The following is a 115,343-nucleotide window of genomic DNA, read 5'->3' on the forward strand; positions in this document are numbered from 1 at the left end:
CGTTTGGTAATGTATAATTTCCCATAAAAATTCCGTCACCGCCTTTAACCTCATCATGATAATTAGTTAAGTTCGTTATTTTATGTGCGATCATTTTACAGTTTAGAACTGATTCTACAAGTCCAAATAAAAGTAATTCCCCATATTTACCACTTTTTGAATCAACACTTTTCTTTTTAAAAAATTGCTTTGCTTCTCTATAGGTTCTCGTAAAAATTATTTTTGTAACTTCCTCATTATGATCAATTTCCGTTGCCGTTGTATAATCGTTAATTGTTTTAGAAATCTCCCGTTGGATTTGTTTATCTATTTCTTGTTTAGATTTAAAATAATAAGGCAAAATATCAAGTAATGTATTTGCTAATGATAAAGAAGTAATAAGTGTTCCGGAAGGTTTTATAGAATATATTCTTACTTTTAATTTATCATTTATTTCTTTAGTAAAATGATGATTAAATTCTTTATCTACCCATTTTCGATTAATTGTAATTAAATCACTAAAATTAATAGCCATAACTTAATGTTTTATTTTATTCATAAAAAACAAATCCAATTCCTCATTCAACTTCTTCCCGCTTCGCAACTTACTTGCATTTTCCTGATTAAATTGTACTGTTTCGAATAAAAAATCAGTTATCAAAGTTTCTTTTGGATGCAGGTATTTTTCGTCTTGGTTGGCTTTTATTTGTTGTAATTCGAGTATTTTTTCTTGTATATTTTGTGGTGCAATGGGCAATAAATTGGCAAAAGCAACAGGCGGAAATGTATTGGTTTCTATAATCCATTTTCCGGCTAAGGCAGTGCGTAAGGCATAGAAATAACTTTTTAGTTTTACTTCTTCCATTTCGCAGACTTCCATAAAGTTTTTTGTTATTCCTAAATAGTGGTGTAAAACTGCTATTGGCGAAAAACATTCTAGGGCTAAGTCCTGCATTTTTTTTACAAAATCATCATTCTGAAAATATACTACTGGCGAAAACAGCCATTCGGTCAAAGGTGCGTTAGATTTTGCTAATAACCTTACGGATTTCCGTAAATCCCAGCCAGAACCGTCAAGATTGTCTTCGGTCATGAATTCTATTACATCTGGTTTTTCCCAAAGTGATAAATAATATTCTAGTTTATGTTTGTATATAAAACGGATATCATAATCACTGTCTGGAGAAGCAAATCCCCAAGCGCGACTTCCTGATTCTATAGCAAAAAGTATTTCTATATCTTTTTGCTTCTCTATTTCTTTTAATTTTTCTAATATTTTTTCTTTCATGATAGTTTCAAATGTAATTAAACAAAAAAGCTTAAAACCAAGTAATAACACGTGATTTTAAAGCTGTACGTTTTTGCCCCAAGATTTCTTTTTATGCTTAACGCTTTAGTTTGCCCTTTGTTGCTTTATACCTTTGCCTCTTTGAGCCTAAATCCCAAAAAAGCCCTTAGAATTCCTCGTCGTTTCCTCCGCTACTTTAGCTAAAGTAATTCCTTTAAACTGTGCAATTGTTCCAGCAACATACGGCAGAAAAGCAGGTTCGCAACGGCGTTCGTGGTATTTCTTCAAAAGGCTGTTCGGGACATTTTTAGGAAGCATAAACGGCGCATCGGTTTCAATCATCATTCGGTCGAGCGGTACGTACTGTAAGACTTCTTTTAAATGACTGAAACGTTTGGCGTCTGAAATCGCTCCCGTAAAACCCAGATAAAATCCGTTATCGAGATAGGTTTTGGCTTCTTGCAAAGTTCCCGTAAAACAATGCACAACGGCTTTTGGCAATTGCGGTAAATAGTCTTTGGTACTATTCATAAACGAACTAAAAGCGCTTCTTTCGTGCAAAAACAAAGGTTTCTGAACCTCGATTGCCAATTCTAATTGGGCTTTATAACATTCTTCCTGTTTGTTTCGGGGCGAAAAATCACGATCAAAATCGAGTCCGCATTCGCCTACGGAAACTACGTGTTTCAGTTCTAATAATTTCCTGAGTTTCGAAATACTCTGGGCATCAAAACTCTTCGCATCATGCGGATGTATTCCTGCCGTTGCATACAGCACGCCCGGATACTGCCTGGCAATCTTAGCAGATTCTTCGCTATTTCGTACGCTGGTGCCCGTGAGTATCATTTGCGATATATCGGTGTCGAGCGCGTCTTGTACGACATCGTCTATGTCGTTTTGGAATTGTTTGTTGGTTAAATTAATTCCGATATCTATATATGTTTTCATTCTTTTTGTTTTTTTGCCACTAAGGCACTAAGACACAAAGTTTTTTTATTCTTTGTGGCGGTTATTATTGTTTTAAGTTCTAAGGTTCTGAGATACTAAGATGCTAAGTTTTTTGTTTTTAATCTCGCAAAGTCGCGGAGCCGCAAAGTTTTTGTTTCACGCAGATTTTGCAGATTCTGGCAGATTTAAAATGATTTTTAATAAATAATCTGCGAACATCTGCTTAAATCTTTTTAAATCTGCGTGAAAAAATCTTTAACCACAAAGTTTGTCATTTCGACGGAGGAGAAATCTCACTAGAAACTCCGCACAGAATGTCGCCAATCTTTGTCGAATCCCGCGTGTGATTTCTCCCTTCGGTCGAAATGACAAACTTTGCGCAGAAAAATTCTTTGCGACCTTCGCGTAATTCTTAGCGCTCTTTGCGGTTAAAATTATCACAAAGTGTTAGACGCACTGCAGTGCGCCTCTACACTGAAAACTGAGATCGTGACTGAACACTAAAAACTGAACACTAGTCCTCTTTGCTCCCATCATCTGCCATTCGAACCAGTTTCGGTGTAAACTTGGCAACCACATCTACTAAATCCTGTTGCGCTTCCATAACCTGATTGATATCTTTATAGGCCATTGGAGCTTCGTCTAGACCCGCACCGATAAGCGTAACACCATGATCTCTCAGGATCGATTTCATTTCAGATTGTGTGATGTTTTTTATGGCCTGAGTTCTGCTCATTTGTCTTCCTGCTCCATGCGAAGCCGAATTAATGGCGTTCTCCTCGCCTTTTCCTCTCACCAAAAATCCCGGTGCGGTCATACTTCCCGGAATGATTCCCATAACGCCTTTTCCGGCTGGAGTTGCTCCTTTTCTATGCACAATCACTTCTTCGCCGTTCCAGATTTCTTTCCAAGCAAAATTATGGTGGTTTTCGACTTTGGCTAAAATCGTCGCACCCAAAGCGCGTTCCATTTTGTTATGGATAATCTCGTGACAAGCCGAAGCGTAATCTCCCGCCAAATTCATCGCCAGCCAATATTCTTGTCCTAATTGCGAATTCATATCTAAATACGCTAAGTTTTTTGCCACTTCTGGAAGTTTACATTCGTCTTTGGCGATTCTAGTATAATGTCCCGCAATTGTGGCTCCCATTCCACGTGAACCGGAATGCGTTAACAAAGCGACGTATTTTCCTTTTGGGATATTCAAAACCGCATCGTTTTGTGCAAATTCCATGATTCCGAATTCAACAAAGTGATTTCCACCACCCGAAGATCCTAATTGTGACCAAGCTTTATCTTTCAAATTCTTCACAAACGGATTCATATTGAAAGTTTCATTCTCCAAAACCGCATGATCTGATTTGTACTGACCGTGAAATCCGTGACCTGCTCCAAAAATAGAATTGGCAATTAATTCTTTTTTGAACTTGGCTTCGTTTTCAAAGTAAAAATCTTCTGGAATATCATAAACCGATAACGCCATTCTACACCCAATATCGACACCAACACCATACGGAATAATGGCATTTTTTGTGGCTAGAACCCCGCCAATCGGTAATCCGTAACCTTGATGCGCGTCTGGCATTAAAGCTCCGGCAACCGTCACAGGCAGTTTCATGGCAACTTCCATTTGTTTTCTGGCTCCGTCTTCGATATGATCTAATCCGTAAGCTGAATACGCATTCGGATTTTCGTTTAAAGCAATGAAATCTTCTGGTTTTTCATTCGATTTCTCGATTAAAGCAACAGCCAGTTTGCTGAAGATTTTATCGTCTATATAATTCTCCGGAGTTTCTAAGACGTTTTTGAAATTTGCAATCATTTCGTCTCTTGTGAATCCGTTTCTTTTGCTGTTTATTTTTAAGGCAATCCCTATTATTTTTCCTTCTGGGAATCCTAATTCTAATATATCTGTACCGTTTATTTGTGTTTTCATTTGTGTTTCTATTTTGATAGTACAAAGGTTAATTGCTACTGCGCAATTATTTTGCGTAGATACATTTAATTCCAAGTTTTTTTTGCTCTACGAAGAGATAGTTCTCGCAAAGTCGCAGAGTCGCAAAGGTTTTTCTTTTTTAAGCCACAGATTATGAGGATTAAAATGATTTTCTCTTTTTTTGTCATTTCGACGTAAGGAGAAATCACACTAGAAACTCCGCACAGAACGTCTCCAATCTTTGTCGAATCTCGCGTGTGATTTCTCCCTTCGGTCGAAATGACAAATTGTGTGGTTACTGTAACCTCAAAAATTTTTTCCTGCTCCCGATAGCTATCGGGATTGCAGATTCTGTAGATTTATAATAATCTTTTTAATCCTCATAATCTGTGGCAAAAAAAACTCCGCGACTTCGCGTCTTTGCGAGATTAAATTTACCAATCTTTGCGGAGACGCACAGCAGTGCGCCTCTACAAAAACCTTTGTCACTTTGTTACTTTGTTACTTTGTTACTTTGCCACTAATCTACCAACAACTGTGTAACAACCGCTGGATTCATGGCCCATTGCGCTGTGTAAACCTCATCGGCAATTTCATTTTCGGTGATGGTCAAACCTTGAGCTTCCGCTTTAAGCTGTAACAAACTACCAATATTCAATTTGCTGTTTAGTTTTGACAATAACGCCTGAACGCCTTTGAAATCCAATCCACCTACGACCTGACCTCCGAAAGTCATCTCTAACCAAACGATTTCTCTTTTGGCTACATCCAACACTCCAAAAACCAAACCTTTGGCAACATTTTGCGTCACACGAACCTGATGATCTACACACGACGGATCGTATGCTACACCAGTTTTCTCCGAAATTTTCATCGGGTGTTTGCTGCTCATCCAACCTACAACTAAATTTGGCGTAATACTTCCGTTGCTGTACGCGTTGCAAGTAAAAGTTACAAATTTCGCTTTGGCTTTCGCCAATTCGTCGATATTAATGTTGATATATTCGGCTGTTCCAATTTTATTTGGAATGCTTCGGATATCTCCACTATGCTGACAACCTGTTGTGGTTAATCGGCTGAAAGAACAAATATCGGCTTTATCTTCATAAGCGATATGACAGCTCAAATCCATATCTAAATGCTGTGCTGGCAAATCTTTACCCCATTGCATGAACAATCGCACTTCGTTTCCTTCAATTGGGAAACGTGTTCCCATTAAAGCAACTGGCAAATCCTGAACCGTTTCGCTTCGATCTCCTATAGAAACCGGAATGTTAAACAATTGCGGATCGATATAGATGGTTTTGTTGGTATTCGCAATTTTTGCAAATCGTTTTTTCATAGCCAAAAGACACAATTCTTCGATTTGGTTTTTCATTGCTTCCAACTGAAAATCTTCGTACAATTTCAACAAACCGTTAGGTTCAATTCGTTTGTTTGTTCCTCCCAAAGGTTTCACACTTCTCTGCATGTTTTTATCAAAATAATTTTGAGCATACATGTTTAAAGTAAACACCAATCGAGCTGGAACTTTATCGATGATTTCTTCAAAATGGGCAATCGTTTCCTCTGCTCCAAACCATAGCATGTTCGAAAATAACGAACGTGCAAACAATCCTGGACGCTGTTTCAATAAAGCAAATGTTTTATCGGCATCAAATTTTAATCTTGATGAATCTACTTTGCTTTGCCAAACATCGTACACTTGGTTGTAGAATACATCCATTAAAAAGTTCAATTTCTCAAACCCTTTTCTTTTGCTGTATTCTGCCAAACGCAAAGCTCGGATAAAACGAACCCACATTCCTCTTTTTGGATGCATGGTTTCGCACATAGCTTCAACGTCCATGCTCATATTATTCAACCAATTTGCCACCATTAAACATTCTTTTCGAGAATATTTTAGTTTCAAATCTTTTTGAGATGCAATTCTTGCCTGAACGCTTGTATCTAAAACATTATGGAAATGCTGTGCATTTTTTGATGTTCTTTTGATAATCGTTTTTGGCTCAATAATTTGGAGCATTCCTGTGTTTTTATACCACAAGTATCGTAAAATATCTGTTGGTGTTTTTAGAAACTGAGACGCTTCCTCTTCTTTACCATTTTCAATCAAAAGATCAATCACCAGCATTAAAGTTTCCTTCATTGCCACTTCTGTTTTTGGCAAAGGCAAATACTGCATCGCCATTTTTAAACTATCTACCTGAGTAGCGTCTAAAGCGGTTTTAGATTGTAATAATGATATATAGAAATCATTCAAATCTTTTTCTGTCCATAATTCAAGCATTTTCAATTTGCTTCCTTGACCGATATTTTCCAGTTTTCCAAATTCAAACGGAGTTCCGCAGAACGGACAACCGTTGTATCTTTCTAATGGAAAAGTATTATCAGGGATAATATGTCCACATTGTAAAGTCGTTCCGTTTTTTGTTTTAAAAACGTTTCCAAAATACGTGATAATATGATCTATAACAGATTCATTAGTTGGAACATTCCATTCTTTCACCAATGGCGTCCAGTTTTTATCTGTTCCTAGCACTTCTCTTAAAACTTCTAAAACCTCGATTTTATATTTTGGGTTTACGTTGTTTAAAGCATGAAGCAATGATTCAGAAAATGTAAATCCAAGTTTTGAAACATTGGCTAACAAAACTGATGTTGTTCCTGATAAATTTTTAATATCATTCGTAATCATTTCTGATGGAATGAAAATTGCATTTTGACGTAAACTGATTTTTAATAATTCTTTTGTTTTCATTTTTTTAATTTTTAAAATTTAGATAATTGCGTTTCTGAGTTCTACCTAAAAGATTTTTGAAGTAAGAAACACTTGACCTGAAATTGGAGTGTAATGAATTAGCTGATTCAAATTGGTTTGTGGGTTTCCCCGAGAAGTAAGCTAATTTTGACCCTCTTTTTTTTAATGATGATTTTAAAACTATGTTCGGATTCGAACCGAAAGTAGCCGTGTTCTGAAGTAAGTTTTAATTGACCATTAATTGTGGAGCAGGTGGGATTCGAACCCACGACCCGGACATTAAAAGTGTAAGAAGTAAATTTTGATTGACCTTTGATGGATAATTTCAAAACTACCTGCTCTAACCGCTGAGCTACTGCCCCAATTATGATTATAAAATAAAAAGGTAATGGTATAAGTGGTACATTGGAAAGTGTTTTCGAAGTAACTCAAACTTGACCTGTTTTATTCTTTTTTTATTTCTATGAACGTTTGTTTTTATTTCTTGAACAAAGATTTCAAAACTAGTACGCAGTTATTTTGCGTAGTTAAATCTTTGTTCAATTTTTCAGAAATACTATTTGTTTTATTTCCTGAGCAAAGATTTCAAAACTACTACGCAATTATTTTGCGCAGTAAAAAAAGAATTTTAAATTTGAGTAAAAAACAGCATGAATTTAGAGAAAATATATTCTGATTTACTTTTGGACATTGGCTTTTCAGCAAATGAAGTTCAGCAAAACTGGTTGAATTTAGAAAAGGCATATTCCAAAAAATCAAGGCATTACCATAATCTTACCCATTTAAAAGAAATGATTGCCAGTTTTGAAATTTATAAAGACAAACTTCAAAATCCAGATGAAATATTATTTTCAATCTTTTATCATGATTTTGTGTATTCGGCTTCTAAAAAAGATAACGAACTCAAAAGTGCGGAATATGCTTTGGCCATTTTACCTGAAAATATCAATATAAATAAACAATTGGTCTTTGATGCGATTTGTGCAACACAACAACATCAATACAATGCCATCGAAGATATCAATTGGTTAATCGATTTTGATTTGAAAATCCTTGCTAAAGATTGGGACAATTATAAAATCTACTTCGAACAGATTAGAAAAGAATATCGCATTTATCCTGATTTTCTATACAAACCCGGACGTGCCAAAGCGTTGAAGCATTTTCTGGAAAACGAATTTATTTTTCAGACCGAGGAATTTAGGAATTTATATGAGGGAAAAGCTCGGGCTAATATTGAGAAAGAAATAAAGTTATTAAGCTAAAAATTGAATCTCGCAAAGTCGCAAAGTCGCAAAGTTTTTTTGTTTCACGCAGATTTTACAGATTTGAGCAGATCTAAAAAGATTTTATTTTTAAAATAATCTGCTGAATCTGCCTAAATCATTTTTAATCTGCGTGAAACAAATCTTAATAATCATTGAATTAAAAAACTTTGCGCCTTCGCGCCTTTGTGGCAAAACAACACAAAAATGTCACAAAACAAAAACGCCCTAATCCGATATAAAACCATCGATAAATGTCTGCAGAACAAATATAGGCAATGGACACTCGAAGATTTAATCGAATGCTGTTCTGAAGCTTTATTTGAATATGAAGGAAGACAAAATCCAATTAGCAAGCGAACCATTCAGATGGATATTCAGCTGATGCGAAGTGAGAAATTGGGTTACAATGCCCCAATCGTGGTTTACGATAAAAAGTATTATAAATATGAAGACGAAGATTTTTCGATAACCGATATTCCTCTGACGGAAACAGACATGAATGTTTTGACAGAAACGGTTTCGATGTTGAAACAGTTTAAAGATTTCTCTTTATTTAATGATGTTTCGGATATTTTACAGCGACTGGAAGATAAAATCTACGCCGAAAAATCACATACCAAACCTGTTATTTATCTGGATAAAAACGAAAAACTAAAAGGGCTTCATTATCTAGACGAAATTTATCAGGCGATTATCAAGAAAATGGTTCTCATTATTACTTATAAATCTTTTAAATCAAGAGAAGAAACGAAATTCCATTTTCATCCTTTTATACTAAAAGAATTTAATAATCGCTGGTTTTTAATCGGAAAGAAAAAAGCATCACAGCCTATTACCAATTTGGCTTTGGACAGAATCATTTCTATTGATTACGATTTTAATCTTCCTTATTTAGAAGAAGATTTTGACGCTGACATTTATTACAAAGATGTAATTGGTGTTACAGTAAATTCGGGATTGAATGCAAGACGAATTGAATTATGGGTCGATGCTTCGAATGCCCCTTATGTACTCACTAAACCTTTGCACACGTCTCAGCGATTAATTAAGGAAAATGAAGACGGGAGTGTTATTATACATATATATGTAATACCCAATTACGAGATGGAAAGACTCCTTCTAGGTTTTGGAAGCTGTCTGGAAATTTTAAGACCTGAGAGTCTGAGAAATCGTATGAAAAAGACACTTCAGGAGGCAATTTCACGTTACGATTCTGAAAAACCAACTGAAATAAATGCATGATTTTTTACAGAATACAGAAATAAATGCTTTTTAAAAATTAAAAAAAGATTTTTACCGCATTAAAAATGTTAAAATCTAAAAAAAGAATAGTATATTTCACTTAAAATAAACTACCAAAACCCTTTAAATCAGGGATATTTTATAACTAACCAAAAATTTATTAAAAAATTATATGCATGCATAGTATTTTTTAATTATATTTGAAATCGATATAGTTACCTATGAAAGACAAAACGATAGATTATATTTTAAGAGCGACATGGCAAGCTGTTTCAAGAATGTATAATGAAGAAGCGGCTAAATATGATGCAACAATGGCGACAGGATTTGCTCTTTTAAGTATGGACAAGGAAGAAGGAACTCCGTCAACCGCTTTGGGTCCGAGAATGGGCATGGAAGCCACCAGCTTGACAAGAACCTTAAAATCTATGGAAGAAAAAGGTTTGATTGTTCGCAAAAAAAACCCAAGCGACGGAAGAGGTGTTTTAATCTATCTGACCGATTTTGGGAAAGAAAAAAGAGATTTATCTAAAAATACAGTTCTGAAGTTTAATGAAATGGTAAGAAAACATGTTTCGGAAGAAAAACTGAATCATTTTATCGAAGTTTCTGAAATTATCAATGAACTGATTCACGATAAAAACATATTTAATCACACAGAAAACACAGAAAATAAATAGTTTTTAAAAGCATTTATTTTCTCCTACAAACAAATAATAACAAGTATGAAACGCACAATTAAAAAAGTTGCTGTAATTGGATCCGGAATTATGGGTTCAGGTATAGCTTGTCATTTTGCTAACATTGGTGTCGAAGTTTTACTTCTGGACATTGTACCGCGTGAACTGACCGAAGCTGAAGCTAAAAAAGGATTAACACTTGAAAGTAAAGCCGTTCGCAACCGTGTGGTAAACGAACATTTGGCGAATTCATTAAAATCAAAACCATCTCCTATTTACAGTCAGAAATTCGCAAATAGAATTACGACTGGAAACACGACAGATGATATGGCAAAAATTGCTAATGTTGACTGGATTATCGAAGTTGTTGTTGAGCGTTTAGACATTAAGAAATTAGTTTTTGAACAAATCGAGAAATTCCGTAAACCAGGAACTTTGGTTACTTCTAATACTTCTGGTATTCCAATTCACTTTATGAGTGAAGGAAGAAGCGAAGATTTCCAACAACACTTCTGCGGAACTCACTTTTTTAACCCTGCGCGTTACTTAAAATTATTTGAAATTATTCCTGGTCCAAAAACTTCAACTGAAGTATTGGATTTCTTAAACGAATACGGATCTAAATTCTTAGGAAAAACTTCGGTTGTGGCTAAAGATACTCCGGCGTTTATTGGAAACAGAATTGGTATTTACGGAATCCAAAGTTTATTCCATTTAGTTAAAGAAATGGGATTAACAATTGAAGAAGTTGATAAATTGACTGGACCAGTAATTGGTCGTCCAAAATCGGCTACTTTCCGTACGGTTGACGTTGTTGGTTTGGATACTTTGGTACACGTTGCTAATGGTATTTACGAAAACTGCCCGAATGACGAACAACACGAATTGTTCAAACTTCCTGATTTCATCAATAAAATGATGGAAAACAATTGGTTAGGAAGCAAAACTGGACAAGGTTTTTATAAAAAAGTAGATAAAGATATTCTTTCTTTAGACTTAGATACATTAGAATACCGCGCTGCAAAAAAAGCAAATTTTGCTACGCTTGAATTAACTAAAACTATTGATAAACCTATCAATCGTTTTAAAGTTTTAGTAAAAGGAACAGACAAAGCGGGAGAATTCTACCGTAAGAGTTTCGCCGGAATGTTTGCTTACGTTTCAAACAGAGTTCCTGAAATCTCAGACGAATTATATAAAATTGACGATGCCATGAAAGCTGGTTTTGGATGGGAAAATGGTCCATTCGAAATCTGGGATGCAATTGGTGTTGCCAAAGGAATTGAAATCATGAAAGCAGAAGGTTTAGAGCCAGCTGCATGGGTTACTGAAATGTTGGCTTCTGGAAGCGAAAGTTTCTATTCTGTAAAAGAAGGGGCGACTTATTTCTATAACATTCCAACAAAATCACAAGTTAAAGTTCCTGGACAAGATTCATTCATTATCCTAAACAACATCCGCGAAAGCAAAAAAGTTTGGAGCAACAGTGGTGCAATCATTCAGGATTTAGGAGACGGAATCTTAAATTTAGAATTCCAATCTAAAATGAATACAATTGGTGGTGATGTTCTTCAAGCTATCAATAAAGCAATCGACTTATCTGAAAAAGAATATCAAGGTTTAGTTATTGGTAATCAGGCAGCAAATTTCTCTGTTGGTGCTAATATCGGAATGATTTTCATGATGGCGGTTGAGCAGGAATATGACGAATTGAACATGGCGATTAAATTGTTCCAGGACACCATGATGCGCGTTCGTTACTCTTCTATTCCAGTTGTTGTTGCGCCTCACGGAATGACTTTTGGTGGTGGATGCGAAATGAGCTTACATGCTGATAAAGTAGTTGCTGCTGCAGAAACGTATATGGGATTAGTTGAATTTGGTGTTGGAGTTATTCCTGGTGGTGGTGGTTCTAAAGAAATGACTTTAAGAGCTTCAGATTTATTCCGCAAAAACGATGTGGAATTGAACGTTCTTCAAGAGTATTTCTTGACAATCGCAATGGCTAAAGTTTCGACTTCTGGTTACGAAGCTTTTGATACAGGACTTCTTCAACATGGAAAAGACGTTATTGTAGTAAACAAAGATCGCCAAATAGCTGAAGCTAAAAAACATGCTTTGTTATTAGCTGAAGCGGGTTATACACAGCCAATCAGAAGAAACGATATTAAAGTTTTAGGAAAACAAGCTTTAGGTATGTTCTTAGTTGGAACAGATCAAATGCAGGCTGGAAAATACATTTCTGAGCACGATAAGAAAATCGCTAACAAATTGGCTTATGTAATGGCTGGCGGTGATTTATCTGAAGCAACTTTAGTATCTGAACAATATTTATTAGATATCGAACGTGAAGCTTTCTTGAGTTTATGTACAGAAAGAAAAACTCTGGAGCGTATTCAATATATGTTAACTAAAGGAAAACCTTTGAGAAACTAGTATCAAGTAATAAGAATTAAGTATTAAGAGATGCACCAATTTGAAAAATTAAAGATTTGGCAGAAAGCAATGGACATTGCAGTTCATGTTTATGAAATTTCATCAATCCTGCCAAACGATGAAAAATTTAATTTAATCCATCAAATAAAAAAGTGCGCAGTTTCAATTCCTTCTAATATTGCCGAAGGTTCAGGAAGAAATTCAGACAAAGAATTTATGCACTTTCTAGGAATAGCAAATGGTTCAACGTTTGAATTAATAACTCAATTAATACTTGCTAAAAGACTTAAACTTGTTAGTGAAGATTTAATTCAACCCACTATTAATCAATTAGTAGAAGTATCAAATATGAATTTTTCTTTTCAACGATCACTCAATGATAAAATCAACAAAACAATTGGAAAATCTTAATACTTAATTCTCCAATCTTAATACAACAATTTATGAAAACAGCATATATAGTAAAAGCATATAGAACAGCAGTTGGAAAAGCTCCAAAAGGTGTTTTTAGATTTAAAAGACCTGACGAATTAGCTGCAGAAACGATCCAATTTATGATGGACGAATTGCCTAATTTCGATAAAAAACGTATCGATGACGTTATGGTAGGAAATGCCATGCCAGAAGCAGAACAAGGTCTTAATGTTGGACGTTTGATCTCTTTGATGGGATTAAAAGTGGAAGACGTTCCTGGTGTAACTGTAAATCGTTACTGCGCATCTGGATTAGAAACTATCGGAATGGCAACTGCTAAAATCCAATCAGGAATGGCGGATTGTATCATTGCTGGAGGTGCAGAAAGTATGAGTTATATTCCGATGGGAGGTTACAAACCAACTCCGGATTATAAAGTTGCCGCTGCAGGTCACGAAGATTACTATTGGGGAATGGGTTTAACTGCAGAGGCGGTGGCTAACCAATACAAAATCTCCAGAGAAGATCAGGATGAGTTTGCTTACAACTCTCACATGAAAGCCTTGAAAGCGCAGGCAGAAGGAAAATTCGACAAACAAATCGTTCCAATTACTGTTGAGCAGACTTTCATCAATGAAAATGGAAAAAAAGAAACTAAATCATACGTTGTAAACAAAGACGAAGGACCAAGAGCTGGAACTTCTAAAGAAGCTTTGGCAGGTTTAAAACCAGTTTTTGCTGCTGACGGAAGTGTAACTGCTGGTAACTCTTCTCAAATGAGCGACGGTGCTGCTTTCGTTTTAATCATGAGCGAAGAAATGGTAAAAGAATTAAATCTTGAGCCAATTGCAAGACTTGTAAACTTTGCTTCTTCTGGTGTTGAGCCAAGAATCATGGGTATTGGTCCGGTAAAAGCTATTCCGAAAGCATTAAAGCAAGCGGGATTAACATTGAACGATATAGAGTTAATTGAATTAAACGAAGCTTTTGCTTCACAAGCTTTAGCAGTAACTCGTGAGTTAAACATTAATCCAGAAATCGTAAACGTAAACGGTGGAGCGATCGCTTTAGGTCACCCTCTAGGTTGTACAGGAGCTAAACTTTCTGTTCAGTTATTCGACGAAATGAAACGCAGAGGTAATAAATATGGAATCGTTTCGATGTGTGTGGGAACTGGACAAGGTTCTGCAGGGGTTTACGAAGTGTTATAAGAAAGTATTCTCTCCGATTTGTCATTTCGACGAAGGAGAAATCACACTAGTAATTCGACAAAGTAACCATCTAGTTTGTCATTCCGAGGAACGAGGACACGAGCGATAGCGAACTGGCGAAGCAATCTCGGCGACAATTATCCTCAAAGTTTGTCAATCGTTGTAGAGCTACTTGCGGAGATTTCTCCTTCGTCGAAATGACAAGATTGAGCAAAAACAAAATATAAAAAAAACATAATCATGGCAGATACAATCGAAAAAAACGTGACTCGTGGTGGTCAGTTTTTAGTTAAAGAAACAAAATGCGAGGACATCTTCACACCAGAAGATTTCTCGGAAGAGCAGTTAATGATGCGTGACTCTGTAAAAGAGTTCGTAGACAAAGAATTATGGGCGCATAAAGATCGTTTTGAGAAAAAAGATTACGCTTATACAGAATCATCTATGCGTAAAGCTGGTGAACTAGGACTTCTTGGAGTTGCAGTTCCTGAAGAATACGGTGGATTAGGAATGGGATTTGTTTCTACAATGTTGGTTTGTGACTACATTTCTGGTGCTACAGGTTCTTTCTCAACTGCTTTTGGTGCGCACACAGGAATTGGAACTATGCCAATTACACTTTATGGTACTGAAGAACAAAAGAAAAAATACGTTCCAAAATTGGCTACTGGAGAATGGTTTGGAGCTTATTGCTTAACTGAACCAGGCGCAGGATCTGATGCTAACTCAGGAAAAACTAAAGCAGTTTTATCTGAAGACGGGACTCATTATTTAATTACAGGTCAAAAAATGTGGATTTCGAATGCAGGTTTCTGCAGCGTTTTCATCGTTTTTGCTCGTATTGGAGATGATAAAAATATTACAGGTTTCATCGTAGAAAATGATCCGTCTAACGGAATTTCTATGAATGAAGAAGAGCATAAATTAGGAATACGTGCTTCTTCTACTCGTCAGGTTTTCTTCAACGAGACTAAAGTTCCAGTTGAAAACATGTTGTCTGAAAGAGGAAACGGTTTCAAAATCGCCATGAATGCTTTGAACGTTGGTCGTATTAAATTGGCTGCTGCTTGTTTAGATGCTCAAAGAAGAGTGACTTCTGGAGCTGTAAAATATGCTAACGAAAGAATTCAGTTCAATACTTCTATTTCATCTTTTGGAGCTATCCGTTCTAAATTAGCTGAAATGGCAACGAATGCTTACGCTGGAGAAAGTGCTTCTTACCGTGCTGCAAAAGATATCGAAGACAGAATTGCTGCTCGCGAGGCTGAAGGAACTAGCCACCAAGAAGCAGAATTGAAAGGTGTTGAAGAATATGCTATCGAGTGTTCTATCTTGAAAGTAGCAGTTTCTGAAGACGTTCAATCTTGTTCTGACGAAGGTATCCAAATTTTTGGTGGAATGGGATTCTCTGAAGATACTCCAATGGAGAGTGCTTGGAGAGATGCTCGTATCGCTCGTATCTACGAAGGAACAAACGAAATCAACAGAATGCTTTCTGTAGGTATGTTGATCAAAAAAGCAATGAAAGGTCACGTTGACTTACTTGGACCAGCAATGAAAGTTCAGGAGGAATTAATGGGAATTCCATCTTTTGATACGCCAGATTTCTCTGAATTATTTGCAGAAGAAAAAGTAATCGTAGCTAACTTGAAAAAAGTTTTCTTAATGGTTGCAGGAAGTGCTGTTCAAAAATATGGTCCTGAATTAGATGCTCACCAACAATTATTAATGGCAGCTTCTGATATCTTAATTGAAATCTACATGGCTGAAAGTACAATTTTGAGAACTGAAAAATTAGCAAAAGCTCAAGGCGAAGATAAAGTTCAAGAGCAAATTGCTATGGCAAAATTATACTTGTACAAAGCGGTTGATATCGTAAACTTAAGAGGAAAAGAAGGAATTGCTTCTTTCGCTGAAGGTGACGAGCAACGTATGATGTTGATGGGACTTAAACGTTTCACTAAATATACTAACCTGCCAAATGTTGTGGCACTTAGAGAAAAAATTGCAGCAAAATTAGTAGCAGAAGACACTTACTGCTTCTAATATCAAGATAGTTTTTAGCTTTTAATTTGTTTAAGCCCGCGCAAGTCCGAAACTGCGCGGGCTTTTTTTGTAATTTTCCATGAAAGACATCACTTACAAGGCGCAATATTTTTGCAGAAATTTGCAAAATATTCGTTAAAATTAACTTTCTAGAGCATTTACGATGTTAAATATTAAATGTATTACAGTATATTTAACATTCTAAAAACTATAAAAAACAAAATAATGAAACAAATTACTCTAATCGCATCTTTTTTGCTTTGTTTTGGTATTACAACCACTTTTGCACAAAAAAACAAAAAAATGGATATCATTGCCTACTATACGGGCGATTCTCAACTTATTGACCAATATGAAGTTGGAAAATTAAATCAGATTATTTTTAGTTTTTGTCATTTAAAAGATGGAAAATTAAGCGTTGATTCGGCTAAAGACTCTATCACTATCAAACATTTGGTTTCGCTTAAAGCAAAAAATCCGCAACTTAAAATTATCTTATCTCTTGGTGGCTGGGGAGGTTGCGAGCCATGCTCGGAAGCATTTTCAACGGATGAAGGACGCTTAAAATTTGCAAAATCTGTAAAAGAAGTAAGCGATTATTTTAAAGTTGATGGTTTAGATTTAGATTGGGAATATCCATCAATTGAAGGACTTCCTGGACATTTATACCAAGCAGCCGATAAACCTAATTTTACAGATTTATTAAAAAAATTGCGTGCAACTTTAGGTAAAAAGTACGAATTAAGTTTTGCTGCGGGAGGTTTTCAAAAATGTTTGGATGAATCTATAGATTGGAAAGCTGTTGCTCCTTATGTAAACCGCATCAATATTATGAGCTACGATTTAGTAAACGGATATTCAAAAGTTACAGGTCATCACACACCATTATACAGTACAAATCCGAAAGAAGAATCTACAGATAGAGCTGTTGAGTTTTTACTAAAATCAGGCGTTCCTGCTGAAAAATTAGTAATTGGAGGTGCATTCTATACTAGACAATGGAAAAACGTAGAAAACATCAATAACGGATTGTATCAAGCTGGAGAACACTTTCAAGGTGTTGATTTTAAAAACTACGCTACAACATATACAGAAGCAAACGGCTGGAAATATTTTTATGATGAAAAAGCTCAAGCACCATATTGGTACAATGCTTCAACGAAAACTTTTGCAACATCAGATGATTTAAAATCTATCAAAGCAAAAGCTGAATACGCAAAAGCAAAAAAATTAGGAGGAATTATGTTTTGGGAACTTACTTTAGATAGTTTCCGTGATGGAATGGTAAATGAAATTTACAAAGTTAAAACCGCTAAATAATAAAAAAGGGAATCATAATGATTCCCTTTTTTATATATAAATCGTATAAGATTACTGAACCTTGTTCTTATCTAATTCTCCAATAAATGGAATTGCTTCTAAAATTTCGCTTCTAATTATGGTTTGAAGATATACTTCAAGCTGAATAAATTTTGCCGCATTAATAGAACCAATCGCTTTTTTTGCCTGATTATAAGTTTTAGAGTAAAGTTTCTCATAATCAATATGGTTTTTCAAAGTTGCTTTAGCCAATTGATCCGCTTTTTCATCAGTTAACGTTTCATAATTAGCCGCATAATCATTTATCAATTGAAACTTAGTCTGCCCTAAAGCTTTTCGCGACGTTTCATAATTATCGTAAACTTTAGTAAAAGCTGTTGCCTGCGCATCAGATAAATTCATGTACTGTTTTACCAATTCAGCTTTAGATTTTCCATAAACACTTTGTACTACTTCTAAATCTTCTTTATAAGAAGATTGCGCATAAGATGAAAATGAGGCTATCGCCATGATAAGAATAAGACTTAATTTTTTCATAGTTTCAATTTTAAATTTGTTTTTAAAAATATATGCATACTCAAATATACTGATTTTAAACACATTAAATCATAATCAAAATCTTAAAAGAAAGAATATTGATAAACTGCTGACAAGGCATAATAATTTAGTCCGTTGTTGGTATAGGCTCCAATATGATATTGAAATCTGACCGACTGCCCTTTCGCAATTGGAGTAGAAAATGTTCCTCCTACTCGCCAATTATCAATCTGACTCTCATCTGAAACTCCATCAGCAATAGTTCGGCCTCCAAAAAACCAAGTCGTATTAAAACCAACCCACATTTGGTTTTTAAAATAATAACTTGCATGCGCCTGAAGGCTATAGGTTGGTTTTTGCTCTAATTTTTTTCCTAAATAATCATTATTATCCGTATAAAACCACACCCCGCCATAGGCCTCAGCATAAACATGAGCAAACCGTTTCGACACCCCTATTTCGGGCTTAAAAGCCCAGCGGTTTGTTCCAATGTTTACTTGTTTATCGCCATAATACCTTCCTGTTGGGATTGAAGTAACCAAACTGACTCCAAGAATTGTTTTTTGCTCAAAACTTCTGAATTCAGATTTATCAAGTGCAGGAGAACCTAGCAAATTAATTCCAAAACGTACTTTCATATCTGCAAAACCAGTTCTTGAACCTGTTACCAGCTGATCACTGATTACAGCAGATCCGTCCATAAAAGTAAAAGGCAGTCCTACCTGTATACGAGCCAGTTTATCTGCCAACCCAAAAGTTTTGATATAATTTACAGCCATATTGTGGCTTTTAAGTGTAAAATCTTTTATGGGTAGAGAAGGATCTGTGAGTACATTTCCATTCATGAAAACATAACCTGCTGCAATTACTTTTAGACCTTTAGGAACATTAGCATAAGCTCTGGGTTCCAAATCCTGACCCCACGTTTTGAATACACCAAAAAAGAAAAACAAAACCGAAAACCGCCACTTTAATAACCATAAAAAGATTCTTACCATATATTCAGACGAATTTGCGACAAGTTTAGTATTGAATTACATCATTGTTTCTCTGCTGTTTTTGGAGCATATATCACTCCATCATAACTAATTGGACCTCGATTATTACTGCTTACAGAAAGTGTTGTGTTTCCGTTATAAAAAATAGAAAACGTTAAATCGTATACATCACTAACACCTCTTACTGTTGCTTTTAGAATAGTATTATTTTTTTTATTTTCGACTTTAACGTTCTCGGGCTTACCTTCAAATTTTATTCCGCCATCACTATTATAGCCAACATTATAACCACGTCCGAAGAAAGGAAGATCACAAGTTGCATTATCGGCCTTAAACTTTAAAAAATACGTATTATAGTCCAATTGAAGTAATCGACCTCCTTGAGGTGTAGCTTTTTGAGCCTCAAAAACAAAGTTTTGAGAATCTATAAGAGCTTTAATTTCGTTTTGTTTCTTTAATTCTCTTTCTTGCTTGAGTTCTTTTTTTGTCTTTTCTTGTGCAGAAACTGAAAAACTAATAACATTTATCAGTATCAGTAAAATAGATAATGTAGTTTTCATAGGTCTATTTTTTAGTAAAACGCATCAAAGCAATATCGCCAGAAATAAAGTTTAAAGTCTTACCATCATCTGTAATATCGTAAGAAGTTATTTTCTGAAGCGTACTCAAATAAGTTTGCTCACCTTGCAATCCATCCAAACACATCATTTTCGTTACTGCCATTGGCTGAGTAAAATCAATTTTGTTGCCATCAACAATCAATTTTCCTGTATATGAATTACAACTAGCGTTACCAGAAACCTGATTTGCTTTGGCATCAAATTTTATAGTTGGTTTTTTATTTGGATATAATCCTTCAAAAGTAATTCGTGGTCCAGAAATATAATTCAATTCCCAAGTTCCATCAAGCTTAGAAACTGCATCCGTTTTTGCGCATTTGCAGGAAATTAAAAACGAACTAAAAAAAACGAAGGTAAAAATCTTTTTCATCATAACATTAAGGATTAAATGTGAGCGAATTAGATAAATGGTTTTCAGAAATTATTCGTTAAAAACCTACACGAATTTAAACAATATTTTTGGGTTTTAACTCAATCAACATCAAATTATAACGTATAGTTTGACTTTTTTTTAACTTTTAGAGTCAATCAAATCCGTTATTTTATGTTAAATTTACTTAATCTTTAATTAAAATGCCCGTAGATATGAAAAAACTAATTGTTTCTTTCGCTATAATTACCGCCTTAATCATTGGCTGTAAAACAAATAACAAATCAAATGATGCTAAAACTCTAACTGTTGCATTAGAGCCAAAAAGCAATAGTAAAGTTGCCGGAACTGCTACTTTTGTTGAAAAAAATGGCAAAGTAACTTTTACAGCAAAAATCACAGGATTAGAACCTGGAGTACATGCCATCCATATTCATGAAAAAGCAGATTGTAGTTCTGCCGATGGAAGTTCTGCTGGAGGACACTGGAATCCAACTTTCAAAAAACATGGAAAATGGGGAGTTGGAGAATATCATAAAGGTGATATTGGGAACTTTACCGCTGATGCAAAAGGGAACGGATCTATTACTTTAACAACTGACGAATGGTGCGTTGGATGTGGAGATTCTAACAAAGATGTTCTTGGCAAAGGCTTAATTGTACACGCAGGAACAGATGATTTTACAACCCAGCCAACTGGAAATGCTGGAGGAAGAGTTGCTTGTGCAGGAATCATTAAATAAAAAAAAAATCAATAACCGCTATTTTTAACAAAATCTAGCGGTTATTTCATTTTAAAATGAATTCTAAGACAAGAAAAAGGCATAGCTTTGCATCAGCAAAATTAAGTCCATGATTAACCCATCAGCACCAGGCTGGATCGATAAGTTTTTTAGTGAACAGAAGTTTTCAGAAGCAATTCCTTTTGAAACTGTGGATTCGTTTTACTATAAAGTGAGAGAAACGGGGTTTATTTACGGTCATATTATTGCCATAGATTCTCAAGTTCCAATCCCAATAAAAGGCTGGTTTAAAACCGAAATTTCAAAAGTTGCCTTACTTAATACACTCTATCATGTTTTTTGTTTAGAGAAAAGAAATTCCGAACCAAAAAATTTTATTTCTGAAGCCTTAAAGTTTTACAAGCAAATGAATCCAGAAGGATTTAATTTGTTTAAAATTTTATTGCCCAAAGATACTCCTTCACTATCTCTGGAAAACATTATTGACCAGAGAGTTCAGACGAATGACAGCATCATCAGTAAAAACTTCTCGCATTTGGTGACCAATGCTTTATTGTTTATTGATGTTCTGGCCTTTAGACAATATTTAGAACATGGAGAAATTCCTGAAAAATATTTAAAAAGAATTGAAGAAACGGTTCTTGGAATTGTTGGTTTGGCTTTAAAAACCAAAACAGTAAAATCTCAGCATGACGATCTTTTAATTAAACTTTTTGAAGCTTCTATACGTTATTCAAAATTTTCGAAAGTTACGGTTGAAACTTTAGAGACTTTACATCTTGATTATTTTAAAAATGAATTAGAGCATTACTATTTAATTGATATGGCCGGAATGGCTTTATGGAGTGATGGAGTTGTCGAAAATGAAGAATCGTATTTCCTATATTCTTTAGGTTCAACAATGGGAGTTCCTGATGATTTTGTAACGCAAAGCATGGATACAACCAATACTTTTATTACAACCCACAAAAAGAAAATTCCGTACTTTAATTATTCAAATCCTGTTAAACATTTTTATGACCAAATGACACATAGCGTAGTCAAATTAATCATAAGAAACAAAAATAGGCTAATTAAAGAAATTGTTCAAAGTAAGGAATTGATGGTGCTACTCGCCTATTCTACAACAAGAGATTTGGATGCGAAGGAAAAGAAAAAGGTAAAAAAACAGCTTTTGGACATATGTAAAACCATTCCGTCGTTAACCATATTTTTACTTCCAGGAGGAAGTTTATTATTACCAATCTTGATAAAGTTTATCCCAACAATGCTTCCATCGGCATTTAATGAGAATTTAGACGAAAACGAATAAAAAAATCGCCCTTTTGAGGGCGATTTCTATTTGTATCTATTAAAGATCTAATTGGTAAACTTCGTCTAGCTCATCATTTGAAGCGATATTTACATCTAAGTCAGTTACAAAACCAGAATTTAATCCGTAAACCCACCCATGAAGCATTAAGTCTTGGCCATTTTTCCAAGCATTTTGCACAATGGATGTTTTTGCTAAGTTGTAAACTTGTTCTTTAGTATTGATTTCAACAAAAGCATTAAAACGCTCTGTTTCATCTTCAATAGAGTTTAAGTATTTATCATGTAAACGATATTCATCTTTAATATGACGAAGCCAGTTATCAATAATTCCAACAGACTGATGTCCCATTGCTGCTTTTACACCTCCGCATCCGTAATGTCCGCATACAATAACATGTTTTACCTTCAAAACGTTTACAGCATAATCCAGAACACTAAGCATGTTCATATCAGAGTGCACTACCATATTGGCAATATTACGGTGAACAAAAACCTCACCTGGTTTTGCACCAACAATTTCGTTTGCAGGAACACGGCTATCAGAACATCCAATCCATAATAATGGCGGTTGTTGTCCTTTTGCCAAATCAGCAAAATAATTAGGATCTTTTGCTAATGAAGTTTCAACCCACTTCTTATTGTTTTCTAATAACTGCTCATAAAATTTTCTCATTTTTTTATTTTTTGTGTGGTAATTTCTAATTCTACGAATGTCTCAAAAAAGAACTTGAATGTAAAGTTACCTAAAATTTGACATTACTACGGCTTTAAAAATACCCTTTTTTAATTATTCTTCTCTAACAACTTCTTTTTTAACCACTTCCCTTTTCGCCACATCATAGTAATGTTCTATTGTAACATGATTATGGTTTTCGGGCGTATTTTCTAATTCGTAAGCTTCTTTAAATCCTTTAAGCTTCACTTTAATGTTTTCATCTATTGCGCGGGTTTCTTTAAATTCACGAATTAAATCTAAAACATCATGCGAAATATACTCCGTATCATGCGCATTAATAATTACTTTAGAATTTTCTGGAATTTCTGCCAATGTTTGTTTGATTGCCGCTTTATTTAAGAATGAAACTTCCTGAGCCAAATCTATATGAATAATATCGCCATCTTCATATTCTTCTTTCTTGAAAACATAGGCTCTTTTCAGATTTCCTCTCAACACAAAAATGATACTGATCACAATTCCCAGCGCAACACCTTTTAGCAAATCTGTCGCAACGACAAAGACCAAAGTTGCAATAAAAGGGACAAACTGGTATTTCCCCTTTTTCCAGAAATGCATAAAGGTAGCTGGTTTTGCTAGTTTATATCCAACCAAAATCAAAACTGTTGCCAATGTCGCCAAAGGAATTTTGTTTAAAATCGCTGGTATAGACAATACGCTTATTAATAAAAGAACGCCATGAATTATGGCAGACAATTTAGATTTTGCTCCTGCATTATTGTTGGCAGAAGATCTTACTACTACAGAAGTCATTGGTAGACCTCCCAAAAGAGAACTTACAACATTACCTATGCCTTGCGCTCTTAGCTCTACATTGGTATTGGTGTAACGTTTTTGCACATCCATTCTGTCTGTAGCTTCAATACATAAAAGCGTTTCAATAGAAGCGACTATGGCAATCGTAATAGCAACTACCCAAACTTGCGGATTTGTAACAGCGGTGAAGTCTGGTGTAATTATAATTGATTTAAAGTCATCAAAAGATTTTGGAACTGGCAAAGAAACCAAATGTTCTTTTGCAATTGCCAAAGTGCTTCCTGTAGATATAAATATTTCGTTTAAAACAACTCCTGCTATAACTGCAATCAAAGCTCCAGGAACTAGTTTTATTCTTTTTAAGAAAGGAACCTTATCCCAAGCTAACAAAATCACCAATGAAACTGCAGAAACTACCACAGCTCCTAAATGAATATGATTTAAAACATCAAATAGAAATGAAAAAGAATTACTTCCATCATTTTGAATAAAAGCTTGATCTCCTTCAAAATCCGCATCATAACCAAAAGCGTGAGGTATTTGTTTTAAAATAATAATAATTCCGATACCCGCTAGCATTCCCTCAATTACGTTTGTCGGAAAATAGTTCGATATACTTCCAGCCTTTAAAAATCCTAATGCCAATTGAATTAATCCAGCAATAAAAACAGACATTAAAAATACATCGAAAGCTCCTAAATCGGTAATTGCGGTTAAAATGATAGCCGTTAACCCAGCAGCTGGACCTGATACGCTAATATGTGACTGGCTTAGATATCCTACAATGATACCACCCACAACACCTGCGATAATTCCAGAAAATAATGGTGCTCCAGAAGCCATTGCAATACCTAAACACAACGGAAGAGCCACCAAGAAAACCACTAAACCTGAAGCAAAATCAGATTTAAGGTTGGCAAAAAGATTGATTTTTTTTGTCATAATATAATACTAAAAAAATTATTCATTAAAGATTTACCCCATCTCGATAGAAATGCGGCTAAAGTTCGAAATAATCGGAAGTATTATGCTACGTTAGGCGGTGGAGCAAATATGCTCGGAGAAATATTATCTAGTTTGACAATATTTTCAGAAATGATTGTTTTTTTCTCGATGCAAACCGGAATCAAAACTTCATGCTCAAGAATAGTGGGATGCATAACGTTTTTAAGTTCCTTATGCACTTCTTCCTCAGAGATACTAAAAGATATAGCCGTATTATTCCCTTTCTTAATCGCCTGAACAATTGTCGGGGTCGATAAGAAGGCAATAAATATGAATAATAATATGCGGGCTATAAATTTCATCAGAACAAAAATAGCGTTAAACAAATAAAATCAAAGAAAATTCATAGAAATTTAACACAAACAAAAAAGCAGAATGCAATTTTTATTCCATTCTGCTTTTAATTATTTAAAAAACAATTATTTACAAAGTTTCTTCTAACCAAGCATTCATCATCCAAATCGTTTTTTCCTGCTCAGCAATGAAGTCACTCATCATAGAATTGGTTCCTTCATCATTAATTTCATCAGATTTGTTCAAGATTTCTCTCTCGATTTTTAATAAATCTGATAAAGAATGAACAATTAACTGAACTGCTTTTTCATCATTAGAAATATTCTTTCCAACCGTCAATTTATTGTTTTTAATATAATCTTCAAAAGTATGCAGAGGAGTTCCCCCAATGGTCAAAACTCTTTCTGCAATCATATCTATTTTCAACTGTGCATCTGTATACAACTCTTCAAATTTTACATGTAAATCAAAGAAACGCTTTCCGCGAATGTTCCAGTGAATTCCTCTCAAGTTTTGATAGTACACTTGAAAGTTTGACAATAGCACATTCAATTCTTTTACTAATAATTCTGATTCTTTTACTGGTAATCCTAAAATATTCGTCTTCATAATCTATTTTTTTACACTAATTTACTACAAATTTAGAGTAACTTTACTAAAATAAACATAAATAAAAATTATATTTTCCTATTTTTGCATCACAAATTACTATCAACATGACTATAACTCAATTGCAATATGTGTTAGCGGTGGCTGAGCATAAAAATTTCACTCTTGCTGCTGAAAAATGCTTCGTAACACAGCCAACTTTAAGTATGCAAATACAAAAAATCGAAGAAGAACTTAATATTTTAATTTTCGATAGAAGTAAAAAACCAATTCAGCTGACTGATATAGGACAGAAAATTGTAAATCAAGCTAAAAATATCGTAAACGAGGCGGATCGTATAAAAGATATTGTAGAACAGCAAAAAGGTTTTATTGGCGGAGAATTTCGTTTAGGAATTATTCCAACGATTATGCCTACGCTTTTGCCAATGTTTTTGAATAATTTCATTAAAAAATATCCGAAAGTAAAACTCTTAATTGAAGAACTGAATACCGAAGAGATTATTCTAAAGTTAAAAAATGGACATTTGGATGCCGCGATTGCCGCAACTCCGCTTGAAGACGAAAAAATCAAAGAGATTGTTTTGTATTTTGAGCCATTCGTAGCCTATATTCCAGAACATCACGCAAGTTTCCAGAAAGAAGAAATTGAAGTTGCCGACTTAAATCTGAATGAAATTCTTTTATTACAAGACGGACATTGCTTTAGAGATGGTATTTTAAATTTATGCAAAAATGTCTCAGACGCCGACCAAAACAATTTCCAGATTCAAAGCGGTAGTTTTGAAACCTTAATTAAATTGGCAGACGAAGGCCTTGGTACAACGTTACTTCCGTACTTGCACACTTTAGACTTAAAAGAATCCGACAAACTGAAGCTCCGTAATTTTAAGGAGCCAAAACCTGCTCGAGAGGTAAGTTTGATCTACCCAAAGAGCGAATTAAAAATGCAAATCATTGACGCATTAAGATCTACAATTGCTGGCGTTGTAAAAGGTGCAATAGTTTTTCAGAATGTTCAAATCATTAGTCCATTACAAAAGAAAGCGTAATAAAAAAGGAGCCAATTTGGCTCCTTTCTTTTATACTTTAATTAGTTGTAGACTTTGTTTTAATTCTGGTTTTCCAACAACGAAATTAAGTAACCATTCTTGCAATTGTTCCATTTCGTAAGGTAACAGTGTTTTGATAGCTTTTTCTAACTCTTTGCAGAAAAGTATCGGATCGAAACTAACTCTTTCAAGTATTGATTTCGTGTAATCAAACATCATTTTTGACATAATAAAATAAGATTTTCGGGGGTTATCTATTTTTTTAAACTCGAGCCAAATTTAAACAAATAACTAACATAAATTCTACTTTTAACTTATTTTTTTAAAAAATTTAGCAACGAATACGTTTTCTTAAAACATATAAATCAATGTAGAATTATTCTAAATAACTCATTTAAACCTTTTTAAAGGCTCGAAACATTTCTCTTTTTCCTGGAGGTCCTGCTAACTTTTCTACAGTAAATCCAACTTCAATCATGCTTCTTTTAACAACTCCTCTAGCTGCATAAGTTACAAGAACTCCGTTTGGCTTTAAACTGTTGTACATTTTCTGAAAAATTTCGGTACTCCAAAGTTCTGGTTGCACTCGGAAACCAAAGGCGTCAAAATAAATCAAATCAAAAATTTCAAAATCGTTTATTTCGTGAAAAAATTGTTTTCTTTTGGTTAACCAGAACTGATCGCAAATTTCTATTTTTTGATTCCATTCCGTTTTATGCATTTTTTCAAAAATGTTATAAAATACCGACGCTTCTAATTCTTCAGCATAATTCATTTCCAAAATCTCGTCTGCATCTACTGGGTAAGCTTCAACTCCGACATAGTCAATAGCCTGCTTCTTTCTAACAGATTCTAAAAAAGTTATAAAAGCATTCAAACCAGTCCCAAAACCTATTTCCAATATGCTTATCGGATTTTCAAATAAAGAAAGACCATTTTTAATAAAAACATGCTTTGCTTCCTGAATGGCACCATGTTTAGAATGATAGCATTCATCCCATTCTGGCAAACGAATTGTAGTTGAGCCATCTAGCGTTTTAATTATTTCTCTTTTCACTTTTTTTAGAATTTTACAATGGTTTTTTATTGGTTTTCAAGCCATTTTAATAATCAAATTTAATCAAAACTAATGCGTAAAGCCTTAAAAAACCATACTTTTTTCATAAAATCTTTATAAAAATCAATTAAATATTTGAGTTTATTATAGGATAAATAAATCTCAATCAAAACCATCAAATAATGAATTTTCGCTAAGCATTTTACATATTTTTACGTAATTTTGCATTCAATAAATTCCATTTTAAATGATATTATCACTTTAGATTTCTGATAGTGAAGAGTATCTCACAAAAAAACTTACATAACTATGAGTACAACTCAAACAAGCAAAATTGAAATCATTAAAGCTACTTCTACAAAAATCAATGAAGTAGATTTTGACAACTTAAGTTTTGGTGCTGTATTTACAGACCATTTATTCGAATGCGATTTTAAAAACGGGCAGTGGCAAAATCCTGTCATTAAGCCTTATGCTCCAATTTTAATGGATCCATCTTCAAAAGTCTTCCATTATGGACAAGCAATTTTCGAAGGAATGAAAGCTTATAAAGATGACAATAATGATGTTTGGTTGTTTAGACCAGATGAAAACTTTAACCGTTTTAATAAATCTGCTGTAAGAATGGCAATGCCAGAAGTTCCTGAAGCTATTTTTATGGATGGTTTAAATGAATTATTGAAATTAGACAAAGACTGGATTCAAAGAGGAAACGGAGCTAGTATGTACATTCGTCCATTTATGATTGCTACTGGTCCTGGAGTTATCGCAAATCCTTCTGACGAATATAAATTTATGATTTTACTTTCTCCTGCAAAAGCATATTATGGAGGTGAAGTAAAAGTAATCATTGCAGAGCATTTCAGTAGAGCTGCAAATGGTGGAATCGGTGCTGCAAAAGCTGCTGGAAACTACGCTGCTCAATTTTATCCAACTAACTTGGCAAACAAAGACGGTTTCCAACAAGTTATTTGGACAGATGATGCAACGCACACAAAATTAGAAGAAGCGGGAACAATGAACGTTTTCTTCAGAATCAACGATACTTTATTAACAGCTCCAACAAGCGAAAGAATTTTAGATGGTGTTACCAGAAAAAGTTTGATCGCAATGGCTGAAAAAGAAGGACTAAAAGTTGATGTTCGCCCAGTAATTGTTTCAGAATTGGTTGAAGCGGCTAAAAACGGATCTTTAAAAGAAATCTTTGGAGCAGGAACTGCTGCAGTTATTAGCGTTATCAAAGGATTCTCTTATAAAGATGAATATTTTGAAATGGCTCCAATCGAGAATTCTTATGCTTCTTTCTTAAAAGAAAAATTAACAAGTCTTCAAAACAAACTTTCTGAAGATACTTTTGGATGGACAGTTAAGGTTCAATAATCCCAAAACCATTATAAAAAAGAAACCCGATAAATTTAGTTTTATCGGGTTTTGTTTTTTTGTGTATTATTAAATTTGCTATGTGGAGTTTCTTGCGAAGATTTCTCCTTCGTCGAAATGACAAAAATGAGACAAAGCTTTGTGTTCTTTGCTTTTTTTTTACAAGAACTGCAAAAAAAACTTAGAGTTCTTTGCGTTTAATCCTCTTTATAATAATTTCGAAAAATCAGGTTTAAAATAATTTGGGCCTTTCATCACTTTTCCGTCTTCGCGATAAATTGGTTTTCCATCTTCACCCAATTTACTCATATTACTGCGTTGGATTTCGTCGAAAACTGCCTCAATTTTATCTTGAAGTCCGTGCTCTATAATTGTTCCGCACAAAATATACATCATATCTCCAAGTGCATCTGCAATTTCAGCCAAATCATTATTTTGAACCGCCTCGTAATACTCTTCATTTTCTTCCTTCATTAAATTATAACGAAGTAATTTTTTCTCTGCTCCTACATCGGCAATTGGAGTTGCGCTATGGCCAATTTTAAAAGCAGTGTGAAATTCGGTTACGGCGTCAAGTTGTTTTTTCATATAGTCGTTTTCTTTTTTTTGCTAATTTAACTCACTTTCTTATAAATCTGAAAATTTATTGAAGGAAATGAAAAGGCAATTTAGCAGCAAATCGTTTACAAATCTTTAAATTTGCCAAAAATTTTTATAACTATGTTTAGTCAAGGTCAAATACAATTTGGAATATGTTTTTTTATCGTTTTTGTAATCATTATGATATTTGCTTATCGAAAAGATTTAAAATTACACAAAGTCTTTTATAAAGGAAATTACAAAGTACTCCTTGCCTTTCTGCTTTTCATTGTCCTTTTGTTCGTAATTAAAATATTTTTGAAACGATAAATTATTCTGGTTGCCATAAAATAAAACCTAATCATTATGGGTTATTAGTAAGACTCATGATAAATTTATAACTTTACCGAAACCAAACAGCCTACCATGAAAATTCTAAAGTATTTATTTCTTTTTGCACTTTTAAGCTTTGTTGCTCTTACTGTTTTTGTTGCTACTCAAAAAGGGGATTTTTCTGTAGAAAGAAGTAAAGTCATCAATTCTCCTCGTACAACGGTTTATAACTACCTAAACGACTTTAGAAATTACGAAGATTTTGAATCATGGTCGGTTGAAGATCCTTCTATAAAAATGACGTACGCTAATAAAACTAGCGGAAATGGTGCAACATTTTATTGGGATGGTGCAGATGGAAAAGGAAATTCTATTATTCTTAAAACAAAAGATGGTGAAAGCATTGACCAAAAAATGCAATTTGACGGTACGGAAGCTGATGTAAATTGGACTTTAAAAGATACTTTGAACGGAAAAACAAAAGTTACCTGGAAAGGAAAAGGAACAATGAGTTTTCTATTTAAAATTTATACCGCATTACATGGAGGTTCAGACAGAGTTATCGGAACGATCTACGAAAAAAGTTTGGCCAATATTGACAAAAATTTAGATTACGAAACCAAAACTTACGCCGTTACAGTAGACGGAGTCGTTAAGAAAACAGAAACACCTTATATAAAACAGACTTTTACTAGCGAAATTGCCAAAGTAAATAAAAATGCTAGAATTGTAATTCCAAAACTTATTCAATTTAGCGAAACAAATGGTTTAGCAGCAAGCGGAAAACCATTCATTATTTATCATACTTACGACACTAAAACAGGTTTGGCAAAGATTTCAATCTGCTTGCCTATTAATAAAGAAATCTCAACGAGTTCAGGAAGTGATATTTTAGCAGGAAAATTAAATGGTTTTGATGCTGTAAAAACAACTCTTAACGGAGATTACTCTCATAGAAACGAAGCAATAGCAAAAACAACGGCTTACATTAACAACCAAAAAATTATTCCAGATTTGAGCTGGTCTCATCTTGAAATCTTAACGTTGAGCAAATTGGATGTAAAAGCTTCTTCAAAATTGGTGACTGAAATTTATTTCCCAATAAAACCAAAAGTAGTTCCTGTTACCGCTGAGCCAACTTACAGCCCGGAAAGCACTAGCGAAACTACAAACGAGCCACATACAGAACAACCACGCACAGAGCCTGTAAAACGCAAGCCAGCAGCACCAACTCCTGCTCCTACGCAAACACCAGCACAAGAAGAAGACTCAGAATTTTAAGTAATTTTAAAAGCGCATTAAACCTTTTACATTAAATTCTGTCTAACTTCTATTAAAGAAAGTTTACAAAACAAAAAGTTTGATAGACGAGAAAGAATTTATAAAAGAATTATTAAGTCCCGAAACGCAAAATACTGCGTTTCAAAAACTCTTGTCCGATTATCAGAGACCTTTATATTCTCATATTCGAAACATTGTTTTGAATCATGATGATGCTGACGATGTTTTACAGAACACTTTTGTAAAAGTCTTTCAAAATCTTAAAAACTTTAAAGGAGAAAGTAAACTTTTTTCCTGGATGTATCGCATTGCTACCAATGAAGCTCTGACTTTTTTATCGCAAAAAGCAAAATTAAGCGGAATTTCATCTGAAGATCTGCAGAATAAAACGATCGATAATTTAAAAGCAGATCTTTATTTTGATGGAGACGAAATTCAAATTAAACTTCAAAAAGCAATTGTAACACTTCCAGAAAAACAGCAATTAGTTTTCAAAATGAAATATTTTGAGGAATTGAAATATGAAGAAATAGCAGAAATCTTAGGAACATCTGTTGGAGCTTTAAAAGCTTCTTATCATCACGCAGTAAAAAAAATTGAATTATATGTTACATCAAATTAAACCTTTTGTAACAAAAACTATCTTATAAGTATCATGAAAACATTTAAATTAGAAAACGAACCCAAAATAAAATCTGGTTTTAAAACCCCAGACAATTATTTTGATAATTTTTCAGAGAAGGTTTTACAGCAATTAAACGAAAAAGAAGTTAAAGTAATTCCTTTCTACAAACGCAACAAAACAATCTCTCTAGCGGCCGCTGCAGTAATTGGTTTTGCATTATTAATTCCTGTCATAAATAATTATAAAGCCAACTCAAACGATCTTGACGAAGCCACTTTGGAAAACTATTTATCTTATCATTCTAATATCAGCCAATACGATTTAATTCAAACCTTAGACGACGGTGATATAGAAAAATTAGGCAACAATGTTACTTTAGAAGACGAAACACTAGAAGATATTTTAGCTACAAGTCCAAACTTAGAACACTTAATTTCAGAACAAAATTAAATCAAACTTAACTCAACAACTTAGCTTAACAATGAAAATAAAAAACATTTTACCACTACTGCTATTTCTGATAAGTTTTTCATTTTTTGCCCAAAGCGGAAAAATTGATGAAAAGCGAGAAAAAATTAAAGCTTTTAAAGTGTCATTTTTAACAACCGAATTGGAATTAACTTCGACTGAAGCAGAAAAATTCTGGCCTATTTATAATGCCTATGATGATAAGCAATATGAATTAAAGTATTTAAAAATGAAGACTTATCTGAGACAACTAAAAGACGACAATCTTAAAAATCTTTCAGATAAAGAAGCTGCAACATTATTATCTCAAATTGAAAGTACTGATAAAGAAATATATCAGCTTCGTGAAAAATATATGAGCAGTCTGAAAAAAGTACTTCCTGCAAAGAAAATACTTTTACTTAAAAAATCGGAAGACGATTTTAATAGAAAATTATTGCAGCAATATCGAGATAAAGGCAATAAAGACTAAACTTAAAGAAACAACAGCGATAAGAACCCTATATAATAATACTTACTTTATTATTTAGGGTTCTTATTTTTTTTTATTTAAAGTTAAGTCTAACAACCTTATTATGTCCTGCAGCTATAGCAGTATTTCTATTTACAAAACGAATGGTAAAAAATTTGGTATCTGTAGAGAGCTGCATCCAGTTTTCTCCTCCATTTTGAGAATATTGTATTCCTTCTGAGCCTACACAAACAATTTCTCTTCCATTGCCTCCTGGAACATATTGTATACATGACGCATAACCAAATCCCATATTCTGACCAATTAATTGCCAAGTCTTACCGCCATCTTTCGTAAAAGCCTTATTATTAGCTTTATTATTAGGAAGATCATAATCTCCTCCTGCAATAAAACCTTGTTTAGAATCGTAGAAATCGGCAGTAAAAATTCCTGTCATTTGTTTTCCTTGTACGATAGGAGTTTCTACAACTTTCCACGTTTTTGCTTTATCTGGAGAATAAAAAACACGTGCTTTTTTTCCGCCCGAAACTAACCATGTATCGTTTCCTTTTATAACAATATTGGTATTACTGGCTGCAAAAGCTGCTTCTCCAGTGCTATTTGTGGGTAATTTATCAGAAAGCAGTTTCGTCCAAGTTTCTCCTCCGTCACGAGTAACAATAATTGAGAACGTATCCTCTGTTGGATCACCAATTGCAATTCCTTCCTTATCGTTCCAAAACTGCATGCTATCGTAAAATACTTTCGGATTAATTTCTTTATAAACCAATTTAACTTTGCGGTCTTTTTTTGAAACTGAATAAAGAAGTGCCGGATTTGCAACACTTAGCAAAAAAATATCTTTTGAAGTTTGTGCAATACTTCTAAATTCTAATTTAAGTGTATCACGATAAATATGTTCTTCAAATTTTTCTTTTTTATCCAAATCATAATAACCAAAACGAGAATTATCTGCCCCGTACCAAACTTTATTTTTATCAATAAGAATTGCTCTAATACTTATTCTGTCTTTGAATAATGTATCTATCGTCATTGATGTAAATCCACCGTTATATGCAATTTCAGTTTTAAAATTAAATGTTTTAAAAGACATCAATAAAATAAAGATACCGCAAAATAAAGCAAGTTTTCTCATAGGAAATTTAAAATTTGGTTAACGCTAAAATACGATTATTTATAAAATATCAAAATCATTCTATATTCTTTTCTGGCATAGTAATTGTTTTCTTACTAATAAATTTTAACAAGTAAAATATGAAAAATATATTGTCTATAGCTTTTTTTGTACTATTAATAAATTCCCTTAATGCACAAAAAGTAAATGTTTATGCTAAAAACTCTTATGTAGAAGACAATTTAGACCTAAATGCCGTTTCGATGATATTCTCTCAATCTGTAGATGCGGCAGATTTTGAAACAAGACTAAATTATCCTGATGAACGAATCTCAAACTTAGATTTAAATCATGATGGAAAGGTTGATTATTTAAGAGTTTCAGAAAAAATTCAAAACAATATTAAAATCATCATCATTCAATCAGAAATACAACCCAACATATTCGAAGATGTGGCTACCATTAATATTATAATGAATTCAAGAAATACAGGATACACTAACGATGCCGGAATTCGACCAAAAGATATTATTGTTCCCTTTATATTTACAGTTTTAGACGTATTTCTCCACAGACGATAATAAAAAAATACTGATAATCAACAAACTAAACCCATAATTATATTGAATAAATTTTATGGCACAGTAATTGGATATCTCAGAATATTAATCTTCAATATGATTTTATCATGAAAGCGAAAATACTTTTACTAGCCCTATTTGCATTAGGAATTAGTTCTTGCCAAGCCCAAGCTGGAGCTACCGTTTATGCAAAAAACTCAGATATAAGCGATAACTTAGATTTAAGAGCTGTTGCTTCGATGTTTGGGGAATCAGCTAACCTTCAAGACTTTGAAAGACGTTTAAATGATCCCAAATATCAAATATCAAACTTAGACCTTAATGGCGATAACGAAGTAGATTATCTTCGCGTTATTGAGAGTGTAGAAAACAGAACACACGTTGTTATTATCCAAGCCGTTTTAGATCGTGATGTTTATCAAGACATTGCAACTATCGATGTGGAGAGAGACAATTACAACAAAGTAAGTGTTCAGATTGTAGGAAATACTTATTTATACGGAGCAAATTATATTTATGAGCCTGTTTATAGTGTTGTTCCTGTTATTTACACTTCGTTTTGGGTAACAAATTACAGACCATATTATTCAACTTGGTACTGGGGTTATTATCCAACGTATTATACGGCGTGGACACCTTACCCTGTTTACAGATACAGAAACAACGTTAATGTATGCATCAATGTACATAATACATACAATTATGTAAATGTGAGAAGAAGCTACAGAGCTCCTGCTATTTATGAAACAAGACGTACTTATGGTTACGAAAGAATGCGTCCGAATTATAGTTTTGCCGAAAGACATGCTAATACAACAAACCGATACGAATTAGATCAAAGACGTGTTGTAAGCAGAGAAAATAATAGAAATACGTACAATACAAACAGAAATTACAGTGGCAGATCAACATCTAACAGTGGAGTTTCTAACAGAACATATGCTGATAACAGAAGCGCTACAAATAGACCTTCTGTAGATAGAAGCAATAACGGTAACGGTAACGGTAATGGAAACAGTAACAGAGGCTACAATTCTACAGGCAGAAGCACTGAAAATGTAAATACTCAAAGAAGCACAACTCGTGATTATTCTAATAGTACGAATAATACTCCAAGAGCTGAAAGCACTCCTAGAGCACAAAATTCTCAGAGAGTAGATTACGGCAGCAACAATTCTTCTAGCGCATCAAGAGGTAGCTCAAGCCGTGAAGTATCAGCTCCAAGAGCTGAAAGAAGTTCAAGAAGTTACTCAGAAAATCAATCTAGCAGTTCAAATAGAGATTATTCTGCTAGACCGCAGCAAAGCCAACGTTCAGAATCTCCAAGAATGAGTCAGGAATCTTCTAGACCAAGTCAAGAATCTCCAAGAATGAGCCAGGAATCTTCTAGAGTAAGCCAAGAATCTAGAGGTGGGCAAAGCCAAAGAGAGAGTGGTTCTAGTTCTAGAGGTAACGGAAGACGAGGTTAATTTTAGAAATAAATAATTCTTAAAAAGAGAAGCACAATTTTACGATTGTGCTTTTTTTTATCTTTTTAATTTTAAATGCCTCTAATTTGTTTTAAAACAGTAAATTTGCAACCGTCTTTTTATAAAATTAACATGAGCGCATCGCATAAAAACTTACATAGTAAGTTGTCTATTGGGGGTTTATTAATTACTTTAGGGATTATTTATGGAGATATCGGAACCTCTCCATTGTATGTAATGAAGGCTATATTAGGCGATCACACGATAAATACTGATATTGTTCTAGGCGGTATCTCTTGTGTATTCTGGACCTTAACATTACAAACTACAATTAAATATGTACTTATTACTTTAAGTGCAGACAACCACGGTGAAGGAGGAATTTTTGCCTTATATGCCTTAGTCAAAAAAACAAAAATTCAATGGCTCATAGTACCCGCCATTATTGGAGGTAGTGCCCTGCTTGCTGATGGAATTATAACACCGCCTATCTCTATTTCATCTGCTGTAGAAGGAATTAGAGCTTTCTACCCGACGATGGAAACACAAACCATTGTATATATCGTAATTACAATTTTATTCGTTTTATTCACTATTCAGCAGTTCGGAACTAAATTAGTTGGTAAATTCTTTGCCCCAATGATGCTGATCTGGTTTGCTATGCTGGGTACTTTAGGAACCATTCAGGTTATGAATTATCCAGAAGTAATTAAAGCGATTAATCCTTACTACGCTTATCATTTATTATCAATACACCCTGATGGTTTTTTCGTTCTTGGTTTTGTATTCTTATGTACAACTGGAGCCGAGGCTTTATATTCTGACATGGGACACTGCGGAAGAAAAAACATCAGAATTAGCTGGATGTTTGTAAAAACGACTTTAGTTTTAAACTATTTCGGTCAAGCAGCTTATTTGATTCACCATGAAGGAAGTACATTACAGCAATTAGGAGGCGAAAACGGAAATCCGTTTTACTTGATTATGCCACATTGGTTTTTACCATTTGGAATTGTAGTTGCAACTCTTGCAGCCGTAATTGCCTCTCAGGCACTTATCTCGGGTTCATTTACTTTGATTAACGAAGCAATGCGTCTGAACTTCTGGCCAAAGGTAAAAATCAAATATCCTACAGAAGTAAAAGGACAATTATATATTCCGTCAATTAACTGGTTATTGTTTTTTGGCTGTGTTGGAATCGTTTTACATTTTGAGAAATCAGGAAATATGGAACATGCTTATGGTCTTGCGATCATTTTGTGTATGATCATGACTACCATATTATTGAATTACTACTTAATCATGAAACGTGTAAAACTGTACTTCATGGTACCGTTGATTACAATTTATTTATTGATTGAGTTCAGTTTCCTTTTCGCTAATATCACCAAATTTGCCGAAGGCGGTTACGTAACCTTAATCATTGCCAGCATGCTGATTTCTGTAATGACAATCTGGTATTTGGCTAAGAAAATCAACAAAAACTACACTAAAGTGGTTAAGGTTGACGATTACAAACAAGTTTTGGTAGAGTTAAGCCAAGATTTATCTATTCCGAAATATGCTACGCATTTGGTTTATATGACGAACGCGAATCGTGTGGATGAATTGGAGGAAAAAATCATCTATTCTATCTTGCAAAAACGTCCAAAAAGAGCCGATATTTATTGGTTTGTTCACGTTAATATTTTGACAGAACCTTACAAAACGCAATATAAAGTAACCGAAATTGCGAAAGATGATATCTACAGAATTGATTTTAACTTAGGTTTTAGAGAACCTACGAAGATCAATTTAATGTTCAGAGAAGTTATCAAAGATATGGTAAAACGTGGTGAAGTAGATATTACGAGCCGTTATGAATCTTTGAACAAAAACAATATTATTGGAGACTTTAAATTTGTATTGTCTGAGAAATTCTTATCCAATGACAATGATTTAAGATGGCATGAAAACATTATCATGAATTCTTATTTCTTCATCAAAAAACTGAGTTTGTCTGAAGAAAGAGCTTTCGGTTTGGACAGCAGCTCTGTTAAGATAGAAAAATTCCCAATGGTGCTTCATGCTCCAGAAAATATTGGATTAACGCGTATTATTTCGAAAGAATAAAAAGCTTAACAATAATTTCAAAAAACACTCTAAACTGGAGTGTTTTTTTCATTTAGTGAAAGTCTAAAGTAAGATTCAGTATTAAAAATTTAACTTTCAATCAATTAATAGTACCTTTGCAACTCAAATTATAGAAATGAGATTACACAGAAATTTAGTTTATACTACCATTGACTCTTTAAATGCAATTTTCAACGAAGGAGAATATGCTGATAAAGTGGTAGCAAGAGCATTAAAAAAAGACAAACGTTGGGGAAGTTCTGACAGGAAGTTTGTTGCTGAAACCATATACGAAATTGTTCGCTGGAAACGATTATACGCTGAAATTGCCGAAGTAAAAGAACCTTACGACAGAGACAATCTATGGAGAATGTTTGCAGTTTGGGCTGTTTTACGCGGTTATCCAATTCCAGATTGGAGACAATTGGAAGGAACTCCTGAAAGAAAAATAAAAGGTCGTTTTGACGAATTATCTAAGACTAGAGCTATCAAAGAATCTATTCCGGATTGGATGGATGAATTGGGCGTGAAAGAACTTGGAGAAAAAGCTTGGGCAAAAGAAATTGCAGCGCAAAATCAGCCTGCAAAAGTTATTCTTAGAACCAATACTTTAAAAGGTACAAAAGAAAACCTTAGAAATACTTTGATGGATTTAAATATTGAAACAGAATATTTAAAAGACCAGCCAGAAGCTCTTGTTTTGAAAGAAAGAGCTAATGTGTTTTTGACAGATGCTTTTAAACAAGGACTTTTTGAAGTTCAGGATGCCAACTCTCAATTAGTTGCAGGATTTTTGGATGTAAAACCAGGAATGCGTGTAGTTGACACTTGTGCTGGGGCCGGTGGAAAAACATTGCACATGGCTTCTTTAATGGAAAATAAAGGGCAATTGATTGCAATGGACTTGTACGAAAGTAAATTAAAGCAATTGAAATTAAGAGCAAAAAGAAATGGTGCTTTTAATATCGAATACCGCATTATTGACAGCACAAAAGTGATCAAAAAATTACACGAAAAAGCAGATCGTGTTTTAATTGACGCACCTTGTAGCGGATTAGGAGTTTTGAAAAGAAACCCAGATTCAAAATGGAAATTACAGCCAGAGTTTATAGATAATATCCGTAAAGTTCAGAGCGAAGTTTTAGAAAGCTATTCTAAAATTGTAAAACCAGGCGGAAAATTAGTTTACGCAACTTGTTCTGTTCTTCCATCAGAAAATCAAGAGCAAGTAGAGAAGTTCTTAAAAACAGAAATCGGACAACAGTTTACCTTCATTGAAGATCGTAAAATGTTAGCCTCAGAATCTGGTTTTGACGGATTTTATATGGCTTTACTGGAACGTAAAAAATAAATTCCAATTTTTTAAATTCCAAATTCCAACTTATTTAAGGGAATACTCAATATTAAAAATTCCAAATTCCAATCCTACAACTTGGAATTTGGAATTTTTTATTTTTTTCCCAATTCCGTATAGTTTTGTCATTTCGACCGAAGGGAGAAATCTCCGCAAGTAGCTCCGTTCCAATAGGCAAATCTTTATGGAGTTTCTAGCGAAGATTTCTCCCTTCGGTCGAAATGACAAGATTGCGAAAACTTGCAATTTATTTTTGCGTTCCAACTTGGAACTTCACTAGTCAACTTTGACAAAGTTTTAAACACACAGCATTGGAATTTGGAATTTCAAAAATTGGATTTTTACTCTTGTAGAGTTGGCTTACGAAGTAACTTCCCATTTTCGTTTTCTTTAAATTTTGAAACGAAAACTATTTCTTTTGGTTTTTCATATTTCCCTAAAACATCAAAAAATTCAGGTTCAAACTCTTGTTTTTCTCCTTCGATAACCAATACTAGTTTTTCTCCTAAATTGGTGTCCGGAAGTCCAGTCACAAAAAACCTGCTGTTTATTTTTCCGATCAATTTGGCTTCAATCTGTTCTGGAATCAGCTTCACTCCTCCACTATTGATTACGTTGTCAATTCTGCCTAAAAATTTAAACTGCTGTTCATTCAACAATTCAACCAGATCATTAGTCACAATTGGTTCATCAGAAATCGTCGCAACATTAATTACCAAACATTGGCGATCGTCTTGTGATATTTTCACATTGGGAAGAATAGAAAAAACAGAATCGCCCAGACGTTTCGCTGCGATATGCGTAATGGTTTCAGTCATTCCGTATGTTTCATAGATTTCAGTTTTAAGTGGCAATAATTTCTCTTCTAAAGCCGAATCTAATTTAGCGCCTCCAATAATTAACTTACGAACTTTTGAAAGTCCAGCAATAGAATTTTGAACTTGAAGCGGCACCATTGCTACAAAATCGTAAGTTGTTGTATTTAATTCCAGCGGATGAAGACTTGGCGAAACAACATCTAATTCTAAACCTAAAATTAAACTTCTTACCAGCATCATCTTTCCCGCAACAAACTGCGTAGGAAGGCATAATAAAGCTTTATCTCCTGGTTTCAAATCGAAGAAATCTCCCGTTGCAAGCGCCGACTGTATCATGGCTTGTTTTTTCAGCCTAACTAATTTTGGCAGTCCCGTTGTTCCAGAAGTAGTCATTTCAATATAATCTTTTTTATCAAACCAGTCCAAAAAGAATTCTCCGATTGACTGCTCGTACGAATCACCTTCTTTGATAAAACTATAAGCGACCTGGCAAAGATCTTTTGCATTTAAATGATATCCATTTAATCTAAAATAATTGTGAACTTTATTGTGAGTTAAGTTTTGCATATTCTTAAGCTTTTAATTCGACATGATTAATATTTCCCGTTAGCTTTTCTTTCCAATTTGTCCAACCGTATTTTTTACTAAAAATAAAAAGCAGAATAGGATAAATAACTACAACTGGCAGAATAACATCTATTCCCGCCGAAGGTTCTGAAAGATCTTTAAATATAGAATTCGTCTGAAAAACAGTCCAATCTGATGTAACTAACAAAGCTCCGACAAGATTGTTTGAAGCATGGAATCCCAGTGCCAGCTCCATTCCTTCATCCATCAAAGTTATGACTCCTAAAAACAATCCAGTTCCGATATAATAAATCATTATAATATTTCCCATTTTACCAACTTCTGGATTAGTCCAGTGCATTGAACCGAATATAACAGACGTCATCAGAAGCGGAAACCATCTGTTCTGCGCTAAATTGGCAAATCCTTGCATTAAATATCCTCTAAAAACATATTCTTCTGTAGTGGTTTGAATCGGAATTAAAACGCAACCTAAAATTACTAATACTAAAAAAGGAACCAATTTAAACTGCAATACAAATTGTTCTGGCGCTCTTAAATAGACAAACAAAAAACTAAGCAGTGAAAAAAATGTCCATACAAAAAAAGAAAACCAAATTCGTTTCCAATCTACTTTAGACCTTGAAGTGGTAACTGATAATAAGGTTTGATGATGAATAAACTTTACAGCAAAATAAATTCCTGCAAACGCAAAAACAAACGAAATCATGACCAGAAAAAGCGTCGTATTTGATTCGAACATGTTCATAACACCCTCGTTAGTAGTTGGAAAAGCGATGTGATCAGTAAATGTTTTATAAAATACAGCTGCTGTAATTGGAAGTTGCCCAACAAAAGATGCTGAAATAATAAAGACAGATCCTAAAAGATATTTCCAAAATTTATTTTCAGGTTTAATCCCTTGCTCTAAAAACATAAATTTAAAATTTTAAAAAATGAGAATTCAAATTTGATAAGTTAATCTTACTTTTGATATTGCTAAAATACCCCTTTTTTATTGTAAGAATATTTGAAACGTTTAAATATAACAAAATGATACAAATTTACCATAATCCGAGATGCGGAAAATCAAGAAACTGCCTAGCTTTTATCGAAAAATCGAATCAAGATTTTGAAATCATTCCTTATCTAACAGAAACTCCAACTTTCGAACAGCTAAAAAAATTATTAGTACAGTTAAATCTTGAACCAATTCAACTTGTCCGAACCAAAGAAAAAATCTGGATTGAAAATTTTAAAGGTAAGACTCTGAGCAATGATGAGATCATTAATGCGATGGTAGAAAATCCTATTTTAATTGAGCGTCCAATTGTTGTAAAAGACGGAAAAGCTATAATTGGCCGTGACCCAGAATTGGTCGCTTCTTTTTTAGATTGATTCTAAAATATCCTATTAACATTTTTTTGTGATTTCTCTCTTTAAACCAAAAACTACATTTGCCGTCTAAAGGAATAAAGAAAACCAGAAAATGAAAAAAATCAAATTTGCAGTATTACTTGTATTCTTGTTTACAAGTTTTTACAATTACTCTCAACAAGGAGGCCCAGGTGGTAAGAATAAAGTAAAAGTCACTGGGAAAGTTTTCGAGAAAGTAAGCAAACAGCCCTTAGAATATGCTACTATTTCAATTACTGCTCCAAACGACACAAAAGTTGTCGCAGGGGGCATCACAAATCCAAAAGGAGAGTTTGAGGTTGCTGTTGCACCTGGAACTTACGATATTAAGGTTGAATTTATTTCGTTTAAACCAACTGAAATTAAGGCAAAAAGCATTCAGGATGACACCAATTTAGGCGTAATAAATCTATCTGAAGATGCGGCGCAGTTAAATGAAGTTGTTGTTCGTGCCGAAAAATCGACAGTTGAAATTAAACTTGACAAAAAAGTTTACAATGTTGGTCAAGATATGATTGTAAAAGGCGGAAGCGTGAGCGATGTTTTAGACAACGTTCCATCTGTTTCTGTTGATACAGAAGGAAATGTAAGTTTAAGAGGAAGCGACAATATCCGTATTTTAATTGACGGAAGACCTTCGCAGGCTATAAACATGGCAGAAGCTTTAAGACAACTGCCTGCAGATGCAATTGATAAAGTAGAAGTTATTACCAATCCATCGGCACGTTATGATGCAGAAGGTGGTTCTGGAATTATCAATATTATTCTTAAAAAAGGTAAAAACCAAGGCTTCAACGGAACTTTTATTGCTTCAACAGGTTTGCCAGAAACTTACGGTTTAAGCGCTAATTTGAACTATAAAACAGAAAAGTTAAACTATTTCACCACTGCTGGTTACAATTACAGAACTACAGAAGGTGCCGGACAAACAAATTCTGAATATTTAAATCCAGATGGCACAACAAAAAGTTTCTTAGACGAAGACCGCGATACACAACGTATTAGAAAAGGTTTTAACGGAAGAGCTGGTGTAGAATGGACCATTACTCCATCAACATTTTGGACCAATGCTATCAATTACCAAAAAAATTCTGGTGACGATAGAGATTTGATCAACTATTACAACTATGATGCTGCTCATAATTTTACAGGAACAACCTATCGTTTAAATAATGCCGATACTGGAAGTGAAAACTTTGAGTATGCTTCAAACTTAATTAAAAATTTCAACGATAAAGGACACAAACTTACCGCAGATCTTTCTATTTCTAGAAATACAGATGATAGCCAAAGTACTATTGAAGATTCTCCTAGATTTGACACTACTTTAAATGATCAAATCCAGAAACAAGTTCTTTTTCAAACAGACTATGTATTGCCTTTAGGAAAAGGCGGTCAATTTGAAGCGGGTTATAAAGGAAGTTTTGGAGATCTAAATAACGTGTACTATGTAAAAGATGATACTGGTACAGTAAATCCTAATTTATCAAATACATTAGAGTATAAAGAAAACATCAATGCACTTTATACACAATATGGTTTCAAGGTAAATAAATTCTCTTATTTATTTGGTTTACGATGGGAAGACACAAATATCCAAGTTAACTTATTAGACAACAGCGATTTCAACACTAAAAAATACAACAACTTATTTCCAAGTGCTTTTGTTAGTTACGAAATCTCAGATCAGAGCAATTTCTCAGCTAGCTACAGTAAACGTTTAACTAGACCTAGAGGTCGTTTCATGAATCCTGCTGTAAACTATGCAAGTAACATTAATATCTTTCAAGGAAATCCAGACTTGGATCCATCTTTAACAGACAAATATGATATTGGCTATATTAAAAAATGGGATAAAGTAACTTTTAATACATCTGCCTATTTTGAAGACACAAAAGACGTTTTCAGCTTTGTACGATCTCCTACAGGTGATGAAGTTAATGGAATCCCAGTTATCAAAAGCCAACCTATTAACTTAGGAAAAGAGCAAAAATTTGGTTTCGAATTTACATTTAATTACACTCCATACAAATGGTGGAAATTAAACAGTAACTTCAACTTTTTTAATGTAAAAACAACTGGAGAACACAGTTATACAGACACACAAGGAAACGAGATTGTTCAAAATTTAGACAATCAGGCAAATTCTTGGTTTGCAAGAGTAAACTCTAAAGTAACATTACCATACAAAATTGACTGGCAGTTAACAGCAATGTACAACGGAGAGCAAAAAACAGCTCAAGGTAAAAACTTAGGTCAATTCGGAATGAATACAGCTTTCAGTAAAGATGTTATGAAAGATAAAGGAACTATTGCATTCAATATTAGCGATGTTTTCAATTCAAGAAAAATGAGATCTTACACCTACTTAGACAATGTAAATTCATATAGCGAATTCCAATTCCGTAAACGTCAGTTCAATTTATCATTCACTTACCGTTTTAACAAACCAAAAAGCGAAAGAGATAAAAACGCACAGCCAAGAAACGATGGTGGCGGAGAAGGCGGCGGAGAATTTCCAGGTTAAAATCGCTTAAATTCCAAATTGGATAAAAAAATAACAATACAAAAAATTCCAAATTCCAATTATAATTGGGATTTGGAATTTTTTATTTTTAAGCCTTTTTAGTCGGCTCTTCAACTTTGTCAAAGTTTAAAACTTTGACAAAGTTCCAAACGCAAAGTATTGGAATTTGGAATTTAGCCCTAATGGATGGGTGAACACGAGAACTAAATCCCTTAAGAAACTCCCCAACGAAAGTCCAATCTTTGTCGAGCTACTTGCGAAGATTTCTCCCTTCGATCGAAATGACAAAAATGGGCAAACTAGATTTAGCTTAAAACTTTGGCAAAGTTCTAAACGCAAAGTATTGGAATTTGGAATTTCTCCCAAGGATTCAGAATTGGAATTTCTTTTTTTGGCACAAAAAAAAGAACCCTAGTGGGTTCTTTTCTTATGACATCAATCTAATATTTAATAGATTGTTCTTCTTGTCTTTTTCTGGCTCTTTTTTCTTTAATCATTTCCCAGCTTGCTCCCGTAACCCAATAAGATACGAAACCAACTAAGAAAAACATTAACCAAAACCCTATAGTTAGTATGGTTAAGAAAAGTAAAAAGCCTAAGTACTGTGAAAATTCAAACATGTTTTCCGGAATTTTTGAATGTTACGACAAATGTAGGGTATATATTTTTTCTCAGCAATAAAATCTAAATCAATTTTCGTTAAATAACATTTATACGTATATTTATACTCATTTTAAATAAGGACTTTTTTCTGAATATTATTCAACTGTCTAAATTAGAAGAATATGAGTATTTTAAGGAGCTATTTCCCGCTATCCGCTACAATCTTTTATGTTTTTAAAGAAAAAACATAAAAGGATTTCCACTCCTATCGGGGCTAGAATTCATATTTCAAAAGAAATTTAAAAACACCAAAATAAAAAATCCATTTAATCCGCGTTTTTACGAAGTAAATCAGCATTATCCGTGTTACTTTTAATTTCAAAGATTACAACTTAAATCCAACAACTCACATTTTACAGATAACATTTTTACAAACAACATAATGAAATACAGAATAGAAAAAGACACCATGGGCGAAGTTCAGGTCCCAGCCGATAAATATTGGGGTGCACAAACAGAACGTTCCAGAAACAATTTCAAAATCGGACCTGCGGCATCTATGCCAAAAGAAATCATTGAAGGTTTTGCTTACTTAAAAAAAGCAGCCGCTTATGCCAATTATGATTTAGGCGTTTTACCAATCGAAAAAAGAGATGCTATCGCTGCTGTTTGCGACGAAATTCTTGAAGGCAAACTAGACGATCAGTTTCCATTAGTAATCTGGCAAACGGGCTCTGGTACGCAAAGCAATATGAATGTGAACGAAGTAATTGCCAATCGCGCTCAAGTTCTTAAAGGTTTTGAAATTGGCGAAGGCGAACAATTTATTAAAGCCAATGACGATGTAAACAAATCACAATCGTCAAACGATACTTTCCCAACCGGAATGCACATTGCGGCTTATAAAATGGTGGTCGAAACTACCATTCCTGGTGTAGAAAAACTTCACGCTACATTAGCAAAAAAAGCAGCTGAATACAAAGACGTAGTCAAAATCGGGCGTACACACTTAATGGATGCAACGCCATTAACTTTAGGTCAAGAAATTTCGGGTTATGCTGCTCAATTGGCCTTCGGATTAAAAGCACTAAAAAACACTTTAGCGCATTTATCTGAAATTGCGCTTGGAGGAACAGCCGTTGGAACCGGATTAAACACACCAAAAGGCTATGATGTAAAAGTAGCCGAATATATTGCCCAATTTACAAATTATCCTTTTATAACAGCAGAAAACAAGTTTGAGGCACTTGCTGCACACGATGCTATTGTAGAAACACACGGAGCATTAAAACAATTGGCTGTTTCATTAAACAAAATTGCCAATGATATCAGAATGTTAGCTTCTGGTCCGCGTTCTGGAATTGGCGAAATTCATATTCCTGAAAATGAGCCAGGTTCTTCAATCATGCCAGGAAAAGTAAACCCGACACAATGCGAAGCTTTAACAATGGTTTGCGCTCAAGTTATTGGAAATGATATGGCAATTGCAGTTGGAGGAATGCAAGGTCATTATGAATTGAATGTTTTCAAACCAGTAATGGCAGCCAACTTTTTGCAATCGGCACAATTATTAGGAGATGCTTGTGTTTCTTTTGATGAACATTGCGCACAAGGAATCGAACCTAATCATAAAAGAATAAAAGAATTGGTAGATAATTCGTTAATGCTAGTTACCGCTTTAAACACTAAAATCGGATATTACAAAGCAGCAGAAATAGCACAAACCGCCCACAAAAACGGAACTACTCTTAAAGAAGAAGCTGTTCGTTTAGGCTACGTAACACCAGAAGATTTTGATGCTTGGGTGAAACCTGAGGAGATGGTTTAGTTTTTTTGTTTCATGTTTCATGTTTCATGTTTCATGTTTCATGTTTTGAAATGCTTGACGAATAAAACCTAACTTAATTAAAAAAGGGAGAAAATTTTAAATTTTCTCCCTTTTTTAATAACGTGAAACCTGAAACTTGAAACCAAAAAAACTTATTTCCCGTCTACATAATCCTGTAAATAACTGAATCTTTGCGTCAATTTTCCATTTTCAGTGATTTTGGCGCGTTTTAAGATTCCGTCTTTATCACCGTTGAAGAAAGCTGGAATTACATGTTCCATAAACTGTTCTCCAAAACCTTCGCTCGCATCTTTAGGGATTTCGCATGGTAAATTATCTACCGCCATTACCGCAACTGCAGCAGGATGAAAAAAATCTACTTCACGATCTTCTAAAGGAAAATAACCATACAAAGGTTCTTCAATTGTGGATGAGCGAATTGTACAAGCAATTGGCCCATTAACATCACAAGAAATATCAGCTACAACTTTCAATTTGCAGTCGCTTGCATTCAGCATTTCTTTTGTTAAAATCATTGGCGCATTACTTGCATAAAAATGTCCGGCAAAATAAATATCAGAAACCTTCGTGAATCTTTCAAAATCAGATTCATATTCCTCCGGATGATTCACAAAATCTGTAAAATCTAAAACCTGACCGTCTTTTCTTTTGTTATATTCCAAAACATCCAACTGTACATAAACCGCTTGAGCGTATTTTTTAGTCAGATAATTATCAATCGTAATTTCTTTTACTTTTATCGCATCCAAAATTTCTTTTGCTCCACTCCCCACCTTTCCAGTTCCCGTAACTACAAATTTAAGAGCCGGCATTGTGATTCGTTTTAAATGCTTAATCAAATCTTCTTTTCCTGAAAGTGTCTCTGCTTTAGGAAGTTTGAACAATTCGAATTTAATTCCGAAAGCACGAATTCCGTTATATACACCAACCATTCCAGCGTATCTTCCAAAACCAATTAAACGACGATCATGTTCGTCTACAATTGTTTCGTGATCGTATAAATCGATGTTTTTTTCTAAAATTGCCTGAAGCAATTTTCTGTTGTGAGGCTGTTTTTTAATCGTATGAGAAAAAAAGAAATAGGCTTTATTAGGAATCAAATCGGCTACGGGAACTTCTTTTACACCAAATAATACATCGCAGTCAGATACATCATCGGCAACGGTAATTCCCATATTTTTATAATCATCATCAGAAAATATTCTTATATCAGAACTCTCCACTTTTACAGAAGCATCGTGATAAAGCTGTTTTAACCTAGTCAATTCATTTGGAGAAAAAACAACTCTTCTATCTGGCGGATTTTTTCTCTCTTTTATGATTCCAAATTTCATTTAAACTGATTTTTTAATATTAAATAATATAACTTTTTTCAATGTATTTGTTTCAAATATAACAAATTTAGTTAAAATTTTGTTTCTAAAATTCAATTTAAAATGTTTCAAAACCGTTAAAAGCTGAAAAACAATCGACTAAAATTTACTTTTCTTAATATTATGTTAAAAAACACAAATTAAAGCCTCAGAACTAAGAATACAACAAAATTGAATTCGATATATTTGTTTTTAAAGAACGATGCAAATGACTTTCCTTAAAAAGACAAAGATACCACAATTACTTTTTTCAATGCTTGTTTTAAGTTCTTGTGGTCAAAACAAAAAAACAACAACAGATACTACTCAAACAGTCGAAGATACTTTACCTAAAATGAAACCGTTAGGTGAAGAACCGAAAGTTTCTCAAGCATACAAAAACTCGGTTGTGGGCAGAATAAATCACTTTTATAATAAAAACTGGCCTAATAATAACATGAACGGGAGCTTCTTGGTTGCCAAAAACGGACAGATTTTATTTGAAAGATATAACGGTTTTGCCAATAAAAATGAAGGAACCAAAATAACGCCTGAAACACCTGTACAAATTGCTTCGGTAAGTAAAGTTTTGACGGCTACAGCAGTTTTAAAGTTGGTTAATGCAGGTAAAATTGAATTGGACCAAAAGGTAAATACGATCCTAAAAACTTTTCCATACGAAGAGTGCACCATAAGAATGTTATTGGATCATCGTACCGGAATGCGCAACTATGCTTATTTCACAGATCATGATAAATCGATTTGGGACCGACATAATCAATTAACCAATAAAGATATTCTTGATATTTTAGCAACAAAAGATATTGGTTTAGAATCTAGAACAGGAACACGTTTTAGCTACTGTAATACTAACTATGCAATGTTGGCGCTTATTATCGAAAAAATTACTGGTTTAAGTTATAAAGAAGCCATGTCTGAAATGATTTTTAAGCCACTAGGAATGAAAAACACCTACGTTTTTGACGATGATAAAGACAGAAAAAAAATTGTTCCATCGTATAAAGGCAACGGCGTAGAAATTGGTTTCGATTATCTAGACAATGTTTACGGCGATAAAAACATTTTCTCTACCGCTAGAGATCTTTTAAAATTTGATAGAGCAAGACAGTCACCAGATTTCTTAAAACCTGAATTGTTGAAACAAGTATACACAGGTTACAGCAACGAACGTAAAGGAACTAAAAATTATGGTCTTGGAATTAGAATGATTAACTGGGAAACAGGTCAGAATTTCTATTTTCATAATGGCTGGTGGCATGGAAATACCTCATCTTACATTACTTTGATGAACGAAGGCGTAACGATTATTGCGTTATCAAATAAGATGACCAGAAACACTTATGCAGTTCGTAAACTAGCTCCTGTCTTTGGAGATTACCCTTTTAATTTTAAAGACGAAGAATAACAAAATTTTTCTGAAATTTTTAGCAGAAAGTAATTTCAAATACTCTAAATTTGCAGACTTATTTTTGGGGTCGACTGGTTTTGACAGCGAGTCGAATTGAACAGTAAGCACGTCGAGCATTGAGACCTTGCTCGTAAATATAAGATCTCGAACTTTTACACGGCGAAAATAATTACGCTTTAGCTGCATAATCCGAATCATAGTAAGATTGCGCCACGTCTCTACAAGGTAGAGAAGCTGGATTCTCCTGGAAAGCCTTGGTTTGTGGCGTTCCGTTCAGGGGAACCGTAAAAATAAACCTAGATTTCCATGAGCTTCGGGTGGATTTCGAAAATTAAGAAGATAAGTGTTGGGTGGTTGTTTCTGGCCTAGCTCAACATCGAAAATTCAATCAGGAAATAAACGTGTAGAAAGCTCTTTAATTGCTCGTTTGGACCCGGGTTCGATTCCCGGCGACTCCACAAAAAAGCCTGTAAACTTTTGTTTACAGGCTTTTTTTTATTTAATTCAAACTTAAAAGTCTTATTCTCATAAACGACAAATACGGCTTCCCTACAAAGAATACCGCATTCATCCAACTAATTCAAAATTAAAAAAATTATAAACTTGCTTTTACTTCACCACAAGTCAGCATGTTTTTTGGGTAGTACGGATTTTTGATTTCCTTACTGTCACTTGTCCAAACCGCACCTGTCATTGGGCAAATTTGCAAATATAATGTCTCATCAGCAGGTTTAAATTTTGGAGCCTGATCCCAATATTTTATCGAGAGTGTTTCAAAAATCTTACGCTGTTTGTTGATGTTTTTTGTTGCCGTTAGTGCCGTTGCCAATTCGATAATCTCTTTTCTCGAAGTTGTAGCTGCATTCATGTTTTCTAAATTTAACTTTTTAAACTTGAAGTTTTTTAATGCGCTTTTTAAAGCTTCTGCATTTTTAACAACCGCTAAACTGTCTGATGTTAAAAAACTGTTTTTTAAAGCCAAATAACTTTTTGTGATTTCTTTTTTCTCTGCTTCACGCTTCGCAACCAAATCAGGAGTTACTTCTTCTTTTGATGTAAGCTGTGCCTGAGCTAAAAAGCTACAGAAAATAAATGCTATAACTAATAAATTTTTCATGATGTAGGTTTATCTAATTTGGTAATGATTTTATCGATGTCAATCAAAATGCTTTCATAATGATCTTTATTGATTCCTGTTACTGAAGTTTTTAATTTTTCAATATCCGTTTTCAATTTTAAAAGATGCTGTTTTGCGTATAATTTCACATCACTTCGCTGTGCTGCATTTGCTGCTTTTCCAGGTTCTAATTCTTTCGGCAATAAAAGCATGCCTAATTTTTCGATATAACCGCGCTGAAAACCTCTTCTGTAAAAATCTTGTTTTTCATCTCCGCTAAATTTAACCCAAACGGTTTGTTGCACATCGTTCAAAAATTCTGGAACCGTATAAGCTCCTTCCGACTGCATTGATTTGAGGTTAATATTGTAAAGCATTCCTGAACTCAACAGCATATTTAAAACCTGATTCTGCTGATCGGAGATTTGATCTTCTCTCTTTAAAGCAATCAAATCATCAATTTCTTGCGGATACATCCAAAGTGGAGAAACAAACAATTGTCTTCCCAAATAATCTATCGCTGCCTTTACTTTTGCTTTAGGAACTGGTTTATAAACTACTCCTTTTTCATCGACTGTTCGTTTTGTAACGTAATTGTTTCCGATATTTTTCAGAACATGATACAAATACAATCCGTATTGTCTTACTACTGCTTTATGCATGTCTGCTAAATTATCGTAGGGATCGTTTGGCTGATAAGTCCATTCGATAAGATGAGGCACAACGCGCTTCAGGTTTTTAATTCCGTAATCGCTGGCAAGTACCGCATCGTCTCCAAGATCTTCTGATTGACTACGCGGATCTTCGTCTTTTCCTTCTCCACCAAACCATAATTTAGGATTTGCCGTTAAACTATCAGTGGTTAATTTGGCCAATAATTTCTCTTCTTCAAACTCATCTTTCGTGTTTGGGTAATATTTATATCCCCATTCAACAGCCCATTTATCATAACTCCCAATACGCGGATAAAGACCTATTGGACTAATATTATCTTCTGGCTGTGCTACGTAGTTAAAACGAGCATAATCCATAATAGAAACCGTATGTCCATTTGCTTCTACCCATTTTTTATCACGAAGTTTTTCAACCGGAGTTGCACTACTCGCTCCCATATTATGACGTAAACCAATGGTATGTCCTATTTCGTGAGAAGACACAAAACGGATTAATTGCCCCATTAACTCATCATCTAAATGCATTTTTCTTGCTCTTGGATCTAAAGGCCCAGCCTGAATCATGTACCATCGCTGCACCAATTTCATTACATTATGATACCAGCCAACGTGGCTTTCCATAATTTCACCACTTCTTGGATCACTAATTCTTGGCCCGTAAGCATTTGGTGTTTCAGAAGCTAAATATCGCACTACAGAATATCTTGCGTCTTCCAAACTCATGGTTTTATCGTCTTCTGGCCATTCTTTACCCACAATGGCATTCTTGAAACCTGCTGCTTCAAAAGCTTTCTGCCAATCGTTGATACCCGCAATTAAATAAGGCCTCCATTTTTTTGGCGTTGCTGGATCGATATAATAAACAATCTGTTTTTTTGGTTCTACCAATTCGCCTCTCAAGTATTTTTTAATATCCTTGTCTTTTGGTTCTAAACGATAGCGCTGCACAATAAATTTCTTTTGAGCACGCTGTTCATCGTCGTCAAACAAAACATATTTATTGGCAAAATAACCTACTCTTTCATCGAAGAAACGTTTGCGCATTGGCGTTTTCGGAAGTAATACAATCGAAGTATTCAATCGCAATGTTATGCTTCCACTGCTTGAAGTAGAACTGGTATACGTTTTTGTTGTTTTGGTTTCAATATTAATTGGATATGCATCAATACTTTCAACAAAAGATTTGTCATCGGCAAGAGACGTTAATTTTTTCTCTGTTTTGTCCTGACTTCCGATAGAGAACATCGCATTATCTTTCTTGAAAACATCTGTTACTTCAATAACCACATCTTTGGTGTCTGGATTGGTTGTTTTTATTGGAAACGCAGCCACAATCGGATTCTCATTACTTCCTTCTAATGCTTTTGCTAGCATAGAATCTGAAGAACGAACATCTTGTCTGTATTGCAGCGATCTTAAATAAACCGTATTATTGGAACCTTTTTCAAAATAAATAGTCTGCTCATTCGCTTTTTCTCCGCCAAAATTCCCAAAACCTTCGGGCGTTGAAAGATATCTCGTTACAACAAGCATGTATCGATTAAATAAACTATCTGGAATTTGAAAGTAATATTTAGTATCAACTTGGCTAACCGTAAAAAGACCTGATTTGTTTTTAGCTTTATCGGTAATTATTTTATTGTAAGCCTGCATACCTTTTGGCTGTGTGCTGGTACTATCGGCTTTCTTTTCGGGAGTCTGAGCAAAACCATGCTGCCAACACGACAGCATGATTAGAGATATAATTAACTTTTTCATCTAAATTAAAATGGGACTTTTTCGTCTGTGTTTAATGTCAGTTTCGGGTTTTTCTGCAAAACCGATAAGGGAAACGGGATAATATACAATCTAGAGTTTGGCTGTAACGTATATGTTTTTTGAGGAACAGTTTTGTTTACCAAAGGAAATACTCTTGTAATGGTTTTAGCAAATTCGGTTTCCGTATTTAATCTCTTTAAATCAAAGAAACGGTTAAAGCCTAAAAGCAATTCTTTTCTTCTTTCATTAATAACAAGTTCCATTGTTTCTTTTCTTGTAGCAGGAACTTCTAAGTTTACCGTTCCCGATAAAATACGTTTTGCTCTCAATGTATTTAAAACCGTAACGGCTTCATTAAACTTATTATCTCTGGCATAACATTCTGCCAAAATTAGATATACTTCTGTCGTTTTCATACCCACAGTAGGATAGAAAAATCTGGTGTATTGTGTTGCCCAATATGCTGTATTTGAACCCTGATCTAAATTGGTTGCGCTTGTAGAATTAAAAAACAAATTGAAGCGGGCATCGTTGGTACCAAATAAAGTTCTTAATTCCGGACTGATGACATAAAGCTGACCAAAATTCATTTCATTATAACCTGTCATGTACATATAGCTCAATACTTCTATATTATTGGCTGCCGGTACTGCAACTGCAGTTGGTCCTCCTTGTTTGCTGTAAGCTACCATATCAAAAATTTGGTTATTGTAGCTTAACGACTTTTCTGCTGCTGCCTGAGCTTGCGCAATTTCTCTTTTAAACAAATGCACTTTAGCTTTAAAAGCATAAGCAAATGCTAAAGACGGATGATAAACATCAAGTGGTTTTTCCTGAAGATAAGGTAATGCTTCTTCTATATCTCGCTGAATAAAATCATAAACCTGCGCCACGGTAGATTTTGAAGGCTGTGCTTCTAAATCAAATTTATCCATAATACAGATTCCGCCATCTGTTGCTGCAGTATTTGGATCATAGCCTTTTGCGTAAGTGTTTACTAATAAAAAGTGATCGTAGGCTCTGTAAATCTGAGCTTCGGCTTTTGCTAATTGTTTTGTATTTGCATCGCCTTTACTATTGTCTACTAATGAAATAATGGTATTCCATCTGTTGATATAATTATAAGCCTGATTATAAAAGCTTGACCCACTTAATAACGAAACTCTGTCTACGCTTTCATCAAAAGTAAAATTAAGAATATCAATGTTTGGCGTTCTTCCGATTACGTTGGCTTCTCTCATCCATTGATCGTCAGATAAGTATTGAAAGTTATTGATTGGATAACCGCGCCCCGGAAGTGAAACCATTTCGTGAAACTGATCGGCTGTTTCGACTACTAAAGATCCTTTTGGTGTTATGTCTGTATATTCTTCGCAAGATGTTACTGAAAACATCATTACTGACAGAATTGAAATATATAAATGTTTCATAATTTAAAGAGTAAGATTAAAGCCAAACAAATATGTTTTTGGCAATGGTAAATTACGTGTAGCTGAATTGGCAGAATAAACCTCAGGATCAATATGGTTTCCTGCTGCACTCCAATACCAAATATTATTCATCTGAAAAGTAAACTTAGCCGAAGAAATATTCATTTTACCAGCAAAAGCTTTTGGTAAATTATAAGCAAATGAAATGTTTCTAAGTTTGATGTAATCGCCATCTACAACATTTACATCTGAATTTCTCCATAAACTGCTCATTGTTACGGCATAATTTCTAACACTTTCATCATAATCCACATACAAACGTGTATTTCCATTTGGATTTGCATCTGTATAACGATCTGCAATACCAGAAAGGTTTACAGCATCAGAACCTGTATCCAGAACTTCTTTTCGCATTACATTTCCGCCTGAGAAAACAAATAAGAAATTCAAATCAAATTGTTTATATGAAAAACGCTGTGATAACGAACCAGAGTAAGTTGGCGTCAAACTTCCCATATTTACCAAAGCTTTTGGGGAGTTAACTGTTTTAATAGAACTTGATACAGGAACACCATTTGCATCAAAAGTGACTGCCGGATTTCCGTTTTCATCTAAAACATAAGGATATCCATTAACCGTTCCGCCGTATTTGTAAGTGTACAAACTATTGTAAGTTTCTCCTATTAAGAAATAATTTAAGGGCGAACTAACATAAGAAGCAGCTGACGATTCGGCTCTTGTAATTTTCTCAACTGTTGTTCTGTTAAAGGCTAAAATCACATTAGAACCAATACGGAAACTTCCGTTATTGTACCAATCTGAACCAACACTGAACTCAATTCCTTTGTTTAATAAAGCTCCTGCATTAATTCTTCTGTTTAATGCCCCAACAGTTGGATCTAAATCGGTCGTAGCCAATAAATCACTGCTATATTTACGATAGATATCAATACTACCGTTTAATTTTGCTCTAAACAAACTGTAATCTACCCCTAAATTGGTACTTTGTGTTTTTTCCCATCTTAACATTGGGTTGGGCTGTCCGCTAATATTAGTGTATTGCAATGACTGATATAAATTATCATTTCTTCTCGTAGCCGTTACGTAAGGCGTTGTACTTTGATCTATATTTCCGTTAACACCATAAGTTGCTCTCACTTTAAGCGCCGTAACCCATTTTATTTCTTTCATGAATTCTTCATTACTCGCATTCCATCCAAAACCTGTTGACCACAAAGGGCGGTTTTTATATTTTGGATCAACTCCAAATAAATCTGCTCGGTCTACTCGGTAACTTCCTGTTACGTTATATTTTGATAAGAAAGTGTACCCCAAAGTACTAAAAACCGAAAAGTAACGGTGAAGAATCTCAGTTTGTGTTCGTGACAATGCAGATAAAGTTCGGTTGTTTCCGTACATATAACTTGGCGTTCCAGTCTGGCTTAATGCAAGATTATTGATTACAGCCGAAGAAAGCGTTACAGGATCGTAACCATATCGTAACTGTTCAATCGTTCTTGGAAGAAAAGTTTCTCGCATTTCAAAACCAGCCAATGCGTTAATAGAATGTTTCCCTTCACTGAAATCCTGAGTATAGTCTAATTGGTTTCTAAAAGAATAATTAGTTGACTGGTTGCTTATTTGTTTGTATCTGCCTCCAGTAGAAAAACCTTCTAAATAGGTATATGCATTAGTTGCAGGATTATAAGCTGTTAAAGCATTAATGGCGTAACGCATTTTATATGAGTTAACATCATAAAACTGTTCGTTATCATTTCTTCTAACTTCGTATTGAAATTGCGTACTAAGGCTTAAACCTCTCCATAATTTCGCTTTAAGATTTCCAAATGCTCTTAAGCTTAATGATTTTTCTTTTAAAATTCCTTCCTGAAGTGCATCCAGAACATTAAAAGTCATAGGTTTAAATCCGCTTAAAGTGGCCAATTTTTCTGCAGCAGCAGGATTAATAACACCGCTGGAAGTAAATCCGTCTTTAATTCCAACAAAAGGTGATACTACTAAATTACCATTATCGTCTGTAATGCGTTCGTATCTTTTTTGGATATCATAATTATTGAAATCATTATCTGTAACATTATCATTACTGTACGTTCCGTTAATTCCAAATGTAGCATTTAACCAGTTGTTTACCTGAAAACTGCTTTTAGCATACAAATTAAATGATCTGCTGTCATTGAATTTTATACGATTTTTTGCCTCGTCATAATTCAATGACACGTATGTATTTTGTCTGCTTGTACTTCCAGAAAACGACACATTGTAACGCTGTCTAAATTCATTCTGCCACACATTATCGCGGTAATCTTTGGCATAATCATTCTTTCTCCACTGGGCAATAGTACTTTCGTAATCTGCACTGTTGATTTTTCCTTCTTCTAAATTTCTGTTCAGCTGATAAAGCGGACTGTAATATTTCATACTGCTGTTCCCAATATCTCCATAATTGCTGAACATTGTAGCTGTATCTGCAAATCTGCCTCTTTCTCTGTTATAAACTGCCTGTTCAAAATCGATTAAATCGCTTGTTGAAGCGTAATTCATATCTCTTAAATTGGGCTTGGTTGAAACAAAGAAATCCGAGTTGATGTTTACTTTTAATTTACCGTTTCCTTTTTTAGTAACGATAACGATAATTCCGTTTGCCGCTCTGGAGCCATAAATAGAAGCCGCCGCCGCATCTTTAAGAACATTTATACTTTCAACATCGTACGGATTAATATCTTCCAGAGTCAATTCAGTCGGAAGACCATCCACTACCAAAAGCGGACTGAATCCAACTTCTGATACCGAAAAAGTTCCCATACCTCTTAATATAGGTGTATCTGCACCGCCTCCTGTTGGATTTTTTTGAAATACTAAACCTGCCACACGACCTTCTAGGGCACTTGCTAAATCAGTATTGATATTTTCATTTAAAGTTTTCTCGCTTACTGTTGAAATAGAACCGGTTGAATGGCTTCTTTCTAAAGTCTGATACCCTGTAATTACCACTTCTTTCATTGCGGCAACTTTGTCTTCCACAATAAGATTTAATTGTGTTCTTCCGCCAATGCCAAAAGTTTTTTTCTCGATCGTTAATCCTGTACATTCAATAATACCATCAGCAGGAACACCGTCAAAAGAAAAACCTCCATCAAAATCAGTAATGCTAACTCTGTTGGTTCCAGAAAGAGAAACCGTTACTCCCGGAAAAGGTTCGTTTTTATTGTTTAGTACTTTTCCGCGAATGTTGATTAATTCGTTTCCCAAGCTCTCCCCTTTTTCTTTTGTAGCAGTTACTACAATGGTTTGATTGGTAATATTGTATTTTAAATTTTGAGTTTTAAAAATTTGATTTAAAGTTTCATTCAAACTCGCATTCTTAACATTAATGCTTACAGGTTTAGAATCTTTCAGCAGTTTTTGAGTGTATAAAACTTCATGATTAGCCTGTTTGGCTACTTCTTTTAAAACTGTTTCAAGCGATGCACCTTTAAAATTAATGGTGATGTTTTGGGCTTGTCCAGTAAAACTGCACAACACCATAAAAACAGCGCATAACGCCCATAAATGGGCAGAAAAATGAACTTTAGGAATCTTTTTTTTAAGTTTTTTGTAAGGTTTTTTTGGTTGTAAATTTAATTTCATACATTTACATTGGTTATAGTTAAACAATAGTGGACAACTTATATTGGCTATAAACTTTTTAAACAACCAGAAGCATCGCAACTGCCTCTGGTTTTTTAGTTTATAGACTCAATATAATCGGTTAAATAAGATCTTATGGATACACAATAATCGTTTTTCCTTCAACCTTAAATTTTATATTACTAAGCTCAAGTACTTTTAATACCTCAGACAAATTTTTATTTCTAAATGTACCTCCGTTAAATCTCACATCCGAGACATCACCGCGGTATTCGACTTTAATTCCGTACCAGCGCTCCAATTGTTTCATTACAGATTTTAAATCGGCATTATCAAATTTGAATCGGCCGTTTTTCCAAGCGATTGCAGCTTCGGTATCCACCTCTTTAACGGCAATCTTACTAGAACTTTCAGATATATTGGATTGTTGGCCTGGCTTTAAAATCGCTTTCTGATTTTTAGAAGAAACGGCAACACTTCCTTCTAACAATGTAGTTTTTACTACAGATTCATTATTGTAAGCATGGACATTAAAATGTGTACCTAAAACTTCGATTGTTTGGTTCGCTGATTTTACTAAGAAAGGCTTGCTTTTATTTTTAGCAACTTCAAAATAAGCTTCTCCTTCTAGCTCAACAATTCTTTGATCGCCATTAAACTGAGTCGGATATTTGATAGACGAAACAGCATTCAAAAATACTTTTGTTCCATCCGCCAAAACAATATTATATTGTCCGCCCGTTGGAGTCGAAAGTGTATTAAATGAATTTGCATCTTCTTCTGAAGCATCAGCATTTGGGTTTATTACATAAGTAATCACTCCATTGGCATCCATTTTAATGGTTACCTCATCTTGATCTTCTTTAGCAATAATATCTTTTGAGGAAATATCAGAAAGAACAATCTGCTTTCCGTTCGAAAGCGTTAAAATTCCTCTATTTCCGCCTGGGGCAATTTCTGTTGGTTTTTCGACAACCTGAATATTTTCTTGTTCTACTCCTACTTCCGATTTTGTAAAATAGAATATTCCAACGCCAAAAAGTAACGCAATAGATGCGGCGGCGGCAACACGCGGCCAAAGAGTAATCACTTTTGGTTGCTTTACCAAAGGAAGTCTCGATTTCAAATGTTCGTAACTATCTGCTAGTTCGTATTCGCTAAGCTGTTTAGTATTATTTGCCGCTTTATGCAAATACCACGCATCAAGTTTGTCTTTATCTTCATTAGATAAAGTGCCATTTTGATGTTTTTTAAGCAGTTCTAAAAATTCAGTTTCATTCATAATTACAACACGAAATTTTGTCTTGTTTTATAATAAGACAGTTAGGAAGGGGTTTTGTCATAGATGAAAATCAAAAAAATATTAATTTATCATTAATAAATTCATTGAAACGTTAGTTTCTCTTTATTAATGAGGCTTTTATGGATAGTTTTTATTTGAAAATTTAACAAAAAGAACAAGAAAAATTTACCACACAAAAACATTCAACGCCGATTTTAGCTTTCCGCGAAGAATTTTTAGCGAATTATAAACTTGCTGTTTAGCCGTTTTATCTGTTATGTTCAATTGAAGTGCAATTTCGTCGTATGACAGTTCTTCTACTTTTCTTAAAAGAAAAACTTCACGCATTTTTTCTGGAAGCAAAGCAATTTCGTTTTCAATAATAGCTTCCAATTCTTTTTCTCTGAGTTTAGAATCTGCAAAAACATAATCATTTTCAATAAAGTTTGAAAAAGAATCTGCGTAACGAGAAACTACTTTTTCGTGAGCAATATGATTCAAGATTCTGTTTTTGGTTGCTTTGTATAAATAAGAAGATAATGATCCTGTGATTTCCAATTCCCGACGCTTGTTCCAGATAAACAAGAAAACTTCCTGAACAACATCATTGGCCTCATCATGATTTCCCGTCATTTTGTAGGCATGATTTACTAAAAGTCTAGAATATCTTTCGAAAATTTCTGTATAGGCCAATTGATCATCATCCTTAAGGAGATTTAATAAGATATGATCAGCATATTTGCTATAAACAGACATTAATTAATAAAAAGTGAGGATCAAAAACGCAATATTAAACAATTTTAATGTTAAAAGCCAAAAGATTATTAAGTTAAAAAAAACGCAAAGGATTTCGTAAACATTTTTGAATAAAATTCAATATGATTAATCTTAATAATATTGAATAGCAACACTATAGTTGAAAAAAGCACTCGTATTTTCAAACTTTTGCTTTTTTATGGTTAAATTTAAGGGTAAATGAAAATTTGACAATACTATAAAAAAATTATATAAAACAGTTAGCAGATTAAGACAGTAATTTTAGAATAATCTAAAAATTGAGATAATTATTATTCATCCTTTAAAACCGATTATTATGAGATATGAAAATTACGCATCTGAAGAATTTGAAATGAATTCTTATGAAGAACAACTACTACTAAATTATGACGACTTTTTAGAGGGTGATTACAATAATAGACTGACAGCTTCTAATCACTACAATCTAGAGCTTGGAGAACTGGAAGACAATCTTGAATATGATTTCGATTCAGAGTATGATGAAAATGACTGGGAAGAAGAAGAGTTAAATGATATTGACGGAGAATACGATAAGAATGAAGAAAAACCTGGAAGTTTTGAAATGGTAAGCTAAAAAATACTGATATGAAAAATTTGCTTCTATTTCTAATTCCAATTTTCTTCTTTTCATGTCAGCAAAAGGAAAACAAAAAACCTGCTGCTGAAGCACCGACGCCCGTTGTTCAACAAGAAAAAAAACAGGAAAATGAACAAATGGGCGACACTATTGCTATGAATTTTAAGAATGAAGAAAATGTGTTTTCAGCAGAAGGCCATTTAGATTCTTTACATTCAAAAGTTTATGTCCAATTTAAAAATGAAGATTTGGGAGAATTAAACGCTCAAATTGTTCCAGATGCAGGAAAAGGAAACATTCGTTTTAATCAAATTATTTTTCCGGATAAAACCTCAGACGGCCCTTTTGGAATGGATATGAAAATGCCGCTTCAACAAAAAGGGACTCATATTTTAGTCATCGGACATTCTCTAATGGCCGACAATCCGTATTATGGTAATTTTAAAGTGCAGTTAGCGATTCAAAAATAATAAGGCGCTATAAAATTACGCTTTCATTCTCCTTTTATTTCTTGCCCAATACGTAAGATAAACAATTCCTAGAACTAGCACGAGTATATCAAATCTAATGATTTGCGGTATACGGTTGATTTGATCATTATAATAAGTCCCTCCTAAAAGAGCTCCTAAACCGATTCCGAGTTCCATCGAAATATACATCGTTGCGACCGCTTTTCCTCTATGCTCAGGATTACTCATATCAATCGTCCAAGCACTAATGGCTGGTGACAAAATACCGGTGCCGACTCCATAAATTCCGGCTCCGATTAATAACATATTGATATCTCTTCCTGCACTTATTACAAAAAGAGCAATCGAAGTGATGATTAATCCAGCCATAATCACTTTTGGACGGCCGTGCCTGTCGGAAACTTTTCCTGCTGCAAAACGAACCATGACTGAAGCTACCGTAAAAGCAGTAAAAAATATTCCCTTATTTGTTGCTCCTAAATGCTCACTCCAATCTGGAATTAAGGTTAAAATAAGTCCGAAAGCGGTGTACGAAAGAAAAGTGATAATTCCTGCTGGAAATACATTTCTATCTACAATATCGTTTTTGCCTATAACGAACATTGATCGGTTCAATTTTTCTTTTGTCACAAGGGTTTCTTTCATGTTCATTACAATAATAATAGAAAAGAAAGCCAAAAACGACGAAGTATAAAACATGACATTGATTCCGTACAAATTCACAATCATACTGCCCAGCGCTGGTCCTAGCGCCCCACCAATACTAAAACATAATCCGTGCATTCCGAGTGCTTCTCCCCATCTGTGTTGCGGAATAATATCTGCCACATAAGCCGAAGTTGACGTAGGTTTAAATCCTGTCGAAAAACCATGAACTAAACGCAAAAGCAAAAATCCTGAAACAGAACTCAAAATTGGATACAGAAATCCGCAGATCACACATACCGAAGATCCTATTGCCATAACCGGAACGCGTCCCCATTTATCGGTAAGTTTACCACTAAACGGACGAGAAATTGCGGCCGTCAAGGTAAATAAGGAAATAATAAGTCCTTTATACTCTGCTCCTCCCAAACTGCTTAAATAATTGGGAAGTTCGGGTATCATCATATTAAAACTCGATGAAAATAATAGAGAACTCAAACAAAGCAAAATGAATTGTAAGGTATAAATTGATTTTTCGTTTTGTGACATTATTGATTTTTTGTATAACTAAAAAGGCAGATAGATAATTATGATTCTTTAAAATAATTCCAGCTGATTGTTTGGGTTTATAGGTTTCTTTTTTGGAGGTTTCGCATCGCCAAAAACGGTTCTTCCTCCATATTTGTGCGATTCTTCTCTTTCTCTTTGAACAAGAGCATCAAAATTGGAATTTGGCATAAAACTTTCTTCTGCTTTTCTTGAAATTTCAGATAGTTTCTTAATAGCGCTCAATTTATCGCTATTCCCAATTTTAGCCCGATTAATGGCTCTTTGCAACGTGTCTATTGTTTCATCGTAGATTTTAACGGGAACAGGAAACGGATGTCCGTCTTTTCCGCCATGAGCAAAAGAAAAACGGGCTGGATCATCAAATCGTGTTGGAGTTCCGTAGATTATTTCGCTTACCAAAGCCAACGACTGCAAAGCTCTTGGCCCCATTCCTTTTAAAAGCAGTAATTCTTCAAAATCTTCTGGCTTGTTTTCATGAGTAGCCCAAAGCATAGCGCCCAGTCTTTTCATATTCACATCTTCCATTCTCACGTCGTGATGCGCGGGCATAGAAAGATGCTGCATTTCTTTTATGATTTTAACTGGCGACTCTTTTACCAATTCTAAAATACCTTCACGAGATTTTGTGGCCGCATTTGCTGTAAGATTTAAAATTGCACCTTGATTTTCGCCATAAATAAAAGTGTGCGGTTCATTTATAAAAGACTTTAAATCTTGCGAATGCCAATGGTATCTTCTGGCAGTTCTAGAATCAGGATTCATTCCCTGCTGAATTACAGCCCATTGCCCTTTATTATCGACAATAAAATTATGCTGATACAATTGAAATCCGTCCTGAATGGCGGTATTGTCTACTTTTGCGGTAAGTCGGCTACAGCTGGCAAGATTAACTCCGTCGAGGCCTGTTTTTTCGCCAACAAATAAAAGTTCCTGCGGCGTTGCCATCGAATGTTTTCCTTTGCCTCCGCAGATATAAATTCCGAGTTCTTTGGAGTGCGGATTCACCGATTTTTTTAATGCTCCAAGCACCGAGGTTGTAATTCCAGACGAATGCCAATCCATTCCCATTACGGCTCCAAAACTCTGAAACCAAAATGGATTGCTCAATTTACTTATAACTTCGGCAGTAGAAAATTCCATTGCAATCGTTTCTACAATTGCAAAACCAAGTTTAGACATCCGCTCAGCAAGCCATAATGGAACATGTCCATAATGTAAAGGAAGATCTGCTGTACCGGAACGTTTCATTTGCTAAAATTATAATCCTGCAAAAATACTTCTTTTAATTGTGAATTATAAATGGTGAATTGTTAATTCATGTGTAAAAAGTTTAAAGTGTGAAATGTTAGATGTGAAAAGTAAAATGATACTCACATCTTACAATTAACATTTCACAATTAACTAATTTCAATATCGTCCACAGGTTCTGCAACAGGTTCTGGATTGTCATCCAACCAAGCAACGAACAATTTATAACCTATTGAAAACACAATTGGCCCAACAAACAATCCTATGAAACCCGACATGATAAAACCACCAATTACACCTAGGAAAATAACGAGCATTGGCACAAGAGCGCCTTTTCCTAGCAATAATGGTTTTAGGACATTATCTGATAATCCGCTGATAATGAAAAACACCGTCCAAAAGATAGCATAACCAGAATCTCCTGTTGAGAAAAGGTAAATAATAACGCCAATATTAATTATAATAGGGCCAATCTGCAAAATTGAAAATATCAGACAGATCAAAGTCAAAATTCCCGCGTATGGAATATCGGCCCAAAACAATCCAATTGCCTGAATAATAGTCTGAATAACAGCAACTCCCAAAATACCTTTAACCACTTGATAAATAGTTGAAACTGAAATGGTCATAATTCCTTCGGCCTCATTTCCTGCAATTTTTTTAAGGAATTTCATAAAGAAAGTTTTCCCCCCTGGCGATACTAATAAAACACCTGCAATAATAACCGATAAAATAAACTGAAGAAATGCCGCACCAGAACTCAAAATACTGGCCATAATTTTAGACGACAATTCTCTTATCTGATCTTGGTATTTCACAACACTCTGTTCCAAATCTGTTGATAAAGACAATAAAAATTCATAGAGTGGTTTGCCAATTATTGGCCATTCTTTTATAGAAGCTCCTGGCGGAGTAATTTTTAGCGTTCCTGCCTCAAAACTGCTTTTCAGTTCTAAAAAATTTCCCGTTGCCGCTTTCAAGAAATAGATAAGAGGCACCACCATTATGGCAATAAGCAAAATAGTAATAACAACCGATGCCAGTGCTTTGCGTCCTTTTAATATTCGCTGCAGCGAATTAAACAAAGGATAAAACACAACCGAAAGTATTACCGCCCAAAGAATAGGCATAAAAAAAGGCAACAACAATTTAAGACAAAATCCCACAAGGAGAAAAATGAAAAATAACTGCAAAATAGTATCAAAAAGTTCTTTCTTTTTAGTCGAATTGGTTGTTTTCATGGTTAGTGTTTTTAATGATGAATTGTTAATAATAAATGAATTCTCCCCTATAAATCTTTACTTTACTTTACTCCTAGTTCTTACTTCTTTCATCTATATTCTATATTCTTTAGTCTTTATTCTTCCCCGTCTTATTAACAGCAAAATTGGCATCTGAAACCAGTCTTCCAATTAAGATTACAGGATACAGAACACCTGTAAGCACTTCAATCTGAACAAGCGAACGAGCCAAAGGATGCAGAGGAACGATTTCGCCAAAACCCGTCGATGTGATACAGACATAACTGAAATACATAAAACTAGCCAGATCACTATTGCTTGCAAATTTCGATTCAGTTATTTGAAAAGCGCCTTCAATATGCTGGAAAAGAAACAAATAAAGCGTAGACCAAAAGTGAACCAAAAGCATATAAACGACTATTGACCCTACAATGCGATAAGTAGTTACAGGACCAGGCTCTAAAACCTTTATTAAAACCAAAGTAATGAGAAGCAACATAATTGCAACGGAGAGAATTAAATCCGCAAAGAGGATGAAAATATTATGTTCGAAATAATTAATCCATTGTGTTATAATAAATAAAAAGGGAATTATGGAAATGAGAAAAGCCTGTTTTTTATGTTTGGATAAAGCTATAATTCCCGCAAAGAGAAACAGCATCCAAAATATATTGACTGCTACCATAAAACGCGAATAACTGCCAAAAAACGGAATGACAATAAAGTGCATAATACACAAAAGAATCAGCATACCACTGAGTCCTTTCTCTTGCGTCCAAAAGCGATATAAAAAACGGTCTTTTTGTGCTATCATAATATAAATTCTAAATATTAAATTCCAAATTCCAATCTCGAAGCCTACGGACAAATTCCAAAAACTAAATTCCAAATTCCAATCTCGAAACCTAAGGACAAATTCTATATTCTATATTCTTGCTTCTTCACTCTCTATTCTCTATTCTCTATTCTCTATTCTCTATTCTCTATTCTCTATTCTCTATTCTCTATTCTCAAATCGGTATCGGCTCCACTTCTACTCTTCCTATTGGTCTTCGCCAAAGTTTAAAAAGCAGTATAATAAAAATGGGCAGAAAACACACTGCCGACATTACGAGATAAATATCTTTGTAAGCCAATAACATAGAAGCTTGAGAGGTTTGATTGGAAAGACTTTTCTCGGCTTTTTTCTGCGCTTCGGCATCTGATAATCCCAAGAATAAAAATTGCCTTTTTGAGTTTTCCAACTGCTGTTCGGCTTGTTTATTTAGCGGACTCAATTGCTGACTCAGACCTGTTTTATGCTGTACATTCATGTTCGAAATAAAAGTTCCTAAAACAGCGCCTCCAAGTAAAGAAGCAAAAACAGCCTGAGCAATAATTCCAGTCATCATGCGCGATGTGCTCAAAAACGGAGGAATTCCCTCTGAAATGTATAAGAGTGAAACAGGAAAAAGAAATCCCATTCCTAATCCTTTAAAAATTAAGGGTAGATAAAAATCGGATGCATCGATTCCGGGGTAGAACCTAAAAAAAAGCATAATATGATACATTCCGTAGCAGGCAAAACCAATTACCCAAATCGTAGCCAGATAAATGCGTTTGTATAAAAGATAAGTCGAAAGCGGAATCGAAATGCACAACCCAATCAAAAGTGAAAGATGTATTACTGCTCCCAAAACAGAATCAAAACCTAGAATATTGGTCATATAGCCTGTTACAACACTTCCGGTTCCGTTTATTAATCCGATATAAAACATCAAAAAGGCACCTGGAATTACATTCTTATATTTGTAAACATCGGGATTAATTAAAGGCTCTGCCGTAAAACGAACATGAAGCAGATAGATACCTGCTACAATAAATAAAACTGCAAAAGCCAAAGTTATTTTAGGATCGCTAAACCAATTTCTGGTCTGCCCTTCGGCACATACAAAAAGAATAATCGCAAAAAATAAAATCAGGATAATCCAGCCTCTCCAATCAAATTGGAATTTGGTTTTTAGAGGTGCAACATCGGCTTTATAGAAATACCAAGCGAGAATAATACAGATTAAAAAGTTGACATTTAAGAAATAAATTCCAAACGTCCAGTTATGAAAACTCACAAAGTGCGCTCCTAAATATTGATACAAATGCTGGCTTCCTTTCTGGATAAACTGAAAAATGCCGTAAAGCAAAGCCATATTGAGAGCGGGATTGTATTTTAATAAAATAGGCACCATCGAAGCAAATATTCCGATGACTGAAACCATTGCTAAAAGAGAACGGCATAAAACAAACCAAGCTATTGTGGGTGCAAACAATGAAGCAGTATTGAAGATTAAGGATAAAAATGAAACCGATAAAATCATGGTTCTAACCTTGATTTGTTTCCCTAATTTTAAACCTAAAGGCAGAAAAGCCAACATGACAAAAATCGGAACGTAAACCGCATAACTAAAAGCAGTCGTAGAAGGTCCAAAATGTCCTAATATCTGAGAATTATCATAAGTCGTAACATTGAGTCCGTTAAAAAAAGGAATCGTCAGGATATACAATCCTGTCAGTGTAAAAATGCTTTCTTTTTTTCCTGCAAACATCTCTTATTTTTTTACATCAACTGTTACATTCATTCCGGGTCTTACTTCCTGAAGCTCTTTTGCTGGAGTTTCAAATTCAATTTTAACTGGGATTCGTTGGGTGATTTTGACAAAATTTCCAGTTGAATTATCAGGTTCAACCATAGAAAATTTAGCTCCTGTGGCGGGAGAAAATCCAGCTACTTTTCCTTTAAATTTTTTTCCGTCTAAGGCATCAATTGTAATGGTTACTTCTTGTCCCTGTTTTATTTTTTCAATTTGAGTTTCTTTAAAATTGGCCGAAATCCATAATTTTTCATTCAATACAATTGTCGCAATGGTTTGATTGGCATTGATTAATTCGCCAATAGACAAATTTCGTTCGCCCACAAAACCACTGGTTGGAGCCATAATAACAGTATAGGACAATTGAAGCTTCGCGGCATCCAAATCTGCTTTCTTTCTGGCAACAGTTGCCGTAGCAGCTTCCAGATTAATCGAACTTTGTTTGGTAATTGAACTGCTTGCATCGAGACCTTTTTTGCCTGCCTTGACATAAGCCTCTTCTGATTTTAATTTAGAAATAACCTGATCATACTGATTCCGCGTTACGGCCGAATCGGCATACATATTTTTAAATCGCTGATAGTCTTTTTGCGCTTTGTCTAAACTTGCTAAATCTCCCGCCAACTTTTCTTTTCCCGAAGCTTGATTGGAAATCGAAGTTGTAATGTTTTGCTGCAGCGAATGCAGATTTCCTTCGGCTATAGCCAAATCCGCTTCGGCTTGTTTGATCTTAATGATATATTCGGAATCGTCCAAAACAACCAATGTATCTCCTTTCTGCACCTTCTGATTGGCTTCAAATCGTATTTCTTTTATATGTCCAGTCGCTCTTGCCACAACATTATTGATGTAAGCTTCAACTTGGGCATTATTGGTGGTTTCATAAGAACTGAAATCAAAGAACAAACTTAAAATCCACAAACCGCCAGCAATCAAAAAAACAAATGACAATACCGTTAGAATTGTGTTTCTTCTTTTTTCATTTTTCTGAACTGCTCCGTTTTGTGTATCTGTTTCGCTCATAACAAGATGTATTAAAGTTTACCCATTGCATATTGAAGTGAATAATATTGAATGATTAAATCTAAATTGGCGTTTACAAGTGAAATTCGAGAGTTGTTCAGCTGTAATTCTGCGTCAACAATCTCGCTGATTAAAGCAAAATCGTTGTCATAACGGCTTTTTACAATTTTATAATTGCTCATAGACAACTCTACATCTTTTTTATAGGTTTTAATATTTTCTTTGCTTTCTGCATATCTCACATAAGCATTTTTAACTTCGGTAGTAATCTGGTCTTTGGTCACTTCTAGGGCTATATTACTTTTATCGATTTCCAGTTTATCACTGCCTATGCGATGTTTCAGATTATAGAAACTCGAAATATCCCAATTCAAAGAAAGTCCCGCCGCCCAATAATTGAGAATATTGACATAATTGGGCCATTGTGCTGGATATTCGGTATTGAGAATAACATTTGCATTTACGTTTGGTTTAAATCCACTTTTGGTCAGGCTTAATGTCGATTCCGAAAGCTTGATTCTTATTCCTGCTCGCTTTATTTCTTCCCTATTCTGAAAAGCTTCTGCTAAACTTTCCTGCAGATTCATATTTTCTGTCGGAATCATACTTTCTGCCACTTCAGGTTTTAAAATCGTATGGGTTGGAAAACCGATTAAAATATCCAAATAATTGCTGATCAGTTCAATCGTATTAGTGCTTCTAAAAACAGAAACCTTAAAATTAGATTGCTGCAATTCGGTTCTCAAAAGGTCGCTCGTAAGATTCTGACCATTTTTCACACGCGATTTTAACTGATTTATTCGAATATCGGTATTGATAATATTCTGTTTGGTAACCTCAATCTGACGGTATAATTTCTCGAGTGTAAAATATTGTTCGGTAATCGCATTCTTGACATCGGCTTCTGTCATTTTCACGGCAGATTCCTGCATCTGACTGATTAATTCCTGCTGATTAATTCTAGTGTTAATGGCATTTCCAGCGTAAATTGGGAGTGAAGAAACAATATTAGCAAAACCTTGATGATCGTAATAATCTACGGTAACATTTCTGGCATAAAATCCTTCATAGATTTTAGGATCGCCAATATAATTGTATCCGCCATTTAAGCTTATTCTTGGCGCTTTTGCAATTTTGGCCTGACTGACATTTTCATTTGCAATAGCGAGATCTGCATTGGCCAATTTTAACTGACGGTTGTTTTTAATGCCTAACAAAATGGCTTCGTCCAATCTTATTTTTTTAGCAGACGCCAAACTGATTGTATCCTGCTGCGCAAAACTTACATTGAGGCTGCAGCTCAATAAAAAAAGAGCTAAATGCTTTAAACGAAAAACTTTAAACCGCCAATAGCTCATGAGATGATATGGATTTAATTTTGCATTTTTTCGAAATTTGTAATCAACATTATGTAATATTTAGCAGAAGTTTCGATGAAAATTAAATTTTAGCTAGGCGGAAAAACTACGATAGGTTTATTTGGATCTGCTTATCCAATCATTATTATTTCGCATAAATTTAAACAATTATTATTCAACACTTTAATACACAAACAATCAAAATTGTTTCATTTTATAAAATGGAACAATTTTGAGAAATTCCGTGCATATTTAAAAACAAAAAAAATTGCAACAATCAAATGAGATTATTGCAATTTTACAAATAAATCAAAATGTAGTTATCGGCGTATAATTTATATTATTCTGCTTTTGCGGCGTCCAGTAAGATTGCCAATTGAATACAGGGCGAATCCGATCGGTTGCTCCAAGCGTGATTGGTTCCGCGCTGAATTACAATATCTCCCGCTTGCAGTAAAGTCTCTTCTTCGTCTACAATCAAATAAATTTCACCCGAAATAATGATAATGTAATCTAAAGTATCAGTCTGATGCATTAACGGATGCGGCTGGCCTTCGAGAGCAACAATTCCCAAATCTTTGTCGGGCGGAATCTGGACATAACGAAAATAACTTCCGTTTTTAGGCGTATTTGGAAAAGCGGTGTTTTCAATAACTTTTTCTTCAAATTTTGCCGGTGTCGAATCTGTCGACCAGATATCTGAAATAATTAATCCTGGAAAATGTTCCGACACATTCGAAACGATTTCATCATGTTCTATAATAGATTTTCCGTTTCGTAAACCTGTTACAATTCTTCGTGGTATTGTTTTCATTTAATTGATCTGCATTATTAATTTTCTGCCACTGGTTTTGTTTTCTCTCAAAATAGTAAGCGCTTTATCTACTGTTTCTTTGTTCAATCCTCCAATTACATTAATATTTGGCGTTGTAATTATTTCATTTTCTATTAAATCACTCAACTCTGTTAATCCTTTTTTATAGTAATCGTATTGTTTTTCAACTCCATACGCATAATTTGAAATATTATGAATTGTAGCGCCTCGCGAAAAAAGAATACTGCGCGATTCTGGAGTAGAAAAATTTGTGACATCAATATATCTTCCGTTTATTTTCAGCAATTTTGCAGCAATTTCAGCAACATGATTTCCAACTAAATCAACCGCAATATCATATTTTTGATTTCCGTTTAAAGAAAGAGCGGCTTCGTAAATTTCCTCTTTTTTATAATTGATAATCTGTTTTGGTTTTACGCCAAGATTCACCAAAGAAGCGATACTTTCTTCGTTTCCAGCTGTAACTACAAAATTGGTAAAACCTTCAGCAATAAGCAGTTTCATAAAAACATTTCCCACTCCGCCAGCACCGCCCGTAATCAGTATCGAATCGGTTAAAGAAGCATTCATTCGTTTAAAAGATTGCAAAGCCGTAAGTCCAGCTGATGGAATTCCTGCCGCTTCTTCAAAAGAAATATTCTGAGGTTTCTTTACTGCAATTCCCGCTGGCACACAAATATATTCGGCATAAGTACCGTTTGATCCCATACTTCCAGAACCACAAAAAACAGCATCTCCAATTTTAAACTCCGTTACCTCATCACCAATTGCTGTTATGATTCCCGAAAATTCTCTTCCTAAAATTGGTGAATGTATCAGCTTTCTTTCAGAACCGTTTCCGGTCATTTGATAATCAATCGGATTAAATCCTGAAGCCATAATCTTTACCTGAATCTGATGCGATTCTGGTTGCGGAATTACCACTGTTTCCAGTTCAAATTCGCGGTTTTCCTGTAATACAATTGCTTTCATTTTTATCATTTTAGTTTACAAAAGTATCGCCCTAATGCCTTATTTTTGTTATGGGTTAACCCAAGGTAACCGGTTACCAAAGAGAAACTAGTATGGCAAAAATTAACGATAACGGAGTACTTCGCGAAGCCAATTGTTCTGAAGAACTTATGGCAATGCGTGACAGTCTTGATGTTTTGGGCGGTAAATGGAAATTGATGATTCTACGATTTTTAACCAATAGAACGCATCAGGTGATTCATTTTAAAAAAATGCAGCGTGAAATTGATGGTATTTCGGCTAAAATGCTCAGCAAAGAGCTCAAAGAACTGGAAACCAATTTACTCATTACCAGAGCCGAACAAAATACCAAACCTGCAACTGTAGTTTACGCCATTACCGAATATGGAAAATCGGTGCTTCCTGTTACCGAAACCTTAGTCAATTGGGGATTGGCGCATAGAGAAAAGATTATCGAGTCGCTTAATAAATAATTTTTAACACATAGAAACATAGTTTTCTTTGTCTATAAAGGCGTTTCACTTGTTTTAAAAAACATAGCTATGTGTGAGAAACTAGTTTCTTTCCAAATACTTTTTTAATGTAAAAAAATCTATGTTTCTATGTGTTTAAAAAATTATCGAATCGATTAAATAATTCTAAAAAACATTCCGTTAGGAATGTCTGGTTGGTAGAATCAAATTTCAACGCACATTTGCACGTTCCGTAGGAACGTCTAATTAAGAGCGCAGATACATAATTCAATTGTACAGGTGTCCCTACAGGACACAACGTAAAACGCAATCATTTTTTTTCTACCGACGAGATATTCCTACAGAATATTTAGCAATTTAAAAACCTAACAGATTTTGAAAACCTGTTAGGTTGACTACTAACTAATCTAACTTAAACCATTCGTTTACTTCTCTTGCGATGGTATCTTTAATTTCCGAATTTTCAAATTCATTTGAAACCGGATTATATTCATAATCTTTTTTCCATTTTTTATAATTCAGAGCTACTTTTTCAATTGCATCGCAGATATAAAAAAGCTCTTCATTGCTCATAATCGGATGCAGTGACAAACGCACCCAACCCGGTTTATTGGTTTGATTTCGCTGCAATAATTCATTGGTAATTTCTGCGGATTTCTTTTCGTTAATATTGAACAGATAATGTGCATAAGTGCTCGCACACGACCAGCCGCCGCGAACCTGAATTCCGAAACGGTCATTTAAAAGTCTAACGATCAAATTATAATGAATGTCTTCGATCACAAAAGAAACACAGCCTATTCTTTCTGTCGTTAAATCTCCTAAAATCGATAAACCCTCTATTTTTTGAAGTCTTGAAAAACAAAGATCAAGCAGTTCTTTTTCTCTTTCTTTGATTTTCTCCACGCCCATTTGCTCTTTTAATTCTAAAGCCAATGCCGTTCTAATAACCTGCAAAAATCCCGGCGTTCCTCCATCTTCTCTAACTTCTATTACATCGCTGTAACAATATTTGCCCAACGGATTAGTCCATTTTACATTTCCTCCGCCAGGATTATCTGGAAAATCAGATTGATATAATTTTTCATTGAAAACCAAAATACCACAAGTTCCAGGTCCTCCTAAAAATTTATGCGGCGAAAAGAAAATAGCGTCCAATTGTTCTTCTGGATCTTTTGGATGCATATCGATTTTGACATACGGCGCCGAAGCTGCAAAATCTACAAAACAAAGTCCGCCGTTTTGGTGCATGATTTTGGCTAATTCGTGATAAGGCGTAATAATTCCTGTAACATTCGAACAAGCCGTAAACGAACCTATTTTTAAGCTTCTGTTTGCATATTTTTTAATCGTTTCAGCAAGAACATTTGAGTCGACTAAATTGTTCTCATCAGGCGGAAGAATAACTACTTCAGCATTGGTCTCATACCACGAAACCTGATTAGAATGATGTTCCATATGCGTTATAAAAACCACTGGTCTATCTTCTTCCGATTTGGTTCGAAGCGCCATAATACGCTGCAGTTTTGACAAAGCTGCTGTCATACCGCTTCCAGTCGTTACCAAAACATCCGAATCATTGGCATTAACCGATTTTTTAATAATATCCCTTGCATGCTGATAAGCATAAGTAGAGGTTTTTCCTGTCTGACTTGAAAGTGAATGCGTATTGGCAATCATTGGACCAATTTTATTGAGCATTATATCTTCGATCGGATGGTATAATCTTCCGCTGGCAACCCAGTCTGCGTAAACTAAATTTTGTTCTCCATAGACCGATTCGAAAGTATGATCAATTCCTACTGTATTTTCTCTAAATTTAGAAAAGTAACATTCAGGTTCTGTTGGTTTTGTTGTTGGCTCAATAGCATTCATTTCCTTTATCATTTTAATTAACTAAATTTATTATTGATTAAATTTTTTCAACACATAGAAACATAGATCATATTCTAAATAAAAGATATTTGAAAAAATCTAGATTTTCACACATAGCTATGTTTGCTAAAACAAGTGAAACGCCTCTGTAGATAAAGAAGAACTATGTTTCTATGTGTTTAAAAAAATTAATTTGCCTGTCCTAAAAGTGATTTTAATGTAGATTGCAATTCTTCTCCGTGCAGGTTTTTTGCGACAATTATTCCTTTAGAATCCACTAAATAATTTCCTGGAATAGCTCTTACACCGTATAATTTAGCAACAGCACTGTTCCAGAAAAGCAAATCTGAAACATGCGTCCAAGTTAAATTATCATCTTGAATTCCTTTAATCCAGTTTTCTTTCTTTTTATCTAGAGAAATCCCTACGATGTTGAATCCTTTATCATGAAATTCTTTGTAAGCTGCTACAATATTCGGATTCTCTCTTCGGCATGGACCGCACCATGAAGCCCAAAAATCAACTAAAGTATAACCGCCTTTTAAATTATCATAAAGTCGAACTGGCTTTCCGTCAGGATCATTGGCTGTAAAATCAGGGGCTTTTTTACCTACTGCTAATCCGTCTAAAACAATAGCCAGTTCTTTTAATTCTTTCACGTAAGTGGTATTTTGAAGACTTTTATCCAACAAAGCAATATTTTGTGTAATCTGCTCTGGCGTTAATCTATAAGACCAGTTTCTGTACAACACATAAGCCGAAACAATAGATTTTGGATGTTCGGTTATGAATTTGCTGATTTCCACATCTTTGCTCTTTTTATAGATTTCGAACAAATCTTGAGAAGCTGAACCTTCAACCACAGAAGCGGTATAATATTTCTTCGGACTCAGTTTTACTGTAATCGGGTCTTTTTCAAGAAAAACATACAAAGGCGAACTTTCTGTATTGACACTTAATCCGTATAATTCTGGTGTTTTTACTTTTGTTTTAAAGCTAAAATTTCCATCTTTTACTTTTACCGAATCAATTGTAGTAAACATTTTATTGTGAAACTTTTGCAGGTAAACATATTGTGCTACGGTATCGACAACAGTACCTTTTAATTGTAAATTATTTTCCTGCGCTTGAGTTTGAAAAGCTCCAAAAAGCAAAGCAAAACCTAATAGTATTTTTTTCATTTTATTTTTAGTTTTAAGATTAGACAAAAGAATTTCAGGCCAATGAAAAAAGTCATTAGCGATATTGTTGTTTATAAAAGAAATTGGAGAGAAACTAGTCTTTTCGCCTTCAGAAAAAAGCAAAACTGTTTTCTTCAAAAATGGAATTCAAGAGTTCATAACTAGCGTACAAAATGGATTCTGCTTTCATAATAAAGATTTTAAATGGATGATCTTAAACAGATTTACGGAGAAATCTTTCTTATCTGCCCGCACACAGCGGAAGGATTTAGCACCTTATTCGGCAACAGGTTGCTAAGACTTCAATGGGCCTATTCCCTCAGTCTTTCTGGATAAGTATCATTATATAAATTTTCTGTGATACAAATATATATTAATTCTACCGAATTAGTCAAGTTTAAAGTGGATTTTTTTGATTTTTTCTTAAAAAGAACATTTCAATACAATTCAAGATTTTAAAAATCAACACATTAAACTAAAGTGTATTTTTGGTCAGCCCCTTTTTTTATAAAAGAAATTCATACGTTTTACTTTTCAAAAAAAGAAAACACAGATTTATTCCGCACAAAAGACATGCAAATATTTATTTTTTTCAAGATTTGAAAACGTTTCTTTTAACCCGTTTTCTAAGTTTGAAGTAATTAATCTCAAGACTTGTTTTAAGTCATCGAAATTATTGGGTTTTACAAAATAGCAGACTGCTCCAAGATTGGCCGCGGTATCCATGTCATTCATGTACGAAGAGGTAGAAATCATAATTACAGGAATATCTTTATAACGCTCTTCCGATTTTAATTGCTTCAGACATTCCCAGCCGTTCATAACTGGCATATTTAAATCTAGAAAAACAATTTCTGGAATCTTCTCCTGATTTTTCAACGTATTTAGCACACCGCTACCATTTTCTGAACAATAGCACACAATACTTTCATCTATTTCTGCCAATGCTTCGCAAAACATTTCTGCATCATCCTGATCGTCATCAGCCAATAAAATCATCTTTTCTTGCATACTTAAATGTGTTTTACTTTTTGCTCAATTGGCAATGTTATAATAAAAATGGCTCCTTTATTAGCAATTCCTGTGGCTGTAATACTTCCGCCGTGACGTTCGGCTATTTTTTTACAAAGCGATAAACCTAAACCAGTTCCTTCATAACGATCTTTAGAATTTAAACGTGTAAAAGTTTCAAAAATTCGTCCTGTTTGATCAAGATCAAACCCAATTCCGTTATCTTCTACTGTAATTATCGCAATTCTGGTGCCTTCTTCAATTTGTTCTGTTGCTGTAATACGTATTTCTGGCGGAGTATCTTCTTTAGCAAATTTAATAGAATTATTAATAAGATTGTAAAACAGCTGATACAACAATACAGAAGCGCCTTCTATAACTGGAAGCTCTTCAAAATAAATCGTGCCATTTGTATTTTGGAGCGCGATTTCAAGATCGGTCTCAATATTTTTAATAACTTCATTTAAATCGACTATTGTTGTTTTTTGCGAATCGGCATTCATTTTCGAATACGCTAATACGCCATCAATCATATTAAACATACGATCTGCCGCAACATGAATTCGTTCAATATATTTTGATGAAGATTCGTCAAATTGTCCTGCCATATGATCTTCTAGACGGCTTAAAAAAGTTTTTATCTTTCGAACCGGTTCTTTTAAATCATGCGATGCAACATGCGCAAACTGCTGTAAATCGTCGTTAGATCTTTGCAATTCTTTAGTACGATCTTTTACCAAAATTTCAAGTTTTTCAGTAATCGACTTTTGTTCGTGAATATCTGTACAGGTACCAAACCAATTGGTAATGATGCCTTCTTTATCTCTAATAGGAAGCGCTTTACTTAAAAACCAGCGGTATTCTCCCGTATTGGCATTTTTTAAACGAAATTCCGTCTGATAAGGAACTCCTGCATGAACACTTTCGTACCACATTTTTGACACTAAATAAACATCGTCTGCATGTAATTTTGAAATCCAGCTTGGATCTCCAAATTCATCTTCTATGTAACCTGTGTATTCGTACCAGCGGCTATTGTAATAATCAACAAAACCTTCTGAATTGGCAGTCCAAATAATTTGAGGGACCAAATCTGCAAGCTGTCTAAATCGTTCTCCACTTTCTGCAATAACGTTTTGAAGTTCTTTCTGCGAAGTAATATCACTCGATGCACCAAACCATTCTATAATCTTTTCTTGATCGTCTAATATCGGGACCACTCTAGAGAAAACCCATCTAACAGAATCGTCTTTATTTATAACCCTATGCTCCATTTCAAAAATGGATTTTTCTACTATCGATTTAGAAATAAGATGAACAGCCATCTGCAAATCGCTAGCGTGAATAAATTTATCCAACCAATTGACACCACGTTCTCTTTGATTTGCCAAACGTCCGTCTCCTTCCAAATCTTGCATAATCATCCAATCGGCATCCATTCGATAAACCAAATCGGATGATGCGTTGACTAAAGCGCGGAAGCGGCTCTCACTCTCTTCCATTTTTTGGCGTGCTACAACTTGTTGCGTAACCTCAACTGCCACTTGTATCATTCCCGTTATTTCTCCATCTTCAATTAACGGACGATAAGCTAAATTATAATAATAGTCTTTTAATTCGCCTGTACGATTGTGCGGCACCAAAACTTCACTTTGATCAAAAGGAATTCCTTCATTATACACCTTTAAAACTTGCTCCCAAACATATTGCCCTTCCAGTTCTGGCAAAACATCAATCAGTCGCATGCCAATAATTTCTTCTCCTCTACCAATCATTTGGAGCATATGCCTATTGATCTGCTCAATAATAAGATCATTGCCTTTAAGCACTAAAGTCGGAGCTGGCGTTTGGTGAATCATTTTTCGAAAACGATTCTCACTTTGCTGTAATTTTTCTTCGGCTTGTTTACTTTCTGTAATATCTCGCGTTGTTCCAGCAACAAGCTCTACTTCTCCATTTTCATTAAAAACGGGAACAAAAATATAATCGTAAATTCTTCTTCCCAATTCTGCGTGCGGAAAAGAAACTGTTCCTCGAATCGGTTTTTTCGTAGCGACTACAGTATCTATCTCTTGTTCATGCATTTCGGCATGCCAATCTTCATAACCATTTTCAATTAATCTGCGTCCGATTGAGTCTTCTTCAGACTTGCCCCACATCGTCAATAAAGCTTTGTTGGCGTAAGTAAATTTATAATCGAGACTAAATACGTAAACCAGATCAGGAGTTCCGTTTAGTATAGAATCATATAGCCTTTTTTGTTTTTCTGCATCAAGCAGTGCATTATTCAGAGCTGTTTCGGCATGTTTCTTTTCCGTGATATCTTCCATAGTTACCACCAAAACATCGTCTTGTTTTACAGCAGTAAATCTGAAACATTGTTTGTTGGTTTCTTCTCCATACCATTCCTCAAAATTGGTCGTAACTCCAGTTTCTGCCGTCTCAATAAAATGTTCTAAAATATTGGTTTCATTTATTTTAAAGAAAACCTTACTGAATCGTTTTTCTCGATATTCTTTATCATCAATCCAATTGATGATATAAGTATTAAACAATAATATTGAAAAATCTTCTATTTTGCCTTTATTATCGTACAAAGACTTTAAAACTGCTATTCCATTTGGCGCAGAATTAAAGACAGTTTGAAAAAGGTCTAAATTATTTATTAGCTCCATTATCGTACTAAATAAAGGTAATTCGTAAAGTTGTTTAATATAAAAAAGGCATTTAAACGGTTAAATCCTTTCTCAAATATAGATAAAAACGTTTTTATTTTTAACATTCGTTCAATTCTTTTATCTGATTCTAAAATCAAAAAAGCTGAATCATTAAGATTCAGCTTTCTACTATTTTTTTGCCCAATAATTATTTCGTAATTGTATCGGCTTTAACTGTTACCGTTGTATCCATATTAATTGTATCAACTTCTGGTCCAACTGTATCAATGGTGTTTTGAATAGAATCATTTTCGTATGAATCTATTGTTGTGCTTTCGTTCTTTTTACAAGAAAATGCTAATCCTGTTAGAAGAATTAAGAAAGCAACTTTTATTTTTATTTGCTTTTTCATAATCCTATATTTTTAAATAAATATTTCCTTCTTTAATATTATAAAACTACTCCTTTTAAACTTTACTATCTTTACACAATTTCATTCACTTTTTACATAACAAGACTTTCATTTTCAGATAATTACCAATAAAAAGAGCGGAAAATTTCCGCTCTTTCTATTATCCTTTAGTCTGTCTTTGTTGCTTCATTTTCAGCAATATCTCTGTTGAAATTATTTTTATGCCTAAGTTCTTCGTAATCGGCATCATCTCCCCAATCTCCCGTATTTTGTTGGTGCATAGGATTATCTGTTTCGTTTAGGTGTTCCTGCTTATTGTCATCATTCGGAAAATACATCTGATATCCTAAAATAGGATCCCAATTGGTTTCTTGCGTACGATCAATTCCATCTTGGAATAAATCGTTTTTTTCATCTCTTGTATCCATTTCTAATTCTTTTTATACCATCAAAAACTGAAAGTATGATTATTACTTTGTTTTCCTACATTCGTAAAATTCAGCAAAATAGACCGGTTTTTGTTACATTATTTTGATGAAAGTTTACATGATTCTCTTATCACATTTTAAATTTCACTTGGCTTGATTTTCCTTTTGTAAAATAAAACTTATTTTTTTGTTTTTTAGTTTGATTATTCAATTCGTAAGTATTTTCTTTGTACAAAACCAAAGACATATTAAACTTATAAATAACCTAAAAAGTATGCCCAAAAAAATACAACCGCTATTTTATACTTTATTATTCATTTTTGTAATTCTTGTAAGCTGTAAATCAACAAAAACTCCAAACAATCTTAATCAAACCCTCTTAGAAAGTCCTAATCTTACCGTAAAACAGACATGGCAGTTTAAAGATTTTCAAAAAGATAGTATTCCAGGAATCTCTCTTGAGAAATGGTATCTTCAAAACAAAAAGAAACCCAAAAACAAAAATCTTATTATCGCGGTAATTGATACGCAAATCGATTTAAAACACGAAGATTTACAAGGTATTATATGGACAAATACCAAAGAAATCCCTAATAATGGTATTGATGATGATCATAATGGGTACATAGACGATATTAATGGATGGAGTTTCACAGGAACTAAAAGTGGCGCGTATGTGGTCTGGAACAGATATGAATATGTGCGTATAGTAGAAAAATGGGAACCACTTTTTAAAGGTAAAAGCGAATCTGAAATTGAGGCTGAGGATATTTATAAATTTAAAGAATACCAGCGCGCACTAAAAACCTTTAAAGAAAAAAATGAATATTATGGCAATTGGCATCAATCACTACAGTACCGCGTAGCAATGTTTCCACTTGTAAAAGATACATTAAAATACTTTTTCCCAAAGGAAGATTATACATATAAACAACTTGACAGCATGTATAAAAAGTATAAGATTAATGATAAAACTTATCGTCAGATGCGTAAGGACAAGGACACAGATTTAGGTGCCCTTATAAAATATATGATGGTAGGTATTGAATCTGGCGAAAAAAAACTTGAAGATATAAAAGATAAAGAAATACAGTTAGATTCTGTTCTGAACAAAAATCTAAATTTGAATTATAATGAAAGATTATCTATTGCTGATAACCCTGAAATCTTAGAAAAAGGATATGGCAATAATAAAATTAGCAATACCATCGAAGGAATTAGACCTATTCAGGATCACAATACTATGGTTTCTGGTCTTTTGTCTGCCAATAGATACAACAATAAGGGAATAAAAGGAATGACCGAAGCCAAGATTATGCCTATAAATATTTCTCCTTCTGGTGATGAACACGATAAAGACATAGCAATGGCCATTCGATATGCTGTAGATAACGGAGCAAAAGTTATTAATATGTCCTTTGGAAAAGAGTTTTCGATGCATCGTGATTGGGTAATTGATGCTTTTAAATATGCTGAAAAACATAATGTTCTTCTTGTACACAGTAGTGGAAATGATGCAGAAGACGTAGACCAAAACATTTCTTTTCCTAATGATTTAGATTATGATGAAAAAACAGAAATAAGTAATAATTTTATTAATGTTGGATCTATAACCCAAAAATTTGGAGCGACACTGGTTTCTGATTTTTCAAATTACGGAAAGCAAAATGTAGATTTATTTGCACCTGGAGAAGATATTTATACAACTGGCTCAGAAAATAGATATAAATTTGAATCTGGCACTTCTTTTGCCGCCCCTATGGTTTCTGGAACAGCGGCATTAATTTGGACTTACTATCCTAAGCTTTCTGTAAAACAAGTAAAACAAATTATTTTAGATTCTGGAACTCCCTATAATATTGAGGTTATTCTTCCTGGAACTACAGACAAAAAAGTTCCTTTTTCAGAATTATCCAAAACTGGAAAAGTCCTAAATCTTTACGATGCCATGCAACTCGCAGAAAGAATAAACAAACAAAATAAATAAAGATTGGAGCATAAATCAAGTATAGAAAATTCTAAGAATAATAATTACCTTTAAAATTCTATAAAATTGATTTATGACTGAGATTTTCAAAATGTTTAAAATTACAACTGCCGAATCTGAAAAAATTATGCAATCGGTAAACGAACCTCATGCGCATGATTTTGAAGAACTTATTATTGGAAATAAAGGTCAGCTGGAACATTTTATAGATTTTCAATCCAAATTAATAGAAGCGCCTTTTATCAGTTTTGTCACTCAAGGAAAAATTCATCGCGCAAAACCTCTTGTAAAAGATGGCGATTGCGATATGTGGGTTTTGCGATTCAAAAGTGAATTTATTGCCGAAACCACTTTTAGTCTTTATGCTTCCTTTCATGACAAGGCAAATATTAGTTTGCAGAGCAATCAGTGTTTTGAAAAACTAGATACGATCTGCAAAATTATTTTTGATGAATACCAACAAGAAGCTCCTGATCTTGCTGTTATCAAATCATTATTAGGCGCACTTTTTACAATTATTGAATCGGAAAGACGCAAATTGAATTTGAATAATGATGAATCGAAAAAAATTCAAAGTTCAACTTTTAAAAACTTTCTGAGATTATTAGAAGAGCATTATAAAGAATCGAAAGACGTTAATTTCTATGCAGAAAAACTTTTTATGACTTCGCGCAACTTAAATATTATCTGCCAAAATATTTTACAGCAAAGCGTTTCGGAAATTATTGAAACCCGAAAATTGACTGAAGCCAAAAACTTATTAATGACCACAGATAAAAACATTGCCGAAATAGGTTACGAACTCGGTTTTAATGAAAAAACATATTTTACACACGCTTTCAAACGAAAAGCAGGAATGACTCCAACCGAATTTAGAGAAGAAATGAAGAAGCTTCTTTCTTAAAAACACAACCTTTCTTCCGAAAATCGTTACCTCGTTGGTTGTAATTAAATGCAACTTTGTATCACAAATAAAAGATACTTTTTAAGCAATTAATTATAAAAAATGAATCGTAAAGATTTTCTAAAAACCATGGCAATTTTACCTATCGGAGCTGCAGCAATGAAACTCAGCTCACTCAAAACGGCCGTAGATACTTTTGGCCCAACAGAACGAATGCCGGTTCTTTTTCTTGGACACGGAAATCCGATGAATGCATTGGCAGATAATAATTTCACGCAAGGTTTTCAGCAAGTGGCCAAAACATTGCCAAAGCCAAGAGCCATACTTTGTATTTCGGCGCATTGGGAAACCAAAGGAACTTTTGTAACCGCAATGCAAAAACCACCCACTATTCATGATTTTGGAGGTTTTCCTCAGGCACTTTTCGATGTGCAATATCCTGCGCCTGGAAGTCCAGAATTGGCTTTGGAAACACAAAAACTGATTACTTCAACTTCAGTTGGTTTAGACAACAGCTGGGGATTGGACCACGGATGCTGGACGGTGGTAAAATTTCTTTATCCAAACGCCGATATTCCAGTTATCGAAATGAGCATTGATTATACGCAACCTGCCTCATATCATTATGAATTGGGAAAAGAATTGGCAGCTTTACGCCGAAAAGGTGTTCTTATTGTCGGAAGCGGAAATACAGTTCACAACTTACGTCTAGCGGCATGGGACAAAATGATGGTTCCTGGTTACGCCTTTGAATGGGCGCATATTGCAAATGAAAAAATGAAAAGCATGATTTTGAACAATGACCATAAATCGCTTATTCAGTTTGATAAACAAGGAAGAGAATTTGAATTGGCGGTTCCAACACCAGAACATTATCTGCCGTTATTGTACATTTTATCACTTCAAGAAAAAGATGAAAAAGCAACCGTTTTCAATGACGAACTTGTTGCGGGATCACTCAATATGATGTCTGTAAAAATAGACAAAGCATGAGTATAAAAAAGCCTTTTTGGATAGCATTTGCTGTTCTTATTATCCTATCCATTTTCAGTTTTACGATTATGAATTCAACAAAAGAAAAAACTAAACTGCATTATTTAATTAGAGAACCTAAAATAAAAACAGCAAATCCGCCTTTGGTGATTTTGCTTCATGGTGTTGGCGGAAACGAACAAAATCTTTTTTCGTTTGCTCCCGAATTGCCAGATAATTTTGTGGTGGTTTCTGCACGCGGACCATTGACTTTTGGTCCAAATAGTTTCGCTTGGTTTCAGGTGGATTTTTCTACTGGAAAACCTCAAATAAATGCTGAACAGGCAGAAAATTCAAGATTAATGCTGATTGATTTTATTAATGATTTAAAATCTCAAATCAACTTTAACCCAGATGAAGTTTATTTAATGGGATTTAGCCAAGGCGGAATTATGAGTTACAGCGTTGCGCTTACTGCTCCAGAAAAAGTAAAGGGAATTGCTGTAATGAGCGGAAGACTGTTGCCCGAAATAAAACCGTTTATGGCAGATGAAAAACGTCTTGACAATCTTAAAATTTTCATTTCTCACGGAAAACAAGATGCCGTTTTAAATTATCAATATGCCGTCGATGCGACTGATTTTCTAAAAACAAAAAACTTAAACCCAAATTTTCATTCTTATGAAGAAGGCCATACTGTAAATAAACAGATGGTTGATGATGTCAATCTTTGGTTAAAGAAGAATAGCCTTTAATAAAAAAAGCCTGTAAAGTAATATTTACAGGCTTTTTACAAAAATCTAATTTCCTAAATCAAGTAATTTAAAAAGTAACTAATTTCACTCCCAATGTAAACCATCTAGAAGGCAGCGGCACCGCTCCTACTTCATAATACGTTGCATTGAAAATATTTTGTCCATCTAAAAAGATCGTGAATTTATTAATTGACTGACTTACTCTAAAATCATTTACCCAGTAAGAAGGTCCTGTAATTCTTTCGTTAAAACGAGTTGCAAACATCACAGATAAGTTTTTAAACTGATAATCTATCGTGTTGGTAATTTGATGCTTTAATGAAGAAATGGAATACTTCGAGTACGTTTCTGTACGCGCTGTTTTAAATTCAGAATCTAAATAGGTGTATCCTAAAAGAATGTTCAATCTAGAATCTTTAGAGAAATCGAATCTATAAGTTCCACGCAAATTGATACCGTTGGTATTCAAATCTCCTGTGTTTTGACTTTGCCACGGCTGCGTCGTAAGATTACGCATCCAATCGATATAGTTGTCTATTTTTCTGTAGAAATAATTCGCATTAAAGCTCAAAGCTCTTTTGTTGTATTTAAATCCGATTTCGCTCTGAAACGCGTTTTCTGAATCTAATTCTGGATTTCCGATATTTCCTGTCTGTTTCAAGTATAAATCGGTAAACGAAGGAATTCTTTGGCTTGTTCCCACATTTCCAATAATTTTAAATGCATCTGTAATGGCATAACTAGCGTCAATTCCTGGGTAAATCTGCCATTTGTAATCTGAATTATAGTTTAAATATGTTCCAATATTTACATCTAGTTTTTCAGTAAAACTCGTTCTGTATTCAGCATACAATCCAACATTTTCGCGATCGTGATCTCCAATGTTTGAAGAGTGAATGTTTTCGTTTCTAAATTCAGCTCCAAAGCCAATTTCTCCTTTAGATAATTTAACGGTAGAGTTCAATTCTCCCGCAATTGAATTGGTATAATGCTGACTTCTTCCAACAGCCAGATTTGAGTTTCCTAAATAACGGTAATCATCATAATTGTATCTGTAAGTCACTCTCGGCATAATTTTCCAACTGTCCGTAATTTGATGATTGGACTGAATGTTGGCAAATGTAGTCTGAACAATTTCGGTTGAGTTTTTATCTCCAGGCGCTGCGTAAAATCCGTTTGCACCAAATCCGTTATTGATATAACCTGCAGAACCTAAAATTTCGTTTTTATCATTGATTTGAACATTTCCTTGATAGAAAATTTTGTTGTTTTCGAATGCGGTATTGTAACGGTAACCGTTGCTTTTATCGTGCGAAGCGAAGATTAAATGCTGTTGTTTTTCTTTACCTAAAACAGCTCCTGCTTGAATTCCTGTTCCGTAAAAAGTATCGTCTGTATCTTGCGTATCTTTTTCAAAATTAGAACCTGCATAAGTGCTTACCATAAAACCAGAATCGGTTGGCTTTTTAGTAATAATATTAATTGCTCCCGTTAAACTGTTAATTCCGTAAATTCTCGCAGCTGGACCACGAACGACTTCGATTCTTTCAATTGCTTCAACCGGAAGAGGAAGATTCAACATATTATGGGCAGTTTGCGAGTCGATTACTTTTGCTCCGTTTAGCAAAACAACAGTTTGCTCAAAACTTCCACCGTCAACACTAATGTCGGCTTGAGTTCCAAATGGCCCTCTTTGTCTGATGTCTACTCCGTTGGCATATTGCAATACTTCTTGCAATGTTCTTCCTGGCAATTTTTTAATGGTTTCGCTTGAGATAACATATACATTTCTATTTTGTTTAGAAATGGGTGTATTAAAACGGCCTTCATTAATAATAACTTCATCCATTTGGTTGATGGAATCGTTCTTTGTCTGTGCGTAAAAATTGGTACAAATTACTGTAAAGACAGCAAAATAGATTTTTTTCATTTTGGTTTACTATTTTTTTGGCAAAAGTAGCGCCTTACCGTACCAATAAAGCATACCAGTTTTGTAATTATAACTAGTCCGGATGAATTTCTATTCTATTTTGGCCAAATTCAAATAAACCTGAGAGATATTACTTATAAATCAAATATTTAGCACGCATTTTTTTAAATGCTGTCACACCTTCTTTCCAGCTGTTTCTAATTTCTTCTTCCGAAATTCCGGCTTCAATTTGCTGTTGCAATTTTTCGTTGCCAGCACGAATGGCAAATTTTCTTTTATCAAAAAACTTCGATTTATCAGAAGTGGTTTGATAGGCTTTAATAAGCCATTTTATTTCTAATCTATTTACTTTCGGAATTGCAGATAAATCTTCTCCATTACATTCCACACCTTTATACAAAGGATCTTTATCGCCAAAATTAGGTTTTGGAATAAAAGCAAAATCACTTTTTGGAAGATATGGAGATCCGTAAATCTGAAATTGCTTTTCAGTTCCACGTCCCATACTCACATTAGTTCCTTCAAAAAGGCATAAACTCACGTACAAATTAATAGCTTGATCGTTTGGTAAATTTGGCGAAGGTCTTACAGGTAAACTATAAGAGCTTTTTCTAGTATAATTCAAACACGGAATTACAGTCAACTTACATTGAATTCCATCTTTCAGCCATTTTTGTCCGTTGATCATTTTTGCTTCTTCGCCCAAAGTCATTCCGTGCAATAAAGGCGTCGGATGCATTCCGATACCGCTTTTAAAAGCAATATCCAAAACCGGACCGTCGACAATCGCGATATTCGGATTGGGACGATCCAGTACAATCAGTGGAACATTGTTCTCTGCGCAGGCTTCCATAATGCGGTGCATTGTAGAAACATACGTGTATAATCGTGTTCCAACATCCTGCAAATCAAAAATCATAATATCGATTCCTTTTAATTGCTCTGGTGTTGGTTTATTGTTTTTTCCGTATAATGAAGTAATCGATAACCCTGTTTTAGAATCTATTTCGTCCGATACATGTTCGCCCGCATCGGCTGTCCCTCTAAAACCGTGTTCTGGTGCAAAAATGGTTTTGATTCTTACTTTTTGTTCTACTAAAAAATCGACTAAGTGTTTTTCTTTAGTGATAATTCCCGTTTGATTGGTAACGATTCCTACGGTTTTGCCTTTTAATAAAGGTAAGTATTTTTCAGAATTCTCAGCGCCGGTTTTTATTTGCTGCGCAAAAGAAACCGCTGAAATTAGTATGCAGATTATTATATTTTTCATAGTGATTATTTTTTATATTTTTTCTGCCACGAATTCACGAATTATTATTTATAATCTATGTGTTTAAAAAACATCCACCGAATTACACCAATTTGAAATAATTCGTGAATCAAGCGACAGCGAACAAGCAAAACAATTGGCTAAAAATCATTTTAATCCTTTTAATCTGTGGCAAAATTTTTCTCACAGATTGAGAAAATTAATTCGTGAATTCGTGGCTAAAAAAATCATTTATTAATTTGCCTCCAGATTTTAGCACTAAAATCGTCTTTATACATTAATCGGTTTGTTCTCGTTGGGTTAACTCGATTCGTTAGAATGATTAAAAATCTATTAGTATTTCTATTCATAAAGAAAAAAGTTCCTGTGAAACCTGTATGTCCAAAATCGTCTTTTGTAAAAAACTCGTCTGGTTTTCTTTTATCAAAACCTAAACCTCTGTAAATTCCTTCTTTCGCAAGTGGCGAATCTGTAAACTCTTTTACGACATTTGCCTTTAGAATCTGTTTTCCTTTATAATTTCCGTTGTTCATTAACATTTTGCAGATAACGGCAATCGATTCTGCGTTGGCAAATAAACCTGCATTTCCAGAGACACCTCCAAAAATTGCCGCCGCTTCATCATGCACATAACCTTTAATAGTATCTCTTCTGAAGAAATTATCTACTTCAGTCGGCATTACGTTTTCAATTGAAGTCCATTTTAACGGATTATATCCAATTTTTGAAATGCCTAATTCGGTATAAATTTCATTGGTGAACTTATCGAGTTTTTTGCCTGTTTTGGTTTCTATCATTTGTTTCACCAAAAGCAAATTTAAATCGCTATACAAATATTTCCCTCTCGGATTTGTATTGGCCTTCGCAATCCTTTCATAAACTGACGGATAAAATTCTGGATTCAGCCACATGTTTTTATAAATCTGAACCCAATTTTCTTTTGGTTCAAAAACCAGATATTTAGAATCGTAAACAATATTTTTGTTCACAAACATATTATCAAAAGGCTCAACATATTGCTCTGATTTTTGATTGCTCAACAAAGCCGAATTATCTGGTGTAGAAAGCAATGATTGATAAAAAGTGATACTTGGTGTTAATCCAGAAGTATGTGTTAGCAATTCAAAAAGCGTTAAATCGGAAATCGCTGTGTTTTTGTACATCGGAACAATTTCGCCCACTTGATCTGTCAATTTAATTTTTCCATCTCCAACCAAACGCATCGTTACCAATGTCGCTCCTAAAACTTTAGACATTGAAGCCAAATCAAAAACATCATCTGATTTTACTAATTGCTTTTTTGTATAATCATGATAACCGTAATTTTTAACTATCAAATTAAAATCCATTGTACCCACAATAATTTGCGCTCCTGGAAAAAAACCTTTTTCAAGCGCATTTGTCATCATCGAATCAATGTAAACTTCATTTCTTTTTACATCAAAAGATTGCTTTGCCTTTTTCTGAGAATAACCATTTATTCCCAAAAAAATCAACGAAACCATTATAATTTTGACACCAATATTTTTCATAGTACTACGGATTAATTTTTAAGTCCTGCCCTGCCATTAAAGGCTCATTATTGGTTCCTGTAATTTGAATTCTAACGGCTTTTACAGGCTGTTTCGGATAAATCGATGCATTTCCGTAATCGAAATTATCTGCTTTTATAAAATCAGTTCCATTATATGAAAACTCTACAAAACCATTATTAATAATAAATCTTGGATGATGCGGAATTCCGGTTAAAACATCTATTTTAGAAGAGATTACAGGATTAGTAAAGGTATACAAAATCCAATCGCCGTCTTTACACGCAACATCGGTACGCAAATACGATTCTTCATTGTAATCTTGCAGATTCGAAATTGGAAACTTCGGATTTTCTGCCATCGAAGAAGTCACTTTCACTTCTGGTTCCTGATAAGGCGAGCAATTGAATTTTACATTTGCAGCGGACTTTTTCTCTTCCTTATTTTCAACCGTAAAATCCAATCTATACGTGTTTTTTGCGTTGTAATTTTCAATTAGAAATCTCAAACGAGGTTTTGATTTTAAAGCTTTTTCGTCTGCATAAGTCTGAACTAATTTATCATTTTCAAAAAGCGAAACATTTTTGATTGTTCCGTTCGCTCCATCGTCTGTTGGATTAAATGTCAAATACCAAATCCCTTTTTTATCTACATGTTCTGAGATGTTTTCAGAAATAGTCAGAACTTCTGCTTTTGAAGTATTCCAAGTAGCAACAGGCAATTTCTCCACTTTTACAGCTGGACTTGCCGACGTTTCATTAAAAAACACTCTAAACATATACTGCTCGTAATCTTTCGTCTGAATTGGTCCTGTATATAAAGAAGATTGTCTTGTTGGCTCATTTCCATCTTTGTCAAATCGTACAACGGCACCTTCATAAGGCGGTGTTACGGTAATAGTTCCGTTTTTATAAATAGCTGTTGGGGGAAAATCTCTAAATGCAATTCCCATATTGGCCAATCTTTTTAAATGGTTGTTGGTTAATCTTTCATAAAAATCATCCCAGTTTTTATCTTCTTTTTTAGACCAGCCAATTTCAGATAAAGCACTGATTCTCGGATAACTTTGGTATTCCATAATTCTTGCTGGACGATCCAAATATTCGCTCCATAAAGCGCCTTGAACTCCAATGATATTTTTTTGTTCTTCGGGAGTTAAGTCAGCATCAGGAATTGGTTCAAACGAATACGCTCTTTTGGTATCTGTGATTGCTGCCCAACGATGGCCTCGTTCTGTTTCAGATTGTGCCATATCGTAATACGTAAACTGTCCCGGCATCATGATCGTTTTATATCCTTTTTTTGCCGATTCAATTCCGTAACTAATTCCCTGCCAAGCAGAAATCAATGTGTTCGGATTAATTTCTCCGCCTTTCAGGATTTCATTCCATCCATCCGTTTTTTTATGGTATTTATCTACAATCGTTTGAACTCTTCTAAAAAAATAATTCTGAAGCTGAAAACTATCTGTAAATCCTTCTTTTGCCATTAAAGCTTGACATTTTGGACAATGTTCCCAATTGGCACGATTCACTTCGTCTCCCGCAATATGAATATATTCAAAAGGAAATAATCCAGAAACTTCTTTAATGATTGAATCGAGAAGATCATAATTTTCTTCACGCCCCACACACCAGACATTTTTCACTTCTCCCTGAACACTTTTAAGTTCCTGCGTTATCGCACAACCCACTTCTGGATATGAAGCCGTTACCGCACGCGAATGCCCTGGAATTTCGATTTCTGGCATTACAGAAATACCGCGATTTGCAGCATAAGCTACGACTTCTTTAATATCTTCTTGTGTATAAAAACCTCCGTAACGTTTGTCTCCAGAACCATAAGATGGCAATAAAACTTCGCCAGGGCCTCTCCAAGCACCTTTTAAAGTTAAATCTGGCATTGATTTGATTTCGATTCTCCAACCGTTATCGTCAGTTAAATGCCAGTGAAAAACATTCATTTTATGAGCAGCCAACCAGTCGATATAATTTTTTACAGTTTCTTTGTCAAAGAATTGTCGTGAACAATCCAACATCATTCCGCGCCAATCAAAACGAGGATAATCTTCTATTTTCACAAACGGAAGAGCTCCTTTTGTAACTTCTTTTGCAGAACAAATTTGCAGTAAAGTCTGAAATCCGTTTAAAACACCTTTATCCGTTTTTCCTTTTATGAAAGTTCCTTTTTCGTTTATTTCTAATTGATAACCTTCGTTTGGAAGATTCAGTTTCTTATCTACTAAAAATGAAATAGTATTTTTTCCGTGTTTTTTTCCAATGGAAACAATTGGGGCAACTCCTGTATTTTTTGAAAAACCAGCTGTGATATAATCGGCGCTATTTTTTAGTTTTTTGTCTACAACAATTTTTAATGGTGAAGGCAAAACAAACTGTCCCGCGCTTTGCAGAACCGATACAGGCTTGGGAATTAAATCTAATTTTTGGGCTTGTACAAAACTAAGCGAACTTAGAAATAGGGCTAATAGAAGAATACTTTTTCTCATTTCTTTTTATATTTTATTTTGTTGAAAATTCAATCGGACTGCTTTCTGTCTGGGTCTGACTCAAAGCGGTGAGCGCATAAACGTAGTTTTCCAAATCTGGGTTTGGCACTTCTAGTTTTAGAGCCGTTGTCACATAATAAATATTCTGAGGATTTGAGAAATCGGTAATTTTTCCTTTTGGAAATCTGTAAATCACATATTTTTTGTCATTTAAAGCCGCCTTCCAAGTTAAAACTGCTTTGTCGCCTTTTTTGGCAATTACTGCATTTGTTGGAACTTCTGGTTTTAATCTCGTAATTCTATTCGCTTCTGGCGTTAAAGCGATGTATTTGTATTCTTTTTGAAGAAGAGGATTTCTAAGTGTATCTCCTTTTTTTAAGAAAGTCGAAGCGGTAAAATGCATCGAACCATCAATTTGAGGCATTTTACGAATCATTTCAATCTGTTTTACAATTTGATCTGGACTTCTCCATTCTGGTTCTTTAGCAGTAGTTGAAATTTTGTAATCGCCATGACCCACATAAACATTTGCTCCGTATTTGTGTTCTGCCCACCATTTTGCCAGAACTTCAAAATTGGCTCTGTCAAAACCAATGTGCCAATAGATTTGAGGCGTTACATAATCGATCCAGTTTTCTTTTTGCCATTTTAAGATATTCGCATACAAATCATCATAATTGGTTGCTCCTGCTTTTGTATTAGAACCTTGTGAATCTTTGGCTATATTTCTCCAAACTCCAAATGGCGAAATTCCGAATTCGACTTCTGGTTTATTAGCGATAATGGTATCTCTAATTTGTTTGATGATTAAATCGACATTGTCTCTTCTCCAATCGTCTTTGTCTTTAAACTGGCGCGGTTCTTTGGCAAATGCTTTTTCATCTGGAAACTCCTGCCCTTCAATTTTATACGGATAAAAATAATCATCCATATGCACGGCCTGAATATCATATTTACGAACAATTTCGCCCACAACAGAAGCCACAAAATTTCTAGTTTCTTGCAAACCTGGATTAAAATATCTCGTTTTTCCGTACGTCAGAAAAAGGTCTGGTCTTTTAAAATATAAATGATTTTTTGAAAGCACATCTCTTACCGTATCTTTTTGAACACGATACGGATTAAGCCACACATGAACGTTCATTCCGCGTTTTCCTGCTTCGTCAATCATCATCTGCAACGGATCAAAACCTGGCGCAACGCCTTGAGTTCCGGTTATCCAATGCGACGCTGGTTCTTTGGTCGATTTGTAATACGCATCGGCCGTTGGGCGAATTTGAAAAATTACAGTATTCATATTGTAAGAACGTAGATTATCCAAAATGGCAATCATTTCGTTCTTCATTTCTTTATCTGATAATCCTGGTTTAGAAGGCCAGTCGATATTTTCTACGGTAGAAATCCAAGCGGCTCGCATTTCTCTTTTTGGAGATTGCTGACTGAAAATTTTGGTCTGAATCAGCAATACCAAAATCACAATTTTTAGGCTTTTCATAAATTATTATTTTAGGTCGTTAGTATAATATTGTTGGCAGAAAATTTTAACCGCAAAGGGCGCAGTGGTTTACGCTATGTTCGCAAAAGTTTCTTTTCATTTTTTTAATCTCGCAAAGTCGCAGAGGCGCAAAGTTTTTCTCTTTTAAGCTTTTTTTTATTCTTTGCGCCTCTTCGACTTTGCGAGCAATCTCATAGAGTAAAGAAGAAAACTTAAAAAAATCTTTCTAATTTAGATTGGCAAAAAAATACCTAACAGGTTTTGAAAACCTGTTAGGATAACCAACCAAAATTTATGCATTACAAATTATCGGTAGTTCGCAATGCACTTAACGTTACTTTGTTTTTATGTTTTCGTTGAAGAAATCATGAAAAAATAAAAGCTGATATTTTAAAGAATTCTCCCAATATTTAAGATTATGTTCGCCTGGGCGTTCGATATAATCGTGATTTATTTTTAGATCCAACATTTTTTCATGCAGTTCTCTGTTTACTTTCATAAAGAAATCATCAACTCCGCAGTCAATAATTAGTTTTAATTTGTTGTCTTTTACCAAGTCTAACATATTGGTCACAGTATTTTGATTCCAGTTTTCTGGGAATTCTGTAATTGGACCTAATCGTTTTTTGATATCCCAATTTTCAGGAAACGGACGAAAATCTACTCCTCCGCTCATACTTCCTGCGGCACCAAATACATCTTGATGTTTGAATGACAAATACAAAGCGCCATGTCCGCCCATACTTAAACCTGAAATGGCTCTTGCTTTACGGTCTGCAATTGTTCTGTACTGTTTATCAATAAACGGAACCAGTTCTTTTACCACATAAGTTTCATACTTAAAACTCGGATCGATTGGACTGTCAAAATACCAGCTTGAATAATTTCCATCTACTCCAACCACTATAAATCCGTATTGATCTACTTGTTTTCCCAGTTCTTTAAAATCTTTGGCCCATGAAGCATAATTTCCGCTATAGCCGTGAAGCAGATAAACAACTGGAAATGTTTTCTTGCTCTTTTTATAATTTTCTGGAACTACCACACAAGTTTTAATGTTCTTCTGCATTGAAGGGCTAAAAACTTGTAAAGTGTCAACCTTTGCTGCTCTGGCTGTAAAAATTAAAAACGCGAACAAAAAGGTGTAAATTGTTTTTTTCATAATTGATGTTTTTATAAAATAATATTTTTGAAAAGCACTGGGAAAATACAAAAAATTATTTCAAACAATCTTTTAAAATAGTTGCGGGATGCATGGCTTTTCTGCTCGTTCCGTCAAAAATCTGATGGCGGCAACTGGTTCCTGCGGCTGCAATTTCTGTAGATGGTTCTGTTGCCCTGATTTTCGGAAACAAAGTATCTTCACCCATCTTCATACTGATTTCGTAATGTTCTTTTTCATATCCAAATGAACCCGCCATTCCGCAACAACCCGAATTATAAATCGTAACCGTATTATTTTTTGGAATATTCAGCATCGCAAAAGAAGCTTCTACACTACTCAATGATTTTTGATGACAATGCCCATGAATTTTGATATTTTTCTCTTTCTCAGAAAATTGATCTGCGTGAATTTTTCCGTTCCCAATTTCTCTTTTGAAAAACTCTTCGACTGTAAAAGTATTTTTAGCTAATTTCTCTGCACTTTCTTTGTCTGCCGCCAATCGGAGATATTCGTCTCTAAAAGTCAATATGGCCGAAGGTTCAATTCCGATTAAAGGCGTATTTTCAGAAATTATATTTTTAAAGGTATTAATGTTTTTATTCGCAATTTCCTGCGCTTCTTCCAGAAAGCCTTTTGAGATAAAGGCTCTTCCGCTTTCTTCATGATCGATTATAATTACTCTGTAACCTAATTTGGTTAATAATTCGAAAGCATCAATTCCGATTGAAACATCGTAATAATTGGTAAATTCATCACAAAAAAGATAAACACTACCATTCTCAAAATAGCTGTCTGGATTATGTTTTTTGTTCTTTTCATACCATTTTCTAAACGTCTTTGGAGCCAATAACGGCACTTGTCTTTCAGGAGCAATTCCCATACGTTTTTTAACGAAAGAAAGATTGGATGTCCAATTGGTAAATGATGGCGCAATACTTCCCAATTCATTCAATTTTGAATTGAAAGCAAATATTTTATTTCGGAAAGAAAAACCGTTTGCTTTTTGGTATTGGTATAAAAATTCAGCTTTTAAAGTCGCTACATCAACATTACTCGGACATTCGCTCGCACAGGCTTTACAGCTCACACACAATTCGAAAACCTTATATAATTCTTCGTGATCGAATTTATTTTCTTTTTCTGAATTCGTCAAATATTCGCGTAAAGCGTTGGCACGAGCACGCGTCGTATCTTTTTCGTTTCTTGTGGCACGATAACTCGGACATAAAGTTCCGCCAGCCGATGGCATTTTACGACAATCGCCTGAACCGTTGCATTTTTCCGCAGCACGTAAAACTCCTAAACTATCAGAGAAATCCTGAATCGTTTTTATCTCCGGTTCTTCCCTTCCCGCTTCAAAACGAAGATTTTCATCCATTTTAGAAGCGTTTACGATTTTTCCAACATTCAAAATCGTGTTCGGATCAAATGCTTTTTTTACTCGTTTTAGCAGTTCGTAGTTTTTATCGCCAATCATAAAAGGCAGAAACTCTCCTCTTAAGATTCCGTCGCCATGTTCACCGCTTAACGAACCTCTGTATTTTTTTACTAGATGCGCTACCTCGGTAGATAAATTTCTGAATTGATGCAATCCTTCTTTTGTCTTTAAATTTATCTTCGGACGCAAATGCAGCTCTCCCGCTCCAGCATGCGCATAGTAAATCGCACTTTGTCCGTGTCTTTCCATCATCGCTGCAAAATCGGCAATATAATTAGGAAGATCACTCAACTCAACCGCTGTATCTTCAATAGAATCGGCCGCTTTATCATCGCCCACAATACTTCCCAAAAGTCCAAGACCTGCTTTTCTTACGTCGTTTACTTTGTCAATATCTGCTCCATAAATTTTGGGCAAGGCATATCCGAAACCATTAATTTGAAGATCTTTAATTAAAGCATCGGCTTGCATTTCGGCATCTTCCATACTAATGTGAGATCCAACCTCGAGCATGATAACTGCTTTTGGTTCGCCAACAATAAAAAACCTATTTTTGGCTTGTTCTCTATTGGTTTTAGTACAATCTAAAATCGTATCATCCATCATTTCGCAAGTGTACAAATGATGTTTCATTGCCGTAACGACGGCTTCCAAACTTTCCTGAATGGTATGAAAATGTGCCACTACCATAATATTGTTTACTGGCGGCAAATCATCTACTTTCAAAGTTATCTCTGTCGTAAAAGCCAATGTTCCTTCACTTCCGCAAAGGAGTTTTCCTAAATTGATGATATCTTCTGTTCCTGAAAAAAGTTTCGATTTTAGTAGAACATCAATCGCATAACCCGTATTTCGTCTGTGAATTTCTGGTTTTGGAAATTCTCTTAAGATTTCTTCCTGATTTTCTTTGTCCGAAAGTTCGTCGTAAATCGTTTTATAAATTTTATTTTCTAAAGAATCCCCTTTTGTTTTCTCTATAAATTCTTCAGAAGTTAAATCTTTAAATACTGCGGTAGTTCCGTCACTTAAAACGGCTTTTATTTCTACAATTTTGTCTCGGGTAACACCATAACGAATTGAGGTTGTTCCCGATGAATTATTTCCGACCATTCCGCCAATCATACATCTATTGGTTGTGGATGTTGTTGGTGAAAAAAATAATCCGTGCGGTTTTAGATATAAATTCAGTTCATCGCGAATTACTCCTGGCTGAACGGTTATGGTTTTCTTTTTAGGATCAAAAGAAACAATTTTATTAAAATGTTTTGAGACATCTACAATGATTCCACTTCCTATAGTCTGTCCCGCCAAAGATGTTCCAGCTGTTCTGGGCGTTATAGAAATTTTATTTTTGGAAGCAAAACGAATAATATTTACAATATCATTTTCTGATTTTGGAATCGCCACGGCAAGAGGCATAATTCGATAAGCAGAGGCATCTGTGGCATATATTTTTTTATGAAGGTCATCATAAAAAAGAGTTCCTTCTAGTGAAGTTTCTAATTCTTGTAGTTGGAGAGAATCGGACATTTAATTGGTTCTGTTGCTTTTGGTTCTTTAATATGTTTTGTTTCTGTTTCGGTAAAAACAATACATTCTAATCTTATTAGAATTCAATATTTATTAAAGTTCCTATTTAAAAGACTGAACTTCTTTTAAATACACCAAGAAATGGCAAGCACATAAAGGAATGTTTTTCATAAATATATCTGACTAATAAAATTAGTTTTAACAAATATAGATACAAAAAGCATACAAATACATTATTTTGCGTTTTTTAACATAATAAAATTAAAATAACGCAACAAAACGCAAAAATTACATTAGATAAGTTTAAAGTTATAAGATAAAAACTCCAGATTTTCTATATTCATCTAGTTTTTCATCCTCTGGATCTAATTCTGTTACAATAGTATCTAATTGGGTAAGATCGCAAACACCATGTGGCATTTTGGTATTTAATTTATTGGAAGCAAACATCGAAACCACTCTATCAGAAGCTTCTATCATTGCTTTTTTGACAATTGAGATTTCGTAACCTACTTCTGTAAGCCCCTGTTTGATATTAATACTGCTGGCACCAATGAAACAAATATCGGCTTTTATTTTAGAAACCACCTGAATCACATCCATACCTATTGTTACCATTGCGTTTTTCTGCATTTTCCCTCCAATAAAAATCAAATCAATATTAGGATGCTGAGACAACTGCATGGCTATTGGTAAACTATAAGTATATATTGTAGCTTTTAAATCGGCCGGAATTAACTTTGCAAAAACCAAATTAGTGCTTCCTCCACTCATTATAATAACTTGATCGTCATGAAGAAGAGACAATGCTTTTGTCACGATTTGCTTTTTCTGTTCTTCTGCCGTTATGGCAATATCAAATACATTCGCAGGTTTTTCTTTAACTTGAACTGCACCGCCGTATACTTTCTCTAACTGCTTTTTACTATCCAATTCGTTCAAATCTCTCCTAATTGTATCTTCAGACAAATCGAGAGCCAAAGCTAAATCTGTTGTAACAACTTTTTGGTCTTCAATAAGTTTAGTCATTATGTATTTATGTCTCTCGGCTTTCAGCATTTTTTTATAAAAGTTAAAATTCATCACAAATATATCAAATATTTCATTCTATATCAGAAAAGAGCTTAAAAACTGCAAAATCATGCATTAGCAAGATTTTAAAAACAAAATCAATAATTATTTTTTATCAAAACTTGCGTTATTTTGCGTTTTTTAAATTATTTTTAGAAAAAAAATCTAAAATAACGCATTTATATGCAATAAATAAATATATTTGCTCAACAACAACCATAAAAAACCAGATTAATCATGAAAAAGTTACTCTTTATTTCAGTGTTGTTTTTGTGCATTCAAGCAGCATTTGGACAAGCAAAAACAGTTACTGGAACAGTAAAAAGCAAAACAGACGGAATTCCAATTCCAGGAGTCAGCGTTATTATTCAAGGAACAAATAATGGCACAACCACTGACTTTGATGGAAACTACAGCATTTCTGTAGCACCGGGACGAACTCTAAGCTTTAGTTATATGGGTTATGAAACTCAATCAATTAAAGTGGAAAGCCAGCAGAAAATAAATGTTGGTCTTATAGAAAGCACTTCGAAATTAGACGAAGTTGTTGTTGTAGGTTTTGCTTCTCAGAAAAAAACAAATTTAACAGGAGCTGTTGCCAATATTGATGTTGCTAAAACAATTGGAAGCAGACCTTTAACTGATGTTAGTAGAGCTTTACAAGGTACTACTCCGGGTGTAAACATTAATTTTAACTCAGGAAATATTAACCGTGCTGCAAAAATCAACATTCGTGGAGCGGGTACAATTAATGGTTCAGACGATCCTTTAATATTAGTAGACGGTGTTCCTACCGACTTATCATTGATTAACCCAAATGATATCGCAACGATGTCTGTACTTAAAGATGCTGCTTCTGCATCTATTTATGGTGCTCGTGCTGCGTTTGGTGTTGTTCTTATTACTACAAAAAGCGGAAAAACAGGCGAAGGAAAAGTGAGATTTTCGTATTCAGCAAATACTGCTTTTGTAAATCCGATTTCTACACTTAAATTCTTAGATCCAACAGAAGAAATTCCAGGATTGATCGCTGCAGGAACAAGAACGGATGGTTCTACTCCAGAGATTTTTGGCCAGAACTATAGCATTTTATTAGACGGAATTAAAAACTGGAAACAAAAATATGCAAACAATCGTACCAGTAATGAAATGGTTTATGGAGAAGATTGGGAAATAAAAAATGGTGTTCCTTATTTTTATAGAGTTTGGGATGCAAATAAAGAATTGTATGCCAGTAATGCGTTACAAACAACGCACAATGTTTCTGCTCAAGGAAATTTAGGTGATAAAAGTTCATTCTTTGCTTCGTTCGGTCTTACCAACCAAGATGGTATGTTAAGAGTAAATCAGGAAAAAAGACAAAGAATCAACATCAACTTAGGTTTCACGACAAAACTAGCAGATTGGCTTACTGGAGATTTCAAAGTAATGACAATCAACAGTTCTTACGATCAGCCTTTTAACTATTATGGAGGTTCTGGAACCGATGATACAGGTTACGGAGGTTACTTTGGTTATGCGCTACGTTGGGGGCAATATTTCCCGAATTTTGGAACTTACAGAGGATACAATTTCCGTACAGCGGGAGGATATTTATCTAATGCTTCTAGAAACGAAAACAATAAACGCAATACAAGGTTAAGCGCTAGATTTACAGCAGATATTACAAAAGATTTAAACCTTATCACTGAGGTAAGCAGTGTAAACGATTATTACAACAGAAAACAAAATGGAGGTAAATTCTTAGCATGGGACAGCTGGTCTGCAATGCCATACGATGCTACTACAATTCAGACTGCTACTCCTGCAACTCTCGAAACAGGAAATGATTTTGTTGGACAATCCAAACAAGAGTCAACTACAAATGTGGTAAACATTTATGGTAACTATAAAAAACAATTTGACAAGCATAATTTCAAATTCTTAGCTGGTTTCAACTCAGAATGGCAAAATTTATCTCGCAACTATGCAAGAAGAAATACGCTTTTAGACAAATCTAAACCAGAATTTAACCTTGCAGTAGGAGAACAATTTGTTTCTGGAGCTGCAAACACAGATTTAAATCCAACGGTAACAGAATACTCAATTGCAGGTTTCTTTGGACGTGTGAATTATGATTACAACGGGATTTATTTAGTAGAGCTTAATGCTCGTTATGATGGTTCATCAAGATTTCCAACTAACGAACAATGGGGATTCTTCCCTTCTGCTTCTGTAGGATATAAAATTGTGAATGAGAAATTTATGGAAGGAACTCGCGGATGGTTAAACGATCTTAAATTGCGTGGTTCTATCGGATCAATCGGTAACCAAAATGTTGGAAACAATGCTTTCTTATCGATCATGACAGCTAAAAATCCTTCTTGGGTAAATAGTGGTGCTACTCTTCCTCCTTCTACAAATTTACCAACTAACGTAGATCCTGCATTAACTTGGGAAAAAGTAATGACAAAAGATGTGGGTATCGATGTTAAAATATTTGATATGCTTGGTGCTTCTTTTGACTGGTACCAGCGTGATACAAAAGGAATGCTTGCTCCAGGTATAACACTTCCTGGTTCATTTGGGCAGACTTCTGCTCAGACTAACTCTGGAAACATGAGAACTCAAGGTTGGGAGCTTTCATTAAACTTTAATAAAAATTTAAGCGAAACGGCTTCTGTTTTTGTTGATCTTGCTTTATCTGATTCTAAATCGGTTATTACAAAATGGAATAACACTTCTAAACTATTAGCTTTAGTTACTCCAGATACAAAACCTTATTATGATGGTTACGAAATTGGCCAAATCTGGGGATTAACTAGTGACAGACTTTTACAGGCTGATGACGTAATTACGAATAACGGAAAAACGGTAAATGGCGTTGACTACTCTAAAACAATGGGTGGAAACTTTAAATATGGGGCTGGAGACGTTCACTACGTAGATATAGATGGCGATGGCGCTATTACTCGTGGAGCTGGAACTGCTGATGATCATGGAGATTTGAAAAAAATTGGTAACTCAACTCCTCGTTACAGATATGGTATCACATTAGGTGGTAAATTCCGCGGATTTGATATTTCTACTTTCTTCCAAGGAGTTGGAAAACGTGATTACTGGGCTGCTTCAGATGCTGTATTGCCTTTCTTCCGTGCGCCTCAGCAAATGTATGCCAACCAAGCAGATTACTGGACTCCAGAAAACACAGATGCTTACTTTCCAAATCCATACTATGGTAATGAAGCAAATACTTTTGGGTCAGGTACTCAAGGTCAGAACAACTTTGTTACTTCGACAAGATATTTGTTAGACATGTCTTATTTCCGTCTAAAAAACTTTACTATCGGATATAATTTGCCAGTAGCTCTTGTGAAAAAAGCAGGATTAGAAAAAGTAAGATTATATACTTCTGGTGAAAATATTGCGACTTGGGCAGACAAACGTCTTCCTGTAGATCCTGAAATCGATGAAACAGAAGTTTTCTGGGGAAGAGCTTATCCTTACACAAAAACATGGTCAGTTGGTGTTGATATCTCTTTCTAATCTCTAACTATTCAAAACTCTTACAATGAAAAAATATAATATAAAATCTAAGTTTCTGCTAATGTTTGCAACTGCTTTACTTGCAGGAAGTGCAGTTAGCTGTTCAGATTATCTTACTGATGATCCAGCAGATAAATTTACAAACGATAACTTTTGGCAGTCAGAAGATAACGTAAAAACCTTTTCATGGCTTAATTATGATACTTTTTATGGTTATGGAAACGGAACAACAATTGGACTTTCGTTCTTTTACTACCATGGAAGCGATTACAGAGTAGATGATAACTTGTCTGCCTTTACTTTCTACCAAATGCCGGTTACAGCTGCAACTACGAATCTTTATTCATGGAATGAATATTATACGCTAATCCGTCGTTGTAACTTGATGCTGGAAAAAGTACCAACAGTAAGTATGTCTACGGAGAAAAAGAACCACTACATTGGAGTTGCTAAATTTTTTAGAGCTTATACGTATTTCCGTTTAGTGCAAAAATTTGGTGATGTGCCGTATACTGATCAATATTTAGCTCAAGGTGACGCAGAAGTTTATGCGCCTGCAAAACCAAGAGCCGAAATTATGGACAAAGTAATTGCAGAATTGCAAGAAGCTGCAGACTTAATGTTGGTTAGCGATGATAAAAACGTTACAGCAAATAAATACACTGCTTACGCAGCTTTAAGCAATGCTTGTCTTTACGAAGGGACATACAGAAAATACCATTTAGGACAAGATGGAAGCGCTTACTTAAACAAAGCAAAAGCCGCTTCATTGATGATCATGAACAATCCAAGCTACAAATTGAATGCAGATTGGAAAGGACTTTACAATTCAGTTGAATTACTTGGAAATACTGAAGTGATATTGGCAAAACGTTACTTAACAAACGTATTAATGCACTCTCTTCAAAACTATACGAATACTTCAACAATTCAATATGGTTTAACAAAATGGGCAGCTGATAGCTACGTAACAACAAACGGATTACCAATTCAGCAAGCTGGAAACAGCCAATACACAGGCGACGATACTCCAGCAAAAACATTTGCCAACAGAGATCCTCGTTTTGCAAAAACAGTAAACCCAGCTAACTACGGTTACAAAGGAAAACCTTTTGGTACAACTGCTTTGGTTTCTATGTCTGGTTATGTATTTGAATTGTACAACAACCCTGCTACAACTGGCCCAGATGTAACTACTGGAGGACGTAACTACACAGATGCTCCATTATTTACTTTAAGTGAAGTTTATTTAAATTATGCTGAAGCTTGCGCTGAGTTAGGAACAGCAACCAACAGCGATCTTGATTTATCGATCAACAAAGTTCGTGCACGTGCAGGAATCGCTCCATTAACTACTGACGGAGTAAATGCTTCTGCAAATGGTGTACAGATTAATGACCCAAGAAGAACTTCTTCTTTAGAGCAATTAACTGGTGTTGTAAATCCGTTAATCTGGGAAGTTCGTCGTGAACGTCAAATCGAATTCATGAGCTGGACTACCTTAAGACAAGCTGATATTTACCGTTGGAAAAAAGGAGATTACCTAGACACTAGCAAAAACCCTGACGTGAACCTAGGAGCTAGAATTGGAACTCCAGTTGGATCGCAAACTGTTGTGGACGGAAATGGATATGTGAAAATATACCCAGCAAGCACAAGAACTTTCGAACCTAAGCATTATTTAATGAACATTCCAACGAATGACATTGATTTGTACAAAGCGCAAGGTGTCGATTTAAAACAAAATCCAGGCTGGTAATTCGGTAAAAACCGAAAAACCACATCTAATACAACTGCCTCCGACGTGAGACTTTTCGGAGGCAGTATTTTAAAAACGCTCTTTTTAAGCACATTGTGACCAATAAAAAGGTCAAATAAAAAAATAATCCTGATTCATTCAGGTTATATCTTGTTAGTTTTTAGATTCCCCAAATCTGCTAAAACATTCATATACTCCAATAAAATCTTAATTTTATTAGTCCATTCTTTATTTAACTAATAAACTTGTATTTAAAATGATAAAATTTATAGCAAAAAGTACTTTTGTTACAGCATTTCTGTTTTGTGCTACTTCATATTCGGAAACCATTCAGCCCAATAAAAATGTTATTTCAGCAGAAATTAATAACGCTGTTATAAAAACAGGTGCAGACAATTACGAAAAATACTTACCGCTTTTAAAAGATAAAAAAGTTGGAATTGTAACCAACCAGACCGGAATTTTATCTGATAAAACACATGTAGTTGATTTTCTATTGGAGAAAAAAATTGCTGTTCAAACTATTTTTGCTCCCGAGCACGGATTTAGAGGAACAGCCGATGCCGGTGAACATATCGTGGATGGAAAAGATCCGAAAACAGGTCTTCCGATTATTTCACTTTATGGCGAAAACAAAAAACCAAAACCAGCGCAGTTATCTGGAATTGATATCATGATTTTTGATCTTCAAGATGTAGGGGCACGTTTCTACACCTACATTTCTTCTTTACATTATGTAATGGAAGCTTGTGCAGAAAACAATATTCAGCTTATTGTTTTTGATCGTCCAAATCCAAATGGTTCTATTGTAGACGGACCGCTTTTAGAAAAAGAATTTACCAGTTTTGTCGGCATGCACCCTATTCCGCTCCTTCACGGAATGACAATTGGTGAATATGCTCAAATGGTAAATGGTGAAAAATGGCTAAAAGAGGGCGCTCAATGCAAACTAACCATAATTCCTTGTGTAGATTATAGCAGAACAATGCCTTACAGTTTATTGGTAAAACCATCTCCGAATTTACCAAATGACCAGTCTATAAATTTATACGCAAGTTTATGCCTTTTTGAAGGAACAAACGTAAGTATGGGACGCGGAACTGAGAAACAATTTCAAATTTATGGCTCTCCATTTTTAACTAAAACCAATTTCAGTTTTACTCCAAAACCAAATTTTGGAGCAAAAGATCCTTTATACAACGGAAAAGAATGTTTTGGAGAAGATTTAACTCAATATCCAAAATTGAAGCAATTAGAATTGAAATGGCTTATTAAAGCGTACCAGAATACCAGCGACAAAACAAAATTCTTCAACGCATTTTTTACCAAACTGGCTGGAACAAAAAAATTACAGCAGCAAATTGAAAGCGGTGTTTCTGAAGCCCAGATAAGAAAGACTTGGCAGAAAGATTTGGAAGCTTTCAAAAAAATCCGAACAAAATACCTGATTTATAAATAATATTTCTAATTCAGTTCCCTTAGACTTAATTTTTAAAACAATAGAAACATAGACTTTGATAGACTTACACAAAAGCGTTTCATTAGCATAAACACACACATATATATTGCTATGCAGAAATGTAGTTCTCTTTGGTTTGCTTTTTAAAGATTGGTTACCTTTTTAAACAAAAATCAAAACCTGTGTTTCTATGTTTTAAAAATTAAATTCTATTCTAATAAAAATATCAAACTATTAATGTAAAATAGAGAAGCCTGATAGTAGAAAAATCTCGGTTTCAACAATCAAAAAAAAGAAAAATGAAAAATAAAAATCCTGAAACTGAACAAGAATCTTTGTACAAAGACTTGGATCAAATGAGCGTGAAAGAACTTCTTACAAACATTAATACAGAAGACAAAAAAGTTCCGCATATTATTGAAGAACAAATTCCTAAAATAGAAAAACTGGTTAAGGCCATTGTAAAAAAAATGCAGTTGGGTGGAAGATTATTTTATATCGGAGCTGGAACTTCTGGGAGAATCGGAATTTTAGATGCATCTGAATGTCCTCCAACTTTTGGTGTTCCACATGATATGATTATCGGAATCATTGCCGGTGGAGACACTGCCATTAGAAAAGCAGTAGAAAATGCCGAAGATGACACAGAACAAGCATGGAAAGATTTGGCTAAGTTTGAAATTTCAAGTTTAGATATGATTATCGGAATTGCTGCTTCTGGTAATACGCCATACGTTTTAGGAGCGCTTAAAAAAGCTAAAGAACACAATATTAAAACAGGAAGTATTTCTTGTATCAGTAACGGACTTATTGCTCAAGAAGCTGATTATCCGATTGAATTAATCGTTGGTCCTGAATTCTTAACAGGAAGTACGAGAATGAAAGCTGGAACGGCTCAAAAATTAACTTTGAATATGATTTCTACTTCGGTAATGATCAAATTAGGAAAAGTAAAAGGCAACAAAATGGTTGACATGCAGCTGTCTAACGAAAAACTGGTTAAACGCGGCATCAAGATGATTATGGAAGAACTTGGCATTGAATATGATGTTGCCGAAGAATTACTGCACACACATAAAAGCGTTAGAGCTGTACTTTCAGCTCACAACAAAAATCAGGAAAACTAAAAACCACACTATCAAAATCTTTTTATAGATTTATACAAATTCAAAAGCTGAATAAATTCATTTTTTGGAGTTTTTAACACCGACCTAACAGAGTAAACTCTGTTAGGTCTAATTAAAGAAGAGCTTTTTGTTTATTAACACATAGAAACATAGATTTTTGTGTAAAAAAAAGAAAATAAAAGAAACTAGTTTCCACACATAGGTTAACCTATGTGTACTTAAATTAGTGAAACGCCTTTTTTAAAATTTTGAAAAAAAAACTATGTTTCTATGTGTTAAAATAATTGCAGCCAATGGCTTTAAATAATTTATAAAAAACCAAAAATCACCAAAACTATAAAATGACACCAAGTACCATCCTTCTCCTTATTATTATTTATTTCGGAACATTATTCTATATATCACACAGAGTCAGCAGAAAAGACAGCGGAAATGAAGCCTTTTTTACTGCCAATAAAAATTCAAAATGGTATTTAGTTGCTTTCGGAATGATCGGAACAGCGCTTTCAGGAGTAACCTTTATATCAGTTCCTGGAGAAGTTGGCGCGCCAAGCGGTGAACAATTTAAATATTTTCAGTTTGTTTTAGGAAACGCTCTTGGGTTTATTGTCATTACCAAACTCTTGCTGCCACTGTATTACAGAATGAATCTGACTTCAATTTATGGGTATATTGAGCAAAGAATGGGCTTTTTCAGCTATAAAACAGCCGCTTCTATTTTCTTAATTAGCCGCACAATAAGTTCTGCTTTCAGATTGTATTTGGTGGTAATCGTTTTACAGCGTTTTGTGTTCGATTTTTATCATGTTCCTTTTGCGTTTACGGTTTTAATTTCGCTGTTGCTTATCTTTTCTTATACCTATAAAGGCGGATTAAAAACAATTATTATTACCGATACTTTACAAACGTTTTTCCTTGTAACTTCTGTTTTTCTTACCATTTATTTCATCTGTGACAGAATGGATTTGAGTGCCATTAGCGCATTTGAAGAAGTAAAAAACAGTAATTATTCTAAGATCTTTTTCTTTGATGATTTCTTCGGAAGTAAATTTCATTTTGTAAAACAAATTCTGGGCGGAATGTTCGTAACCATTGCCATGACAGGTTTGGATCAAGATTTAATGCAAAAAAACTTGAGCTGTAAAAACATTGGCGAAGCACAAAAAAACATGTTCACTTTTACAGGAATCTTTGTTATCATCAACATTTTCTTTTTGAGCGTTGGAGCACTTTTATATATCTATGCAAACAAAAACGGAATTGCTGTTCCAACCGATTTAATTACCGGAAAACCAAGAACCGATTTGCTTTTCCCTGAAATTGCATTAAACCATTTAGCGCTTATTCCTGCAATCGTATTTTTATTGGGAATCATTGCGGCCACTTTTGCAACCACAGATTCTGCTTTGACAGCCTTAACAACTTCTTTCTGTGTTGACTTTTTAGGAATGGACAAAGCAGAAAACAGCCATAAGAAAAATACTGTACGAATCAGACATTTAGTGCATATTAGTTTTTCTATTTTAATCTTTTTTATCATACTGATTTTTAACTCAATCAATGATAGTTCAGTCGTAGGAATGATCTTCAAAGTTGCCTCTTACACTTACGGTCCTTTATTAGGATTATACGCTTTTGGTTTGTTCCAAAAATCAAGACATGTAAACGACAAACTGGTTCCGTTTATCTGTTTGCTTTCTCCATTGTTTACTTATTTCATCAATGAATATTCTAAAGTTTTATTTGCAGGATATATTTTTGATAATGAATTAATTATACTAAACGGATTAATTACTTATTTAGGATTGTTTGTTACTAGTTCGCGCAGTGAGAAAGAAATAAGTTTCTAATTCAGTACATCAATATTGATGAATCAATTTGAGTTTAAGTTTATTAAACTCAAATTGATTTTAAAAAAAAATTATATGAAAAACTCCTTCATAAAAATCAGTTTATACGCCGCTTTTATATTTTTAATTACCAATTGCGCATCCAAAAAAAATAATGGCGCAACAGATGATAAAAAGGATATTCCTTTACAGGACACTGTTGTTTACGTACCCAAAAATACTTCAGAGAAAAAAAACTTCTTTAAAGATTCTGATAAAGAAACGGCTTGGGTCGACAACATTTATAGTAAAATGACTGTACAGGAAAAAATTGGACAATTGTTTATGGTTTCTGCCTATTCCAACAAAGATTCTGTGCACGTTAATCAGATCAGTAAAATGATTGAAGATTATAAAATAGGAAACGTTATTTTCTTTCAGGGCGGACCAGTTCGTCAGGCGAAATTAACCAACTTATATCAGTCCAAAGCAAAAGTTCCTTTAATGATCGGAATCGATGCCGAATGGGGATTAGCCATGAGATTGGATTCAACTTATCGTTATCCTTGGAATATGACTTTGGGTTCTATTCAGGATTTAAGTTTAATTGAAAATGTGGGAAGAAATATGGCTGCCGAAAACAAACGAATCGGCGTTCATTTCAATTTTGCCCCTGTTTTAGATATTAACACCAATCCGAAAAATCCAATTATCGGAAACCGTTCTTTTGGCGAAGATAAAGTCAATGTAACCGAAAAAGCTCTTGCTTTAATGAAAGGAATACAAGGAAATGGCGTTTTCTGCACGGGAAAACACTTTCCTGGACATGGCGATACTTCAACCGATTCGCACCACGCCTTGCCTACCGTTAACTTTTCTAAAGAACGTATGGAATTGGTCGAACTATATCCATACAAAAAACTGTTTGACGAAGGTCTAGCTTCTGTTATGGTGGCGCATCTTAATATTCCGAGTTTAGAATCACAGCCTAACTGTCCTTCTTCTGCTTCTTATAATGTGGTTACCAATTTGCTTCAAAAAGAATTAGGTTTTAATGGCTTAATTTTTACAGATGGTTTAGCAATGAAAGGCGCTGCCAATTTTAAAGGTCCCGGAGATCTAGAAATCGCTGTTATTTTAGCAGGAAACGATATTTTACTTTGTCCAGAAAATGTACCAGTTGCTTTTCAGAAACTGGAAGTCGCTTACAATGAAAAAGTGATTACTGAAGAAAGATTAGCACATTCGGTTAAAAAAATTCTTCATTTTAAATACAAAGCAGGACTGAACAAATACAAACCGATTGATTTAAATAATTTGTATAATGATTTGAATCCGTCGCAAAATGATGCTTTGCATTATAAATTGTATGAAAATGCTATTACGGTTTTAAAAAACGAAAAAGAGATTCTTCCAATAAAAGATTTAAGCGAAAAAATTGCTTACATAAAACTGGGTGAAGATACCAACAGCGCTTTTATTTCTACACTAAAAAAATATACTAACATCACAGAAGTTAAAGACACTAATCTTGACAGTCTGAATAAAGAATTGAAAAAATTTGACAAGGTTATTATCAGCTATCATAAAGTAAACAAAGCTTGGGAAAAACAAGAATTCACATTACAAGAAATGCTTTGGCTGAAAGAAATTGCAAAACACAACAAAGTAATTCTAGACATTTTTGCAAAACCATATTCGTTATTATCAATCAACAATTTTGATGATATTGAAGGATTGGTGGTTTCGTATCAAAACTCAGATATTAGTCAGGTGGTTTCGGCAGGATTGCTTTTTGGTGCTATTGAAGCCAAAGGTAAACTACCTGTTTCCATCAATGATGCGTTCCATGTAAATGATGGTTTAACTACCGAAAAACTGAATCGCCTAGCTTTTACAGCTCCAGAAAATGTAAATATGAATCCGGCAATTCTATCCAAAATTGATGCTGTGGCGCAAAAAGCAATTGATGGAAAAATGGCGCCTGGAATGCAGGTTTTGGTGGCTAGAAAAGGAAATGTAATTTTTCAGAAATCGTACGGAGCCCAGACTTATGATAACGGCAAGAAAGTAACCGATTCAGATTTATACGATGTGGCTTCGATTTCAAAAATGATTTCGACATTGCCAAATGTGATGCAATTGTACGATAAAAATAAAGTAGAACTAGACACCAAACTGAAAGACATGCTGCCTTTCTTTGCCAAAACAAACAAAGAAAATATCACTTTCAAAGATCTGTTAAATCATTACGCAGGACTTCAAGCTTGGATTCCGTTTTACAAAGCAACTTTAGACAGCAACAATCAACCTTCTGAAAAATACTATCGAAAAGCAGCCGAAAACGGTTTTACAACCAAAGTTGCCGAGAATCTTTATATTCGAAACGATTATCATGATACGATTATGAAAATCATTGCTGAAAGTCCTGTGGCACTGAAAAAAGAATACAAATACAGCGACTTTACTTTTATCATTTTAAAAGAATATTTAGAAAGAAAAACACATAAAAAATTAGAAGAGCTGAGCCAGGAAAATTTCTATAGCACATTAGGAATGACTAATACGCTTTATAATCCATTAGATAAATTTGAGAAGAAAAATATTGCTCCAACCGAAATTGACAACTATTTCAGACATCAGGTTATTCAAGGCTATGTACACGATATGGCGGCCGCAATGGAAGGTGGAGTTGCAGGTCATGCAGGAATATTTTCTAATGCGATGGATGTTGCCAAAATGATGCAGCTTTATCTCCAAAAAGGAAATTACGGCGGAATTCAATACTTTTCTTCACAGACTTTTGACACCTTCAATACTTGCTATTACAAAAATCAAGGAGTTCTGCGCGGACTAGGATTTGACAAAAGAGTACACAAAGGCGGACCAACCTGCGACTGTGTTTCTGAAGCAAGTTTCGGCCACACCGGTTTTACAGGAAACATGGCTTGGGCAGATCCAGAAACCGAAATTGTTTATGTTTTTCTATCCAACAGAACCTATCCAGAAGTTGTGAATGACGAAAATAAATTAGCCAAAGGAAAAATCAGAGAAGAAATTCAGCAAATTATTCAAAACGCCATAATAAAATAAAAATTTCAAATTTTAAATTCCAAATCCCAAAATCTATATTCTATATTCTATACTCTATATTCTAAAATCTAAAATCTAAAATTCTAACCTATCTAAAATACAAACCCAATGACAAAAGAACGTTTAACTTCACTCGATGTCTTTAGAGGATTTACCATTCTCTTAATGACGATTGTCAATAATCCGGGAAGCTGGTCATCTATTTACCCGCCTTTAGAACATGCAGAATGGCATGGCTGTACGCCTACTGACTTAGTTTTCCCGTTTTTTGTTTTTATTATGGGAACTGCGATTCCGTTTGCAATGCCTGTAAAACATTTTGACGGAAGCGTTTTCAATAAAATTTTGGTTCGTTCGCTTAGAATTTTCTGCTTAGGATTATTTTTAAGCGTTTTCAGCAGAATTCATTTATTTGGTTTAGAAGGAATTCCGTTATTAGGATTGCGATTAATAATTGCTTTTGCGGTTGCATATGCCCTTTTAGGAAACTTTTCAATGAAAGTCAAAACCATTCTTGCCGTTTCAGTATTTCTAATTTTGATTTCACTATCATTTAGCGGTTTGGAGCATTTTGAAGATACCAGAATTCCAGGTGTTTTACAGCGAATTGCGATTGTGTATTTCTTTACTTCGATTTTGTATTTAAAGACTAATTTAAAAACACAGCTTTTGGTTTTAGCCACACTTTTGGTTGGATATTGGCTTGTAATGGCTTTTGTTCCCGTTCCCGGATTTGGTCCTGCCAATTTTGATAAAGGAACCAATCTTGCCGCTTGGATAGACGATACGCTTTTGAACGGACATTTATGGGCATCTTCTAAAACTTGGGATCCAGAAGGAATCTTAAGCACTTTGCCAGCCATTGGAACTGGAATTTTAGGAATGTACATTGGTCAGCTGTTAAATTTATCTGTTGATAAAATGGAAATCGTAAAAAAGACCGCCATTGCAGGAACTGCTTTAGTAATTGGAGGTTTAATTTGGAACATCTTCTTCCCTATTAACAAATCGCTTTGGACAAGTTCTTATGTTTTATATACAGCTGGAATTGCAACGTTATGTTTAACGCTTTTGTATTATATAATTGATATTAAAGGACATAAAAAATGGACGAAATTATTCCTGATCTGGGGTGTAAACCCGATGATTGTGTTTTTCTTTTCTGGAATAATTCCGAGAGTTTTAAGTGGCATAAAAGTAGCCGATCCTGAAAAAGCCGGCGAAGAAATTGGACTTCAAGCGTATATCTATAATCACGGAATTGTTCCTTGTTTTGAAAACCCATTAAATGCATCACTCGCTTATGCTTTATCTTACGCTGTTTTCTGGTCGTTCATTTTATGGATTTTCTACAAAAAGAAAATGATTTTTAAAGTGTAACTATTTTTTTAAACACATAGAAACATAGTCTAACAAACCTAAAAAAGGCGTTTCACTAATTCAAAAAAACATAGCTTGTCTATGTGTAGAAACTTGTTTCTTTTGATCTCTTTTTCGAAGCAAAAAACTATGTTTCTATGTGTTAAAATTAAATTATATACTATTTCAGCCGGACTTAATAGTTTGATTTGGTCATCGTTCTAGCACTTATTTAGGTAAGATCACTTTTCTTTTTTTCTAAAAATTTTAAGAAAAACAGTATCTTGCCGTACTAATAAAAAGTGTCAGTTTATAAATTATGGATAGTCCGGTTGAAATTCCTTTTAAAAGCTTTATTCAGCTTAAACCAGAAGAAAGCACTGCTATTTACTTGCAGCTTGTTTTTGAGTTTATCAAAGCCATACAAACGGGTTTTCTCCCAGAAGGTACCAAACTTCCCGGTACCAGAATTTTATGTAAAGTGCTTTCTGTTAACCGAAACACTTTAATAAAAGCCTTTCAAGATTTAGAATCGCAGGGCTGGATTGAAACACTTCCAAACAAAGGAACTTTTATTTTATCTCAGCAAAAAAGCAAAGCTGAATTTACCATTTCAAAAGAACAAAATTCGTCTAAAGATAATATCGGCTTTAGTTTTCAGCGTTCGACTATTCTTGAAAGTCCGATTGAAATTAGCAATTTGCCGTATCAATTTAATGACGGAATGCCCGATTTACGATTGGTGCAAACCGATGTTCTGGCGAGATTATACGTTTCAAAGCTAAAAAGAAGAAAAACATCTAAAACCTACGAGCAAATAGAACTCCGTTCGCATTCCAACTTTAAAACTCATTTTTCTAATTATCTCAATCTTACACGAGGAATTCGTATTTCGACTTCAAATCTTCTTACGACCAGCAGTCACGAAATCGCTTTGTATCTAGTTACAAAAGTGTTAATCGTTCCTGGAGATAAAGTTGTTGTAGCTTCGCCGGGATATTATATGTCAAACATGACGCTGACCAATACGGGAGCGCAGATAATTTCTATTCCAGTAAATGAAGACGGAATTGATACCAAACGTTTAAAAGAAATTTGCGAAACAACAAAAATTAGGGTTTTATACTTAACATCCAATTATCATTATCCGACGACTATTTCGCTTAGTGCAAAAAAAAGAATCGAAGTTTTGGAGTTGGCCAATCAATACGGATTTGTGATTTTAGAAGACGATTACGATTTTGAGTTTCATTACGATAATAATCCTGTTTTGCCATTAGCCGCGTTTGATTCCAATCAGAAAGTAGTTTATATCGGTTCTTTCGGAAAATCATTGCCATCAGGATTCAGTTATGGTTTTGTGGCCGCGCCTGCCGAATTTATCAAAGAACTCGAAAAGCATCAAAACATTCTTGAACCACGAATTGATGTTATAAAAGAACAGGTTCTTACCGAATGGATTACCGAAGGCGAAGTGCACCGCCTTTCTAAAAAAAATAAAAAAATCTATAAAGAACGACGCGATTATTTTGTCTCAATTCTAAATGAAAAACTCAAAGGCAAAATCAAGTTCAAAGTGCCACCAAGAGGATTGGCAATTTGGGTAGAATGGCTCGATCATTTTAATCTGGTTCAGTTTCAAAAAGAATGTTCTAAACAGGGTTTATTTCTGCCAAAGACCATTTTATATCAGACCAAAAATCTTACTGCGACCCGTTTAGGATTTGGGAATTTGGAGAAAGAAGAAATGGAAAAAGCAGTTTCTATTTTGAGCGAATGTCTTGCTATTATCATCAATTAAACATACCTTTAGAATGCTGATAATTATATAATTACGCATTTTAATCCTATAACAGAAAAAGCGCAGCAAAAAGTAACTTTGAAATAGAGTTTTAATTCAAAAAAAGACTTAAGAATTTTTATATTATTACTGATCTTCTATTGTTATGGAATATCATATAGTATGGGTAAAGGACATTTGCAATTTCGCCACTCAATACACTTATAGTAAGAGTTCTCAGTGGTGTAATTGGCATATTCAGCTGGATTATTCTATTTTAAAGTAACCTTTTATCAAGCCCCAATTGACTTTAACGGTTGCTAGATTCAGCTGTTCTTTGCCCATATTATTTTGCAGCTAACTCTCTAATACTCGCAAAAGCTTATGTCACTGTCAAAATACCATCAGAAAAGAGATTTTAAACAAACTCGAGAACCCAAAGGAAAAATTGAAAAATCTGCCAATGAACTGATTTTTGTCGTGCAGAAACATGCTGCCTCGCATCTTCATTACGATTTTAGGTTAGAAATGGATGGCGTTTTAAAAAGCTGGGCAGTACCAAAAGGCCCGTCAATGGATCCTGAAGTAAAACGTCTGGCGA

The 115,343-nt window shown here is 34.4% G+C and carries 90 protein-coding genes, 1 tRNA gene, 1 other RNA gene and 1 riboswitch (2 of these 93 running past the window's edge); of the genes, 41 read left to right on the top strand and 51 right to left on the bottom strand.

The genetic code is table 11. The features are described 5' to 3' along the window. The 6 genes from NCC77_RS18280 to NCC77_RS18305 all read right to left on the bottom strand — a co-directional run. Positions 1-514, bottom strand: the 5' portion of a protein-coding gene (locus tag NCC77_RS18280) for a Hachiman antiphage defense system protein HamA (RefSeq protein WP_250836881.1). It extends 491 nt beyond the left edge of the window; the window shows 514 of its 1,005 coding nt (coding positions 1-514); the start codon lies at positions 512-514; its stop codon lies beyond the left edge, outside the window. Positions 515-517: 3 nt separating this feature from the next. Further along, positions 518-1,267 carry a nucleotidyltransferase domain-containing protein gene (locus NCC77_RS18285; protein ID WP_250836882.1) on the bottom strand — a complete coding sequence of 250 codons (750 nt, stop codon included), beginning with the start codon at positions 1,265-1,267 and terminating at the stop codon, positions 518-520. 147 nt (positions 1,268-1,414) lie between these two features. Then, positions 1,415-2,215, bottom strand: a complete 801-nt coding sequence (locus NCC77_RS18290) for a TatD family hydrolase (protein WP_250836883.1) — start codon at positions 2,213-2,215, stop codon at positions 1,415-1,417. A 514-nt stretch (positions 2,216-2,729) separates the two neighbouring features. Then, entirely contained in the window at positions 2,730-4,151 is a 1,422-nt protein-coding gene (locus NCC77_RS18295; protein WP_250836884.1) for an RtcB family protein, read from the bottom strand. Positions 4,152-4,671: 520 nt separating this feature from the next. Continuing rightward, entirely contained in the window at positions 4,672-6,912 is a 2,241-nt protein-coding gene (locus NCC77_RS18300) for a hypothetical protein (protein WP_250836885.1), read from the bottom strand. Between the two features lie 244 nt (positions 6,913-7,156). Beyond that, positions 7,157-7,274: transfer RNA gene (locus NCC77_RS18305), tRNA-OTHER, on the bottom strand. A 288-nt stretch (positions 7,275-7,562) separates the two neighbouring features. On the opposite strand from NCC77_RS18305, the gene NCC77_RS18310 reads away from it, so the two are divergent. The 8 genes from NCC77_RS18310 to NCC77_RS18345 all read left to right on the top strand — a co-directional run bounded on the left by NCC77_RS18310 (position 7,563) and on the right by NCC77_RS18345 (position 17,529). Further along, positions 7,563-8,177: an HD domain-containing protein gene (locus NCC77_RS18310; RefSeq protein WP_250836886.1), complete on the top strand. Its 615-nt coding sequence runs from the start codon at positions 7,563-7,565 to the stop codon at positions 8,175-8,177. A gap of 207 nt (positions 8,178-8,384) precedes the next feature. Continuing rightward, positions 8,385-9,422: a helix-turn-helix transcriptional regulator gene (locus NCC77_RS18315; RefSeq protein ID WP_250836887.1), complete on the top strand. Its 1,038-nt coding sequence runs from the start codon at positions 8,385-8,387 to the stop codon at positions 9,420-9,422. A gap of 221 nt (positions 9,423-9,643) precedes the next feature. Further along, positions 9,644-10,102, top strand: coding sequence for a MarR family winged helix-turn-helix transcriptional regulator (locus NCC77_RS18320; RefSeq protein WP_250836888.1), 459 nt, complete (start codon positions 9,644-9,646; stop codon positions 10,100-10,102). A 45-nt stretch (positions 10,103-10,147) separates the two neighbouring features. Next, positions 10,148-12,538: a 3-hydroxyacyl-CoA dehydrogenase/enoyl-CoA hydratase family protein gene (locus tag NCC77_RS18325; RefSeq protein ID WP_250836889.1), complete on the top strand. Its 2,391-nt coding sequence runs from the start codon at positions 10,148-10,150 to the stop codon at positions 12,536-12,538. A gap of 30 nt (positions 12,539-12,568) precedes the next feature. Further along, on the top strand, positions 12,569-12,949 hold the full coding sequence (locus NCC77_RS18330; protein WP_250836890.1) for a four helix bundle protein: 381 nt from the start codon (positions 12,569-12,571) through the stop codon (positions 12,947-12,949). A gap of 32 nt (positions 12,950-12,981) precedes the next feature. Next, positions 12,982-14,163, top strand: coding sequence for a thiolase family protein (locus NCC77_RS18335; protein WP_198856475.1), 1,182 nt, complete (start codon positions 12,982-12,984; stop codon positions 14,161-14,163). Positions 14,164-14,403: 240 nt separating this feature from the next. Then, positions 14,404-16,209: an acyl-CoA dehydrogenase FadE gene (locus tag NCC77_RS18340; protein WP_250836891.1), complete on the top strand. Its 1,806-nt coding sequence runs from the start codon at positions 14,404-14,406 to the stop codon at positions 16,207-16,209. A gap of 225 nt (positions 16,210-16,434) precedes the next feature. Further along, positions 16,435-17,529 carry a glycoside hydrolase family 18 protein gene (locus NCC77_RS18345; RefSeq protein WP_250836892.1) on the top strand — a complete coding sequence of 365 codons (1,095 nt, stop codon included), beginning with the start codon at positions 16,435-16,437 and terminating at the stop codon, positions 17,527-17,529. A 51-nt stretch (positions 17,530-17,580) separates the two neighbouring features. Here the strand turns inward: NCC77_RS18345 and NCC77_RS18350 are convergent, their stop codons facing one another. The 4 genes from NCC77_RS18350 to NCC77_RS18365 all read right to left on the bottom strand — a co-directional run bounded on the left by NCC77_RS18350 (position 17,581) and on the right by NCC77_RS18365 (position 20,057). Then, the gene (locus NCC77_RS18350; RefSeq protein WP_250836893.1) at positions 17,581-18,066 is read right to left on the bottom strand and encodes a hypothetical protein; all 486 of its coding nucleotides are present in this window, start codon (positions 18,064-18,066) and stop codon (positions 17,581-17,583) included. 83 nt (positions 18,067-18,149) lie between these two features. Continuing rightward, positions 18,150-19,064: a transporter gene (locus NCC77_RS18355; RefSeq protein WP_250836894.1), complete on the bottom strand. Its 915-nt coding sequence runs from the start codon at positions 19,062-19,064 to the stop codon at positions 18,150-18,152. A 41-nt stretch (positions 19,065-19,105) separates the two neighbouring features. Then, positions 19,106-19,624, bottom strand: a complete 519-nt coding sequence (locus tag NCC77_RS18360) for a DUF4251 domain-containing protein (protein ID WP_250836895.1) — start codon at positions 19,622-19,624, stop codon at positions 19,106-19,108. Between the two features lie 4 nt (positions 19,625-19,628). Further along, positions 19,629-20,057: an META domain-containing protein gene (locus tag NCC77_RS18365; protein WP_250836896.1), complete on the bottom strand. Its 429-nt coding sequence runs from the start codon at positions 20,055-20,057 to the stop codon at positions 19,629-19,631. A gap of 212 nt (positions 20,058-20,269) precedes the next feature. Between NCC77_RS18365 and NCC77_RS18370 the strand changes: the two genes are divergently transcribed. Together NCC77_RS18370 and NCC77_RS18375 are read left to right on the top strand one after the other, a co-directional pair. Then, a complete protein-coding gene (locus NCC77_RS18370; RefSeq protein WP_008468500.1) occupies positions 20,270-20,797 on the top strand; it encodes a superoxide dismutase family protein in 528 nt (175 codons plus the stop codon). Positions 20,798-20,906: 109 nt separating this feature from the next. Then, positions 20,907-22,109 (top strand): LETM1-related biofilm-associated protein, encoded by a 1,203-nt coding sequence (locus NCC77_RS18375; RefSeq protein WP_250836897.1) that lies wholly within the window; start codon positions 20,907-20,909, stop codon positions 22,107-22,109. Between the two features lie 39 nt (positions 22,110-22,148). Here NCC77_RS18375 and can read toward each other — a convergent pair whose 3' ends face one another. The 4 genes from can to NCC77_RS18390 all read right to left on the bottom strand — a co-directional run bounded on the left by can (position 22,149) and on the right by NCC77_RS18390 (position 25,511). Next, complete coding sequence (gene can, locus NCC77_RS18380) at positions 22,149-22,784, bottom strand: carbonate dehydratase (RefSeq protein WP_250836898.1); 636 nt, start codon at positions 22,782-22,784, stop codon at positions 22,149-22,151. Positions 22,785-22,898: 114 nt separating this feature from the next. Continuing rightward, positions 22,899-24,545 (bottom strand): SulP family inorganic anion transporter, encoded by a 1,647-nt coding sequence (locus NCC77_RS18385; RefSeq protein ID WP_250836899.1) that lies wholly within the window; start codon positions 24,543-24,545, stop codon positions 22,899-22,901. 83 nt (positions 24,546-24,628) lie between these two features. Beyond that, entirely contained in the window at positions 24,629-24,763 is a 135-nt protein-coding gene (locus NCC77_RS22990; RefSeq protein ID WP_284705097.1) for a hypothetical protein, read from the bottom strand. A gap of 268 nt (positions 24,764-25,031) precedes the next feature. Then, positions 25,032-25,511 (bottom strand): Dps family protein, encoded by a 480-nt coding sequence (locus NCC77_RS18390; RefSeq protein ID WP_095928924.1) that lies wholly within the window; start codon positions 25,509-25,511, stop codon positions 25,032-25,034. Positions 25,512-25,618: 107 nt separating this feature from the next. On the opposite strand from NCC77_RS18390, the gene NCC77_RS18395 reads away from it, so the two are divergent. Next, complete coding sequence (locus NCC77_RS18395; protein WP_095928925.1) at positions 25,619-26,563, top strand: LysR substrate-binding domain-containing protein; 945 nt, start codon at positions 25,619-25,621, stop codon at positions 26,561-26,563. 30 nt (positions 26,564-26,593) lie between these two features. Here the strand turns inward: NCC77_RS18395 and NCC77_RS18400 are convergent, their stop codons facing one another. Both NCC77_RS18400 and mnmC2 read right to left on the bottom strand, forming a co-directional pair. After that, a complete protein-coding gene (locus NCC77_RS18400; RefSeq protein WP_095928926.1) occupies positions 26,594-26,791 on the bottom strand; it encodes a hypothetical protein in 198 nt (65 codons plus the stop codon). Between the two features lie 166 nt (positions 26,792-26,957). Beyond that, positions 26,958-27,620 (bottom strand): tRNA (5-methylaminomethyl-2-thiouridine)(34)-methyltransferase MnmC2, encoded by a 663-nt coding sequence (gene mnmC2 / locus NCC77_RS18405; protein WP_250836900.1) that lies wholly within the window; start codon positions 27,618-27,620, stop codon positions 26,958-26,960. 309 nt (positions 27,621-27,929) lie between these two features. Here mnmC2 and NCC77_RS18410 point away from each other — a divergent pair, with 309 nt between their 5' ends. Then, the gene (locus NCC77_RS18410; RefSeq protein WP_250836901.1) at positions 27,930-29,000 is read left to right on the top strand and encodes a branched-chain amino acid aminotransferase; all 1,071 of its coding nucleotides are present in this window, start codon (positions 27,930-27,932) and stop codon (positions 28,998-29,000) included. Positions 29,001-29,207: 207 nt separating this feature from the next. Here NCC77_RS18410 and NCC77_RS18415 read toward each other — a convergent pair whose 3' ends face one another. Further along, positions 29,208-29,588 carry a nucleoside triphosphate pyrophosphohydrolase family protein gene (locus tag NCC77_RS18415; RefSeq protein ID WP_250836902.1) on the bottom strand — a complete coding sequence of 127 codons (381 nt, stop codon included), beginning with the start codon at positions 29,586-29,588 and terminating at the stop codon, positions 29,208-29,210. A gap of 417 nt (positions 29,589-30,005) precedes the next feature. On the opposite strand from NCC77_RS18415, the gene NCC77_RS18425 reads away from it, so the two are divergent. The 4 genes from NCC77_RS18425 (at position 30,006) to NCC77_RS18440 (ending at position 32,758) form a co-directional block, all read left to right on the top strand. Beyond that, on the top strand, positions 30,006-31,193 hold the full coding sequence (locus NCC77_RS18425; protein ID WP_250836903.1) for an SRPBCC family protein: 1,188 nt from the start codon (positions 30,006-30,008) through the stop codon (positions 31,191-31,193). 79 nt (positions 31,194-31,272) lie between these two features. Further along, complete coding sequence (locus NCC77_RS18430; RefSeq protein ID WP_250836904.1) at positions 31,273-31,815, top strand: RNA polymerase sigma factor; 543 nt, start codon at positions 31,273-31,275, stop codon at positions 31,813-31,815. A gap of 33 nt (positions 31,816-31,848) precedes the next feature. Then, positions 31,849-32,268 (top strand): hypothetical protein, encoded by a 420-nt coding sequence (locus NCC77_RS18435; RefSeq protein ID WP_250836905.1) that lies wholly within the window; start codon positions 31,849-31,851, stop codon positions 32,266-32,268. Positions 32,269-32,299: 31 nt separating this feature from the next. Further along, positions 32,300-32,758 (top strand): sensor of ECF-type sigma factor, encoded by a 459-nt coding sequence (locus tag NCC77_RS18440; RefSeq protein WP_250836906.1) that lies wholly within the window; start codon positions 32,300-32,302, stop codon positions 32,756-32,758. Between the two features lie 73 nt (positions 32,759-32,831). Here NCC77_RS18440 and NCC77_RS18445 read toward each other — a convergent pair whose 3' ends face one another. Beyond that, positions 32,832-33,893: a beta propeller repeat protein gene (locus NCC77_RS18445; RefSeq protein WP_250836907.1), complete on the bottom strand. Its 1,062-nt coding sequence runs from the start codon at positions 33,891-33,893 to the stop codon at positions 32,832-32,834. A gap of 119 nt (positions 33,894-34,012) precedes the next feature. Between NCC77_RS18445 and NCC77_RS18450 the strand changes: the two genes are divergently transcribed. The 4 genes from NCC77_RS18450 to NCC77_RS18465 all read left to right on the top strand — a co-directional run bounded on the left by NCC77_RS18450 (position 34,013) and on the right by NCC77_RS18465 (position 39,385). Next, positions 34,013-34,453 (top strand): hypothetical protein, encoded by a 441-nt coding sequence (locus tag NCC77_RS18450; protein WP_250836908.1) that lies wholly within the window; start codon positions 34,013-34,015, stop codon positions 34,451-34,453. 107 nt (positions 34,454-34,560) lie between these two features. Further along, positions 34,561-35,922, top strand: a complete 1,362-nt coding sequence (locus tag NCC77_RS18455) for a hypothetical protein (RefSeq protein WP_250836909.1) — start codon at positions 34,561-34,563, stop codon at positions 35,920-35,922. Positions 35,923-36,054: 132 nt separating this feature from the next. After that, positions 36,055-38,034 carry a KUP/HAK/KT family potassium transporter gene (locus tag NCC77_RS18460; RefSeq protein WP_250836910.1) on the top strand — a complete coding sequence of 660 codons (1,980 nt, stop codon included), beginning with the start codon at positions 36,055-36,057 and terminating at the stop codon, positions 38,032-38,034. Between the two features lie 136 nt (positions 38,035-38,170). Next, entirely contained in the window at positions 38,171-39,385 is a 1,215-nt protein-coding gene (locus NCC77_RS18465) for an RsmB/NOP family class I SAM-dependent RNA methyltransferase (RefSeq protein WP_095928938.1), read from the top strand. A 344-nt stretch (positions 39,386-39,729) separates the two neighbouring features. Here the strand turns inward: NCC77_RS18465 and NCC77_RS18470 are convergent, their stop codons facing one another. Further along, positions 39,730-40,773, bottom strand: a complete 1,044-nt coding sequence (locus tag NCC77_RS18470) for an AMP-binding protein (RefSeq protein WP_250836911.1) — start codon at positions 40,771-40,773, stop codon at positions 39,730-39,732. Between the two features lie 4 nt (positions 40,774-40,777). Then, on the bottom strand, positions 40,778-41,710 hold the full coding sequence (locus tag NCC77_RS18475) for a CPBP family intramembrane glutamic endopeptidase (RefSeq protein ID WP_250836912.1): 933 nt from the start codon (positions 41,708-41,710) through the stop codon (positions 40,778-40,780). 116 nt (positions 41,711-41,826) lie between these two features. On the opposite strand from NCC77_RS18475, the gene arsC reads away from it, so the two are divergent. Both arsC and NCC77_RS18485 read left to right on the top strand, forming a co-directional pair. After that, positions 41,827-42,171 carry an arsenate reductase (glutaredoxin) gene (gene arsC, locus NCC77_RS18480; protein ID WP_250836913.1) on the top strand — a complete coding sequence of 115 codons (345 nt, stop codon included), beginning with the start codon at positions 41,827-41,829 and terminating at the stop codon, positions 42,169-42,171. Positions 42,172-42,262: 91 nt separating this feature from the next. Next, the gene (locus NCC77_RS18485; RefSeq protein ID WP_250836914.1) at positions 42,263-44,716 is read left to right on the top strand and encodes a TonB-dependent receptor; all 2,454 of its coding nucleotides are present in this window, start codon (positions 42,263-42,265) and stop codon (positions 44,714-44,716) included. Between the two features lie 440 nt (positions 44,717-45,156). Here NCC77_RS18485 and NCC77_RS18490 read toward each other — a convergent pair whose 3' ends face one another. Then, positions 45,157-45,336 carry a hypothetical protein gene (locus tag NCC77_RS18490; protein ID WP_095928943.1) on the bottom strand — a complete coding sequence of 60 codons (180 nt, stop codon included), beginning with the start codon at positions 45,334-45,336 and terminating at the stop codon, positions 45,157-45,159. A 425-nt stretch (positions 45,337-45,761) separates the two neighbouring features. On the opposite strand from NCC77_RS18490, the gene fumC reads away from it, so the two are divergent. Next, complete coding sequence (gene fumC, locus NCC77_RS18495; protein WP_250836915.1) at positions 45,762-47,147, top strand: class II fumarate hydratase; 1,386 nt, start codon at positions 45,762-45,764, stop codon at positions 47,145-47,147. 152 nt (positions 47,148-47,299) lie between these two features. Here fumC and NCC77_RS18500 read toward each other — a convergent pair whose 3' ends face one another. Continuing rightward, positions 47,300-48,502 carry an NAD(P)-dependent oxidoreductase gene (locus tag NCC77_RS18500; RefSeq protein WP_250836916.1) on the bottom strand — a complete coding sequence of 401 codons (1,203 nt, stop codon included), beginning with the start codon at positions 48,500-48,502 and terminating at the stop codon, positions 47,300-47,302. Between the two features lie 241 nt (positions 48,503-48,743). Between NCC77_RS18500 and NCC77_RS18505 the strand changes: the two genes are divergently transcribed. Both NCC77_RS18505 and ssrA read left to right on the top strand, forming a co-directional pair. After that, complete coding sequence (locus tag NCC77_RS18505) at positions 48,744-49,946, top strand: serine hydrolase domain-containing protein (RefSeq protein WP_250836917.1); 1,203 nt, start codon at positions 48,744-48,746, stop codon at positions 49,944-49,946. 66 nt (positions 49,947-50,012) lie between these two features. Then, positions 50,013-50,410, top strand: a transfer-messenger RNA (tmRNA) gene (gene ssrA / locus NCC77_RS18510). A gap of 134 nt (positions 50,411-50,544) precedes the next feature. Here the strand turns inward: ssrA and NCC77_RS18515 are convergent. The 6 genes from NCC77_RS18515 to NCC77_RS18540 form a co-directional block, all read right to left on the bottom strand. Then, positions 50,545-51,066, bottom strand: a complete 522-nt coding sequence (locus tag NCC77_RS18515; RefSeq protein WP_250836918.1) for a DUF3347 domain-containing protein — start codon at positions 51,064-51,066, stop codon at positions 50,545-50,547. Next, positions 51,063-53,498, bottom strand: coding sequence for a zinc-dependent metalloprotease (locus NCC77_RS18520; RefSeq protein WP_250836919.1), 2,436 nt, complete (start codon positions 53,496-53,498; stop codon positions 51,063-51,065). Before NCC77_RS18520 ends, NCC77_RS18515 begins: the two co-directional genes overlap by 4 nt. Before the next feature lie 5 nt (positions 53,499-53,503). After that, positions 53,504-54,928 (bottom strand): RagB/SusD family nutrient uptake outer membrane protein, encoded by a 1,425-nt coding sequence (locus tag NCC77_RS18525; RefSeq protein ID WP_250836920.1) that lies wholly within the window; start codon positions 54,926-54,928, stop codon positions 53,504-53,506. Positions 54,929-54,931: 3 nt separating this feature from the next. Beyond that, the gene (locus tag NCC77_RS18530; protein WP_250836921.1) at positions 54,932-58,576 is read right to left on the bottom strand and encodes a SusC/RagA family TonB-linked outer membrane protein; all 3,645 of its coding nucleotides are present in this window, start codon (positions 58,574-58,576) and stop codon (positions 54,932-54,934) included. Positions 58,577-58,709: 133 nt separating this feature from the next. Further along, positions 58,710-59,858, bottom strand: a complete 1,149-nt coding sequence (locus NCC77_RS18535) for a FecR family protein (RefSeq protein ID WP_250836922.1) — start codon at positions 59,856-59,858, stop codon at positions 58,710-58,712. 186 nt (positions 59,859-60,044) lie between these two features. Beyond that, positions 60,045-60,614, bottom strand: a complete 570-nt coding sequence (locus tag NCC77_RS18540; RefSeq protein ID WP_250836923.1) for an RNA polymerase sigma factor — start codon at positions 60,612-60,614, stop codon at positions 60,045-60,047. Positions 60,615-60,951: 337 nt separating this feature from the next. On the opposite strand from NCC77_RS18540, the gene NCC77_RS18545 reads away from it, so the two are divergent. Beyond that, positions 60,952-61,230, top strand: a complete 279-nt coding sequence (locus tag NCC77_RS18545) for a hypothetical protein (protein ID WP_250836924.1) — start codon at positions 60,952-60,954, stop codon at positions 61,228-61,230. 11 nt (positions 61,231-61,241) lie between these two features. After that, complete coding sequence (locus NCC77_RS18550; RefSeq protein WP_250836925.1) at positions 61,242-61,703, top strand: hypothetical protein; 462 nt, start codon at positions 61,242-61,244, stop codon at positions 61,701-61,703. A gap of 15 nt (positions 61,704-61,718) precedes the next feature. On the opposite strand, the gene NCC77_RS18555 is transcribed toward NCC77_RS18550, so the two are convergent. The 9 genes from NCC77_RS18555 to NCC77_RS18595 form a co-directional block, all read right to left on the bottom strand. Next, the gene (locus NCC77_RS18555) at positions 61,719-62,897 is read right to left on the bottom strand and encodes an MFS transporter (RefSeq protein WP_250836926.1); all 1,179 of its coding nucleotides are present in this window, start codon (positions 62,895-62,897) and stop codon (positions 61,719-61,721) included. A gap of 48 nt (positions 62,898-62,945) precedes the next feature. Next, positions 62,946-64,166: a DUF763 domain-containing protein gene (locus NCC77_RS18560; RefSeq protein ID WP_250836927.1), complete on the bottom strand. Its 1,221-nt coding sequence runs from the start codon at positions 64,164-64,166 to the stop codon at positions 62,946-62,948. Positions 64,167-64,315: 149 nt separating this feature from the next. Continuing rightward, positions 64,316-65,407, bottom strand: a complete 1,092-nt coding sequence (locus NCC77_RS18565) for an AI-2E family transporter (protein WP_250836928.1) — start codon at positions 65,405-65,407, stop codon at positions 64,316-64,318. Positions 65,408-65,516: 109 nt separating this feature from the next. Further along, positions 65,517-66,221 (bottom strand): ion channel, encoded by a 705-nt coding sequence (locus tag NCC77_RS18570; RefSeq protein ID WP_250836929.1) that lies wholly within the window; start codon positions 66,219-66,221, stop codon positions 65,517-65,519. A 196-nt stretch (positions 66,222-66,417) separates the two neighbouring features. Then, positions 66,418-67,986 carry an MFS transporter gene (locus NCC77_RS18575; protein WP_250836930.1) on the bottom strand — a complete coding sequence of 523 codons (1,569 nt, stop codon included), beginning with the start codon at positions 67,984-67,986 and terminating at the stop codon, positions 66,418-66,420. Between the two features lie 3 nt (positions 67,987-67,989). Further along, positions 67,990-69,054, bottom strand: a complete 1,065-nt coding sequence (locus NCC77_RS18580; RefSeq protein WP_250836931.1) for an HlyD family secretion protein — start codon at positions 69,052-69,054, stop codon at positions 67,990-67,992. A gap of 11 nt (positions 69,055-69,065) precedes the next feature. Next, on the bottom strand, positions 69,066-70,286 hold the full coding sequence (locus NCC77_RS18585) for a TolC family protein (RefSeq protein WP_250836932.1): 1,221 nt from the start codon (positions 70,284-70,286) through the stop codon (positions 69,066-69,068). Positions 70,287-70,752: 466 nt separating this feature from the next. Next, positions 70,753-71,226, bottom strand: a complete 474-nt coding sequence (locus NCC77_RS18590; RefSeq protein WP_250836933.1) for a cupin domain-containing protein — start codon at positions 71,224-71,226, stop codon at positions 70,753-70,755. Beyond that, positions 71,227-72,219 (bottom strand): NADP-dependent oxidoreductase, encoded by a 993-nt coding sequence (locus NCC77_RS18595; RefSeq protein WP_250836934.1) that lies wholly within the window; start codon positions 72,217-72,219, stop codon positions 71,227-71,229. It abuts the gene before it with no gap. A gap of 92 nt (positions 72,220-72,311) precedes the next feature. Between NCC77_RS18595 and NCC77_RS18600 the strand changes: the two genes are divergently transcribed. Then, positions 72,312-72,692: a winged helix-turn-helix transcriptional regulator gene (locus tag NCC77_RS18600; RefSeq protein WP_250836935.1), complete on the top strand. Its 381-nt coding sequence runs from the start codon at positions 72,312-72,314 to the stop codon at positions 72,690-72,692. Between the two features lie 402 nt (positions 72,693-73,094). Here the strand turns inward: NCC77_RS18600 and NCC77_RS18605 are convergent, their stop codons facing one another. The 6 genes from NCC77_RS18605 to NCC77_RS18630 form a co-directional block, all read right to left on the bottom strand. Beyond that, positions 73,095-74,567, bottom strand: a complete 1,473-nt coding sequence (locus tag NCC77_RS18605; protein ID WP_250836936.1) for an aminotransferase class V-fold PLP-dependent enzyme — start codon at positions 74,565-74,567, stop codon at positions 73,095-73,097. A gap of 188 nt (positions 74,568-74,755) precedes the next feature. Beyond that, on the bottom strand, positions 74,756-75,748 hold the full coding sequence (locus NCC77_RS18610; RefSeq protein WP_250836937.1) for a TlpA disulfide reductase family protein: 993 nt from the start codon (positions 75,746-75,748) through the stop codon (positions 74,756-74,758). Between the two features lie 238 nt (positions 75,749-75,986). Then, a riboswitch (SAM riboswitch) is annotated at positions 75,987-76,087 on the bottom strand. A 216-nt stretch (positions 76,088-76,303) separates the two neighbouring features. Then, positions 76,304-76,759, bottom strand: coding sequence for a response regulator (locus NCC77_RS18615; RefSeq protein WP_250836938.1), 456 nt, complete (start codon positions 76,757-76,759; stop codon positions 76,304-76,306). Positions 76,760-76,761: 2 nt separating this feature from the next. Continuing rightward, positions 76,762-79,434, bottom strand: a complete 2,673-nt coding sequence (locus NCC77_RS18620; protein WP_250836939.1) for a PAS domain-containing sensor histidine kinase — start codon at positions 79,432-79,434, stop codon at positions 76,762-76,764. A gap of 190 nt (positions 79,435-79,624) precedes the next feature. Then, positions 79,625-79,828, bottom strand: coding sequence for a hypothetical protein (locus NCC77_RS18625; protein ID WP_250836940.1), 204 nt, complete (start codon positions 79,826-79,828; stop codon positions 79,625-79,627). A 167-nt stretch (positions 79,829-79,995) separates the two neighbouring features. Further along, the gene (locus NCC77_RS18630; RefSeq protein WP_250836941.1) at positions 79,996-80,256 is read right to left on the bottom strand and encodes a hypothetical protein; all 261 of its coding nucleotides are present in this window, start codon (positions 80,254-80,256) and stop codon (positions 79,996-79,998) included. Between the two features lie 274 nt (positions 80,257-80,530). Here NCC77_RS18630 and NCC77_RS18635 point away from each other — a divergent pair, with 274 nt between their 5' ends. The 4 genes from NCC77_RS18635 (at position 80,531) to NCC77_RS18650 (ending at position 84,874) form a co-directional block, all read left to right on the top strand. Further along, on the top strand, positions 80,531-82,243 hold the full coding sequence (locus NCC77_RS18635) for a S8 family peptidase (protein WP_250836942.1): 1,713 nt from the start codon (positions 80,531-80,533) through the stop codon (positions 82,241-82,243). 73 nt (positions 82,244-82,316) lie between these two features. Continuing rightward, positions 82,317-83,147 (top strand): helix-turn-helix domain-containing protein, encoded by an 831-nt coding sequence (locus NCC77_RS18640; protein ID WP_250836943.1) that lies wholly within the window; start codon positions 82,317-82,319, stop codon positions 83,145-83,147. A 159-nt stretch (positions 83,148-83,306) separates the two neighbouring features. Beyond that, positions 83,307-84,140, top strand: coding sequence for a 4,5-DOPA-extradiol-dioxygenase (ygiD, locus tag NCC77_RS18645; RefSeq protein ID WP_490019315.1), 834 nt, complete (start codon positions 83,307-83,309; stop codon positions 84,138-84,140). Next, positions 84,137-84,874 carry an alpha/beta hydrolase gene (locus NCC77_RS18650; RefSeq protein WP_250836945.1) on the top strand — a complete coding sequence of 246 codons (738 nt, stop codon included), beginning with the start codon at positions 84,137-84,139 and terminating at the stop codon, positions 84,872-84,874. Before ygiD ends, NCC77_RS18650 begins: the two co-directional genes overlap by 4 nt. A 67-nt stretch (positions 84,875-84,941) precedes the next feature. Here the strand turns inward: NCC77_RS18650 and NCC77_RS18655 are convergent, their stop codons facing one another. From NCC77_RS18655 to NCC77_RS18690, 8 genes are all read right to left on the bottom strand, one after another. Then, the gene (locus NCC77_RS18655) at positions 84,942-86,804 is read right to left on the bottom strand and encodes a TonB-dependent receptor plug domain-containing protein (RefSeq protein ID WP_250836946.1); all 1,863 of its coding nucleotides are present in this window, start codon (positions 86,802-86,804) and stop codon (positions 84,942-84,944) included. A gap of 130 nt (positions 86,805-86,934) precedes the next feature. After that, complete coding sequence (locus NCC77_RS18660) at positions 86,935-88,074, bottom strand: exo-beta-N-acetylmuramidase NamZ family protein (RefSeq protein ID WP_250836947.1); 1,140 nt, start codon at positions 88,072-88,074, stop codon at positions 86,935-86,937. Between the two features lie 227 nt (positions 88,075-88,301). After that, positions 88,302-89,606, bottom strand: a complete 1,305-nt coding sequence (locus tag NCC77_RS18665) for a serine hydrolase domain-containing protein (protein WP_250836948.1) — start codon at positions 89,604-89,606, stop codon at positions 88,302-88,304. Between the two features lie 4 nt (positions 89,607-89,610). Continuing rightward, the gene (locus NCC77_RS18670) at positions 89,611-92,112 is read right to left on the bottom strand and encodes a beta-N-acetylhexosaminidase (protein ID WP_250836949.1); all 2,502 of its coding nucleotides are present in this window, start codon (positions 92,110-92,112) and stop codon (positions 89,611-89,613) included. Between the two features lie 13 nt (positions 92,113-92,125). After that, complete coding sequence (locus NCC77_RS18675) at positions 92,126-93,607, bottom strand: glycoside hydrolase family 10-like protein (protein ID WP_250836950.1); 1,482 nt, start codon at positions 93,605-93,607, stop codon at positions 92,126-92,128. Between the two features lie 334 nt (positions 93,608-93,941). Then, positions 93,942-94,769 (bottom strand): alpha/beta hydrolase, encoded by an 828-nt coding sequence (locus tag NCC77_RS18680; protein WP_250836951.1) that lies wholly within the window; start codon positions 94,767-94,769, stop codon positions 93,942-93,944. 55 nt (positions 94,770-94,824) lie between these two features. Then, on the bottom strand, positions 94,825-97,740 hold the full coding sequence (locus NCC77_RS18685; RefSeq protein ID WP_250836952.1) for an FAD-binding and (Fe-S)-binding domain-containing protein: 2,916 nt from the start codon (positions 97,738-97,740) through the stop codon (positions 94,825-94,827). A 309-nt stretch (positions 97,741-98,049) separates the two neighbouring features. Beyond that, on the bottom strand, positions 98,050-98,799 hold the full coding sequence (locus NCC77_RS18690; RefSeq protein ID WP_250836953.1) for a DeoR/GlpR family DNA-binding transcription regulator: 750 nt from the start codon (positions 98,797-98,799) through the stop codon (positions 98,050-98,052). 249 nt (positions 98,800-99,048) lie between these two features. Between NCC77_RS18690 and NCC77_RS18695 the strand changes: the two genes are divergently transcribed. From NCC77_RS18695 to ligD, 9 genes are all read left to right on the top strand, one after another. Next, the gene (locus tag NCC77_RS18695; RefSeq protein WP_250836954.1) at positions 99,049-102,336 is read left to right on the top strand and encodes a SusC/RagA family TonB-linked outer membrane protein; all 3,288 of its coding nucleotides are present in this window, start codon (positions 99,049-99,051) and stop codon (positions 102,334-102,336) included. Positions 102,337-102,361: 25 nt separating this feature from the next. Then, entirely contained in the window at positions 102,362-104,095 is a 1,734-nt protein-coding gene (locus NCC77_RS18700; protein WP_250836955.1) for a RagB/SusD family nutrient uptake outer membrane protein, read from the top strand. A gap of 256 nt (positions 104,096-104,351) precedes the next feature. Then, a complete protein-coding gene (locus NCC77_RS18705; protein ID WP_250836956.1) occupies positions 104,352-105,554 on the top strand; it encodes an exo-beta-N-acetylmuramidase NamZ family protein in 1,203 nt (400 codons plus the stop codon). Between the two features lie 299 nt (positions 105,555-105,853). Continuing rightward, positions 105,854-106,681, top strand: coding sequence for an N-acetylmuramic acid 6-phosphate etherase (gene murQ / locus NCC77_RS18710; protein WP_250836957.1), 828 nt, complete (start codon positions 105,854-105,856; stop codon positions 106,679-106,681). A gap of 341 nt (positions 106,682-107,022) precedes the next feature. Further along, a complete protein-coding gene (locus tag NCC77_RS18715) occupies positions 107,023-108,531 on the top strand; it encodes a sodium:solute symporter (RefSeq protein WP_250836958.1) in 1,509 nt (502 codons plus the stop codon). Between the two features lie 75 nt (positions 108,532-108,606). Further along, on the top strand, positions 108,607-111,603 hold the full coding sequence (locus NCC77_RS18720; protein ID WP_250836959.1) for a serine hydrolase domain-containing protein: 2,997 nt from the start codon (positions 108,607-108,609) through the stop codon (positions 111,601-111,603). Positions 111,604-111,711: 108 nt separating this feature from the next. Next, positions 111,712-112,983 carry an acyltransferase family protein gene (locus NCC77_RS18725; RefSeq protein ID WP_250836960.1) on the top strand — a complete coding sequence of 424 codons (1,272 nt, stop codon included), beginning with the start codon at positions 111,712-111,714 and terminating at the stop codon, positions 112,981-112,983. A 298-nt stretch (positions 112,984-113,281) separates the two neighbouring features. After that, entirely contained in the window at positions 113,282-114,763 is a 1,482-nt protein-coding gene (locus NCC77_RS18730; protein WP_250836961.1) for an aminotransferase-like domain-containing protein, read from the top strand. Between the two features lie 363 nt (positions 114,764-115,126). Next, on the top strand, positions 115,127-115,343 hold the beginning of the coding sequence (gene ligD / locus NCC77_RS18735) for a DNA ligase D (RefSeq protein ID WP_250836962.1). The gene runs 2,372 nt beyond the window's last position; the window shows 217 of its 2,589 coding nt (coding positions 1-217); the start codon lies at positions 115,127-115,129; its stop codon lies beyond the right edge, outside the window.

Source organism: Flavobacterium tyrosinilyticum (assembly GCF_023656565.1).
Lineage (GTDB): Bacteria > Bacteroidota > Bacteroidia > Flavobacteriales > Flavobacteriaceae > Flavobacterium > Flavobacterium tyrosinilyticum.

Bases quoted from the DNA above. Each gene is read 5' to 3' on its own strand.
- NCC77_RS18285 (WP_250836882.1), bottom strand. From the start codon at position 1,267: ATGAAAGAAAAAATATTAGAAAAATTAAAAGAAATAGAGAAGCAAAAA.
- NCC77_RS18290 (WP_250836883.1), bottom strand. From the start codon at position 2,215: ATGAAAACATATATAGATATCGGAATTAATTTAACCAACAAACAATTC.
- NCC77_RS18295 (WP_250836884.1), bottom strand. From the start codon at position 4,151: ATGAAAACACAAATAAACGGTACAGATATATTAGAATTAGGATTCCCA.
- NCC77_RS18300 (WP_250836885.1), bottom strand. From the start codon at position 6,912: ATGAAAACAAAAGAATTATTAAAAATCAGTTTACGTCAAAATGCAATT.
- NCC77_RS18310 (WP_250836886.1), top strand. From the start codon at position 7,563: ATGAATTTAGAGAAAATATATTCTGATTTACTTTTGGACATTGGCTTT.
- NCC77_RS18315 (WP_250836887.1), top strand. From the start codon at position 8,385: ATGTCACAAAACAAAAACGCCCTAATCCGATATAAAACCATCGATAAA.
- NCC77_RS18320 (WP_250836888.1), top strand. From the start codon at position 9,644: ATGAAAGACAAAACGATAGATTATATTTTAAGAGCGACATGGCAAGCT.
- NCC77_RS18325 (WP_250836889.1), top strand. From the start codon at position 10,148: ATGAAACGCACAATTAAAAAAGTTGCTGTAATTGGATCCGGAATTATG.
- NCC77_RS18330 (WP_250836890.1), top strand. From the start codon at position 12,569: ATGCACCAATTTGAAAAATTAAAGATTTGGCAGAAAGCAATGGACATT.
- NCC77_RS18335 (WP_198856475.1), top strand. From the start codon at position 12,982: ATGAAAACAGCATATATAGTAAAAGCATATAGAACAGCAGTTGGAAAA.
- NCC77_RS18340 (WP_250836891.1), top strand. From the start codon at position 14,404: ATGGCAGATACAATCGAAAAAAACGTGACTCGTGGTGGTCAGTTTTTA.
- NCC77_RS18345 (WP_250836892.1), top strand. From the start codon at position 16,435: ATGAAACAAATTACTCTAATCGCATCTTTTTTGCTTTGTTTTGGTATT.
- NCC77_RS18350 (WP_250836893.1), bottom strand. From the start codon at position 18,066: ATGAAAAAATTAAGTCTTATTCTTATCATGGCGATAGCCTCATTTTCA.
- NCC77_RS18355 (WP_250836894.1), bottom strand. From the start codon at position 19,064: ATGGTAAGAATCTTTTTATGGTTATTAAAGTGGCGGTTTTCGGTTTTG.
- NCC77_RS18360 (WP_250836895.1), bottom strand. From the start codon at position 19,624: ATGAAAACTACATTATCTATTTTACTGATACTGATAAATGTTATTAGT.
- NCC77_RS18365 (WP_250836896.1), bottom strand. From the start codon at position 20,057: ATGATGAAAAAGATTTTTACCTTCGTTTTTTTTAGTTCGTTTTTAATT.
- NCC77_RS18370 (WP_008468500.1), top strand. From the start codon at position 20,270: ATGAAAAAACTAATTGTTTCTTTCGCTATAATTACCGCCTTAATCATT.
- NCC77_RS18375 (WP_250836897.1), top strand. From the start codon at position 20,907: ATGATTAACCCATCAGCACCAGGCTGGATCGATAAGTTTTTTAGTGAA.
- can (WP_250836898.1), bottom strand. From the start codon at position 22,784: ATGAGAAAATTTTATGAGCAGTTATTAGAAAACAATAAGAAGTGGGTT.
- NCC77_RS18385 (WP_250836899.1), bottom strand. From the start codon at position 24,545: ATGACAAAAAAAATCAATCTTTTTGCCAACCTTAAATCTGATTTTGCT.
- NCC77_RS22990 (WP_284705097.1), bottom strand. From the start codon at position 24,763: ATGCATCCCACTATTCTTGAGCATGAAGTTTTGATTCCGGTTTGCATC.
- NCC77_RS18390 (WP_095928924.1), bottom strand. From the start codon at position 25,511: ATGAAGACGAATATTTTAGGATTACCAGTAAAAGAATCAGAATTATTA.
- NCC77_RS18395 (WP_095928925.1), top strand. From the start codon at position 25,619: ATGACTATAACTCAATTGCAATATGTGTTAGCGGTGGCTGAGCATAAA.
- NCC77_RS18400 (WP_095928926.1), bottom strand. From the start codon at position 26,791: ATGTCAAAAATGATGTTTGATTACACGAAATCAATACTTGAAAGAGTT.
- NCC77_RS18410 (WP_250836901.1), top strand. From the start codon at position 27,930: ATGAGTACAACTCAAACAAGCAAAATTGAAATCATTAAAGCTACTTCT.
- NCC77_RS18415 (WP_250836902.1), bottom strand. From the start codon at position 29,588: ATGAAAAAACAACTTGACGCCGTAACCGAATTTCACACTGCTTTTAAA.
- NCC77_RS18425 (WP_250836903.1), top strand. From the start codon at position 30,006: ATGAAAATTCTAAAGTATTTATTTCTTTTTGCACTTTTAAGCTTTGTT.
- NCC77_RS18435 (WP_250836905.1), top strand. From the start codon at position 31,849: ATGAAAACATTTAAATTAGAAAACGAACCCAAAATAAAATCTGGTTTT.
- NCC77_RS18440 (WP_250836906.1), top strand. From the start codon at position 32,300: ATGAAAATAAAAAACATTTTACCACTACTGCTATTTCTGATAAGTTTT.
- NCC77_RS18445 (WP_250836907.1), bottom strand. From the start codon at position 33,893: ATGAGAAAACTTGCTTTATTTTGCGGTATCTTTATTTTATTGATGTCT.
- NCC77_RS18450 (WP_250836908.1), top strand. From the start codon at position 34,013: ATGAAAAATATATTGTCTATAGCTTTTTTTGTACTATTAATAAATTCC.
- NCC77_RS18455 (WP_250836909.1), top strand. From the start codon at position 34,561: ATGAAAGCGAAAATACTTTTACTAGCCCTATTTGCATTAGGAATTAGT.
- NCC77_RS18460 (WP_250836910.1), top strand. From the start codon at position 36,055: ATGAGCGCATCGCATAAAAACTTACATAGTAAGTTGTCTATTGGGGGT.
- NCC77_RS18465 (WP_095928938.1), top strand. From the start codon at position 38,171: ATGAGATTACACAGAAATTTAGTTTATACTACCATTGACTCTTTAAAT.
- NCC77_RS18470 (WP_250836911.1), bottom strand. From the start codon at position 40,773: ATGCAAAACTTAACTCACAATAAAGTTCACAATTATTTTAGATTAAAT.
- NCC77_RS18475 (WP_250836912.1), bottom strand. From the start codon at position 41,710: ATGTTTTTAGAGCAAGGGATTAAACCTGAAAATAAATTTTGGAAATAT.
- arsC (WP_250836913.1), top strand. From the start codon at position 41,827: ATGATACAAATTTACCATAATCCGAGATGCGGAAAATCAAGAAACTGC.
- NCC77_RS18485 (WP_250836914.1), top strand. From the start codon at position 42,263: ATGAAAAAAATCAAATTTGCAGTATTACTTGTATTCTTGTTTACAAGT.
- NCC77_RS18490 (WP_095928943.1), bottom strand. From the start codon at position 45,336: ATGTTTGAATTTTCACAGTACTTAGGCTTTTTACTTTTCTTAACCATA.
- fumC (WP_250836915.1), top strand. From the start codon at position 45,762: ATGAAATACAGAATAGAAAAAGACACCATGGGCGAAGTTCAGGTCCCA.
- NCC77_RS18500 (WP_250836916.1), bottom strand. From the start codon at position 48,502: ATGAAATTTGGAATCATAAAAGAGAGAAAAAATCCGCCAGATAGAAGA.
- NCC77_RS18505 (WP_250836917.1), top strand. From the start codon at position 48,744: ATGCAAATGACTTTCCTTAAAAAGACAAAGATACCACAATTACTTTTT.
- NCC77_RS18515 (WP_250836918.1), bottom strand. From the start codon at position 51,066: ATGAAAAATTTATTAGTTATAGCATTTATTTTCTGTAGCTTTTTAGCT.
- NCC77_RS18520 (WP_250836919.1), bottom strand. From the start codon at position 53,498: ATGAAAAAGTTAATTATATCTCTAATCATGCTGTCGTGTTGGCAGCAT.
- NCC77_RS18525 (WP_250836920.1), bottom strand. From the start codon at position 54,928: ATGAAACATTTATATATTTCAATTCTGTCAGTAATGATGTTTTCAGTA.
- NCC77_RS18530 (WP_250836921.1), bottom strand. From the start codon at position 58,576: ATGAAATTAAATTTACAACCAAAAAAACCTTACAAAAAACTTAAAAAA.
- NCC77_RS18535 (WP_250836922.1), bottom strand. From the start codon at position 59,858: ATGAATGAAACTGAATTTTTAGAACTGCTTAAAAAACATCAAAATGGC.
- NCC77_RS18540 (WP_250836923.1), bottom strand. From the start codon at position 60,614: ATGTCTGTTTATAGCAAATATGCTGATCATATCTTATTAAATCTCCTT.
- NCC77_RS18545 (WP_250836924.1), top strand. From the start codon at position 60,952: ATGAGATATGAAAATTACGCATCTGAAGAATTTGAAATGAATTCTTAT.
- NCC77_RS18550 (WP_250836925.1), top strand. From the start codon at position 61,242: ATGAAAAATTTGCTTCTATTTCTAATTCCAATTTTCTTCTTTTCATGT.
- NCC77_RS18555 (WP_250836926.1), bottom strand. From the start codon at position 62,897: ATGTCACAAAACGAAAAATCAATTTATACCTTACAATTCATTTTGCTT.
- NCC77_RS18560 (WP_250836927.1), bottom strand. From the start codon at position 64,166: ATGAAACGTTCCGGTACAGCAGATCTTCCTTTACATTATGGACATGTT.
- NCC77_RS18565 (WP_250836928.1), bottom strand. From the start codon at position 65,407: ATGAAAACAACCAATTCGACTAAAAAGAAAGAACTTTTTGATACTATT.
- NCC77_RS18570 (WP_250836929.1), bottom strand. From the start codon at position 66,221: ATGATAGCACAAAAAGACCGTTTTTTATATCGCTTTTGGACGCAAGAG.
- NCC77_RS18575 (WP_250836930.1), bottom strand. From the start codon at position 67,986: ATGTTTGCAGGAAAAAAAGAAAGCATTTTTACACTGACAGGATTGTAT.
- NCC77_RS18580 (WP_250836931.1), bottom strand. From the start codon at position 69,054: ATGAGCGAAACAGATACACAAAACGGAGCAGTTCAGAAAAATGAAAAA.
- NCC77_RS18590 (WP_250836933.1), bottom strand. From the start codon at position 71,226: ATGAAAACAATACCACGAAGAATTGTAACAGGTTTACGAAACGGAAAA.
- NCC77_RS18595 (WP_250836934.1), bottom strand. From the start codon at position 72,219: ATGAAAGCAATTGTATTACAGGAAAACCGCGAATTTGAACTGGAAACA.
- NCC77_RS18600 (WP_250836935.1), top strand. From the start codon at position 72,312: ATGGCAAAAATTAACGATAACGGAGTACTTCGCGAAGCCAATTGTTCT.
- NCC77_RS18605 (WP_250836936.1), bottom strand. From the start codon at position 74,567: ATGAATGCTATTGAGCCAACAACAAAACCAACAGAACCTGAATGTTAC.
- NCC77_RS18610 (WP_250836937.1), bottom strand. From the start codon at position 75,748: ATGAAAAAAATACTATTAGGTTTTGCTTTGCTTTTTGGAGCTTTTCAA.
- NCC77_RS18615 (WP_250836938.1), bottom strand. From the start codon at position 76,759: ATGCAAGAAAAGATGATTTTATTGGCTGATGACGATCAGGATGATGCA.
- NCC77_RS18620 (WP_250836939.1), bottom strand. From the start codon at position 79,434: ATGGAGCTAATAAATAATTTAGACCTTTTTCAAACTGTCTTTAATTCT.
- NCC77_RS18625 (WP_250836940.1), bottom strand. From the start codon at position 79,828: ATGAAAAAGCAAATAAAAATAAAAGTTGCTTTCTTAATTCTTCTAACA.
- NCC77_RS18630 (WP_250836941.1), bottom strand. From the start codon at position 80,256: ATGGATACAAGAGATGAAAAAAACGATTTATTCCAAGATGGAATTGAT.
- NCC77_RS18635 (WP_250836942.1), top strand. From the start codon at position 80,531: ATGCCCAAAAAAATACAACCGCTATTTTATACTTTATTATTCATTTTT.
- NCC77_RS18640 (WP_250836943.1), top strand. From the start codon at position 82,317: ATGACTGAGATTTTCAAAATGTTTAAAATTACAACTGCCGAATCTGAA.
- ygiD (WP_490019315.1), top strand. From the start codon at position 83,307: ATGAAACTCAGCTCACTCAAAACGGCCGTAGATACTTTTGGCCCAACA.
- NCC77_RS18650 (WP_250836945.1), top strand. From the start codon at position 84,137: ATGAGTATAAAAAAGCCTTTTTGGATAGCATTTGCTGTTCTTATTATC.
- NCC77_RS18655 (WP_250836946.1), bottom strand. From the start codon at position 86,804: ATGAAAAAAATCTATTTTGCTGTCTTTACAGTAATTTGTACCAATTTT.
- NCC77_RS18660 (WP_250836947.1), bottom strand. From the start codon at position 88,074: ATGAAAAATATAATAATCTGCATACTAATTTCAGCGGTTTCTTTTGCG.
- NCC77_RS18665 (WP_250836948.1), bottom strand. From the start codon at position 89,606: ATGAAAAATATTGGTGTCAAAATTATAATGGTTTCGTTGATTTTTTTG.
- NCC77_RS18670 (WP_250836949.1), bottom strand. From the start codon at position 92,112: ATGAGAAAAAGTATTCTTCTATTAGCCCTATTTCTAAGTTCGCTTAGT.
- NCC77_RS18675 (WP_250836950.1), bottom strand. From the start codon at position 93,607: ATGAAAAGCCTAAAAATTGTGATTTTGGTATTGCTGATTCAGACCAAA.
- NCC77_RS18680 (WP_250836951.1), bottom strand. From the start codon at position 94,769: ATGAAAAAAACAATTTACACCTTTTTGTTCGCGTTTTTAATTTTTACA.
- NCC77_RS18685 (WP_250836952.1), bottom strand. From the start codon at position 97,740: ATGTCCGATTCTCTCCAACTACAAGAATTAGAAACTTCACTAGAAGGA.
- NCC77_RS18690 (WP_250836953.1), bottom strand. From the start codon at position 98,799: ATGCTGAAAGCCGAGAGACATAAATACATAATGACTAAACTTATTGAA.
- NCC77_RS18695 (WP_250836954.1), top strand. From the start codon at position 99,049: ATGAAAAAGTTACTCTTTATTTCAGTGTTGTTTTTGTGCATTCAAGCA.
- NCC77_RS18700 (WP_250836955.1), top strand. From the start codon at position 102,362: ATGAAAAAATATAATATAAAATCTAAGTTTCTGCTAATGTTTGCAACT.
- NCC77_RS18705 (WP_250836956.1), top strand. From the start codon at position 104,352: ATGATAAAATTTATAGCAAAAAGTACTTTTGTTACAGCATTTCTGTTT.
- murQ (WP_250836957.1), top strand. From the start codon at position 105,854: ATGAAAAATAAAAATCCTGAAACTGAACAAGAATCTTTGTACAAAGAC.
- NCC77_RS18715 (WP_250836958.1), top strand. From the start codon at position 107,023: ATGACACCAAGTACCATCCTTCTCCTTATTATTATTTATTTCGGAACA.
- NCC77_RS18720 (WP_250836959.1), top strand. From the start codon at position 108,607: ATGAAAAACTCCTTCATAAAAATCAGTTTATACGCCGCTTTTATATTT.
- NCC77_RS18725 (WP_250836960.1), top strand. From the start codon at position 111,712: ATGACAAAAGAACGTTTAACTTCACTCGATGTCTTTAGAGGATTTACC.
- NCC77_RS18730 (WP_250836961.1), top strand. From the start codon at position 113,282: ATGGATAGTCCGGTTGAAATTCCTTTTAAAAGCTTTATTCAGCTTAAA.